General features: G+C 39.8%; 105 protein-coding genes, 7 tRNA genes and 1 pseudogene (2 of these 113 only partly in view). 55 read left to right on the top strand and 58 right to left on the bottom strand.

The window, feature by feature from the left end:
* A protein-coding gene (proA, locus tag X781_RS10360; RefSeq protein ID WP_025236799.1) for a glutamate-5-semialdehyde dehydrogenase crosses the window boundary here: on the bottom strand, positions 1–676 show its 5' portion. Its footprint begins 563 nt before the window's first position; only the first 676 of its 1,239 coding nucleotides appear in the window; its start codon is at positions 674–676; its stop codon lies off the left edge, out of view.
* A gap of 311 nt (positions 677–987) precedes the next feature.
* Here proA and mutL point away from each other — a divergent pair, with 311 nt between their 5' ends.
* Positions 988–2,874, top strand: coding sequence for a DNA mismatch repair endonuclease MutL (gene mutL, locus X781_RS10365; protein ID WP_025236800.1), 1,887 nt, complete (start codon positions 988–990; stop codon positions 2,872–2,874).
* Between the two features lie 24 nt (positions 2,875–2,898).
* Here the strand turns inward: mutL and X781_RS12105 are convergent, their stop codons facing one another.
* Both X781_RS12105 and X781_RS10370 read right to left on the bottom strand, forming a co-directional pair.
* Positions 2,899–3,156, bottom strand: coding sequence for a type II toxin-antitoxin system YafQ family toxin (locus X781_RS12105; RefSeq protein ID WP_081732122.1), 258 nt, complete (start codon positions 3,154–3,156; stop codon positions 2,899–2,901).
* Positions 3,153–3,419, bottom strand: a complete 267-nt coding sequence (locus X781_RS10370; protein ID WP_025236801.1) for a type II toxin-antitoxin system RelB/DinJ family antitoxin — start codon at positions 3,417–3,419, stop codon at positions 3,153–3,155. The genes X781_RS12105 and X781_RS10370 overlap by 4 nt, the downstream gene beginning before the upstream one ends.
* Positions 3,420–3,581: 162 nt before the next feature.
* Here X781_RS10370 and miaA point away from each other — a divergent pair, with 162 nt between their 5' ends.
* From miaA to hflX, 3 genes are all read left to right on the top strand, one after another.
* Positions 3,582–4,535 (top strand): tRNA (adenosine(37)-N6)-dimethylallyltransferase MiaA, encoded by a 954-nt coding sequence (miaA, locus tag X781_RS10375; protein WP_025236802.1) that lies wholly within the window; start codon positions 3,582–3,584, stop codon positions 4,533–4,535.
* Positions 4,536–4,658: 123 nt separating this feature from the next.
* A complete protein-coding gene (hfq, locus tag X781_RS10380; protein ID WP_025236803.1) occupies positions 4,659–4,934 on the top strand; it encodes an RNA chaperone Hfq in 276 nt (91 codons plus the stop codon).
* A gap of 19 nt (positions 4,935–4,953) precedes the next feature.
* Positions 4,954–6,339 (top strand): ribosome rescue GTPase HflX, encoded by a 1,386-nt coding sequence (gene hflX / locus X781_RS10385; RefSeq protein WP_025236804.1) that lies wholly within the window; start codon positions 4,954–4,956, stop codon positions 6,337–6,339.
* A gap of 154 nt (positions 6,340–6,493) precedes the next feature.
* Here the strand turns inward: hflX and X781_RS12345 are convergent, their stop codons facing one another.
* From X781_RS12345 to nhaA, 4 genes and pseudogenes are all read right to left on the bottom strand, one after another.
* Complete coding sequence (locus X781_RS12345; protein ID WP_442914793.1) at positions 6,494–16,564, bottom strand: YadA-like family protein; 10,071 nt, start codon at positions 16,562–16,564, stop codon at positions 6,494–6,496.
* A gap of 663 nt (positions 16,565–17,227) precedes the next feature.
* Positions 17,228–19,681 (bottom strand): annotated as a pseudogene (locus X781_RS12690) (hypothetical protein); the annotation flags it as partial.
* Positions 19,572–20,162, bottom strand: a complete 591-nt coding sequence (locus tag X781_RS10395; RefSeq protein WP_025236806.1) for an ESPR domain-containing protein — start codon at positions 20,160–20,162, stop codon at positions 19,572–19,574. The gene X781_RS10395 and the pseudogene X781_RS12690, both read right to left, overlap by 110 nt.
* A 301-nt stretch (positions 20,163–20,463) precedes the next feature.
* Complete coding sequence (nhaA, locus tag X781_RS10400; protein ID WP_025236807.1) at positions 20,464–21,642, bottom strand: Na+/H+ antiporter NhaA; 1,179 nt, start codon at positions 21,640–21,642, stop codon at positions 20,464–20,466.
* A gap of 158 nt (positions 21,643–21,800) precedes the next feature.
* Here nhaA and X781_RS10405 point away from each other — a divergent pair, with 158 nt between their 5' ends.
* From X781_RS10405 to nudF, 4 genes are read left to right on the top strand one after another with little or no spacing between them, the layout of a single operon-like run.
* Positions 21,801–22,229, top strand: a complete 429-nt coding sequence (locus X781_RS10405) for an EamA family transporter (RefSeq protein WP_025236808.1) — start codon at positions 21,801–21,803, stop codon at positions 22,227–22,229.
* 19 nt (positions 22,230–22,248) lie between these two features.
* A complete protein-coding gene (locus tag X781_RS10410; protein ID WP_025236809.1) occupies positions 22,249–22,983 on the top strand; it encodes a 4'-phosphopantetheinyl transferase family protein in 735 nt (244 codons plus the stop codon).
* Between the two features lie 9 nt (positions 22,984–22,992).
* Positions 22,993–23,412 carry a phosphate-starvation-inducible protein PsiE gene (gene psiE, locus X781_RS10415; RefSeq protein WP_025236810.1) on the top strand — a complete coding sequence of 140 codons (420 nt, stop codon included), beginning with the start codon at positions 22,993–22,995 and terminating at the stop codon, positions 23,410–23,412.
* Positions 23,413–23,420: 8 nt separating this feature from the next.
* Entirely contained in the window at positions 23,421–24,038 is a 618-nt protein-coding gene (gene nudF, locus X781_RS10420) for an ADP-ribose diphosphatase (RefSeq protein ID WP_025236811.1), read from the top strand.
* A 56-nt stretch (positions 24,039–24,094) separates the two neighbouring features.
* Here the strand turns inward: nudF and X781_RS12565 are convergent, their stop codons facing one another.
* The 4 genes from X781_RS12565 to X781_RS10435 all read right to left on the bottom strand — a co-directional run bounded on the left by X781_RS12565 (position 24,095) and on the right by X781_RS10435 (position 27,623).
* Entirely contained in the window at positions 24,095–24,922 is an 828-nt protein-coding gene (locus X781_RS12565; RefSeq protein WP_235068746.1) for a surface lipoprotein assembly modifier, read from the bottom strand.
* Between the two features lie 18 nt (positions 24,923–24,940).
* Positions 24,941–25,501, bottom strand: coding sequence for a hypothetical protein (locus X781_RS12570; protein ID WP_235068747.1), 561 nt, complete (start codon positions 25,499–25,501; stop codon positions 24,941–24,943).
* Between the two features lie 82 nt (positions 25,502–25,583).
* Positions 25,584–26,786, bottom strand: a complete 1,203-nt coding sequence (locus X781_RS10430) for a Slam-dependent surface lipoprotein (RefSeq protein WP_025236812.1) — start codon at positions 26,784–26,786, stop codon at positions 25,584–25,586.
* Between the two features lie 156 nt (positions 26,787–26,942).
* Positions 26,943–27,623, bottom strand: coding sequence for a CPBP family intramembrane glutamic endopeptidase (locus X781_RS10435; protein WP_025236813.1), 681 nt, complete (start codon positions 27,621–27,623; stop codon positions 26,943–26,945).
* 313 nt (positions 27,624–27,936) lie between these two features.
* Between X781_RS10435 and cpdA the strand changes: the two genes are divergently transcribed.
* On the top strand, positions 27,937–28,773 hold the full coding sequence (gene cpdA / locus X781_RS10440; protein ID WP_025236814.1) for a 3',5'-cyclic-AMP phosphodiesterase: 837 nt from the start codon (positions 27,937–27,939) through the stop codon (positions 28,771–28,773).
* Positions 28,774–28,856: 83 nt separating this feature from the next.
* Here the strand turns inward: cpdA and X781_RS10445 are convergent, their stop codons facing one another.
* The 7 genes from X781_RS10445 to napF all read right to left on the bottom strand — a co-directional run bounded on the left by X781_RS10445 (position 28,857) and on the right by napF (position 35,268).
* The gene (locus X781_RS10445; protein WP_025236815.1) at positions 28,857–29,465 is read right to left on the bottom strand and encodes a NapC/NirT family cytochrome c; all 609 of its coding nucleotides are present in this window, start codon (positions 29,463–29,465) and stop codon (positions 28,857–28,859) included.
* 10 nt (positions 29,466–29,475) lie between these two features.
* The gene (locus X781_RS10450; RefSeq protein WP_025236816.1) at positions 29,476–29,904 is read right to left on the bottom strand and encodes a nitrate reductase cytochrome c-type subunit; all 429 of its coding nucleotides are present in this window, start codon (positions 29,902–29,904) and stop codon (positions 29,476–29,478) included.
* Positions 29,905–29,951: 47 nt separating this feature from the next.
* On the bottom strand, positions 29,952–30,830 hold the full coding sequence (gene napH / locus X781_RS10455; protein WP_025236817.1) for a quinol dehydrogenase ferredoxin subunit NapH: 879 nt from the start codon (positions 30,828–30,830) through the stop codon (positions 29,952–29,954).
* A complete protein-coding gene (napG, locus tag X781_RS10460) occupies positions 30,830–31,735 on the bottom strand; it encodes a ferredoxin-type protein NapG (RefSeq protein ID WP_025236818.1) in 906 nt (301 codons plus the stop codon). The genes napH and napG overlap by 1 nt, the downstream gene beginning before the upstream one ends.
* Positions 31,736–31,938: 203 nt before the next feature.
* The gene (napA, locus tag X781_RS10465; RefSeq protein ID WP_025236819.1) at positions 31,939–34,437 is read right to left on the bottom strand and encodes a nitrate reductase catalytic subunit NapA; all 2,499 of its coding nucleotides are present in this window, start codon (positions 34,435–34,437) and stop codon (positions 31,939–31,941) included.
* A 34-nt stretch (positions 34,438–34,471) separates the two neighbouring features.
* On the bottom strand, positions 34,472–34,738 hold the full coding sequence (locus X781_RS10470) for a chaperone NapD (protein WP_025236820.1): 267 nt from the start codon (positions 34,736–34,738) through the stop codon (positions 34,472–34,474).
* Positions 34,735–35,268, bottom strand: a complete 534-nt coding sequence (gene napF / locus X781_RS10475) for a ferredoxin-type protein NapF (RefSeq protein WP_025236821.1) — start codon at positions 35,266–35,268, stop codon at positions 34,735–34,737. The genes X781_RS10470 and napF overlap by 4 nt, the downstream gene beginning before the upstream one ends.
* 175 nt (positions 35,269–35,443) lie before the next feature.
* On the opposite strand from napF, the gene X781_RS10480 reads away from it, so the two are divergent.
* Positions 35,444–36,016 carry an NAD(P)H-dependent oxidoreductase gene (locus tag X781_RS10480; protein WP_025236822.1) on the top strand — a complete coding sequence of 191 codons (573 nt, stop codon included), beginning with the start codon at positions 35,444–35,446 and terminating at the stop codon, positions 36,014–36,016.
* Between the two features lie 88 nt (positions 36,017–36,104).
* Here X781_RS10480 and ddc read toward each other — a convergent pair whose 3' ends face one another.
* The 7 genes from ddc to radC all read right to left on the bottom strand — a co-directional run bounded on the left by ddc (position 36,105) and on the right by radC (position 41,497).
* Positions 36,105–37,640 (bottom strand): L-2,4-diaminobutyrate decarboxylase, encoded by a 1,536-nt coding sequence (gene ddc / locus X781_RS10485; RefSeq protein ID WP_025236823.1) that lies wholly within the window; start codon positions 37,638–37,640, stop codon positions 36,105–36,107.
* 19 nt (positions 37,641–37,659) lie between these two features.
* The gene (gene vapC / locus X781_RS10490; protein WP_025236824.1) at positions 37,660–38,058 is read right to left on the bottom strand and encodes a type II toxin-antitoxin system tRNA(fMet)-specific endonuclease VapC; all 399 of its coding nucleotides are present in this window, start codon (positions 38,056–38,058) and stop codon (positions 37,660–37,662) included.
* The gene (gene vapB, locus X781_RS10495; RefSeq protein ID WP_025236825.1) at positions 38,058–38,291 is read right to left on the bottom strand and encodes a type II toxin-antitoxin system VapB family antitoxin; all 234 of its coding nucleotides are present in this window, start codon (positions 38,289–38,291) and stop codon (positions 38,058–38,060) included. Before vapB ends, vapC begins: the two co-directional genes overlap by 1 nt.
* Before the next feature lie 152 nt (positions 38,292–38,443).
* A complete protein-coding gene (locus X781_RS10500) occupies positions 38,444–39,808 on the bottom strand; it encodes a diaminobutyrate--2-oxoglutarate transaminase (protein WP_025236826.1) in 1,365 nt (454 codons plus the stop codon).
* Positions 39,809–40,118: 310 nt separating this feature from the next.
* Complete coding sequence (rpmG, locus tag X781_RS10505) at positions 40,119–40,289, bottom strand: 50S ribosomal protein L33 (RefSeq protein WP_005613503.1); 171 nt, start codon at positions 40,287–40,289, stop codon at positions 40,119–40,121.
* Between the two features lie 11 nt (positions 40,290–40,300).
* Complete coding sequence (gene rpmB / locus X781_RS10510) at positions 40,301–40,537, bottom strand: 50S ribosomal protein L28 (protein ID WP_006251446.1); 237 nt, start codon at positions 40,535–40,537, stop codon at positions 40,301–40,303.
* Between the two features lie 261 nt (positions 40,538–40,798).
* Positions 40,799–41,497: a RadC family protein gene (gene radC, locus X781_RS10515; protein ID WP_235068748.1), complete on the bottom strand. Its 699-nt coding sequence runs from the start codon at positions 41,495–41,497 to the stop codon at positions 40,799–40,801.
* Between the two features lie 157 nt (positions 41,498–41,654).
* Here radC and coaBC point away from each other — a divergent pair, with 157 nt between their 5' ends.
* The 9 genes from coaBC to X781_RS10560 all read left to right on the top strand — a co-directional run bounded on the left by coaBC (position 41,655) and on the right by X781_RS10560 (position 48,268).
* Complete coding sequence (coaBC, locus tag X781_RS10520; RefSeq protein ID WP_025236828.1) at positions 41,655–42,863, top strand: bifunctional phosphopantothenoylcysteine decarboxylase/phosphopantothenate--cysteine ligase CoaBC; 1,209 nt, start codon at positions 41,655–41,657, stop codon at positions 42,861–42,863.
* On the top strand, positions 42,860–43,177 hold the full coding sequence (locus X781_RS10525) for a hypothetical protein (RefSeq protein ID WP_025236829.1): 318 nt from the start codon (positions 42,860–42,862) through the stop codon (positions 43,175–43,177). The genes coaBC and X781_RS10525 overlap by 4 nt, the downstream gene beginning before the upstream one ends.
* Positions 43,178–43,229: 52 nt before the next feature.
* Positions 43,230–44,252, top strand: coding sequence for a PDDEXK nuclease domain-containing protein (locus tag X781_RS10530; RefSeq protein WP_038644049.1), 1,023 nt, complete (start codon positions 43,230–43,232; stop codon positions 44,250–44,252).
* Between the two features lie 73 nt (positions 44,253–44,325).
* Positions 44,326–44,781: a dUTP diphosphatase gene (gene dut, locus X781_RS10535; protein ID WP_025236831.1), complete on the top strand. Its 456-nt coding sequence runs from the start codon at positions 44,326–44,328 to the stop codon at positions 44,779–44,781.
* Positions 44,782–44,796: 15 nt separating this feature from the next.
* Positions 44,797–45,402, top strand: coding sequence for a nucleoid occlusion factor SlmA (gene slmA, locus X781_RS10540; protein ID WP_025236832.1), 606 nt, complete (start codon positions 44,797–44,799; stop codon positions 45,400–45,402).
* 2 nt (positions 45,403–45,404) lie between these two features.
* Positions 45,405–45,623 (top strand): YheU family protein, encoded by a 219-nt coding sequence (locus X781_RS10545; RefSeq protein ID WP_025236833.1) that lies wholly within the window; start codon positions 45,405–45,407, stop codon positions 45,621–45,623.
* Between the two features lie 62 nt (positions 45,624–45,685).
* Positions 45,686–46,360, top strand: a complete 675-nt coding sequence (crp, locus tag X781_RS10550) for a cAMP-activated global transcriptional regulator CRP (protein ID WP_025236834.1) — start codon at positions 45,686–45,688, stop codon at positions 46,358–46,360.
* 103 nt (positions 46,361–46,463) lie between these two features.
* Positions 46,464–47,495 carry a UDP-N-acetylmuramate dehydrogenase gene (gene murB / locus X781_RS10555; RefSeq protein WP_200865314.1) on the top strand — a complete coding sequence of 344 codons (1,032 nt, stop codon included), beginning with the start codon at positions 46,464–46,466 and terminating at the stop codon, positions 47,493–47,495.
* A gap of 11 nt (positions 47,496–47,506) precedes the next feature.
* On the top strand, positions 47,507–48,268 hold the full coding sequence (locus tag X781_RS10560; RefSeq protein WP_025236836.1) for a biotin--[acetyl-CoA-carboxylase] ligase: 762 nt from the start codon (positions 47,507–47,509) through the stop codon (positions 48,266–48,268).
* Between the two features lie 67 nt (positions 48,269–48,335).
* Here the strand turns inward: X781_RS10560 and X781_RS10565 are convergent, their stop codons facing one another.
* Both X781_RS10565 and X781_RS10570 read right to left on the bottom strand, forming a co-directional pair.
* Positions 48,336–48,647, bottom strand: coding sequence for a helix-turn-helix domain-containing protein (locus X781_RS10565; RefSeq protein ID WP_025236837.1), 312 nt, complete (start codon positions 48,645–48,647; stop codon positions 48,336–48,338).
* The gene (locus X781_RS10570) at positions 48,637–49,026 is read right to left on the bottom strand and encodes a type II toxin-antitoxin system RelE/ParE family toxin (RefSeq protein ID WP_025236838.1); all 390 of its coding nucleotides are present in this window, start codon (positions 49,024–49,026) and stop codon (positions 48,637–48,639) included. Before X781_RS10570 ends, X781_RS10565 begins: the two co-directional genes overlap by 11 nt.
* Before the next feature lie 224 nt (positions 49,027–49,250).
* On the opposite strand from X781_RS10570, the gene X781_RS10575 reads away from it, so the two are divergent.
* Positions 49,251–50,897: an ABC transporter substrate-binding protein gene (locus tag X781_RS10575; RefSeq protein WP_025236839.1), complete on the top strand. Its 1,647-nt coding sequence runs from the start codon at positions 49,251–49,253 to the stop codon at positions 50,895–50,897.
* A gap of 47 nt (positions 50,898–50,944) precedes the next feature.
* On the opposite strand, the gene ptrA is transcribed toward X781_RS10575, so the two are convergent.
* The 8 genes from ptrA to X781_RS10615 all read right to left on the bottom strand — a co-directional run bounded on the left by ptrA (position 50,945) and on the right by X781_RS10615 (position 61,859).
* On the bottom strand, positions 50,945–53,896 hold the full coding sequence (gene ptrA, locus X781_RS10580; protein WP_025236840.1) for a pitrilysin: 2,952 nt from the start codon (positions 53,894–53,896) through the stop codon (positions 50,945–50,947).
* Between the two features lie 99 nt (positions 53,897–53,995).
* The gene (gene recC, locus X781_RS10585; RefSeq protein WP_025236841.1) at positions 53,996–57,280 is read right to left on the bottom strand and encodes an exodeoxyribonuclease V subunit gamma; all 3,285 of its coding nucleotides are present in this window, start codon (positions 57,278–57,280) and stop codon (positions 53,996–53,998) included.
* Between the two features lie 47 nt (positions 57,281–57,327).
* Positions 57,328–57,621, bottom strand: a complete 294-nt coding sequence (locus X781_RS10590; RefSeq protein ID WP_025236842.1) for a DUF5374 domain-containing protein — start codon at positions 57,619–57,621, stop codon at positions 57,328–57,330.
* Entirely contained in the window at positions 57,614–58,297 is a 684-nt protein-coding gene (locus X781_RS10595; protein WP_025236843.1) for a DUF2572 family protein, read from the bottom strand. Before X781_RS10595 ends, X781_RS10590 begins: the two co-directional genes overlap by 8 nt.
* 8 nt (positions 58,298–58,305) lie before the next feature.
* A complete protein-coding gene (locus tag X781_RS10600) occupies positions 58,306–58,998 on the bottom strand; it encodes a PulJ/GspJ family protein (protein ID WP_038644051.1) in 693 nt (230 codons plus the stop codon).
* Positions 58,958–59,479 (bottom strand): pilus assembly FimT family protein, encoded by a 522-nt coding sequence (locus X781_RS10605; protein ID WP_025236844.1) that lies wholly within the window; start codon positions 59,477–59,479, stop codon positions 58,958–58,960. Before X781_RS10605 ends, X781_RS10600 begins: the two co-directional genes overlap by 41 nt.
* A 99-nt stretch (positions 59,480–59,578) precedes the next feature.
* On the bottom strand, positions 59,579–60,109 hold the full coding sequence (gene fabA, locus X781_RS10610) for a bifunctional 3-hydroxydecanoyl-ACP dehydratase/trans-2-decenoyl-ACP isomerase (protein ID WP_025236845.1): 531 nt from the start codon (positions 60,107–60,109) through the stop codon (positions 59,579–59,581).
* A 112-nt stretch (positions 60,110–60,221) separates the two neighbouring features.
* The gene (locus tag X781_RS10615) at positions 60,222–61,859 is read right to left on the bottom strand and encodes an AAA family ATPase (RefSeq protein WP_025236846.1); all 1,638 of its coding nucleotides are present in this window, start codon (positions 61,857–61,859) and stop codon (positions 60,222–60,224) included.
* A 93-nt stretch (positions 61,860–61,952) separates the two neighbouring features.
* On the opposite strand from X781_RS10615, the gene matP reads away from it, so the two are divergent.
* Positions 61,953–62,399 (top strand): macrodomain Ter protein MatP, encoded by a 447-nt coding sequence (gene matP, locus X781_RS10620; RefSeq protein WP_025236847.1) that lies wholly within the window; start codon positions 61,953–61,955, stop codon positions 62,397–62,399.
* Positions 62,400–62,462: 63 nt separating this feature from the next.
* Here the strand turns inward: matP and ompA are convergent, their stop codons facing one another.
* Positions 62,463–63,542: a porin OmpA gene (gene ompA / locus X781_RS10625; RefSeq protein WP_025236848.1), complete on the bottom strand. Its 1,080-nt coding sequence runs from the start codon at positions 63,540–63,542 to the stop codon at positions 62,463–62,465.
* Positions 63,543–63,951: 409 nt separating this feature from the next.
* On the opposite strand from ompA, the gene ydiJ reads away from it, so the two are divergent.
* The 3 genes from ydiJ (at position 63,952) to yidC (ending at position 69,587) form a co-directional block, all read left to right on the top strand.
* A complete protein-coding gene (gene ydiJ / locus X781_RS10630; RefSeq protein ID WP_025236849.1) occupies positions 63,952–67,044 on the top strand; it encodes a D-2-hydroxyglutarate dehydrogenase YdiJ in 3,093 nt (1,030 codons plus the stop codon).
* Positions 67,045–67,380: 336 nt separating this feature from the next.
* A complete protein-coding gene (locus tag X781_RS10635; protein ID WP_025236850.1) occupies positions 67,381–67,806 on the top strand; it encodes a hotdog fold thioesterase in 426 nt (141 codons plus the stop codon).
* Between the two features lie 152 nt (positions 67,807–67,958).
* Positions 67,959–69,587 carry a membrane protein insertase YidC gene (gene yidC, locus X781_RS10640; RefSeq protein WP_025218174.1) on the top strand — a complete coding sequence of 543 codons (1,629 nt, stop codon included), beginning with the start codon at positions 67,959–67,961 and terminating at the stop codon, positions 69,585–69,587.
* 136 nt (positions 69,588–69,723) lie between these two features.
* On the opposite strand, the gene tpx is transcribed toward yidC, so the two are convergent.
* Entirely contained in the window at positions 69,724–70,221 is a 498-nt protein-coding gene (gene tpx / locus X781_RS10645) for a thiol peroxidase (protein ID WP_025236851.1), read from the bottom strand.
* Between the two features lie 146 nt (positions 70,222–70,367).
* Here tpx and X781_RS10650 point away from each other — a divergent pair, with 146 nt between their 5' ends.
* The 3 genes from X781_RS10650 to accA are packed head-to-tail and all read left to right on the top strand — an operon-like array spanning position 70,368 to position 73,532.
* Positions 70,368–71,099, top strand: a complete 732-nt coding sequence (locus X781_RS10650) for a 1-acylglycerol-3-phosphate O-acyltransferase (protein WP_025236852.1) — start codon at positions 70,368–70,370, stop codon at positions 71,097–71,099.
* A 1-nt stretch (position 71,100) separates the two neighbouring features.
* Positions 71,101–72,525 (top strand): multicopper oxidase domain-containing protein, encoded by a 1,425-nt coding sequence (locus X781_RS10655; protein ID WP_025236853.1) that lies wholly within the window; start codon positions 71,101–71,103, stop codon positions 72,523–72,525.
* Between the two features lie 53 nt (positions 72,526–72,578).
* On the top strand, positions 72,579–73,532 hold the full coding sequence (gene accA, locus X781_RS10660) for an acetyl-CoA carboxylase carboxyl transferase subunit alpha (RefSeq protein WP_025236854.1): 954 nt from the start codon (positions 72,579–72,581) through the stop codon (positions 73,530–73,532).
* A 98-nt stretch (positions 73,533–73,630) separates the two neighbouring features.
* On the opposite strand, the gene X781_RS10665 is transcribed toward accA, so the two are convergent.
* Positions 73,631–73,706, bottom strand: a tRNA-Thr gene (locus tag X781_RS10665).
* A gap of 115 nt (positions 73,707–73,821) precedes the next feature.
* Here X781_RS10665 and pdxY point away from each other — a divergent pair.
* Complete coding sequence (gene pdxY, locus X781_RS10670; protein WP_025236855.1) at positions 73,822–74,682, top strand: pyridoxal kinase PdxY; 861 nt, start codon at positions 73,822–73,824, stop codon at positions 74,680–74,682.
* Positions 74,683–74,854: 172 nt separating this feature from the next.
* On the opposite strand, the gene X781_RS11825 is transcribed toward pdxY, so the two are convergent.
* The 7 genes from X781_RS11825 to X781_RS10705 all read right to left on the bottom strand — a co-directional run bounded on the left by X781_RS11825 (position 74,855) and on the right by X781_RS10705 (position 79,561).
* The gene (locus tag X781_RS11825) at positions 74,855–77,047 is read right to left on the bottom strand and encodes an autotransporter outer membrane beta-barrel domain-containing protein (RefSeq protein WP_025236856.1); all 2,193 of its coding nucleotides are present in this window, start codon (positions 77,045–77,047) and stop codon (positions 74,855–74,857) included.
* Entirely contained in the window at positions 77,037–77,744 is a 708-nt protein-coding gene (locus X781_RS10680) for a hypothetical protein (RefSeq protein WP_025236857.1), read from the bottom strand. Before X781_RS10680 ends, X781_RS11825 begins: the two co-directional genes overlap by 11 nt.
* A gap of 123 nt (positions 77,745–77,867) precedes the next feature.
* Positions 77,868–79,052, bottom strand: a complete 1,185-nt coding sequence (gene tuf, locus X781_RS10685) for an elongation factor Tu (protein WP_025235276.1) — start codon at positions 79,050–79,052, stop codon at positions 77,868–77,870.
* A 114-nt stretch (positions 79,053–79,166) separates the two neighbouring features.
* A tRNA-Thr gene (locus X781_RS10690) sits at positions 79,167–79,242 on the bottom strand.
* 3 nt (positions 79,243–79,245) lie between these two features.
* Positions 79,246–79,320: transfer RNA gene (locus X781_RS10695), tRNA-Gly, on the bottom strand.
* Positions 79,321–79,362: 42 nt separating this feature from the next.
* A tRNA-Tyr gene (locus tag X781_RS10700) sits at positions 79,363–79,447 on the bottom strand.
* Positions 79,448–79,485: 38 nt separating this feature from the next.
* Positions 79,486–79,561: transfer RNA gene (locus X781_RS10705), tRNA-Thr, on the bottom strand.
* Positions 79,562–79,807: 246 nt separating this feature from the next.
* Between X781_RS10705 and coaA the strand changes: the two genes are divergently transcribed.
* From coaA to X781_RS10775, 14 genes are all read left to right on the top strand, one after another.
* Positions 79,808–80,758 carry a type I pantothenate kinase gene (gene coaA / locus X781_RS10710; protein ID WP_025236858.1) on the top strand — a complete coding sequence of 317 codons (951 nt, stop codon included), beginning with the start codon at positions 79,808–79,810 and terminating at the stop codon, positions 80,756–80,758.
* 138 nt (positions 80,759–80,896) lie between these two features.
* Complete coding sequence (locus X781_RS10715) at positions 80,897–81,439, top strand: DsbE family thiol:disulfide interchange protein (RefSeq protein ID WP_025236859.1); 543 nt, start codon at positions 80,897–80,899, stop codon at positions 81,437–81,439.
* Positions 81,440–81,447: 8 nt separating this feature from the next.
* A complete protein-coding gene (locus X781_RS10720) occupies positions 81,448–81,930 on the top strand; it encodes a cytochrome c-type biogenesis protein (RefSeq protein WP_025236860.1) in 483 nt (160 codons plus the stop codon).
* Complete coding sequence (gene ccmI / locus X781_RS10725; protein ID WP_025236861.1) at positions 81,927–82,844, top strand: c-type cytochrome biogenesis protein CcmI; 918 nt, start codon at positions 81,927–81,929, stop codon at positions 82,842–82,844. Before X781_RS10720 ends, ccmI begins: the two co-directional genes overlap by 4 nt.
* The gene (gene mog, locus X781_RS10730; RefSeq protein ID WP_025236862.1) at positions 82,841–83,446 is read left to right on the top strand and encodes a molybdopterin adenylyltransferase; all 606 of its coding nucleotides are present in this window, start codon (positions 82,841–82,843) and stop codon (positions 83,444–83,446) included. The genes ccmI and mog overlap by 4 nt, the downstream gene beginning before the upstream one ends.
* A gap of 8 nt (positions 83,447–83,454) precedes the next feature.
* On the top strand, positions 83,455–83,793 hold the full coding sequence (glnB, locus tag X781_RS10735) for a nitrogen regulatory protein P-II (RefSeq protein ID WP_025236863.1): 339 nt from the start codon (positions 83,455–83,457) through the stop codon (positions 83,791–83,793).
* Between the two features lie 102 nt (positions 83,794–83,895).
* Positions 83,896–84,375: a signal peptidase II gene (lspA, locus tag X781_RS10740; protein WP_038644054.1), complete on the top strand. Its 480-nt coding sequence runs from the start codon at positions 83,896–83,898 to the stop codon at positions 84,373–84,375.
* Between the two features lie 10 nt (positions 84,376–84,385).
* Positions 84,386–85,330 (top strand): 4-hydroxy-3-methylbut-2-enyl diphosphate reductase, encoded by a 945-nt coding sequence (gene ispH / locus X781_RS10745; RefSeq protein ID WP_025236864.1) that lies wholly within the window; start codon positions 84,386–84,388, stop codon positions 85,328–85,330.
* The gene (locus X781_RS10750) at positions 85,330–85,578 is read left to right on the top strand and encodes an FAD assembly factor SdhE (RefSeq protein WP_025236865.1); all 249 of its coding nucleotides are present in this window, start codon (positions 85,330–85,332) and stop codon (positions 85,576–85,578) included. The genes ispH and X781_RS10750 overlap by 1 nt, the downstream gene beginning before the upstream one ends.
* Positions 85,579–85,711: 133 nt before the next feature.
* Positions 85,712–86,044: a DUF413 domain-containing protein gene (locus tag X781_RS10755; protein ID WP_025236866.1), complete on the top strand. Its 333-nt coding sequence runs from the start codon at positions 85,712–85,714 to the stop codon at positions 86,042–86,044.
* A gap of 71 nt (positions 86,045–86,115) precedes the next feature.
* Positions 86,116–87,207 carry a tRNA (uridine(54)-C5)-methyltransferase TrmA gene (gene trmA, locus X781_RS10760; protein ID WP_025236867.1) on the top strand — a complete coding sequence of 364 codons (1,092 nt, stop codon included), beginning with the start codon at positions 86,116–86,118 and terminating at the stop codon, positions 87,205–87,207.
* A gap of 91 nt (positions 87,208–87,298) precedes the next feature.
* Positions 87,299–87,388, top strand: a tRNA-Ser gene (locus tag X781_RS10765).
* 76 nt (positions 87,389–87,464) lie between these two features.
* A tRNA-Ser gene (locus tag X781_RS10770) sits at positions 87,465–87,554 on the top strand.
* Between the two features lie 159 nt (positions 87,555–87,713).
* Positions 87,714–88,091: a YbaN family protein gene (locus X781_RS10775; protein ID WP_025236868.1), complete on the top strand. Its 378-nt coding sequence runs from the start codon at positions 87,714–87,716 to the stop codon at positions 88,089–88,091.
* Here X781_RS10775 and xerC read toward each other — a convergent pair.
* A complete protein-coding gene (gene xerC, locus X781_RS10780) occupies positions 88,088–88,999 on the bottom strand; it encodes a tyrosine recombinase XerC (protein ID WP_025236869.1) in 912 nt (303 codons plus the stop codon). The genes X781_RS10775 and xerC overlap by 4 nt on opposite strands.
* 79 nt (positions 89,000–89,078) lie before the next feature.
* Positions 89,079–89,369: a DUF5377 family protein gene (locus X781_RS10785; protein ID WP_025236870.1), complete on the bottom strand. Its 291-nt coding sequence runs from the start codon at positions 89,367–89,369 to the stop codon at positions 89,079–89,081.
* Between the two features lie 241 nt (positions 89,370–89,610).
* Between X781_RS10785 and X781_RS10790 the strand changes: the two genes are divergently transcribed.
* From X781_RS10790 to X781_RS12695, 4 genes are all read left to right on the top strand, one after another.
* Positions 89,611–90,279 (top strand): helix-turn-helix transcriptional regulator, encoded by a 669-nt coding sequence (locus tag X781_RS10790; RefSeq protein ID WP_025236871.1) that lies wholly within the window; start codon positions 89,611–89,613, stop codon positions 90,277–90,279.
* Positions 90,280–90,308: 29 nt separating this feature from the next.
* Entirely contained in the window at positions 90,309–91,586 is a 1,278-nt protein-coding gene (locus X781_RS10795; protein ID WP_025236872.1) for an amino acid permease, read from the top strand.
* A gap of 12 nt (positions 91,587–91,598) precedes the next feature.
* Positions 91,599–92,900 carry an L-cysteine desulfidase family protein gene (locus X781_RS10800; RefSeq protein WP_025236873.1) on the top strand — a complete coding sequence of 434 codons (1,302 nt, stop codon included), beginning with the start codon at positions 91,599–91,601 and terminating at the stop codon, positions 92,898–92,900.
* Between the two features lie 155 nt (positions 92,901–93,055).
* Positions 93,056–93,775: an IS256 family transposase, variant Zn-binding type gene (locus tag X781_RS12695; RefSeq protein WP_442914794.1), complete on the top strand. Its 720-nt coding sequence runs from the start codon at positions 93,056–93,058 to the stop codon at positions 93,773–93,775.
* Between the two features lie 266 nt (positions 93,776–94,041).
* Here the strand turns inward: X781_RS12695 and glyS are convergent, their stop codons facing one another.
* The 5 genes from glyS to glyQ all read right to left on the bottom strand — a co-directional run bounded on the left by glyS (position 94,042) and on the right by glyQ (position 99,330).
* Positions 94,042–96,108, bottom strand: a complete 2,067-nt coding sequence (glyS, locus tag X781_RS10810) for a glycine--tRNA ligase subunit beta (protein ID WP_025236874.1) — start codon at positions 96,106–96,108, stop codon at positions 94,042–94,044.
* 17 nt (positions 96,109–96,125) lie between these two features.
* Positions 96,126–97,055: a DNA adenine methylase gene (locus X781_RS10815; protein WP_235068750.1), complete on the bottom strand. Its 930-nt coding sequence runs from the start codon at positions 97,053–97,055 to the stop codon at positions 96,126–96,128.
* The gene (locus X781_RS10820; RefSeq protein WP_025236876.1) at positions 97,030–97,878 is read right to left on the bottom strand and encodes a type II restriction endonuclease; all 849 of its coding nucleotides are present in this window, start codon (positions 97,876–97,878) and stop codon (positions 97,030–97,032) included. Before X781_RS10820 ends, X781_RS10815 begins: the two co-directional genes overlap by 26 nt.
* A gap of 226 nt (positions 97,879–98,104) precedes the next feature.
* Positions 98,105–98,365, bottom strand: a complete 261-nt coding sequence (locus X781_RS10825; RefSeq protein WP_025236877.1) for a hypothetical protein — start codon at positions 98,363–98,365, stop codon at positions 98,105–98,107.
* Positions 98,366–98,421: 56 nt separating this feature from the next.
* Complete coding sequence (glyQ, locus tag X781_RS10830; protein ID WP_025236878.1) at positions 98,422–99,330, bottom strand: glycine--tRNA ligase subunit alpha; 909 nt, start codon at positions 99,328–99,330, stop codon at positions 98,422–98,424.
* Positions 99,331–99,520: 190 nt separating this feature from the next.
* Here glyQ and X781_RS10835 point away from each other — a divergent pair, with 190 nt between their 5' ends.
* The 3 genes from X781_RS10835 to torD are packed head-to-tail and all read left to right on the top strand — an operon-like array spanning position 99,521 to position 103,203.
* Positions 99,521–100,138, top strand: a complete 618-nt coding sequence (locus X781_RS10835; RefSeq protein ID WP_025236879.1) for a hypothetical protein — start codon at positions 99,521–99,523, stop codon at positions 100,136–100,138.
* A 12-nt stretch (positions 100,139–100,150) separates the two neighbouring features.
* The gene (torA, locus tag X781_RS10840; RefSeq protein WP_025236880.1) at positions 100,151–102,631 is read left to right on the top strand and encodes a trimethylamine-N-oxide reductase TorA; all 2,481 of its coding nucleotides are present in this window, start codon (positions 100,151–100,153) and stop codon (positions 102,629–102,631) included.
* Positions 102,628–103,203 (top strand): molecular chaperone TorD, encoded by a 576-nt coding sequence (torD, locus tag X781_RS10845; protein WP_038644057.1) that lies wholly within the window; start codon positions 102,628–102,630, stop codon positions 103,201–103,203. The genes torA and torD overlap by 4 nt, the downstream gene beginning before the upstream one ends.
* Before the next feature lie 36 nt (positions 103,204–103,239).
* Here the strand turns inward: torD and X781_RS10850 are convergent, their stop codons facing one another.
* From X781_RS10850 to mglB (X781_RS10870), 5 genes are all read right to left on the bottom strand, one after another.
* Complete coding sequence (locus X781_RS10850; protein WP_025236881.1) at positions 103,240–103,689, bottom strand: pseudoazurin; 450 nt, start codon at positions 103,687–103,689, stop codon at positions 103,240–103,242.
* Positions 103,690–103,833: 144 nt separating this feature from the next.
* Positions 103,834–104,844 carry a galactose/methyl galactoside ABC transporter permease MglC gene (gene mglC / locus X781_RS10855; protein WP_025236882.1) on the bottom strand — a complete coding sequence of 337 codons (1,011 nt, stop codon included), beginning with the start codon at positions 104,842–104,844 and terminating at the stop codon, positions 103,834–103,836.
* 14 nt (positions 104,845–104,858) lie between these two features.
* Entirely contained in the window at positions 104,859–106,358 is a 1,500-nt protein-coding gene (gene mglA / locus X781_RS10860; protein ID WP_025236883.1) for a galactose/methyl galactoside ABC transporter ATP-binding protein MglA, read from the bottom strand.
* A gap of 70 nt (positions 106,359–106,428) precedes the next feature.
* Positions 106,429–107,418: a galactose/glucose ABC transporter substrate-binding protein MglB gene (gene mglB, locus X781_RS10865; RefSeq protein ID WP_025236884.1), complete on the bottom strand. Its 990-nt coding sequence runs from the start codon at positions 107,416–107,418 to the stop codon at positions 106,429–106,431.
* Positions 107,419–107,677: 259 nt separating this feature from the next.
* The gene (gene mglB, locus X781_RS10870; RefSeq protein WP_025236885.1) at positions 107,678–108,670 is read right to left on the bottom strand and encodes a galactose/glucose ABC transporter substrate-binding protein MglB; all 993 of its coding nucleotides are present in this window, start codon (positions 108,668–108,670) and stop codon (positions 107,678–107,680) included.
* Positions 108,671–108,945: 275 nt separating this feature from the next.
* Between mglB (X781_RS10870) and X781_RS10875 the strand changes: the two genes are divergently transcribed.
* The 6 genes from X781_RS10875 to menH all read left to right on the top strand — a co-directional run bounded on the left by X781_RS10875 (position 108,946) and on the right by menH (position 115,188).
* Positions 108,946–109,233, top strand: a complete 288-nt coding sequence (locus X781_RS10875) for a YfcZ/YiiS family protein (RefSeq protein WP_025236886.1) — start codon at positions 108,946–108,948, stop codon at positions 109,231–109,233.
* A 182-nt stretch (positions 109,234–109,415) separates the two neighbouring features.
* The gene (locus X781_RS10880) at positions 109,416–110,411 is read left to right on the top strand and encodes a TRAP transporter substrate-binding protein (protein ID WP_025236887.1); all 996 of its coding nucleotides are present in this window, start codon (positions 109,416–109,418) and stop codon (positions 110,409–110,411) included.
* A 156-nt stretch (positions 110,412–110,567) separates the two neighbouring features.
* A complete protein-coding gene (locus X781_RS10885; RefSeq protein ID WP_025236888.1) occupies positions 110,568–111,191 on the top strand; it encodes a TRAP transporter small permease in 624 nt (207 codons plus the stop codon).
* Positions 111,191–112,474 carry a C4-dicarboxylate TRAP transporter large permease protein DctM gene (gene dctM, locus X781_RS10890; protein ID WP_025236889.1) on the top strand — a complete coding sequence of 428 codons (1,284 nt, stop codon included), beginning with the start codon at positions 111,191–111,193 and terminating at the stop codon, positions 112,472–112,474. The genes X781_RS10885 and dctM overlap by 1 nt, the downstream gene beginning before the upstream one ends.
* Before the next feature lie 180 nt (positions 112,475–112,654).
* The gene (gene menD / locus X781_RS10895) at positions 112,655–114,361 is read left to right on the top strand and encodes a 2-succinyl-5-enolpyruvyl-6-hydroxy-3-cyclohexene-1-carboxylic-acid synthase (protein ID WP_025236890.1); all 1,707 of its coding nucleotides are present in this window, start codon (positions 112,655–112,657) and stop codon (positions 114,359–114,361) included.
* Between the two features lie 53 nt (positions 114,362–114,414).
* Positions 114,415–115,188, top strand: a complete 774-nt coding sequence (gene menH / locus X781_RS10900; RefSeq protein WP_025236891.1) for a 2-succinyl-6-hydroxy-2,4-cyclohexadiene-1-carboxylate synthase — start codon at positions 114,415–114,417, stop codon at positions 115,186–115,188.
* Here the strand turns inward: menH and X781_RS10905 are convergent.
* Positions 115,185–115,343 carry the 3' portion of a YifB family Mg chelatase-like AAA ATPase gene (locus X781_RS10905; RefSeq protein ID WP_025236892.1) on the bottom strand. 1,374 nt of this gene lie beyond the right edge of the window, so 159 of the gene's 1,533 nt are visible here — the last part of the coding sequence; its start codon lies beyond the right edge, outside the window; it ends in the stop codon at positions 115,185–115,187. The genes menH and X781_RS10905 overlap by 4 nt on opposite strands.

Consider the following 115,343-nt stretch of genomic DNA (forward strand, 5'->3'; position numbering starts at 1 on the left):
AAACCCCGATGCCGCCTACAATCACAGGAATAGTTGAATTTTCTTTGCAGAATTGATGTAACCCCGCACCGCCTCGAGGAATAACCATATCAATGTAGCGATCTAATTTCAGCAATTCTAACAGTAAACCACGATCCGGATCTGTTACTGCTTGCACCGCTAATTTCGGCAAACCTGCTTTTTCTAACGCATCTTGCACCACATCAACTAATACTGCATTGGTAAATTTGGTCTCTTTACCGCCACGTAAAATCACCGCATTGCCCGTTTTCAAGCAGAGCGAAGCGACATCAATAGTTACGTTCGGGCGAGCTTCATAAATGGTTAAAATCACACCCAGCGGCACACGTTGGCGTTCAATTTTTAAACCACTGTCTAACACGCCGCCATCAATCACTTGCCCGACCGGATCTGCCAATTTCGCTACGTTTCGCACATCATTTGCGATCCCTTTTAAGCGATCTTCATTGAGTAACAAGCGGTCGATAATCGCCAATGAAATGCCTTGTGATTGAGCAAATTCAATGTCTTTTGCATTCGCATATAAAATTTCGGTAGCACGCTGTTCAAGGCTATCTGCAATGGTAAGTAAAGCCTCATTTTTCTGACGGTTACCAAATTGTGCCAATTCAACGCTGGCTTGCTTGGCTTGTTGAGCAAGTTCTATCATCTGCATAAATTTGTTCTCATTTTGTTAATATTGCCATAATCTAACACGTTCTTTTGTATGAAGAAATATGCAAAAGTGAAGAAAATTAGATAAAATGGGCTAATTTGTGAGGTAAGTGAATTTTACGCTCGATCAGATCCCCCTCTTTAGCAAAGAGGGGTTAGGGGAGATTTGGCAGAAGTAATTATTACGCTCATACGAAATTTTAAAATCGTAATCAAATCTCCCCCTGCCCCTCTTTTCTAAAGAGGGGAGCTACTAATCAGGACAAAATATACTTTATCTCTTACTATATATAATCTAACTAAGTACTAAAAATGACAAACACTCCCCCTAAACAGCTCATCCACATTCTGCCTCCACAGCTAGCAAACCAAATTGCTGCAGGCGAGGTTGTAGAACGCCCTGCGTCTGTGGTGAAAGAACTGGTTGAAAACAGCCTTGATGCCGGGGCGAATAATATTCAAATTGATATTGAGAAAGGTGGCTCACAGCTAATCCGCATTCGAGATAACGGCTGCGGCATCAATAAGCAAGATCTGCCACTCGCACTCGCTCGCCACGCCACGAGCAAAATCAGCAGTTTGGAAGATTTGGAAGCCATTTTAAGTCTAGGCTTTAGGGGTGAGGCATTGGCGAGTATCAGCTCGGTTTCACGTTTAACTCTCACCTCTCGCACCGCAGAGCAAAGTGAAGCGTGGCAGGCTTACGCACAAGGGCGAGAAATGGCAGTGGAAATCCAACCTGCTTCGCACCCTATCGGCACAACAATTGAAGTCGCTAATCTGTTTTTCAACACACCGGCACGCCGTAAATTTTTACGCACCGATAAAACCGAGTTCGCCCATATTGACGAAGTTATCCGACGCATCGCCCTGGCTAAACCGAACGTGAGTTTTACCTTAAGCCACAATGGTAAAATCGTCCGCCAATATCGCAAAGTTGCCGATCAATCAGTAGAGCAAAAACAAAAACGGGTGGCAGCGATTTGTGGCGAGGAATTTATTCAAAACGCCAATTATATTGACTGGCAACACGGCGATTTGCACTTACACGGCTGGGTTGGCTCACCGATGCTTGCTCGTCCACAAAACGATCTTTGCTATAGCTATGTAAACGGGCGAATGATGCGAGACAAAACCATCAATCACGCAATCCGCCAAGCCTATGGCGAGAGCATTGCAACAGGAAACTACCCTGCGTTTGTGATTTTCTTAGATTTAGATCCTACAATGGTGGATGTAAACGTCCACCCGGCTAAACACGAAGTACGTTTCCATCAAGGAAGGCTGGTACACGATTTTATTTTACAAGGTGTCAGCAATAGTCTACAACAAGCACAGCCCACACTTGAACTACGGAACGAACTCAATGAGCCAATGCCGGCTTATGCGAAAGACACCAATCGCCAAGCAGCAGGGCAAAATGTATTTACACAGCCCAAAGAGCTAATACAAGCGGGCGAATTTTCACAACAAAATGCAAATCGCTCTACTCACTCGCCTTTTACGCCGAAATTTGAGCGAAGTAGTAGCTCTCAATCAGCTCAAAAATGGTATAACGAACTCCTGAGTGGTTCAGATATTCGAGCGGAAAAAGTAGAAAGAACCGCTGTTCAAATGCCAACATTTGAACCAAAAATGGAAACAAAACCCGAACCTGTTTTGCAAAAAATGGAGCAAATTACACCGCTTGCGACCAACCATTCTCAAGCCTTAGCTATTGTGAAAAACCAAGCGGTATTAATGAAAGGAGGGGACGATTTTTACTTAATTCCACTAGCAAAACTTGCCGAGCTAAAATTTACTTATCAACTCGGTAAAGGACAAGCCCAAGCCTTGCTCATTCCTCTTAACCTCACTTTAGATGAACCACAAACGGAACGCTGGCAACAATATAGGGAAGGATTATCAGAACTTGGCTTTTCGATTACCGAAAAACATTGGCAGGAGCAAACAAGGCTAACGCTTCTTTCCGTACCTCAAGCAGTGAGAGAGCAAAATCTGCAACAGCTACTCTTTGCATTATTCAACCAAACACAAGCGGTCAATTTAGCCGAATTTTTTGCAAAAAAATGCGAAATTCAAACCGCTTGTACGCTAAGTGAAGTGATTGCTCTGCTCTCAGAAATTGAACTCTATGCGAATGGGAAGAAAGAGATTGAAGCAATTAGGAAGGAAGTGGATTTTTCTAAATATTTATAAAGACTAAAGGGCAACTCTCGCCCTTTACCCAAATAAATTGGAATGACTACCTATTCTCAACAATTCTAATTTATCATCAATCTTTCGATAAATCAGCACTAAATCAGGCTGAATATGGCAATCCCGAAAACCTTTCCATTCACCTGTTAATGCGTGATCGCAATATTTCTCAGGTAATGGCTTATCGTTGATGAGAAAATAGAGTGCTTCAATCAGCGAAGAAGATAATGTATCAACGGCACACTTTTTATAGTCTCGTTTAAAAGCGTTACTATAACTCAATCTCTCGCATTAAGTTGCTCCATTAAATCAGCAATGTTTTTAGCCGGATTTAATTTTTCATCTCCATTTCTAACCGCTTTTAATACTTCTGCTGTTTCCACGTTAGGTTGATAGTCAAGCTGAAAACGTTTTTCCGTCGCAATTTTTGCTAATGTCATTCGCATAACATCAGAAACCGTTAAACCAATTCCGGCTAAAACTTCGCTTGCCTGCTCTTTAATTTCAGGGCTAATTCTTACACTAACTAATGCACTATTTGCCATAGAAAACCTCTTTTTGTATATCAAATGATATACAATATGATAGCATTTATAAAAATTAGTTCAATGAATAGTTTAATTTTATAACTATGTGGCTGAGCCTAAACTTAGGCTTAAATGTGCTATACTGATTTAAAAGAATTAACTATTCAGCTTAATAATAAAATGACTCAAAAACCCCTCGCCCTTTTTTTAATGGGTCCGACTGCCTCAGGCAAAACAGATTTAGCCATCGCTCTCAGACAGGAATTACCTGTTGAGGTAATTAGTGTGGATTCTGCCTTGATTTACAAAGGAATGGACATTGGTACAGCAAAACCAAGCAAAGCAGAACTGGCTCTTGCCCCACATCGTTTAATTGATATTTTAGACCCTACGGAAAGTTATTCGGCGATGAACTTCCACGCCGATGCGTTGCGTGAAATGGCAGAGATTACCGCTCAGGGAAAAATTCCGCTCTTGGTGGGCGGCACAATGCTCTATTACAAAGCGTTGCTGGAAGGACTTTCACCGTTGCCATCTGCCGATCCAACTATTCGTGCCGAGATTGAAGCGAGAGCCGAGCAACACGGCTGGGCAGCGTTGCATCAGGAATTAGCGAACATCGACCCTGTTGCAGGGGCAAGAATTAACCCAAACGACAGCCAACGGATTAACCGAGCGTTAGAGGTGTTTTACATCACCGGCAAAACGATGACGGAACTCACCGCCCAACAAGGCGAAGCGTTGCCGTATAATATTCTGCAATTTGCAATTGCTCCTGAAGATCGGGCAGTGTTACACCAACGTATTGAGCAACGTTTCCACAAAATGATTGACTTGGGCTTTGAAGAGGAGGTCAAGCGGTTATTTTTACGTGAAGATTTGCATATTAATCTGCCGTCAATTCGTTGCGTGGGCTATCGCCAAATGTGGGAATATTTACAAGGCGATATCTCTCTTGATGAAGCGATTTTCAAAGGCATTTGTGCCACACGCCAACTGGCAAAGCGACAAATTACTTGGCTTCGAGGCTGGCAAGGTGAGCTAACGTGGTTAGATACTCTAGATCCGACCAGCTCCAAAACAAAAATGGTTGAAAAGATCGATCATTATTTAAATAATTGTGATAATATTTAGTTCGTGGCGTGCCTAAACTTAAATAAGTTTTCACTCAATTTGAAGTATCTGCACACACCTTAGAACTTATATCATAATTTGCTGTCCTAACATCAACACACAACAATAAAAAGGAAAGATAAAATGGCAAAAGGTCAATCTTTACAAGATCCATATTTGAATGCACTTCGTCGTGAGCGTATTCCTGTTTCAATTTATTTAGTTAACGGCATTAAATTACAAGGTCAAATTGAGTCTTTTGATCAATTCGTGATTTTACTTAAAAATACAGTAAGCCAAATGGTGTATAAGCACGCCATTTCAACGGTTGTGCCTGCTCGTGCGTTATCGCATAACAACAATAACAACCAAAACCAGCACACTCAAGCTGCAACAGAAGCGGCTGAACAAACGGAATAATCACATTATCAATCAAAAAATGTTAAACGAATCATTGCCAAACTCAGAAGAATATTCTGCGTTTGGCTTTGCTTTATCTGAAGCAAACCCAATTTCAGAAATTAAAGCCCCCATAGAAAACAACCGAGACAAAGCAATTCTTGTCCACCTCTATCTTGGACAACATAAAGATGTCGAAAATCTACTTGAGTTTCAAACATTGGCAGAGTCTGCTGGTGTTGAAGTGCTGGCGACCCTAACTACAACTCGTCAAAGCCCACATATCAAATATTATGTCGGGCAAGGCAAAGCGGAAGAAATTGCTGAAGCCGTAGAGCAATTAGAGGCAACCGTGGTATTAGTCAATCATCAGCTAAGCCCTGCACAAACCCGAAATTTACAATCATTATGCGGCTGCCGAGTGGTAGATAGAACAGGTTTGATCCTCGATATTTTCGCCCAGCGAGCCAGATCGCACGAGGGGAAACTACAGGTAGAACTAGCACAGCTTCGCCATTTATCAACTCGCCTGGTTCGCCGTGTAACCAATCAAGATCAACAAAAAGGTGGTTCTGTCGGGCTACGAGGTCCGGGTGAAACTCAGCTGGAAACGGATCGCCGTTTGATCAAAGTGCGAATTCAGCAACTTTTAAGCCGTTTGGAAAAAGTCAGCAAGCAACGAAATCAAAATCGGAAAACGCGTCAAAAAGCGGATATTCCAACTGTCTCTCTTGTTGGCTATACCAATGCAGGCAAATCTACCCTATTTAATGCCATTACCCAAGCGGGTGTTTATGCTGCCGATCAACTGTTTGCGACACTTGATCCAACCTTACGCCGCATTCAAGTACAAGATGTTGGCACAACAATTCTCGCCGATACGGTGGGTTTTATTCGTTTTCTGCCACACGATTTAGTCTCTGCGTTCAAATCTACCTTACAAGAAACCACAGAAGCGACATTGCTCCTACACGTTATTGATGGTTCAGACGATCGCAAAAATGAAAATATTGATGCGGTAAATCAAGTGCTTGATGAAATTGAAGCATTGGACATTCCAACATTGTTAGTCTTTAATAAAATAGATAAGTTAGAGGGAATTGAGCCACATATCGAACGTAATGATGATGGCACAGCGATTGCGGTTTATCTCTCAGCTCAAAAAAATCAAGGCATTGAGCTCTTATTCCAAGCCATACAAGAAAGACTACGAAGCAATTTAGTGCGTGAAACACTCTTGCTCCCTGTTACTGCCGGTGCAATTTACGCCCAGTTTAAAGCAGAAAATTGCATTAAAGCTGAAAATTTCAATGATTTCGGCGAGCGAATTGTGCAAATTGAAGTGAACGAAGTACAGTGGCATAAATGGCTAAAACACTTCCCCAAATTGACGGAATATGCCGAATTGGCAAAATGGGATAATTAACTCTTCTTAACGACAAGCGGTTATTTTTTACTGGGAAATTGTAAAATCCATTTGCAAAACAACAGTAAAAAATAACCGCTTGTTTTCTTATCTATACGTAAAAATAAAGCCCTTCTCTTTCGAGAAGGGCTTTGTTATCAGTTAGCTAACGCTATTACCATTGGTAACCTACGCTTGCAGCAGCACCTGCGTGCCCGCGGCTGTTTGAGTTAACGCTGAATTTAATACCCACTTTACCATTATCAGATAAACGAGAGTAACCTACAGCCATAGCACCTTGACCACGATAAGTACCCACACCAGCAGAAACCATTGATTTACCAGGTTGTGTTACATGGTATAAGTTTCCAGCTGCTAGTGCACCAGCAATACCCGCACGTAAATCTTTATCTACGTTGTTAATGCGGTTGTTCAGACGGTTTTCTGCACCTTTCAACTGATTCACATTTACAGCATCAGTACCTTTCACACCTTCTGCTACATTTGTGATACGTGTTGGAGCATTGTTGCTACCTGCAATGTTAAGTTCATTAACACCATCTTTAGCAACTGTTGATCTGATAGTTGTACCACCAACTTTTACTGAATCAAACTCAGGATTGTCTGAAGTCGCAACTTCAACCGTTGAGCCTTTACGTGAAACTACGATGTTTTTGCCACCTTTCACAGCAACTTTACCATTGTTATTAACACGTTTAGATCCCTCTTCTGAATCCGCTGCAACATTACCATCAACAGTGAGCTCCCAACCTGCATTCTCAATTGCATTGTATAACTGACTACCATTCACAGCATCTTTACTTGTTGCCGTTACATCACCATCTTTAACGTTAGTAATCTTCGTATCTTTCGCATCGATACCGCCTTTAGTTACACTTGGACCGTCTTTAATAGTTAAACCATTGTTGTTTACGGTTGTGCCACCGGTTGTTACAGAGCCATCTTCCGTTAAATCAATCGCTTTCGCTAATTGTACTTCTAATGTATCAGTACCATTTGCTTTCACATTGATGTTGCCTGATGCTGACTTAAAGTTTTCAGAAGCGGCTTTATCCACACCTTCACCTTTCACTTTAACTTCAGTATTCAGTTTCTGGCGGTTCTTAGTCTCTTCATTGTTACCTGAGAAAATCAAACCATCATTTAACGTTGCGACTTGTTCTGTTACAGGCTTGCCGTCTTTGTCTATGGTTTCATAAACGATACGAGTTTTACCGTTTTCACCCGGTAATCCATCTTTACCGTTTGTGCCATCAACACCTTCAGCACCGTCTTTCACTGTAATATTTGCACTTGCACCCGGTTTGCCGTCAGTACCTTTCGGACCGGTTAAGCCGATAGAACCATCTTTGCCGTTTAATACAACTGATGCTCCGTCCTTACCGGTTGCACCGATAGATCCATCAACACCATCTTGACCATCACGACCTGCAACGATAGTACCGTCGCCTTTAATGGTTACACCATCTTTACCGTCTTTACCAGCAACACCGATTTGACCGTCTTTACCGTCTTTACCACCGATTGTTAAGTCGTTGTTCAAGCCGAAGGTTACATTATTACCTTCTTTAGTAATAACAATGTTACCATCCTTGTTGTTCAGATCAACCGTTGCACCCGGTTTAACGTTGCCTTTGTCTTTACCATTTGCTGTTAAGTTCCAACCTGCGTTAGCAACTTGTTGCACTTGATATAACTGGCTACCGTTTACCGCATCTTTGCTGGTTGAAGAAATTTCACCGTCTTGAACATTAGTGATTTTCTTATCGCCTGCACTAATACCGTCTTTGGTTACACTTGGACCATCTTTGATAGTTAAACCATCATTATTTACCGTAGTATTACCAATAGTAACAGAGCCATCTTTCGTTAAATCAATATCTTTCGCTAATTTAACGGTTAAAGTACCGTTGTTATTTACTACACCGATATTATTAGCATCAGATAATTTAGTAGCATCTTTCTCACCACCGGTGATGCTTAAAGTTTCGTTTAGTTTCTTAGTAATTACTTTACCATCATCACCAACGAATTTTAAGCCATCGTTCAAGGTTGCAACTTCTTCTTTAACAGGGTTGCCGTCTTTGTCTTTGGTTTCATAAATGATACGGGTTTTCGTTTCGCCATCTTTACCATCAACACCCGGTTTACCTTGTTCAAAGGTCATTGTACCGTTTGAACCATCTTTACCGTTGATACCGATTGTACCATCTTTACCGTTTAAGGTTACACCTGTTTTACCATCTGCACCTTTCACACCGATTGCACCATCTTTACCAGGTTTACCATCTTTACCCGGACCACCGATAGTTAAATCGTTATTTAATGCAAAGGTTACATTGTTATCGGTCGTTTCTTTGGTAATGATGATATTGCCATCTTCATTATTAAATGAAACTTTACCTTTCGGTCCAACATTTGTGCTGTTTTGACCATTCGCTGCAATATCCCAACCGGAATTAGCTACATCATAAACCTGTTTCAATTGGTCTTCTGTTGCTGCTTGACCGCTTGTGAAGTTGTTTGGATCAAATGTCTTATTCGTTAAGCCACCAATTGTGCCTTTATTACCATCAACAGTAATCGCATTATCACCACCAACCGTTAGGCTATCACCAGTTAATGCAGAATCGCCTACACCAACAGCATTCGTATCAATAAATGTATCACCGATTGTAATTGAACCTTCTTCTGTTAAGTCAATGTTTTTCGCTAATTTAACCACTAACTTACCATTTTTATTCACCACACCGATATTATCATCAGATAAATCATCTAAATCTGTATCGCCGCCTGAAATTTGTAAAGTTTCATTTAGTTTCTTATCGATAACTTTGCCGTCATCACCTACGAATCTTAAACCATCGTTAAGTGTAGCAACTTCTTCTTTATCGCCGTTTGGTTTCTCATAAACAATACGAGTTTTGCTTTCGCCATCTTTACCGTCGTTGCCGTCAAGACCTTTAGCTCCTTTTTCAACTTTAATGGTTGCATTACCGTCTTTACCATCAGCACCGTTTTTACCGTTTACGCCGTCAATGCCTTTAAACACAATAGTTTCCGGTGTAATGCTAATGCCATCTTTACCATTAGCACCATTCACACCAATTGTACCATCTTTACTCGGTTTTCCATCTTTACCCGGACCACCAATGGTTAAGTTATTGTTTAATGCAAAGTCGATCGCATTATCGCTTACAGTTGTGATAATGTTTTTGTCTTTAGACGTGTACTTAACAGTTTCACCTAAATTAACATTATCAACTTTTTCGTCCTTATCTAATGCCGAATGATCTGCGGTAATATTAAAGCCTTTAGAAATTAAAGCATCTGTTGCATTACGTACATCTTTAATGTTCGCTGCATTAGTACCTACTTTTTCTAGCTGCTCATCGGTTAAATCATTTACCGATTTAACCGGCTGACCGTCTTTACCATTCTGACCGTCAATACCGCTCTTCACGTTAACGATTTGGTTTCCACCATTATTTAGACCATCTTTAGTTAAAGAGACAACATTACTGTCTTTACCAGCTTTTCCGTCTTTCGGTGTTACCGTTACACCATTGTTGTTTACAACTGTTTTCGGTGCATCTGCATTTACAGAACCATCTTCTTTGTATTCAACAAAGTTTGCTGTAGCTAGGTCTTTTAAGTCACGGTTTAGTCGGATTTCAAGCTGATCTTTCGCATTAGCAACTACATTGATGTTACCAGCCGCTGATTTAAAGCTATCAGATGTCTTTTTATCATTGATGCCTGTAGCTACTTCGCCAATAATGTTCACTACGCTATTTAGCTTGTGACGGTTTAGCTTCTCATTGTTACCTGCAAAGATTAAGCCATCATTAAGTGTTGCCACCTCTTCTTTAATCGGGTTACCTTCATTATCTTTGATTGGGTTACCGTCTTTATCAGTCGGTTGGTAAACGATACGAGTTTTACCATCTTTACCCGGTAAGCCATCTTTACCGTTTTTACCATCAACACCTTGAGCACCATCTGCCGATTTAAATGTTAAGCCGTCTTTACCGTCTTTTCCATTTAAGCCGATTGAACCATCTTTACCGTTAAGCACAACAGCTGAACCGTCTTTACCGTTCACACCAACTTTACCGTCAATGCCATTACCGCCATCAGCACCGTCTTTTCCGTTACGGCCTACAGTGATTGTTGCTTCACCCGGTTTTCCTGGCTCACCGTTATCACCTTTGATTGAAACACCATCTTTTCCGTCTTGACCTTTAACACCGATTGAACCAGCCTCACCCGGCTGACCATTTTTACCGTCTTTACCAACAGTTAGATTATTAGCTAGACCAAAGTCAATAGCGTTATCACGCACTGTCGTTACAATGTTTTTATCAGTCGAAGTATAGCTAACTGTTTCGCCTAAATTAACATTATCAACTTTTTCACCCTTATCTAATGCCGAATGATCTGCGGTAATATTGAAGCCTTTAGAAATTAAAGCATCTGTTGCATTACGTACATCTTTAATGTTCGCTGCATTAGTACCAACCTCTTTAAGCTGATCTTCGGTTAAATCATTTACCGATTTAACCGGCTGACCGTCTTTACCATTCTGACCATCAATACCGCTCTTCACATTAACGATTTGGTTGTTGCCGTTGTTCAAACCTTTATCAGTTAATGACACGATATTACCATTTTTACCATCTTTCGGCGTAATGGTTAAGCCATTGTTGCTAACAACTGTTTTAGGTACTTCAGTATTTATGCTACCGTCATCATTGTAAGAAACAAAGCTTGCATTACTTAAGTCTTTCAACTCACGGTTCAATCGGATTTCAAGTTTATCATCCTCTTTCGCCACAACATTGATATTCCCTTTTGCTGATTTAAAGGTATCAGAAGTTGACTTATCTACACCCTCACCTACAATCTTCACAACCGTGTTGAGCTTATGACGATTTAACGCTTCATTGTTGCCTGTGAAAATTAAACCATCATTTAGGTTTGCAATTTGTTCAGGGTTGCCTTTGCTGTTGGTATAAACTAAACGGGTTTCACTGTCTTTAGCAGGTAAATTGGTCAACTTATCACCATCTTTACCATTTGTGCCATCAACGCCTTCAGCACCATTCTTCACAGTTAAATTAGTGCTTATGACATCCTTGCCATCTGTGCCTCTAGGACCGGTTAAGCCAATAGAACCGTCTTTGCCGTTTAGGACAACTGAAGCTCCTGGTTTACCATCTTCACCTTTTGGTCCGGCTACGCTAATAGATGAGCCGTCTTTTCCGTCAATCGTAACTGCTGAACCGTCTTTACCATTCACTGTCACTTTGCCGTCAACACCATCTTTGCCATCTTTGCCGTTTTTCGCACCAAGTGCAACTTCTGGATTTAAACTCACTTCTAGGGCTTTACTTTGTGTACCATCTTTATTAGTCACATCAACTACTTTGGTGTTGATATTTGCATCACCCGTAATTTGTGCTGTCGTACCTAAATTTTGCTTAAACTCCCTGCCCTCTTTGTCTTTCAAACCATAAGCATCGGTTGAAACACTAGTAATCGTGTCTTTTAAATCCCCAATATTTACAGCATTAGTTAAGGTATCTCCTTCCGCAGTTTTAATCGCATTTGCAACATCTGCTGGTGTCAGTTTACCACCTTCACCTGTTGCAGTTACTGTATCACGCACACCGCTCGCCACATTCGTAACTTGTACCGGATCATTACCTTTACTATAGAACTTCACTGTATTAGTCGGATCAGTGTTATCCACTTTAGTTGCAGGGTCAACATAACCTACAGCCGTATCCACTTTAATCGTGTTACTGCTAGTTTGTGGGTCTGATTCCACTGTTACTTTTGTTCCACGACCATTGATAAAGTTTACTGTATCATTATGAACCACCGTATCAACAGCTTCTCCATTCCCTTGTAAGTTCCAACCCGCATTCAATACATCACCCACTGTTGCAGCATTATTCACTTTGCCAGCCAACTTACTTGGGCTATTTGATTCAGGTTGTTTCTGATCATTCACCGTCACAGGAGCTAAGTTTGACTTCACATTAATGATTTCATTGCCACCATTATCCAAACCGTTTTGAGTTAAGGTTACAGGCGATTTAACTTCTCCTGGTTGTGCTACAGGAGTAATCGTAATCCCGTTATTATTGACGGTAGTCTTAGGTGCTGTTTCATCAACCAAAGGTTTACCATCTTTATCTAACTCATCTTTGTATTTAACAAAGCTCGCATTACCTAAGTCTTTCAACTCACGGTTCAACTGAATTTCAAGCTTATCGCTCTCTTTGGCTACAACGTTGATATTCCCTGCAGCAGACTTGAAGTCCTTCGATTGTTCTTTAGAAACACCCTCGCCTTGTACTTTCACTAACGTATTGAGTTTATGGCGATTTAATGTATCAGCATTATTACCGGTAAAGAGTAAGCCATCGTTTAAATTAGCAACTTGCTCTTCTTTTCCACCGTTTTTATAAACAATACGGGTTTCACCGTTTTTACCCGGTAAACCGTTTTCACCTTTGTCGCCATCAACGCCTTGTGCTCCATCTTTAACCGTAATATTGGTGCTTGCACCGTTCTCCCCATTCTTACCACGAGGACCGGTTAAGCCGATAGAACCATCTTTGCCGTTTAACACAACAGATGAACCGTTTTTACCATTAGCACCTATTGAACCATCTACACCATCTTTACCATCACGACCAGCAACAATAGTACCGTTACCGTTAATGGTTACACCATCTTTGCCATCTGCACCTTTCACACCGATAGAGCCATCTTTGCCCTTCTCACCCACTTTTAAGTCATTTTTCAGGGCAAAAGTAACATTATGGTTATCCTTAGTAATATTGATGTTGCCATCTTTGTTGTTTAAATCAACCGTTTCAGTTGGCTTCACATTACTACTATTTGTACCGTTAGCGGTCAAATTCCAACCGGAATTTGCAATTTGCTGAACTTGGTATAACTGGCTACCATTAACTGCTTCTTTACTATCACTCGTTACATTACCGTCTGCCACATTGGTAATTTTATTACCACCGTTGTTTAAACCATCTTCGGTTAATGTCACATTTGATTTAGTTTCATCATTAGGATCTTTCTTCGTGATAGTAATACCATCTTTATGAATAACGGTTTTATCAGTCTCAGCAGTACCAAAAGTTGCACTATTTAAACCGAATAAGTCTTTTGCTAATGCCACAGTAATCGTACTGTTCACAATTTGAGTCATCACATTTTGACCGGCATCGAACTTATTCCAATCCGTATTATTTGTAGCACCTTTTACATCCACTTGCGTATTTAACTTCGCATTGTGAACTGTGCCGTTATTAGCACCGAATTTTAAGCCATCGTTAAGTGTCGCAACTTCTTCTGTTTTGCCATCCGGTTTTTCATAAACGATTCGGGTTTTGCTATTACCATCTTGACCGTCATTACCATCAAGACCTTTTGCTCCTTTTTCAACTTTAATGGTTGCATTACCATCTTTACCATCAGTACCGTTTTTACCGTTTACACCGTCAATACCTTTAAACACAATAGTCTCCGGTGTAATGCTAATGCCATCTTTACCGTTAGCACCATTCACACCGATTGAACCATCTTCACCCGGTTTTCCATCTTTACCTGCTTTACCTACAGTAATGTTGTTTGCTAAACCATAGTCGATAGTATTGTTGGTAACGGTTGTAACAATGTTCTTATCTGTTGAAGTGTACTTCACCGTTTCACCTAACTGAACATTATCAACATCCTTCAAGCCTTCACCACGATTATCTGCATCAATATTAAACCCGCCATTAACTTTGTTTGTTACGCTAGTGACATTTTGATTTGTAGCATAAAGCTGTGAACCATTAACGGCATCTTTAGAATTTGCATTTAAATCACCTTCTTTTACATTCGTGATTTTTACCGTATTCCCATCTTTATCGCCCACTTTAATATTATTACCATCGGCAGTAATTTTCGGACCATTGTTGATCGTAATGCCATCTTTAGTCACATTTGTGCCGCCAATAGTTACCGAACCAGTATCGGTTAAGTTGAGGTTTTTCGCTAAGTGAACCGTCAATGTTCCCTTACCATCTGCTTTCACATTAATATTACCTGCTGCAGATTGGAAATCATTTGATTGGTCTTTGCTCACTCCTTCGCCAACAATAGTGACTAAGCTGTTAAGCTTATGTTTGTTCTCAACTTCGTTGTTACCGGTAAAGCGTAAACCATCATTCAGGTTAGCAACTTCTTCTTTGTTACCTTTTTCATTAGTGTAAACAATACGGGTTGTTTGCTCGCCTGTTTTGCCATCTTTACCTGATGCACCATCTAAGCCAGGAGCACCTTTTTCAACGGTCATGGTTGCATTTGTACCACCTTTACCGTTAATGCCAATCTGACCTGGTGTGCCATCTTTACCCACAACAACAGTGCCATTGCCGTTAATAGTTACACCGTCTTTGCCATCAGCACCTTTCACACCAATAGAACCGTCTTTGCCGTCTTTACCTTTGCCAACAGACACTTCACCGGCTAATGCAATTTCTAAGGCTTTTTCAGCTGTGTTCGTAGTAACTGTTACACCATCTTTACCTTTAACTTGAATAGTTTTACCTAAATCTTGCTTAACTTCAGTTTTAGTATCGTCACTTAAACCAAAACCACCTGTCGTTGCATTCGTTAAGTTATTAACTGTCTCTTTTAAATCACCCACATTAACCGCATTGGTTGTAGTTGCATTCGCAAGATCTGTTTTTTTACCACTGGAGTCGGTTAAACCGCTTGATACATTGGTAATTTGATTATTACCATTATTTAAACCGCTTTCAGTTAAGCTCACGGTTTTATTTACATCAGTACCATTGGTAATGATAATGCCATCTTTATTGATAACGGTCTTATCATTAGTATCCGTTCCAAAGGTCGCATTCTCTAAAGCGGTCAAATTTTTCGATAATTTTACCGTTAGTGTATCTTTACCGTCTGAAACCACACCGATGTTATTCTCGGTCAAGTTTGCGAATGCTGCCCCACCTTTAATATTGGTTTGATTACCTAATGCTTGAGTGAATTTATTTCCATCAACAGCTTCACCTGTTGCAGAATAATCACCTGCATAAACCGTGCCCTTGGCAATCTCAGTCGCATTTTTAGTAATATTATTGGTATTATTAGTTACATTTTGATTAGTTGCATACAATTGACTACCATTAACAGCTTCTTTACTATCATTGGTTACATTACCGGCAGTCACATTCGTAATTTTCTTATCGCCAGCATTAATACCCGTAGTAGTAACACTTGGTCCACCTGTAATAGTTAAACCATCTTTAGTAACATTCGTACCACCAATGGTTACTGAACCACCGTCAGTCAAGTTAACATTTTTCGCCAATGCTACTGTAATGCTATCACCATTGATTTGGGTCATAATATTTTGACCTTTATCAAAGTTATCCCATTGCGTATTAGACTCAGCACCTTTTACATTCACTTGCGTATTTAATTTCGCATTATGAACTTCACCGCTATTAGCTCCAAATTTTAAGCCATCGTTAAGAGTCGCTACTTCCTCATTGCCATAAACAATACGGGTTTTAGAGTCGCCATCTTTGCCATCAACACCCGGAGCACCATTTTTAACAGTGATATTTGCAGTCGCCGATTTACCGTCTTTACCTACCGGACCAGTTAAACCGATAGTGCCGTTCGTACCATCTAAACCGATACCCGGCTTACCGTCTTTACCCCCAATAGCTAAGGTTGAATTTAATGCAAAATCAATGGTGTTATTGCTAACAGTAGTAACAATATTTTTATCAGTTGAGGTGTATGTAATTGTCTCACCTAATTTAACATTGTCAGGTTGAGTGAGCCCATTACCATAATTATCAGCAGTAATGTTAAATCCACCATCAACCTTATTAGTTAAATTTGTTACATTCTGATTGGTAGCATAAAGCTGTGAACCGTTAACTGCATCTTTAGAAGTATTACTAATTGTACCGTTTGATACATTCGTAATTTGCTTATTACCTGCATCAACGCCTGTATTAGTAATCTTCGGACCATTTTCAATGGTTAAACCACCATTATTAATAGTTGTGCCACCAATTGTAACCGAACCACTGTCAGTTAAATTTAAGGTATTATTTAAATTAACTTTTACTTTACCGTCCGAAGCAGTAGTATTAATGTTACTATTTCCACCCACAACATCTACAAACTCACCCAGTTTTTTATTAACGGTGTTGTTATCTTCTGCTTTTAACCCAAATCCTTTGGCAATCTCAGTCGCATTTTTGGTGATGTTTTGTGTATTATTTGCAATATTATTGGCATTATTCGTAATATTTTGGCTATTATTTGCGATATTTTTCGTATTATTTGCAATGGTATCTTTCGTTGCTTGAGAAAGATCAACCGTATAGTCCGTAATATTCGCATTGGTAGCATTTGGCTTTGAAGTTACACTGATCGCTGTCGAACCGTTAGTTACGGTTGCAGAGGTATCAGTATCTTTCGTAAAATCAGCAATTGCATCTGTAGTCAAAGCCACTTCGTAATTTGTTGTGTTAGCAGCCCCGGTAACAGGTTTAGGTGTCGCAGTAATATAGCTCTTGCCATTGGTTGCAACAGCACTTACCGTTGTGTTATAAGCATTTACGGTATAAACATCTGTGCCATTTTCTACTCCTTTAGTTACATTCACATTAGAGCCTGCTCTAACCTGTGTTTTAGCCGCCTTAATTGCATCGTGAATGTTATTTTTATTGGTATCGCCAATATTAGTAAACGTAAGCGTACCATTAGGGTTCAATACTGAATTGCCACCAAAGGTTGAATTAACTGAACTTGCAATATTACTCATCACTTCATTAGTTGCATAAAGTTGTGAGCCATTAATTGCATCAGTTGATGTTTTTGAAATTTCACCCGGTGCGACAAATTTAATTTGGCGAGCATTAGTAGAATTACCTATACTTACATAATCACCACTAATAATATTTTCATCACCAGCAAAACCACTGTAAGATAATTTGCCTACTGTTGCAGAATCAATAGCTTTTGCTGTTGCCGCCGTAGAATTCGCACCTAACACAACCGAACCTGTTGTGCCTACGCTCACATTTGAGCCTAATACAAAGGTATCAGTCGCAGTAACTGTGTTGTTATAACCCATTGCAGCAGAACGAGCCCCTGACACATTTACTGATGTACCGATAGCAATGGCGTTATCTGCATTTGTTGTTACAGCCGACGAACCAATCGCGGTTGCATTCACACCATCTGCCGTTGCCTTATAACCACCTGCAAATGCATTAGTAGAATTTGCTTTAGATTCTGCACCTACAGTTGTTGAATTTACGCCTAATGCTTCAGCAGAATAACCAACTGCAGTAGTATGCTCTAATTTTGCACGTGATTTAGCACCAACAGCGGTAGCTTCTTTTGCTGTAGTTGCTGTTGTTGCATTATCTTTTGTTCTAGTCTCGCCATTATCACCTGCGGTAGCTGCTACACCAATAGCGGTTGAGCCTTGACTTAATGCTTGGCTGTGCACACCCACAACTACTGCTCCATTACCGGTCGCGGCAGATTGGCGGTATTTTTTATTATTTGCATCAAAGAAACCTGTATCAAGTTGATAACCGGCATCCGCTGCACTACCGTGTGGTAAAGAATCATCGCCCCCGATTACAATCGCACCTACACCGGAAGCAAAAGAATCATTACCCAACGCCATAGCCTGACGGTTCACAGCTTCAGCACGAGAACCTAAAGCAATAGATTGATCACCCTGTGCAATAGTTTGATAACCGATTGCCACAGCACCGCTATTTAATGAATTGCGTGATGTATCGGAATTATTAAATACAGCTTGAGCTCGCGTACCAATTGCAATCGAATCATGACCATAAGCGTGAGAGTTAGTACCAATCGCTATAGTATCTTGTAATGCTTCACCTAAATTCTTATCAATTTTTGATGGCTTATAACCTGCCTCATTCGCATCTACTTTTTCTACATTATAATTTCTAAATCCTTGAGTACCAGCAGAATTACCAATGGCAATACTACCTTTAGCACCTACATTGCTGATATTCGTATTTGTACCAATCGCAATTGCATCAAGAGCTTTTGATTTTGCTTCATAACCCACACTAATTGCACCCCCAACGGTAGATTCTGTACGCGTACCAACAGCAATAGTATCATTCGCACTTGTTCTCGCTGTTGTACCCACCGCAATTGCTCGAACACCACCCGCTTGGGTTTTCGTACCATCTAAATTGGTGCTATCTGCATTACCTATAGCAATAGCAAAATCGCCATTTGCTACCGCATTTTTACCAATTGCAGATGAATTTTTCCCAATCGTATTTGATTCATCACCTAGAGAAAGAGAATAGTTCCCTTGTGCTTTAGATTTATGACCTATAGCTGTTGCATACTCCCCTGATGATTCTGACTCAAAACCGATAGCACTACCACCAGCTTTTGTTACATTAGATTTCGCCCCCACTGCAGTTGCATTAGCTTCGCTAACATTAGAATGGTAACCTAACGCAGTAGAATAATTCCCCTTTGATTTTGCTTCTTCACCAATAGCAGTTGCACCATTTTTAGTTGCTGTAGCATATGCACCAATACTAATCACTTTATCAGCAGATGAGGTTGCATTCCAACCAATACTGATTGCATTCGCTCCAGTAGTGTTAGAAACATTACCAAATGCAATTGCACCTGTACCATTAGCAACAGACTTCACACCAAATGCTATAGCACCATCACCAGTCGCCGTAGCATTAGTACTAAAGGCTACAGAATCTTTTGAATTTGCCTTAGTATTCGTACCTAAAGCAAATGCACTCTCAGCTGATTTAGCTGTATCCGCAACGATAAATTTACCTACTTCAGCTATGTTAGAAGCCTGCTCTTTAAACCCACCTGCATTCGCATTTGTACCGATAGCAAAGGCATTTTTACCATTCGTTTTAGCTTTAGTACCAATAGCGAAAGCATCATCACCATATGAATAAGTGTTATTCTCACCATCATAAGTACTCTTTCTAACTTCATTTTCATCTGTATTTATAGTGTGAGGTACACCTGAACCAATTGCAAAAGAACGAGTTCCAAGTGCTGTTGCAGAAGCACCTATCGCAAAGCTTGCTGTACTATTTGCCCAAGAAGTTGCCCCAATTGCCGCAGAATAGTCACCAATAGCTGCTTGATTGTCTCTGTGCTGCAAATGAGTTAAACCCAGCTGCACGAGAAGCAGCCCCCAATGCAACAGAACCAATCTCAAGTGATTGTGAATACGCACCAATTGCGATACCTAAACCGCCTGTAGAACTTGAATAATCACCAATAGCGATACCATTACTACCTTTTGTGTAACGAGATACAACATTTGTCTCTTTACCTAATGCAATACCTGTTGAGTGTCGATTATCATAGTTACCATTATTCACAGTATTTTTAGGATCAGAATATGATAAACTACCAGGGTTATAGTAGTTATAAGGATAAGTAAATACTCCCTCTCCCCCTTTTTCTTTTCCTGTAGTAACTGAACTACCCACAGAAGTCTCTTCAATATAAATCGCCGCCTCTGCTGAAACAGCAGATAATGCTAATACTGCCATACCACCGGTAAACAATGTGCTGTTTAATACATTTAAAAACAGATTCCCACCACGCTCATCTGTCGAAGAGGTAGACTTACCTTGTGAACGGGCAAGTTCAGACACAACTTCCATTTTTTGTGTCGTTCGGTTAAAAATAACCTTAAATATTTTATTCATAATTTAATCCCTTTAAGACATAAAAATAGCTTATTTCTATTAACTTAAGAAATAAGCTATTTTGTAAATAATTCGAAAACCGCACAATACTCCGAATAAACGCTTTGACAACCGCTTATATCATAAGAATACTTTCTTTTTCATTATACTAAATTTTGTACTATACGCCTAACTTTTTCACTTTATAATCTCAATAAATTTTTAATAACTTTATAAATTTCCCTTCCTAAAGCGTAAAATCAACAGCATATTCGCCAAAATTTACAATAAACTTTACTTTTGTATTATTTATCAGTGTTACCTAGCTATGCTCCAATGTTGAAGATGTAAACATTCTTAATAACACATAACCTAAAATCGCCGACACCGCCGAGCCTAATAAGATTCCCAAACGAGCTAATGCAGTAGTAACTTCCCCCGCTTCGCTTACATCAAAAGCAAGGCTTGCAATGAACATTGACATTGTAAAACCAATACCACATAGCACCGCAATAGCGAAAATTTGTTTGAAATTCACACCCTGCGGCAAACTTGCTAAACGGAATAATACCGCTAAGTAACTAAAGCCGAACACGCCAACGGTTTTACCGATAATCAAACCTAACGCAATACCTAATGGTAATGGTGAAGTGAGTTGTTCCATACCCATTCCGGCTAATGAAACGCCTGCATTCGCAAAGGCGAAGAAAGGTAAAATCATAAATGAGCACCAAGGCATTAGAATATGTTCTAACTCTTCTGCCGGGCGCTCGCCATTTTTACCTTTTAGCGGTACGCAGAAACCGATAATTACCCCGGCTAACGTGGCGTGAACCCCTGATTTTAAGACCGATGTCCATAACACTAAGCCAACCACTAAATAGGCACACAGTGAACTCACTTTGAAACGATTAAGCAAAATCAGCCCTATAATCGCAATACCTGCAATGGTTAAGGCTTGCACACTGATTTCTTGTGAATAGAACAAAGCAATAACAATAATTGCCCCTAAGTCATCAATAATGGCTAATGCCAATAAAAAGACTTTTAGAGCTAAAGGCACACGTGCACCGAGTAATGCCACAATGCCGACAGCAAAAGCAATATCAGTTGCCATTGGAATCGCCCAGCCTGAGTGATATTGTGGATAATCTTTATTAATGAACCAGAAAACCAACGCCGGCACAACCATTCCACCAATTGCCGCTACCGCAGGAAATATTGCGTTTCTTAAACTCGACAACGAGCCTTCAAATAGCTCTCTTTTCACTTCTAAACCGACCAACGTGAAGAAAATTGCCATTAATCCATCATTGATCCATAACAATAATGGCTTGGTTAAAGCAAAAGTACCAAACTGAAAACTAACATTGGTTTGTAAGAAGTCAAAATAAGTATCACTGAGCGATGAGTTAGCTAAGATGATTGCCGCAAACGCAAAAATCAGCAACAAAATTCCCCCAGCTGCTTCCGATTTTAAAAGTAAAAGTAATCTTCCCACTTAAATTCTCCTATTCATTGATTTATACATTTTCCATACAATTTATCTTTTACCAAAGATTTCCGTAAGATCAAATAGAAAATTTGATAAACTAGAGATATGTTACATTTCAACAATCTGTTTGAATATAATTTCATCAAAAATGTTAGGGATTTGTTATGAGCAATGAATGGTTCTATTGGGCATCAATTTCCGCTGTTTTTGCCGCCCTCACAGCAATTTTTGCTAAAGTGGGTTTGCAAAATATGAATTCCGATTTTGCCACTTTTATTCGCACTATTGTTATCATCATTGCGTTAATTGCCTTTCTTACCTACACAGGCAAATGGCAGCCTGTGCAGCATATAACCGCTAAGAACTGGTTATTTCTTATTCTCTCAGGCATCGCAACAGGTATTTCTTGGCTGGCTTATTTTAAAGCTCTCCAGATGGGAAATGCCTCTCAAGTAGCACCTGTTGATAAATTCAGCCTTGTGCTGGTTACTCTTTTTGCGGTGATATTTCTTGGCGAACGCCCAAGCGGGCAAGAGTGGGCGGGCATTGGGCTGATTTCAGCAGGCGTGCTGTTGCTCGCATTTAAACGCTAACCTACAAGCGGTCATTTTTATGGAAAATTTTGCAAATCCAATCCCCTACATCGAAATTGCTTTTATTCATCGGCAAGCCGTTTTGCCGAATGATTTTGACTTTCCGTCAATGCCTGAAAATTTAAATAAAAAGCAAATTCAGAAATGGCAGAGCCGCCGTGCGGCTCATTTTTTACTTACCGAACTGTTTAAAAAATATGATTTGGATTTGAGGTTGTTAGACCATATTCAACACACTAAAAGCGGCAGACCTTTTGTCAATTCAGAACAGATTGATTTTAATATCAGCCATTCGGGCGATTGGATAGCGGTCATTTTTTCGCATTTTTTTGCAAAATTGGCAGTAGGCATTGATATTGAACACCCACAGAAAGAAAGGCGTTATGCAGATCTTATTCGCCACTATGCAAATGTGGAGGAACAAGCGATGTTATTAGATGAACATTGCCCGTTGCTGAATAACCTTTCGCAACGTTTTTATCTCAGCTGGTGCTTGCGAGAAGCAATTTTAAAATCGCAAGGCGTGGGGATTGTGAAATTGTCGGAAGTAAGGCATCTTCCGCTTGAAAAACGGATTTTTTCTGCTCACTGCCCGAAAGGTAAATTGCATTTTGTCAGTGAATTGCCGTTCTATTTAAGCTACTTCTATCAGCAACCGGAAAATATGCTATTATCTGAGCCTTTGTTATACCATTGGCACAATGGGCTGCTCCAGCCCGTTGAATGCCAGTCGCTTGTTTATGATGTTAATTAAGGACAATGAATGCCTAAAAAATCTTTAGAAGAACACCACTCCACGTTTGGCAAAATGGCGTCAGAAATTTTTCAATGGGTGCTGAATGCCTCTTTACTTGTTGCCGGCATTTTGCTCTCTTATTCCCTTTTTGCTGAAGCCTATTCTCTGTATGAGTTATTACTGGGTAACAGCGAGAAATTCCAAGTGGTTGAACATATTGTGATTTTCTTTCTCTATTTTGAGTTTCTCGCCTTAATTGTGAAATATTTTAAATCGAACTACCATTTCCCATTGCGATATTTTCTGTATATCGGCATTACCGCAATGGTGAGATTGATTATTGTCGATCACTCAAATGCAATGCATACGCTACTTTTCTCTCTTTCTATTTTAGTAATGATTGTTGCATTGTATCTTGTACATAGCGATCGTTTACAAAGAAGCTAGGGGGCAAAATGAACCAATATCAATATGAAGATTTGCAGATTGTAAACAAAGAGACCGTTTACAAAGGGCATTTTGAACTACAAAAAATCACTTTCCGCCACAAGCTCTTTTCCGGTGAAATGAGCGGCGATGTGGTGCGTGAATTACTCATTAAAGGCGAAGCAGCCGCACTTATTGCTTATGATCCCAAACTGGATAATGTAGTGCTGGTTGAGCAAGTGCGTATTGGGGCTTATGACTCTTCCCAGAAAAAATCGCCTTGGTTATTAGAATTAGTCGCTGGTATGGTTGATAAAGGCAATGAAGAACCCGCTGAAGTCGCTATTCGGGAAGCAAAAGAAGAAGCAGGCTTAGAAGTAAGCGAAGTACAACACGCCCTTAGCGTATGGGACAGCCCCGGCGGACAGCTTGAGCGTTTACATTTATTTCTTGGCTTGATTGATAGCAGTAAAGTCAAATCAGGCGAAGTTCACGGTTTATTAGAAGAAGAAAATGAGGATATTTTAGTCCACGTTGTCAGCCGTGAGCAGGCTTATCAATGGGTTGAGGAAGGTAAAATTGATAATGTGATTGCAGTTATCGGGTTGCAATGGTTGCAGTTGAATTATAAGAAATATATCGTTTAATCAATACGTTAACATTTTATAAGGGCAAATCATTATTTGCCCTTATTTTCTTATGGTTAAAACACCTTCTCTACCGTTAAAAATACTTCTTTATTACTGCGAGAGTAAAAATCTGCAATATTGCTGTCTATTTTTTGGTAGCGGAAATTTAACTTCGGCACAATACCGTTCCAATGCCAGTTTTGATTCCAAACTGCAACATTCGCCTGGTATTCTTTATCTTGTCGTTTGTAGTCCAATAAATAGTGTTTATCCGCAAAATAGCGTTTGCCATAGCCCACACTTGCAGAGCTTGACCAGCGTTGCGTTTGGTGAATTACCCCAATAGTTGCCAACCATTTATTAGAAGATTGAGCTTTTTCGCGTGCAATTTCACGGTTTGCCATTACATTTGCAAAAAATCGCCAATTTTTGACCGCTTGCCATTGTGTTCCAACCGTTACTTGATTGCGATAACTGTTATAATACTCAGCGGTGGCAGTATCAAAATAGCGTTTCTGTGTATGACTGAATGAACCGGACACTATCCCTCGCTCCAAGAGTTTCATTACATTAACCCTGCCACCAAATTGATAATTGTCGCGTGAACTCCCTAGCCAATTTTGTTCAATAAATGGTGATAAACCTATACGGTAAGTAGCTTTTCTATAGCTATAGCTCGGTGTAATTGACAACACTTGCTCGCTGTAATCCTGATTATTCCAATAATACACACCGTTATAAGCCAAATCTGCTCCAATAAAGTGATTGCCACTTACATTTTGCATTTTGCTTAGCCCAACGCCATATCTAAATCCTTTAGCGGATTGAGGCAAACTTTCCTCAGCTTTATGGAAAATTCGCCCATTTATGTTCACGATCGGCGAAGATGCTGCATTATTCACATTATTGGTTTGCGTATATTACAGATAGAAATCAGGCTTCCACTGTTCCTCTTCCGCCATTTGCTCCAATGCATTATTTATGGTCGCGTGTAAATTATGTGGAGCAGTTGTTTTCAGTTGCTCAAATTCTTTCTGAGCCTCTCGGTAGCGGAAATCTTCTTTTAGAATTAGGGCTAAATCAAATCGAGGATAAATAAAAGAAGGTTGTTTCTTGAGCAATTGTTGATAGTAAAAAATTGCCGAGCGATGATCTTTTTTAGCATACGCTAACGCCGCTGAAGCATAATCCAGTAGAAGCGGATCTGCTTGCTGTTGCATTGAATACGCTGTCAGTAATATTTCAAGCTTTTCCCAATTTTGCGTTAAGATCGCTTGGTTAATTTGTTGTTCTACACTTTCTGTTACTTGTTCATCAGGCAAGTAAGCGGTCGATTTTTGCGTGTTTTTTACAATTTTTTGTTCAAATTCAACCGCTTGTCTGTCGTGATTAAACTCTTTCTGATCTTGGTCAAATTCAACAATTGTTTCCGCTTTCACCAATGGTGAGAAAAGGAGTAATAGCAGTAATTTTTTATTCATAATCTAGAAAGAAATGCCGTTTAATTTAAACGTAAACGGCATTTGTGAGTAAAGGAGAATTATTAAATAGTATTAATAAATTTTAGTTAGCTTTAGTTCCACTAATACCAAAACTATGTGTTCTTCCATCGTCTTGGATATCTACTTTACCACCAATTTCTTCTGCATTAGGTCCAAAAAATTGAACTTCATATCTACCGCTTTGAGTATGCTCTCCCTTACGATGATGTGCAGTGGAAGAAATCAAACCTTTATCTATGTTACCTTTATCCAAGTCAATAGTACCATCCAATGTATTAATTATTTGACCTGAACCTGTACGCTCAGAAAAATTAACTTCATAAGTTAAGTTACCTGCATAAATACCTTCATCCCCGTGAGCATCAAAGGCTTTTCCATTATAAGTAGCTTTGCCTTCAGAAGGTAATTTTTCTGTATTTAAGCCTTTTACTTCAACAATTGAATTAACATTGCTTAAATCATCTCCTGTTTTAACTATTTGAGCTTTCACAACAGAATATTTCTGATTATAGAGACTACCGTAAGTCTCTTTTTTACCACCATCTTCCTTAATAACAGGAATTTCACTTAACCCAATCTGTTTATTATCAACTCCACCTTTGGCATCAATAATTTTTTGCTCTTCTGACTTCTCTTTCTCTGCTTTTTCCTTAGCTAAACGCTCTGCTTCCGCCTTCGCTTTTTCTGCTTCTTTCGCCAAACGTTCTGCTTCAGCTTTCGCTTTTTCTGCTTTTTCTTGTGCTAAACGTTCCGCTTCTGTTTTTGCTTTTTCTGCCTCTTCCTTCGCTAAACGTTCTGCTTCCATTTTTGCCTTTTCTGCTTCTTTTGCCAAACGCTCTGCTTCAGCTTTCGCCTTTTCTGCTTTTTCTTGTGCTAAACGTTCCGCTTCTGTTTTTGCTTTTTCTACCTTTTCCTTCGCTAAACGTTCTGCTTCCATTTTCGCTTTTTCTGCTTCTTTTGCCAAACGCTCTGCTTCAGCCTTCGCTTTTTCTGCTTTTTCTTGTGCTAAACGTTCCGCTTCTGTTTTTGCTTTTTCTGCCTCTTTTGCCAGACTTTCTGCTTTTTCTTTTGCTTTTTCAGCTTGTTTCTTCAAGCGTTCCGCTTCCACTTTTGCTGTATCAGCTTTATCTTTTAGCTGTTGCTTTTGTTCCGTAATCTTCTGCTCAGGCGATTTATGATTTGAACCACTACCTGAACCACTGCTACCACAAGCTGTTAAACCAATTAAGATCAAACTTGCTAAGGTTAATTTTTTAATACTCATAATTTGTTCCCTTTAATTAAACAAAAATTTAACAAAAATAACTTTCAGTTATATAGAATAACCATAAGTTATATTATAAACCCAAAAATACATTTCCATATAAAAAATAATGTTTTTTAGACATCTGGTACAATGAGTTTAAATAGGGTAATTCACTTAAAAATATGCTATCACGCTTAGCCCAAACACATCAGCGATACTGTGGGCTACCCAAAACGGAAATAGATTTTTCTCTTTTGAGCGGGAGTAGAGGAGATAAATAATTAAACCAAGCCAAATTCCTAATCCTAAGGCGGTTTCTAATCCTTGATATGTGTGAAAACTGACACGAATAATAAGTGAGTAAAGTACCGCCCACTTCAAATAATTAGGCTTAACCGCAAGGCAGATACCTAGAAAAAATATCTCTTCATAAAAGCCATTCAGTATGGCATACAATACCGTTGAAAATCGAACCTCTCTTAATACATTTAAAAATGAGACAGAATTATCAGAAACGTAAAATCCATAAATTACCGCATAATAAAGATCCATTGCGAGTGATAGTAAGATAAATAACCCAACACCTTGTAAAACCGATTTTAAAGATGGCTCAATATGCCATTGGCTAAAGTTAAAATTCCGCCATTTTAAATAGCAAAATGCAGCTATTAATAATCCAAGTTGGGTTATAAATGCTTGATAATTTTGTGCATTCGAAAAAGTTAAACTCTCTTCTAACGTAACTGTTTCTTGACTTAGCAATAAATATTGTGAAAAAGAAGTATAAATTGCTAATCCGAAAAAGATGATGGTTAGAACAACGAGATCCAATATATTTAAGTACGCTCTTTTCATTTTTTTCTTGTTCTCCTTTGTAAATTTTTCATAAAAAAAGACCGCTTGTTAAGCAATCAGCCTTATCATCAACGCCTATTAATGCCTTTATATACCTAATAAGAGGTAATTATCGTCCTTAAGATTTTATTAGTCAAAAATAGAAACATTAAAAAAAGTATGGATATTATACATTCAATACGCTAATTATGAAAAACTTCAAAATTTAGCTTACTTTTTTTCAAAAATGTGGCATAAACCACATTTTTCATTTTCGCTTACTGGTAAAATTTAGTGAGTTAAAATTTATGAAAATTTGAATAGGCACATAAGAATGAGCGAACAGTTTGAGTTGCCGAAAAATGGCACAGTTCGGTTATTGCAGATAACCGATCCGCATCTCTTTTCTCACACAGAGGAAACTCTGCTCAATGTTAAAACGGTTAAAAGTTTCTCAGCGGTCATTGAGCAGATACAAAAACAAATTGAGCAAACGCAACAAGGTTTTGATTTAGTTCTTTCAACGGGGGATTTAATTCAAGATCATAATATCGCTGGCTATCACTATTTTGCTCAGCTGACCGAGCCCTTGAAAACGCCAATTGTTTGGTTAGAGGGTAATCACGATGTTCAGCCAAATATGACCGAAATTTTGGGTGAATATTCACATATCTTGCCACATAAGCAAATTTTAATCGGCGAGAAATGGCAGCTTCTTCTATTAAATACACAAGTTGCCGGTATGCCTTATGGTGAACTTTGTTACCATCAGCTGAAATGGTTAGAAGCAAAATTGAATGAATACCCGGAACGTTTTACTTTAATCGCATTGCATCACAATATTCTGCCAACAAATTCCGCTTGGCTTGATCAGCACAGCCTAAAAAATAGTGATGAATTAGCAAAAATTTTACAGCCGTTTAATAATATCAAAGGGATTGTACACGGACATATTCATCAACAGGTAGATGATATTTGGAATGGTATTCCTATTTACGCAACGCCTTCAACTTGCATCCAATTCAAGCCGAATTGTGATCAGTTTACCTTAGATTTATTGCCTCAAGGCTGGCGAGAAATTATACTCCACGAAAATGGTGCGATAGAAACCACCGTCAAGCGGTTAAATTCCAATGATTTTTTACCAAATCTAAATGCTCTTGGTTACTAGCGAGTTGGGCAAATTGCAATTTGCCCCTACGGATAAAAAAATAGCCCTCAATGTTGATTTGAGGGCTATTTTCTTTTCAGAAGTTATTTTTTCTCTTCTGTTTTTTTCATTAAGTCATCAGGGATAAAGCCTTTTTGAACCGCTTCCATATGTGGAAGATTGTGAGCGATCCCTTTGTGGCAGTCGATACAGGTTTTATTTTGCTCTTGTGCCAATGCGTGCATTTGCTGTGCCACTGTTTTTTGTTGAGTGAAATCCATATCTTCAAAGTTATGGCAATTACGACACTCTTGTGAATTGTTCGCTTTCAAACGCTCCCATTCACGAGCTGCCATTTCACCACGATGTGCTTCAAATTTCTCTTTGGTATCCACTTTACCGGTGTAGTGAGCATATACTTCTTTAGCTGCAATAATTTTACGTTTCCATTTCGGGAAAAATTCGTGTGGAACGTGGCAGTCTGAACAAATCGCTTTCACACCACTACGGTTTGAGTAGTGAGCAGAGGCACGATATTCAGGCACAACATCATTCATATGACAGCTTGAACAAAATTCTTCGGTATTGGTATAAGCAAGCCCAGCATTAAAACCACTCCACGCAAAAATACCACCTAATGCAGAAAGTAGAATTACTAAGCCAATTGCCATTCTACTTGGGCGACGTAACCAGTTAAAAAATCTTCTTATCATTGCTTACTCCTTATTTACCTTGCGTTTGTCGTACAGACTCAAATTTATTTTGAACAATCGGGTTTACGTTTGTTTGTTGCACGTGGCATTGTAAACAGAAGTAACGACTTGGCGATTCAGTTTGGAGTGCCTTACCATCACGGTTAGTAAAGTGGCTCTTCGGTAATGGTGTTGCACCTGTTACTTTTGAAGGCTCAACTGCGTGGCACGCCAAACATTGGTTCACATTTTTACTCACTTGTAAGCCACGAATGCTATGTGGAACAAGTGGTGGTTGGAATGGGAAAGTGGTTGGAATATTTCCTACATCTTTTTGTGGGTTATGAAACCCGGGGGCAACACTTTCAGTTGTATCATCAATAGAGCCTGACAACTTCGGTGCTTCTGCCATTGCAAAGCCGGTCATTGCGGCTAAAATTAGGGCAAGATATTTTCTCATTTGAGGTTCACTCCATTAAAATGCTTGTTTTCAAACAAGGCTAAAATTTAAATATTCTTTACATCAATACTGCCTTGAAAACGTGTTCCAAAGGCAAAAACTTTTTCGGCACAAACGTCAATACAACGTCCGCAGGTAATGCAATCTTTCGATAAAATAACCGTGCTATCTTCCGGTTTACCGTGTAACGGCACACGAAGTACTTGTGGCTCAGGGCAGACGTTGTAACAATCCATACAATTATCACAACGATTACGATCAAGTACCTTAACCTTCATCAGGCTTTTTGCCCCAATCAACGCATAAGTTGCACCAATCGGGCAAAGGTGTCCACACCAGCCGTGTTCAACCACTAATAAGTCGAATAAGAACACCACTAACACCAACCAAAGTGTTGCTCCTAAACCAAACACAAATACTCGACCTAATGCTGCTACAGGGTTAATCCACTCCCATAATAGCGTGCCGGAAATCGCACTACCGATTAAAATCACGGCTAAAATGATATAGCGTAAACCGCGTGGTAATTTTGCACTTTGGCGAATCCCTAATTTACGTCTTAGCCAAGCAGCTGCATCAGTTACCATATTCATCGGACAAACCCAGCTACAAAACAGTTTGCTACCGACAATCGCATAGAATACAACAATAATTAATGCCCCAATCAGCACCGTCCATTCAGGTTGATATCCTGTTGCCAGCACTTGTGCGGTCATTAGCGGATCTGTCATCGGTACGGTATCGAGCAATAAACTGCCACTGTAGTTACCTTTTAAAATCCAAAAATTCCAAAGCGGACCACTCATAAACATTAAAATAATGCCAAGCTGAGTTAATCGTCTTAAAATCAAGAACCGATAAGCGTGCCACCAACCTAATTTCTGACGAGCTTCTAAGCCGGCATCTCTTGGTGAATTTGCTGCCATTATTTCACCCCCTTCAGATTTAAGTCTAAGTCAGGGAAATGCTCAGGTGCTTCAACCGTCGTTGAATTTGGCACATAATCCTGAGTTGCACGGCTTGGCGTTGCAACTCTTGCACCCGGCTTAACTTCCATATGTTGATAAACCGGCTCGTGTAAACCTTCCGGCATTCTCGCATCGTAAGCTGGGCGTAAACCGTCCGGGTGTACATCTTCAATCAAAGATTTACCCGCATTTTGTTTTTCTTGCCAGCCTAAACGGTAATGACGACCAAGTAATCCTTTCGCTAAATCCATCGGTAATACTTTAATAGCCGCTTCTTCTAATACGCAAGCCTGTTCACATTTGCCACAACCTGTGCAAGCATCCGAATGCACGGTTGGAATTAATTTTGCGTGGATGGAGGTTCTGTCGTTATGTATTTTTTCAAGTGTAATCGCTTTATCAATTAAAGGACAAACTCGATAGCACACATCACAACGCAAACCTTGCCAGTTCAAGCAAGTTTCGTGGTCTAGCAATACGGCTAATCCCATTCTTGCATCATCAATATCTTTAAGCTCTTCGCTCAAAGCTCCGGTCGGACACGCCTTCATACACGGAATATCGACACACATTTCGCACGGTTTATCACGAGCAATGAAATATGGTGTGCCGGCTTCCACAGGAGAAATTAATGACGCTAAATGCAGCATATCGTAAGGACACGCCTGAACACACTGCCCACAACGGGTACAAGCACTTAAGAAATCTTGCTCTGCCAATGCTCCCGGTGGACGTAATGCTACACCTTGACGAGCAAAACTTTGCTGTTGTTGCAGCCCTAAAATCACCCCAACACCACACACACCTGCTGCGGTGCGGGTAACATTTTTTAAGAACTGACGGCGATTTGGATCCATTTTCATTGAGGGTTCCTCTTAATTCAAGCGGTTGGTTTTCGACAATTTTTTGCAAATTTGACGATTTCTGTAGGGGCTAATTGCAATTAGCCCCTACGCTAAACTTGAAATTTTGCAAATTTTTATGAAAATTTAACCGCTTGTGATGGACAAATAATAATTTGCCCCTACGGGGTATAATGTCGGGCGAAAGAATTCGCCCATTCACATTAAGCCTTAACCACTTTAACCGCACATTTTTTGAAGTCGGTCTCAAATGAAATTGGGTCTGTTGCATCAAGGGTTACTTTGTTAATTAACTGACCTGCATCGAAGAAGGTTGAGTAAATTAACCCTTGTGGACATTTATTACGACCACGCGTATCTAAGTTCGATACATACTCACCACGACGAGAAATCACTTTTACCTTGTCGCCATGACGTAAACCACGTTTTTTCGCATCTTCCGGGTGCATCCACACAAGATTGGTTGGGAATGCTTTGTGAAGTTCTGGAACACGACGGGTCATTGTGCCTGTGTGCCAGTGTTCAAGCACACGACCGGTACAGAACCATAAATCGTATTCTTCATCCGGTGCTTCCGCAGGAGCTTCATAAGGCACACCTAAAATAATCGCTTTACCATCCGGCTGACCATAGAAGTTCACGCCTTCGCCTGCTTTTACATACGGGTCATAGCCTTCACGGTAACGCCATAAGGTTTCTTTGTATTCGCCTGTTTTTTCGTCTTTCACTACAGGCCAACGTAAACCACGTACTTTATGGTACGTCTCGAAGTCTGCCAAGTCGTGTCCGTGTCCGCGTCCAAATTGAGCATACTCTTCAAATAGCCCTTTTTGAATGTAGTAACCGAAGTGATCTGCTTCATCGTTCATATAGCCCGGAATATTGGTTGGCACTTGGTAGCTATCTACTTTACCGTTGGTGTAAAGGATTTCGTATAACGTTTTGCCACGTAATTCAGGGGCTTTAGCAAGTAACTCTTCCGGCCATACTTCTTCTACTTTGAAATATTTAGAGAATTCTACAAGTTGCCAAGTATCAGAACGTGCATTTGCCGGTCCTTTCACTTGCTGACGCCAGAATTGGGTGCGGCGTTCTGCATTACCGTAAGCACCTTCTTTTTCTACCCACATACAGGTTGGAAGAATTAGGTCTGCCGCAACGGCTGAAACTGATGGGTACGGATCTGAAACCACAATAAAGGTTTCAGGATTACGCCAGCCCGGGAAGATCTCTTCGTTGATATTTGGACCACCCTGCATATTGTTCGTACACATCTGCCATAAGAATTTCATTTTGCCATCTTTTAATGCACGGCTTTGTGCAGTAGCGTGATAGCCCGGCACATCCGGAATTGCACCTGCCGGCAATTTCCACGCTTTCTCAACAATTTCACGATGTTTAGGGTTTGTTACCACCATATCTGCCGGTAAACGATGGATAAATGTACCTACTTCACGAGCTGTACCACAAGCAGATGGCTGACCGGTTAAAGAGAATGGTCCGCAACCTTCTAATGCAATCTTGCCTGTTAATAAGTGTACGTTATACATCATATGGTTTACCCATACACCACGAGTGTGCTGGTTGAAACCCATTGTCCAGAATGAAACAATTTTTCTGTTTGGATCAGCATACATTTCCGCTAAGGCTTGTAACTGCTCTTTCGGCACACCCGAAATACGGTGAGCTTCATCTAATGTATAGGGTGCAACGATTTTCTTAAATTCTTCAAAATCGCTGTCATACATTTTGCCCGCCGTTTTAGCGTTAGTATTTTGCTGTAATTTATGTTCAGGACGTAAACCATAACCGATATTGGTTTCACCACGTTTGAATTTAGTGTGTTTATTTACGAAATCCCAATTTACTTTATCGTTTTGGATAATATAGTTAGCGATGTAGTTTAAAATTGCTAAGTCTGAGTGTGGTTTAAAGATAATCGGCGTATCTGCTAACTCAAATGAACGATGCTCGTAAGTAGACATCACTACTACACGCACGTTGTCATTTGATAAGCGACGATCTGATAAACGGCTCCATAAAATCGGGTGCATTTCCGCCATATTTGAACCCCAAAGCACAAACGCATCGGTTTTTTCAATATCGTTATAGCAACCCATCGGTTCATCCATACCGAAAGTACGCATAAAGGCAACTGCAGCTGATGCCATACAGTGGCGTGCGTTCGGGTCAATCGTATTAGAACGGAAACCACCTTTCCAAAGTTTAACTTTTGCGTAACCTTCGAAAATGGTTGTTTGACCTGATGAGAACATACCTACTGCATTCGGACCATCACTTTTAATAGTAGCTTTGATTTTATCTGCCATTACCGTAAATGCTTGTTCCCAAGAAACCGGCGTGAAATCGCCGTTCTTATCAAATTTACCGTCTTTCATACGAAGCATAGGTTCTTGCATACGGTCTGCACCGTACATCATTTTTGATAAGAAATAACCTTTAATACAGTTTAAACCGCGATTTACTTCTGCATCCGGGTCGCCTTGTGTCGCAACCACTTTGCCATCTTTTGTACCCACAAGTACACTACAACCTGTACCGCAATAACGGCAAGGGGCTTTATCCCAACGAATACCGCTATCATCAGCTTGAACGTTTTTCACAGGAATCATAATCCCTGCCGCAGCAGCTGCAGCTACCGCTGCATTTGCTTTCATAAAATCTCTACGATTGAGTTCCATAATACTGTCCCACGTTTGCTTCAAAAATAACTTGTTACTGTTCATCGATATAGTTTGAGATTAAAGAGACCACAATCACACCTTTAATATCTCTTACTTGATCGATACGATCTGAAAGGGCTAAATGCACATCGCTTTCGATCGTTACGACTAATTTGCCTTCTTCCGGTTTTTCCCCGTGAATTTCGGTATACGGAATATTCAGAATCTCGGCTTTAACGTCTTCCAATTTTTCCGGCTTTGCTTGTACCACTAAACTACAAACATACCAGTTTTCGTTTTCAGATAATTTTTCACTCATACTTCATTTACTTGTTGAATATGGATGGCACTTGTCGGACAAATACTCAAACAAGCCCCACAACCGTTACAGCTTTCTAAATTTAATACCATTTGAGCAATACCGCCTAAACTTGGGCGGAAGCGGATCACTCGCATTTCACAACTGTCGCCACAACTTCGGCATTCTGTTCCTAGTTTCAATAAGCAACTGTCTTGAATTTCAATTTTATGGCTCCAAGCCTGCTCCGAAACAACTCGGAAAACATCGGCTTCGCAAGATTGCACACACTTTTCACAAAACGTGCACTCGCCTTTACTAAAATCAATTTCAGGATAACCGCCCGCCCCTTTTATAATAATGTTTGTTTCACAAGCCTTAATGCAGTTATCACAAGCGGTGCATTTTTCTAAAAAATTTGCTAAATTAGCCCACGGTGGACGAATTGGTTCATAACCTTGCCGGCTGACTTTTTCACTTTTTAGTGAATCCAAAAATTGCCCTTGTAAAAAGCTACGGCGAGGAAGTGATTGATTAGGACTATTGGTCAAGAAAACACCATTTTTAATGCCATTATCATAGGTTAAATTATCCAATGTTCATTGGTTATCGTTCATTCCTCAAATGGGGTATTTGCTTAAGTATTCACCAAAAAATTGATTTCCATCAAATAAATTTTCATTGAGCTCATCTACCAACTACGCAAAAGATAAAAAGGTAAAAATAATGAAACATCTCATTATCTACGCTCATCCAAACCCGAACAGTTTTAACCACGCAATTTTAGAAAAAGCGGTTGAAGCCTCACCAAATAATGTGATAGTGCGAGATCTCTATCAGTTTAATTTTCAACCTAATTTAAGTTGGCAGGAATTTCGCCAAAGCATTTCGCATCAATACGCCGAAGATTTAGCAAAAGAGCACCAATATTGGCGAGAGGCGGATGTTATCACCTTGATTTATCCGCTTTGGTGGATGGGTTTTCCGGCAATTTTAAAAGGCTATTTAGATCGGGTTTTAAGTTATGACTTTGCCTATCGTAACGGCGACATTGAAAGCATCGGCTTGCTTACAGACAAGAAAATGCAACAATTTGTTACGCTTGGCAATCCGAATGAAAAATATGAAAGAAAAGGCTTTCTGGCTGCCTTTGAACACACTTTGGGGAAAGGGTTATTTGAATTCTGCGGCATTGAATATGTAAAAATGCACTTTTTCGGTGAAATTGGCTTAAAAAGTACAAATTACGCAGCGATTTTGCAAAAAGTTACAAAATCTTGCGAAGAAATATTAAAATAAATTAGTAAAAAAATCTAAAAAATTGACCGCTTGCAGGCTGATTTGAGCCTTACAAGCGGTCGAATTTCAAAGAAATTTTGCCAATTGTTTAATCAATCGGCGGAACGTAAGTGCCGTTCACAATGGAATCTTTAATGCGATCTGCCTCTGCCAACACCTGACCTAACAACGCTTTCACGTTCTCGAGGGTGGCAATCGGGCTTAAGGTCGTCATTTTTAACGATTGATTATTGCCGACTTTGGTTACGCCAATATTCGCCTCACCACGAGCAAACAGCTCATCAGCCACGTTTTGGTTCAATGTATCCACAAATTCTGCCGGATAGCCTTTCGGCACAACACGGAACAGCACCGAGGCAAATTGTGCCGGCACTAGCATTTCCAAGCCTTCGGTTGCGGTGATGTAAGCCTCAACCTCTTTGGATAAATACACACCGTGGTCAATCATTGAGGCATAAAGATCTTCGCCCAACGCCTCTACTGTAAACCACAATTTCAACGCATCAAAACGGCGGGTAGTTTGCAATGATTTCGCCACCAAGTTAGGCACACCGTGTTCTTCATCATATTCTGAGTTGAGGTAATCTGCTTTGTAATCAATAAAGCGATAGTTCGCTTGATCTTTTAACAAGAATGCCCCACACGAAATCGATTGGAAGAAATGCTTGTGGAAATCGAGCGTGATTGAGTCTGTTAATTCGATGCCGTCTAAGAAATGACGGAAATCTTTCGATAATAATAACGCTCCGCCCCAAGCGGCATCAACGTGTAACCACGCTTGGTATTCGTCCGCCAATTTGCGGATCGCTTTCAAGTCATCAATCGCACCGGCATCGGTTGTACCTGCGGTCGCCACGATGCAAGCCACGATTTTGCCATCAGCTTTCAAGGCGGCTAAGGTTTTGGCTAACGCCTCTAAATCCATTTGAGCATTGGTATTTGATGGAACAGTTACTACCGATTGGAAGCCCATTCCCATCATCGCCATATTTTTCTGTACCGAGAAGTGGGCATTCTCCGAGCAAACCACTTTCACGTTTTTCATTGCTTCGGCAGGAATCCCGTTCACTTGTACCGACCATTCAGAGCCGTCTTCGTTTTTCCAACGGTTCGCAATCGCCCAATCACGAGCAAGTAACACGCCCATTAAATTCGACTGCGTACCGCCAGAAGTAAACACTCCAGCAGTACCTTCGCCATAGCCGACTTTTTGGCGTAACCAGTCAATTAAATGCTCTTCCATAATCGACCCAGCCGGGCTTTGATCCCAAGAGTCCATTGATTGGTTCGTCGCATTAATCAACACTTCAGCAATTTGGCTGGTAACCATTGTCGGGCAATGTAAGTGAGCCAAAGAGTGTGGATGGTGAACTTTAAGGCTTGGGTTGAGGAAAATCTCCACTAAATGCTCAAGGGATTTTTGCACCCCCACGCCCTCTTTAGTAGGCTTGAAGCCGTCAATCAAGGCTCGCATTTGCTTGATCGAACCGCCGGTGTACATTTTTTCATTTTTTAACCAATTTGATACCGCTTGCACCGCATTGTTCATTGCGGTTTCATAATCTGCAATGGATTGTGGATCGCTACAAAATAGCGATTGTCTGTGTTTTTCTAAATTTAACATCGTATTTCTTCCTTTGGGGTTAAATCCAATTTTCTAAACGTAGCCCTTCGACACGTTCAAATTCTTTTAAATTGTTAGTTACAACAATCAAACCTTCACTACGAGCGTGGGCAGCAATATGAATATCGTTTTCACCAATCAATTTACCCTGTTTAGCAAGATTGGCTTTGATATTTCCGAAATGTGCCGCACTTTTAAGTTGATAATCTAAAATAGTTAAACGAGAGAGGAAGTCTTCAATCACCGCCAGATTTCGTGTAGGAAATTCGCTTTTTTCAGCACCATAATAAAGTTCGGCTGCGGTAATACTACTAACACACATTCTGCCCGCATTTTGATTAAATCGATGTAAGACTTCAATAGGACGCCGCTTAATGATGTAAATAACGATGTTGGTATCTAGCATATATTTCAACATTAGAAATCCTCACGTTCAGGCTGTAGTGTAATTTCTCTCTCTGCCATAAAATCATCGCTGACAGTATTATTACTTAGGAAAAAACTATCCCAGCTCTGATTTATTGGCGATAAAATTCGCTCGTTACCTACTACTCTCACAGCGATTTTTTTTACATCACTCTCAAAGCGAACCTCTGCAGGTAATCGTACAGCTTGGCTACGGTTAGTCATAAAAATGGACGCTTCAATCATATTGCTCTCCTTTCAAAGGTATATGGCAACAGTATATCCCAATTTAACGAGATTCAATAGTAAAAAGGTGGGATAGTCCCACCTTTCGCTATTGACAAGCGGTTACATTTCGCAAATTTTTTGTAAAATCCAACCGCTTCTCCTATCACAAATTAACCACGTACCGCTTTCACAGCTTCGGCTACAGATTGTTTGAAGCGTTTGATAAACTCTTCACATTCTGCTTGGGTAATATTCACAGCACATAAAATACGTACCACATTACCACCACGTCCGCCACGTTCTAGTAATAGACGGTTTTTGAAACAGTATTTTTGAATCGCTACCGCTAAATCACAATCACGTGGGTAAGCACCAGTTGCATCTTTTGGCTGGCGTTCATCCACAATGTCGATCCCCATCATTAAACCTTTGCCACGTACATTACCGATACAAGGGAATTCTTGGCTTAATTCACGTAAGGCTTGGGTTAAGTATTCGCCTCGCTCTTTCGCATTTTGAGCAAGGTTTTCTTCACGCATAATTTTTAACGATACATAACCGGTCGCCATCGCTAATTGGTTACCACGGAATGTTCCCGTGTGCCCTGCCGGCTGCCACGCATCAAACTCTTTTTTGATCGCTAATACCGCTAATGGCAAGCTACCGCCAATCGCTTTTGACATCACCACGATATCCGGCTCAATGCCTGCGTGTTCAAAGGCGAACATTTTACCTGAACGGCAGAAACCGGCTTGAACTTCGTCCACAATCATTAAAATGCCGTGTTTTTTCGTTACTTCACGTACTTTTTGTAAGAAGCTGATTGGAGCAGGCACTACTCCACCTTCACCTTGAATAGCTTCAAGAATTACGGCTGCCGGTTTTACCACACCACTTTCAACATCTTCGATGAAGTTTTCAAAATAGTGCTCAACTGCTTTTGCACCTGCTTCACCGCCAATACCAAACGGGCAGCGGTATTCGTGCGGATACGGCATAAATTGTACGCCCGGCATTAAGCCTTGCACTGCATTTTTCGCACTTAAATTACCGGTTAAAGATAATGCACCGTGTGTCATACCGTGGAAGCCACCAGAGAAAGCAATCACGTTGCCACGACCGGTGTAAGTTTTTGCTAATTTGATTGCCGCTTCGTTAGCATCAGCTCCTGTTGGACCGGTGAATTGCAGGATATATTGATCTTTCGGGAAAAATGAAAGTAATTCTTCCGTGAAAGCATCTTTTAATGGTGTAGTAATATCTAAAGAGTGTAAAGGTAAACCACTGTCTAAAACATCTTTAATCGCTTGGATTAATTTAGGGTGGTTATGCCCTAATGCAAGCGTTCCTGCACCTGCTAAAAAATCGAGGTATTCATTGCCTTCAACATCGGTTACCCAAACACCCAGTGCTTTTTGGTAAGCAAACGGCAATTTACGTGGGTAACTACGCACATTTGATTCCATTGCATCTTGGCGATCTAAAAAGTACTGATTTGAAGCCAGAACGGCTTGAATAGGAGTTTTAATTGTCATTGAAATAAACCTTCTAAAAGAGGTGAAAAAAATAAGTCGGGTGCCTTGCGGAGGAAGCCTAAGCTCTCGAATCCTGAAAGACTCGGTGCCTTGGGGCATTTGACTCGCTACTTATTAAAAAAAGCGTTTCAGCTTTTTTGTTTTTACCCTATATACCCGAAAGAAAGGATGGGATAGGTTGGAAACAGACTTAAAATGTAGGGCTACATTTAAGAGGCGTAATAATACCGTTTTTTTCTGAAAAGGGAAGGTATTTTTCTCTAAAAGTAAAAAACCCAGCATTCGCTGGGTTTTAAATCTCAAAGCAAAATTATTTGATTTTTGCTTCTTTGTAGATAACGTGTTTACGCACAACTGGATCAAATTTTTTGATTTCCATTTTCTCAGGCATATTACGTTTGTTTTTATCTGTTGTGTAGAAATGACCTGTTTCTGCTGTAGAAACTAAACGGATTTTCTCACGAGCACCTTTAGCTGCCATTTGTTAGCTCCTTAGATTTTTTCGCCACGAGCACGGATTTCAGCTAATACTGCATCAATGCCTTTTTTATCAATAATACGCATACCTTTCGCTGTTAAGCGTAAAGTTACGAAACGGTTTTCGCTCTCAACCCAGAAACGGTGAGTGTGAAGGTTTGGTAAGAAACGACGTTTAGTCGCGTTCATTGCGTGTGAGCGGTTGTTACCAACTGCTGGACGCTTGCCGGTTACTTGGCAAACTCTTGACATTTGAATTTCTCCAATAATTTTAAGCTTAAAAATGGTTCGGGCTATCTCACAAAAGGCGTTGCTCAACCAACCCCTCCGATTTTGATTGCCTCGTCAGGCATTAACCCGACCACAGTCTATGTAATAAAGACTGCGGATTATACAGTCTTCATTTGTTATATTCAAGCAGAATTTATATGCGTATCTTTTTACTATATTCAGAAAAAATGTTCAAGTTCGAACAAAACAAGCGGTAATTTTGTAACAAAATTTTGCAAAAACTTAATGAGTTTGAATATCTAACTTTTCTTCCTCGAACGAAAAATAATCCCCTTTACCCACAATAATATGATCCACAAAACGAATATCCACCAGCTCACACGCCATTTCTATCTTTTTCGTTAAACTTCTATCCGACTCGCTAGGTAAACAAGAACCAGAAGGGTGATTATGTGCAACAATAATTGCTGCTGCATTATATTTCAAGGCTCTTTTAATAATTTCTCGCGGGTGAACCGCTGTTTGGTTTATCGTACCAAAAAACATCTTTTCTTTATAAATCAAACGATTTTGATTATCCAAAAACAATACCATAAACACTTCACGCTCTTCTTCCTCCAATTCCGTTTGAAAATACATTATTGCCATATAAGGGGCTTGAATCATCTCACTAAATTCCATTTGTTGAGCCAAATAGCGTTTAGTCATCTCTTTAGAGGCTTGTAACTGAATATATTTCGTTTTACCTAATCCATAAATTTTACAAAATTCATCAATATCGGCATTGAGTAATTGACGCAATGAACCAAACACCATTAATACGCTTTCTGCCAATGTCATTACAGGGACATCTTTTGTACCTGTCCGTAAGAAAATTGCTAATAATTCCGCATCTGTTAAAGCGGCTGCTCCGTGCGTTAATAATTTTTCACGTGGCATTATAGTTGGCTCTTGAGAATCTTCATCAAAAAAATCGTTCATTTTTTCCTCCATCAATTTCGTTAAGCATAAAAGAGCCAACCTTTACAGACAAAAGGATTTATTCAATTTTTCGAGCCAGATCGCAAAAATAGTTTTGTTGTGAGCAATTACTTATTCCGTTAAAATAGGCAAAAAATCCAAGTCAAAGGAAATTAGGATGTTACAAAATAAAAAAATTTTAGTGGGCATTACAGGCGGAATTGCCGCTTACAAAACCATTGAATTTATCCGCCACTTAAAAAAGGCAAATGCGGAAGTACGAGTAGTCTTAACCCCTGCTGCAGAGGCTTTTGTAACGCCTTTAACCTTACAGGCAATTTCAGGTAATGCCGTTTCTACTTCCCTTCTCGACCCTCAAGCCGAGCTGGCAATGGGGCATATTGAATTAGCGAAATGGGCGGATTTAGTGGTAATTGCCCCTGCAAGTGCTGATTTTATCGCTCGGCTGCGAGTGGGAATGGGAAATGATTTACTCTCCACCATTTGCCTTGCGACTGCAAGCCCTATACTGCTTGCTCCTGCAATGAATCAACAAATGTATAAACAACTGGCGGTGCAAGAGAATATCACTACGCTCATCTTTCGTGGGATGCAATTTATCGGTCCTAACAGTGGCTTCCAAGCCTGTGGTGATGTAGGAGCCGGGCGTATGTCTGAACCCGAAGAAATCTACCAAGCCGTGCTGGCTCACTTCGCCCAAAATCAAGATTTACAAGGCTTGAACGTAACTATTACCGCAGGTCCGACTCGCGAAGCTATCGACCCTGTACGTTATATCAGCAATCATAGCTCCGGCAAAATGGGCTACTCCATAGCCAAAGCCTTTGCCGAACGTGGGGCGAACGTAACGCTGATTAGTGGACCGGTGAATTTACCGACACCCGATAATGTTGAACGCATTGATGTGCAATCCGCTTTAGAAATGGAACAGCAAGCGGTCAAATTTGCTCAAAAATCTGCAATTTTCATCGGCTGTGCGGCGGTGGCAGATTATCGAATGGCGGAAGTTTCCAACCAAAAAATCAAGAAAACCGATGACAGTGATGAACTCACACTCAAACTAGTCAAAAACCCCGATATTATCGCTAATGTCGCCAATCTTGCAGAAAATCGCCCATTTGTGGTTGGTTTTGCAGCAGAAACACAAAATGTGGCGGAATATGCCAAATCAAAACTGCAACGCAAAAACCTCGATATGATTTGTGCGAATGATGTTTCAGGTGGGCAAGTGTTCGGGCAGGATCAAAACTCGCTTCATTTGTTCTGGAAAAACGGAGAGAAAAAATTACCGCTAGCGGATAAAAATAAGCTGGCGGAAAATTTAGTACACGAAATAGTAGAACGTTATCACGAAAAATCTAAATGAAGTTAAAAATAACTGTAGATCATAAAGGCGAAGGAGCATTCCCGCTTTTTAAACAAGGAAGTAAAATACATCTTGGGAAAGAATGCGACCGTTATCCCAACTGGTTTAGTTGCGAAATTGCCGGTTACACTACCTATGTGCCTCGTCATTTTGTTGCACAAGGTAAATTGCTTTGCGATTACAACCCAACGGAATTAGCCGTAAAAAAGGACGAAATCGTTAATCTGATAGAACTCTGTTACGGCTGGGCAATAGTAGAGCGAGATAAAGACGTTGGCTGGTTGCCCTGTGATATTTTAATATCAAACATATAGCTGTTTATCAATAATCAGAAAAAATAACCGCTTATAAAAGCCAGGAGTGAGAATGTTAGCTTCCAACCACTACATTCAAGAGATCAAACAGATTTTAAGCCAAGCTCGCCAAAAGGCGTACCAAGCGGTCAATTCCGCAATGGTTGAAGCCTATTGGAAAATCGGTGAGCAAATTGTACAAGAAGAACAAAACGGGCAGAGCCGTGCGGAGTATGGCAAGGAGATCATTAAAAATCTCTCGGCAGAATTAACAGCGGAATTTGGTAAAGGATTTACCGAACGCAACCTACGCAATTTCCGCCAATTTTATATTGAATTTACCGATCTCAACATTTGGAAATCAGTGATTTCCAAATTGACTTGGACACATTTCCAACGGGTCTTAAAAGTCAGCAATCCACAGGCTCGTCACTACTATTTAACCGAATCGGCGGAGAATGGTTGGTCGGTTCGTACACTCGATCGGAATATCTCCACGCTCTACTACGACCGCCTGTTGGCAAGCCAAGACAAAGGCTTGGTTGAGCAGGAGATGAAAGAAAAAACGGCAACCTTGCAGGCGGCAGATTTCATCAAAAGCCCGACCGTGTTGGAATTTCTGAATTTGCCGACTTCAATGGCATATAGTGAAGCAGAGTTGGAAAAAGCGTTAATTGATAATTTACAGCAATTTATGTTGGAACTCGGCAAAGGTTTTGCTTTCGTAGCACGCCAGCAACATATTCGCACTGAACTGTCGGATTTTTTCGTGGATTTGGTGTTTTACAATTACATCTTAAAATGTTTTGTGATTGTCGAGCTGAAAACCGATAAACTGACTCATCAAGACATTGGGCAGTTGGATATGTATGTGCGAATGTATGACGATTTACACCGCCAGCCAAGCGATAACCCAACCATCGGTTTGCTGCTCTGCACTGAAAATGACAGCGTGGTGGCGAAATACTCGGTGTTGAACCAAAATCCGCAACTGTTTGCCAGCAAATATGTGCATTATTTACCAAGCGAGGCGGAATTGGTGGCGGAAATAGAACAGCAAAAATATATTTTTGAACAGCAACACACCAGCGATTAAGTGGTAAAAAATCGTTGAAATCGACCGCTTGCAAGCGGTCAAAAAAGATAAAAAATTTACAAAAGGACAAACAATGAAACAGATCGATTTAAAAATTTTAGACAGCCGTATCGGCACGGAATTTCCACTTCCGGCTTATGCAACAGAAGGCTCGGCAGGCTTGGATTTACGAGCGTTAATTAATGAACCGCTTACGGTTAAAGCAGGCGAAACGGTTTTGATCCCAACAGGAATTTCAATTTATATTGCCGATCCAAACTTAGCTGCGGTGATCTTACCCAGATCGGGCTTAGGGCATAAAAACGGGATCGTGTTAGGCAACTTAGTTGGCTTGATTGATAGCGACTATCAAGGTCCGCTAATGGTTTCACTTTGGAACAGAAGCCAAGACGATTTTACCGTGAATGTGGGCGACCGTATCGCTCAGCTTGTTTTCGTCCCAGTAGTTCAGGCAAATTTCAATGTCGTGCAAGATTTTGAGCAAACTGAACGTGGTGAAGGTGGTTTCGGGCACTCCGGCAAGCAGTAAGTAGTAGGGTGAGCAATGATAGAACCTAAAATTAAAATGCCGAAAAAATCGGTAGTGGAACGTCGCCAGCAGGTACTGGAAGTGTTAATCGGTTTGTTAAATTCTGAAGATGGTATGCAGCGTGTTACAACCGAGCGTTTAGCTGCGGCGGTGGGCGTATCGGAAGGAGCGTTGTATCGCTATTTTCCAAGCAAAACAAAAATGTTTGAAGCACTTATCGAGAAAATCGAGCAAACGCTAACCAGCTACATTCACGCCAATAAACGCCAAGATAGCAGTGCAAATTCAGTACGTGCCATTCTTTACACTATTTTGGAATTTGCTCGTAAAAATCCTGGCGTAACCCGTATTCTGACAGGGCACGCCTTAATGTTTGAAGATGATATTCTGAAAGTTCGTGTCGCCAAATTCTTTGATAATTTGGAATTACAATTTTCCAATATCTTGCAACTCAGCAAGCTGCGTGAACGTAAATCCTTTGAAGATGAAAGAGCGTTGGCAGGTTATTTGGTAAATTTCTGCGAAGGGCAATTTTTACGTCTGGTTCGCTCAAATTTCAGCTATAACCAGCATCAACATTTTGAAAAACAGTGGGCATTTATCAAGCCTTTATTTGATTGATTATGATTATACCTTGGCAAGACTTAGAAGAATCCACATTGCATAATGTGCTGGATTCTTTCATTTTACGAGAAGGCACAGACTACGGTGAAATCGAGCTTTCTTTGGAAGAAAAAAGAGCACGCTTACTCGCCCAACTAAAGGCAGATAAAGTAGTCATCGTTTGGTCTGAATTGCACGAAAGCCTTGATATTAAAGACAAAAAATCTTTCTTAGGCTAATAGTTAATTTCGTGCTAGAATCTCGAAAATTTAACCTAGTATAAAGAGTTATAGGAAATACTATGCAAGATATGACGCTCTCAACAGCACCACTTGAAAATGTAACACCTCCGCCCTCGATTCACGATCCTGCGGTTGAGTGGTTTTTAACGCATTGTCATATCCATCGTTACCCTGCAAAATATACACTAATCCACGCAGGAGAAGATGCTCAATCACTTTTTTATATTGTTAATGGTTCGGTATCGGTTTACATTAAAGATGATGAAACCAAAGAGATGCTTTTAACCAACTTAGGTACGGGTGAATTTGTAGGCGAATTAAGTCTGTTTGAAGAAAAAGTGCAACAACGCACCGCTTATGTTCGAACTAAAGGAGCGTGCGAAATTGCGGAAATTTCCTATAAAAAATTCAAACAACTTGTGCATTTAAACCCTGATATTTTGATGTATTTGTCGGCACAGATGGCTCGCCGTTTACGTCAAACTTCACGCCAAGTCGGCAATCTTGCCTTCTTAGATGTTGCAGGACGTATTGCTCAAACCTTGCTAAACTTAGCGAAAATGCCTGATGCTATGACCCATCCGCAGGGTATGCAGATCAAAATCACTCGTCAAGAAATCGGGCAAATGGTCGGCTGCTCGCGTGAAACTGTTGGACGCATTATGAAAATGCTGGAAGACGAAGGTTTAATTTCTGCACACGGCAAAACCATTGTCGTATTCGGAGCAAGGTAATACTAAATGTAGAGGTGGGTCCTGTGCCTGCCTCAAATCTCAATTGCAAAATTTGATAAAAATATTACCGCTTGTAATTCCCACTTCTTAACGTAACCTAATAATGATGAAACACAGTTTAAGCTCTTTTCACACGTTCCACTTGCCTGCAAACGCCACACAAATTATTGAATTTACCAGCGTTGAACAACTACTCACAGAATGGCAAAAAGCTTTTAATGCTCAAATGCCGATTTTAATTCTAGGGCAAGGTTCTAACGTCTTGTTTTTAGAAGATTTTGACGGTGTAGTCTTAGTTAATAAACTAAAAGGGATTGAACACCGTGAAGATGAACAATTCCACTACTTGCACGTTCAAGGTGGGGAAAATTGGCACGAATTAGTGAAGTGGACATTAGCACGTAACATTGCAGGCATTGAAAATCTTGCGTTAATTCCCGGTGTGGTAGGCTCTGCCCCAATTCAAAACATCGGAGCTTATGGCGTAGAGTTTGAGCAAGTGTGTGATTTTGTCGAAGTGATAAATTTACGCACAGGCGAACGCTTTACGCTTTCAAAAGAAGAATGCGGCTTTGGCTACCGTGAAAGTGTATTTAAACACCAATATCGTGATGAATTTGCGATTATTTCCGTTGGTTTAAAATTTGCTAAAGCGTGGCAGCCTGTACTGACTTACGGTTCTCTTACTCAATTTGATCCGCAAACCGTTACGCCCCAACAAATTTTTGATGAAGTTTGTGCCGTTCGCTCCTCAAAACTACCGAACCCGGATGAATTTGGTAACGCAGGCAGTTTCTTTAAAAACCCGATTATTTCACCTGAGCAATTTGCAGATGTACAAGCAAAATTCCCAACTATTCCAAGCTATCTACAGCCCGATGGCTCAATCAAACTAGCTGCAGGTTGGTTAATTGACCAAGCAGGCTTAAAAGGCTTACAAATTGGCGGTGCAGCGGTGCATACTCAGCAAGCCTTAGTCTTAATCAACAAAGGAAATGCCACAGGAAAAGACGTTGCGGAATTGGCAAAAACTGTTCGCCAACGTGTGCGTGAAAAATTTGGGGTGGAAATCCAGCCTGAAGTACGTTTTATTAGCAAAAATGGCGAAGTGGATAGCGAGCAAATCACTCGCTAAGAGAGGTAAGAATGAAGCTCAACCAAGCCCAAATTCAAGAAGCACTACTCTGTGGACAAGCCATTGTATTTGATGAAATTGGTTCAACCAACGAGTATTTACTCACTCATCATCAAACATTAGAAAATGGCTCAATCTGCCTTGCCGAAAAACAGACTGCCGGGCGTGGTAGACGTGGGCGAACGTGGTATTCGCCGGAAAGCGAAAATCTCTATTTTTCCATTTTATGGCATTATCCAAATGAAGAAGCAGCAAATCTGCCATCACTTAGCCTTGTAGTAGCGTTAATTATTGCCGAAAGCCTCTGTGCACAAAATGTGGATGATATTCAAATCAAATGGCCAAATGATATTTACTATAAAGGTAAAAAAATGGGTGGTATTTTGCTGGAAAGCCAAGCCACTCGCAATAGCTTAAATTTAGTGATTGGCATTGGTTTAAATTTGGGTATGACAAAAGTGGACGAAACCATTGTTACCCAAGCGTGGGCGGATTTATCACAATATCATTTCGACCGCAACAAACTAGTCTGCCATTTAGCCTTTGAGTTGCAAAAAAATCTCAAAATTTACCCGCTTGTCGGCTTCTCTCACTACGCTGAACGCTGGCAAAAATTCGATATTTTCTACAATAAACCGGTGAAATTAGTAACAGAAACCAGCGAAATTCACGGCACCTCACTCGGCATTAACGAACAAGGCGAGTTAATCCTCCGACAAGGCGAAACCATTCAATATTTCGGTATTGGAGAAATGTCGCTTCGGGCAGATTAGCTTCTTACAAGCGGTTAAATTTTCCATATTTTTTGCAAAAAATAGGAGAAATATGACCGCTTGCAATTCAAAGAATTGCTATAATCCCTTTATTTTGAACAATCGTAAGTAGCTTTAATGCTGCACCACTCGGCTTTTTGATCCCTCTTTCCCAATCTGAAACCAGATTTTTGCTTACATTTAAATAATGAGCAAAAACACTCTGAGAAAAGGCTTCTCTCTCCCTAATTTGTCGAATTTCTTCAGGTGCAAGAGGTTTAATCGGCGTTAAGCATAATTTATCAAAACTTCTCATTGTTTTTTTAGGAATAATACCTACCTCGTGTAGATCACTTGCATTATCGTGCAGCATTTCTAATATATTACTTTTATTCGTCATCTGATATTTCCTGTTTGATTTCAATCAGCTTATTATTTTGTAGCAATAAGTTTAGTTCATCATCTGTTAATTGTTGATATATTTTTGATAAGGCTTTCAACGCTATAAATTCAGCAGCAGACAAATTTTCTTGCTGATTTTTCGCAAAACCTGCAACAAAATAACTGCGATTATTTATTTGATAAAAAATAATCATTCTATAGCTACCTGAACGTCCACGCCCGTTGGTGGCTATTCGTTGCTTAATAATGAAATGCCCTAAATCAGCATCAATAAGTCCTTGATTTGCTCGATATATAGCCTCCAGCAATATTTCATCACTAATTTGAGCTTTTCTCGCAAATTTTTCAAAAGCTTTTGTCTTAAATATTTTTTGCATATATTGTCATCTTTAGAATGATATTTCAATCTAATTTAATAATGCAGAAAATCTTTAACAAGTACAATTAACTTATTTCTATTTTTCGATGCAGATCGCAAAAACAGTTATTGGCATCTTCTCTCTTTAGAATTATTAGTTATAACAACACACCTTTTGTTCTTTACTCTCAATATAAGAAAAGGTACTCTTTGTCGGTTAGCTCTAAGATAACGGAGAAAAATATGAAATTTTCAACTTTAACGAAAGTAAGTGCAGGCGTATTTGCAGCTTTAGCATTAGCCGCTTGTGATGATAAAAGCGAAAACAAAGCAACTACGACTGTAGCAGCAAAACCGGCTGTAGAGAAAACTTTTGTAAACTGTGTGAGCCGTTCGCCAACTGGCTTTAGCCCTATTTTAATGATGGACGGTTTATCTTATAACGCCAGCTCGCAACAAATTTATAACCGCTTAGTGGAATTTGTGCCGGGCACAACGGATATTGAACCTGCGTTGGCTGAAAGCTGGGAAATCAGCGAAGATGGTTTAACTTACACCTTCAAATTACGTCAAGGTGTGAAATTCCATTCAAATAAAGATTTCACCCCAAGCCGTAACTTCAACGCAGATGACGTGGTGTTCTCATTCAACCGTCAGCTAGACAAAAATCACCCATATCACACGGTTTCTAAAGGGACTTATCCGTACTTCAATGCGATGAAATTCCCAACGTTATTAAAATCGGTAGAGAAAGTGGACGACAGCACGGTGCGTATTACCTTAACCAAACGTGATGCCTCGTTCTTATCGAGTCTTGGTATGGATTTCACTTCGATTTATTCTGCGGAATATGCGGATAAAATGATGAAAGCCGGCACGCCTGAAGCAGTAGATACCACACCAATCGGCACAGGTCCGTTTGTATTTAGTGGCTATGTGTTAGACCAAGCAAGCCGTTATGTGGCAAACAAAGAGTATTGGAAAGGTAAGCCGCATATCGACCGCTTGATTTTTGAGATTGTGCCGGACGCAACCGCTCGTTATGCGAAATTACAGGCTGGTCAATGTGATTTAATGGACTTCCCGAATGCTACCGACATTGAGAAAATGAAAACCGATCCGAAGGTGAATTTATTATCTCAACCGGGTTTAAACATTGCTTATGTGGCGTTCAACACTGAAAAAGCTCCGTTTGATAACGTGAAAGTTCGCCAAGCATTGAATTTAGCGGTAGATAAAAAAGCAATTATTGATGTGGTTTACCAAGGCAATGGTTTTGCGGCAAAAAACCCTCTTCCGCCAACGATCTGGGGATATAACGACAGCTTACCTGAGTCTGAATACAACATCGAAAAAGCGAAACAATTATTAGCGGAAGCGGGCTTCCCGAACGGTTTTGAAACCGATTTATGGGTGCAGCCTGTAGTGCGTGCTTCTAACCCGAACCCACGCCGTATGTCAGAAATTATTCAAGCGGACTGGGCGAAAATCGGTGTGAAAGCAAATTTAGTAACCTACGAATGGGGCGATTACATCAAACGTACCAAAGCAGGTGAATTAACTGCGGGGACTTACGGTTGGTCTGGTGATAATGGCGATCCGGATAACTTCCTATCTCCACTGTTCGGCACGCCAAACGTGGGGAACAGCAACTATGCACGCTTTAGCAATCCAGAGTTAGATGCGTTATTGGAAAAAGCATTAGGCTCATCTGATAAAGCAGAACGTACTAAGTTATACGAACAGGCTCAAGTGATTTTAAGAGAGCAAGCACCTTGGATTAACGTAGCTCACTCAATTAACTTTGCCCCAACCAGCAAACGTGTTGAAGGCTACAAACAAAGCCCATTCGGATATACTTACTTATATCCTGTGAAGATTGTAGATTAATGAAATCAGAGATAAACAAAAGCCACCGAAAGGTGGCTTTTTTCTACTTAGTAGTCTTTAATGTCAAATTCTCGTTGTAGCTTTTCAATGCTTTCAACTTGTTCGAAATCGTTAAACTTCGCTACATCTTCTGCTTTGGTTTTTGTGCCGACAGCTTGGCTAACGAATACTAAACCTTTCTGATCGATGACCGCTTTTTGGTAAAACGCCACAATATCTGCCTTAGTTAGCCCTTTAGTTAGCTCAATCACTTGTTGCAAGCGGTCAAATTTCGCATTATTTCTGCTAAAGTCTGAACCAAATTCGGCAAATTCTTCTGCTAAAGATTCTGGCTTATATTGCAGTTTTTCGACCAAGCTATTGCGATATTTTACAAATTCATCATCAGATAAATTCTGTAAACGCTCGAAGCTTTCTTTAAAGAAACGCTTGTTATGTTCTAAAATCCCTGCCGGCGTAGTATTCGGACTTTGCACCATAAACTGAATGCCTGAGGTTTTACCAACAGCCGTATGAGTTGCATACACCACATAACCAAGTTGTTTGTCGGTACGCAAATCATCGAAATACCAGCGAGACACAATATCCCTAATCAATCTTGCTCTTACTACACCCTCTAACTCTGCATAGCCATTTGGCAGGAATGCCATTAACAATGCGTTGTCTTCATTCGGTACGTTTTTAATGAAATTGATCTTACGATTGCTTTCATTAATATCAAGATACTGCCCTGTTGCATTTGCAGATTTTTGATTTTTTATGACCGCTTGTACTTCGTTTGAAAGTGCAGAAACCTGATCATTCGACAAATTCCCAACGGAAAGTAACTTAAAGCCTGTCGCATCATTTAAAATACGCTGACGTAATTTTTGCACATCATCAAGCGTGATTTGGTCGATCATCTCACGTTGTTTCGCTATCTCAAAATACGGATAGCTTGCAAAAGAGGTTAACGCCGCATTCGCTTGATTAAGGCTATTTTCTTTCTCGCTACGATCTAAAACTTGGTGTAAACGTTGTTTAGCCTGAGCTAATACGTCTTCATCAAGCTCAAAAGTGCTGAATTGTTTGATACTGTCTAAAATCAACTTACTTAGATTTTGTGTATAACCTTCCGCACTCGCCACCAGACCATTGGCTGCCGGGGCTAAACTTAAATTCATTCCTGCTGTGGAAGATTGAAAATCCAGCTTCGTTTGTGCCAAGTTATTCATATAACCCAAAATTGATGCCGCAATCGCGGTTTTTAAATCGTCCTGTCTTGGGAGAATGTTATATGTCATACTGATTTTCGCTTTCGGATCGGTAGCAAAATTCACACTCGGCATCGCATAAATCAGCTCGCCTTGTTTTTCAGCTAATAATTTTGGCTTAGTCAGCCCTTTTTCTACCTCATTTAACGAGAAATCTGTGGTGAAATAAGGATTTAACTCAGGTAAATTGAGCGTTGGATTTTGGCTGAAATCAAACCATTTTTGCTTTTGTCCGTTTGTGATTTTTGCCACAGAATAGCCAGCCTCAAAATGTGGCGTTTTCTTATCCGTTACGGCATTATCGCTCACGAGTATAATACGAGCATTGTCGATATTCATTTCCGCCAATTTCGCTTTAATTGCCTCATTATCCATCGTTTCCGCCACATAAGGTTGGTCGATAACGTGTTCTAACGGAAAATAGAGCATTTGGTCGGTAATGAACTCCACAAAGTCCATATTTTTCTCAACTTGTAGATGTTGAAAATCTTGCTTCAGGCTCTCTTTTACCTCATTGAAATAGCTTTCTTGAATGCCCTCTTGCTTGATTTTTTCAATTTGTTGGAACACGAGAGAAATCACTTTATCTTGCTCAGCTAAGCCTTTATCCGTTAGCTCAATATAAATATCGAACGAACTGCGATCACGTCCAATATTAGCGGAACTGACTGCTTCAATGCCACCATCGGATAAGCCTTGTTTAATTAAATAATCTGACAATGTGCCATCGGTATTATTATTCAGCACATAAGCGATATACTCGCCTGTTTTGTGCTTAAAGTGCATTTCATCATTTGGGAAATCAAAGCCAATCACAAGCATTTTAGTGGATTTCACCGGCTTATATTGAATGAAAACGGATTTATCTTCCGCTCGGTAACGTGGTTCAGCCGTTTGAGGCACACTTAGGTTTTTGTTTTCCATTTTGCCTAACGTATTTACTGCCAATTTCGCCATCTGCTCAATCGACTGATTTGAATAAAGCACCACTTTAAACAAATTCGCCGAATAACGCTCTTTGTAGAATTTCTCCAGCTCGGTTTGTAATTTGCTATCCGGCTTATCAGATAATGTATCTTTGTTTCCAACCGCAAATTTTGTGGCAGGGTGAGCTGGGTTTGCAGTGGCTAAATTCACACTGTGCAATAAATGTCCATCGTGGGATTTCGCACGCACCATCTCGGCATTCACCGCATTCACCTCTTTTTTCGCATTCGTTTCCAGCAATAATGGGAAGGCAAGCGTATCCGCCAAACGAGTAACCGCCTCACTAAACGCCTCATTATTCACTTGTAAATAATAAGCGGTGCGATGAGGGGCGGTAGACGCATTATTCATTCCGCCATTTTGGGTTAAAAAGCCGTCTAAACTGTTGGTTTCAGGGTAGTTTTTTGAGCCCATCAAAATCATATGCTCAAGATAGTGAGCTAACCCTTGCTGAGAAACCGGGTCATCCATCGAGCCAATCGGAATAATGGCGGACATTAGCGATTTATTCGCTTGGCTATCTGAAATAAGTAGTACCTCCATACCATTATTCAGTTTGATACCTTGATAAATCGCCTTATCATTCGGGCTTTTATTAATGCTTTGCTTAATTAACTCAAAGCCTTGCTGGCTCTGGGATTGCATTTGACTAGCGGTCATTTTTTCCGAATTTTTTGCAACATCTGCAAAGGCTGGATAAGTCATTACATTAGCAGCAAAAGTGGCTGCCAGTAATTTAGTTAGAATAGATAATTTCATACATCTCCTTTTGAAATTAAAATTTGTCGTAATTTATTGACAGTAAAATGAAAGAAAAATTCTATTTGCAAATTTATCAACAAAAACAACCGCTTGTATTTAACTATTTATCCTCATTTTCTCATTCATCAACCCAAACCAATTTATGGTACGTTGATAAATGTTATCTGTATCTAGCTCTATTGTTTGTGAAAGAACACGGTTGATATAACTGCCTTCTCGATCTTCTGCAAGGAGAGAAAGAGCCTGTTCGCTGTTTTCACTGCCTTTTTTGAGATACTCTTCAATTCCTTGATAAATCACCAGCTGAGCTTGCGATAAGCCTGCCAAGTAATCCTTCACATAAACAGTTAATTGAGCTAAAGCATCTTCCGGTAAAAGTGTTTCAAAACTCAGCTGCCCTGTTTGCTCGCCTTCACGATAATAAAACTTCACGGTTTTTTGAGGGAAATAAGCACAAAGTAATAAATGATAAATCCAGATTTCAATCTTATCTTTATCTCGTAATCCGCCCACTCGCCACAGCACCATTTCATTACTATATAAATTTGGCATATTGCCGTTAAGTTGGAGCACTTTCTCATCAATGACAATGCTGTGGTTTAGCGTTAAAATTGTGCTTTCTCTTGCTAAATAGTCCGCTAAAGTCGCTCGCATATCGCTGATTTTACCGATTAAATCTTGCTTGGTTGTTGTGGCAAAATTAGATGCCGGTAAGTTGCCTTTAAGCTGTTCTTGCTCAAAAAATTGCTCTTGCTGTTCGGGCTTAACACTTAATAATTCATTTAAGATAGCGTAATTATCCAGCCCAGACATCGTAAAAATTTCGCTTTCATCAATCGTATCATCGTAAGTGTTAAAAGAGATACCTAGTACATTAACGAAGAAAAATTTAATCGGGTTCTGCACAAAGCGAATGAGGTTTTCGATCTCAATATCAGTTACCATTTCCGTACTTAAGGGCTCACTCAAGAAATCTTGTACGGAATTGTTTGAGTTGATAATCCACTCTGCGTTGTAGGCATAATCTCTTGGGTGAGTGAAGTTCCTTTTGCTAAACACTGTAAGCGGTTGTTTTCTTACTAAGATTTGCTCAACTTCCGCTCCGAACATTGATTTAAATTCAGGTGTTAAGTAATCGCTAATGGTATCAAGCAGCTGAGAAACCAAAATAGAGGGCAACATCTCTTTGCCGTCTTTTTGCGATTGCCCGATGTAACTGATGTAAAACACATTTTGTGCAGAAAGTAAGGCTTCCAAAAAGAGATAGCGATCATCATCTCGTTTCGCACGGTCGCCTTTTTGTGGAGCGTATTGCATTAAATCAAAACTATTGATCTGTTGCTGACGAGGGAAATCCGCTTCATTCATTCCAAGCAAACAAACCACTTTAAATGGAATAGCTCGCATTGGTAAAAGTGTGGCGAAATTGACTCGCCCAACCAAGAAATTGAGCTGCTGGGTATGTTGATTTAATTGTTGATTAAACAACAACGCTAAAATCTCAATGTGGAGGTCTTCAGCAAAATGAGTTGCGGAAATCAATGTTAAAATTTCATCGTTTACTGTATTGAGTAGCAAAATAGAGGCGGCATTTTCAGCATTTTCTTGATATAAATCTGTAATCAGCATTTTTACCGCTAAATGCCATTGATCTAAAGATTGTGGCGACTGAATCAGCTTTACCCATTCCAATAAAGCTGAAATAAACGACGCCAATCGCCCAACCAGCTCTGCATTTAAGCCGTAGCTATCACCAAATGCTAATGTGTTTTCCCAAATGCCGTGAGCTTCTTTTAGGCTTGAGCCAAGCAGTAAACGATTTAAACCGTTTTCCCACGAGTTGTAGTTCTGCCAATGAGGTTGTTGAATATCAATGCCTGAACGTACGCCTGCATTTTTCGCCCACACTCGTAACGTGTGAATATCTTCCGCACTAAAGGAAAAACGGGATTGAATTGCCCCAACCTCCAATAAATCAAATAGATCTTCGGCATTAAATTGACTCTCTTTCATCGCAAGCAGTTGCAAAAAACTATTGATGATTGGATCAATTTTAGTAAACGACTGATCCGATAACGAAAACGGAATATAGCGTGGATCTCGGCTACCTTTATTGCGAGAAAACACCGCATCAATATAAGGAGCGTATTTATTAATATCCGGCGACATCACAATGATGTCTTTTGGCAGTAAGGTTTTGTCTTTCTCAAACAAATTCAGTAGTTGGTTATGTAACACTTCTACTTCACGCATTGGGCTATGGCAGGCGTGAATTTGAAGAGAGTGATCGTCGGTTAAATCATCAATAGTGGCATTATTTACGGAACTAAAAATCTGCTTTTTAAGCTTGTTTAGGTTACTGTTTTCTTCAGGTTCGAGGAATACATCAATAATATTTGGCTCAAATTCCATCAGCTGTGCTAAGAAATCACGCCCCTGTTTTCCCCAAAGGGCAAGTAGTTTATTGCTCTGCTCTGCTAACAAATTTTCCAGATCTTCAGGCGAAATTTTATGTGTTAAGGCGAGCTTTTGCCATACTTTGTCTTCTACGCTATCGCCCCAATATTTTTCGCTTGGGTTGAAAAAAAAGATGTGAATATCGCAATGCTCACTTAATTTTTTAAACACCGCTAACTGCAACGGCGAGAACGCAGAAATACCAAAAATAAAGATACGCTTTGGTAGCTTTGCTTTTTCCGCTTCGGTGAGATTATCTAGCTTTTCAAAATAATTTTGTTGCAAATACGCACGATGCGAGGTGGTGAATACCCGATCATCTGCCCCGGCTTGCAGATCTTGAATAATCTGCAACCATAATTGGCTTTGCCATTTAATATCGTTTGAAATCAAATTCAGATCGACATTCTTTGCAGAAATTGCAATTTTTAGTTCATTTTCGACCGCTTGTAAGTTTCCCTCTTCCCAGTGCACCAACCAATGTGGGCGATAAACTAAGTATTGGTCGAATAATTCGGCAATTTTGGCAGAAAGTTGATAGAGTTTAAGTTGATACTGCTCCTCGTTCGGCTGATTTGCCAAATACTGCTGAAGGGGCTTAAATTCATCTTGATTTAGGCAATTCGGGAGCAAACGCATAATCCGCCAAGTCATTGAATGGCGTTCAAAAATATTCTCTTTCGGTAATTCAGGAAACAGTACACGATACTGCTGCCACAAAAAAGTGGTTGGATAAAGAAAATTGCAGTTGCCCATAATGCCGTTTAATTCTGCAATCTGCATTTGCAACCATTGTGCCATTCCTTGACTTTGGATCAAAACCGTTTCCGGTTCAAATGGATCTTCAAGCGGATTAACTTGCTGAACTTTCACCAGCATTTCCGCCAGTGAAGAAATTTGGTTGGATTGGTAAAGTGTAAACATAATAACGCCTCGCTAATGAATTATTGTCCAATAAAGCGATGGAGGATTCAATCATTATTCAGCTCAATTTTGCCAAGTGGAAAACGGATACTAAGCTTATTCCCTGAGCACTGAATGTCATAGCGAATATTATTTTGCTCTATCTGCCGTTCACAATCTAAACCCGCCAACTGTAACGCAATTTGATTTTCTAATATCACCGCTGCCTGTTGTTGCTGAAAATGGATATTCACTCGCTTATTTTGCTCAGATTGCCAATGGCTAAAACTCAACACCACAATCGTAAATAAAGCTATAGCCACTAAAAGTGAAATAGTACTTTCCGCCTTATATTTATTCATCAATTGCCCCTATGGTATTTTCGGAATGAGGTAAATATTGCCAGTAGGAATATTTCGCTTCAAGCTGGGCGATAACCTCTTTCTTAAAGGTTAAATTGCGTTCTTCTCTTGCGTTATCAAAAGAGGAATACAAAGTACCATACATTTTTTTGCCTGTAATATCAAAGAGATAATCAGTAATCACAATACCATAAAAATCCTGTGGGAGATTTTCATTAATCTCATTTTGAGCAATAATAATTTTCGGATTATCTTCGCTACTAGAAGGCAATTCTGATAAGCTGCGAATAGTATAAATCTCTTGTGCCGGTACATTTGCTAAATCTAAATAATCTGAAAGCTGTGTAAATGGTATATATTTCTCTTTACTTGGTTTTTTATCTTTGAATAAACTGTTAAATTGGCATTCAAATTGATATTGCAAAAAGTTTAATTTCTGAGGCGAGAAATCAGACTGAACAATCATATCTTTTTTTAATTTTTGGCAAAGTTTATTTTTATCTTCCTTGTACAAAGTGAGAAAGTGATATTTATCTACAAGATATTTTTCACTATAAAACTGAGAAATATTCTGCTGGCTAATCCATTTCTCTTTTGTTAAAAATAATATAGCCAAAATAGAAGAGATCAATATTAATGAAACTAATAATGCACTGGCATTTTTCTGAAATTTCATTTTTACCTCTAATGGTTTAGCAGAAAAATATAACTTTTTGCAGAATAAATTAAATTACGATCTTTTATCGACTCTAATTCTATTTCCACTTCAAGTAATATATCTCTCTTCTTCCAATTAAAATTTAATTTATTTACTCTAACGCTATTTATTTCAGTAAACTTACTCCAAGAACCATTACAATCTTCTAATAATTTTGAGCAATTCTCTTTCACACAAGTATCTAATTTCTGCGAAAAAGTATAAATTTCATTATTCTCTAGCTTAAAAGCAAATATCTCCTTTAACACATCACGGGTATTATTCAGATCGCCCAACTTACAAGCAGTCGTTTTTGTTCTACGTTTTCCCAAACAACCGTCTTGGTTTACATCATAAAAACTAATCAAACAACGTTGATTTGGAATATTTAAACTTTTCCCATTAGGCTGAAATAAATCAAAGTTACTGTCTGCTCGCTTATTACCTTGATAACCAATATGTTGAAAGTGTTGTTGAAAGTAGTTTATTATCTGGTGAGCATCTGCTTGCAGAGCAGATAGCTCACGTTGTTTAGTTTGAGAACGGTAAAAATCGGTATAACTAGAAGCAAAAGCAAATAAGATAAAAGTGCCTAGTGCGGTAGTAATTAAAACCTCAAGTAAACTAAATGCCGATAACTTAATCTTTACAGGTACTACGTTTATTTTTGGCAGCCACATAAACCCGTCCTAATTGTTCAAGTTGTAAAATATCGCTTTCTTTATTTAAATCAAGCTTAATACATTTAGATTCTAACTGACCACTTACTCCATCAATATTAATAAACGCATTCGGATATAAGCTTTTATTTTTCAATATGATATTTCGATTATTCGGATTATAAATATGATACTCTTCAGTTGAAGAACAACTCTTTTTATTTAAACAATCGCAAATAATTTGCTTAGTATTATTTATTGGTTTGATTGCTGCCACTATACACCACTGATTATTCCGCTGAGAAATAGTTAAGGTATAGTTTCTTTTACTATAACGAGCTTTTGTTTGGACTTGATAAATAAAAGATTGGATATTTTCAATTTCACTATTGAGTGAAAGTCTATCTTGAAAAGTAAAAATAATAGGAGAGATAAAATAAATAGCAATCACCATAATCGCTATAGCCGTTAGCATTTCAATTAATGTTATTGCTTTATACATAAAAATACCCTCTTTAACAGAGGGTATCTTATAATTTAAGAGGATTTTGTAAATGAAAAAAATTTAATTTTTCGACGCAGATCGCAAAATCAGCTTTTATTAGAATGATGTTGTATCTTGGAATAAGCCCACTTTTAAATCTGTTGCGGTGTAAATTATACGCCCATCAACTTCTACTTCACCATCAGCTACGCCCATCACTAATTTACGATTTACGACACGCTTCATATGAATACGGTAGGTTACTTTTTTTGCTGTTGGCAAAATTTGACCGGTAAATTTTACTTCGCCCACACCTAATGCACGACCTTTACCTTCGCCGCCAATCCAACCAAGATAGAAACCAACTAACTGCCACATCGCATCTAAGCCCAAGCAACCCGGCATCACAGGATCATTGATAAAATGGCAGCTGAAAAACCATAAATCCGGCTTAATATCAAATTCCGCCTCAATATAGCCTTTTTCGAAATTCCCTTTCTCTGCATTCATTTCAACGATACGATCCATCATTAGCATTGGTGGGGCAGGTAATTGTGGACCGTTTTCCCCGAATAATTCTCCTTTACCTGAGAGTAGAAGCTCTTCATAAGAGTAGCTTGGTTTAATAATTGGTGTACAGTTGTTCATTGTTTTTAAAATCCTATAAATGGAGGGAAACCTGTTATATCAAAGGCTATGAAATATTACTGATAGTAACAGACTTTTAATTCAGTGAACAGTTGTACACTAACTTGTCGGATCAGTCAAGTTTTAATTTTTTGCAAAGTTTTCTCAAAAATGAACCGCTTGTTTCTTCGTTATTGCATTCATCTAATTGCTGATGAATCAATGTAAATAATGATGATTTATTACTTTTTACCGCTTTTTCATCGTCGTAGAACTCACGCCCGAAAAGAATTTCTAATGCATCAAATACATTTTCTACCGCCCAAATTTTAAATTGATTTTGTTCGACTGCCTCGATCACATCTGCTCTTAAACTCAAATGGCTTAGGCAAGCGGCTGGAATAATTACGCCTTGTTGTCCGCTTAATTGGCGAGCGTGGCAAATATTGAAGAAACCTTCAATCTTCTGATTAACCCCACCGACACTCAACACATTACCAAATTGGTCAATCGCTCCCGTTACCGCAATAGATTGCGGCAATGCCAATTTGGATAAGGCACTCACCAGCACGCTAAAAATCGCTAATGAGGAGCTGTCGCCATCAATTTCCCCATAAGATTGCTCAAAGGCAATTGAGGCGGAAAACGGTAATTGGGTAGGAAGTTCCAACAAATTCGCCAAGCAGGATTGAGCAAGAATAATCCCTTTAGAATGAATATTGCCCCCCAGCTCCACTTTACGTTCAATATCGTGAATTTCCCCATCGCCATATTGCACATTACAGCTGATACGCAAAGGTTCGCCAAAGCTATGCGGAACACCTTCAAAATCAATGACTGATAAACCGTTTATTTGCCCAATTTCTTCGCCTTCTGTTTCAATATAGAGTTGATTACTGAGAATATCTTCTACGGTATATTCATTTAGAATTGAAGATTGTTGCTCCAAATAATCAAAATAACTTTTTACTTCATTAATTTCTACTGTATTTGCATAGAAATTCTGAATACCTAATAAATGCTTTCTTAATAATGTAGGTGAAATAGAAATTAAATCCCGGCTCTCGCTTTCTCGAATATAAGCCTGTAAAAATTGATTAAGAGCAGCAGGTGTTAATCTTTTATTAATTATATTTTCTGCATAAGTCTGAATATAATTCGCCCATTCCTCTACATTATTATTTAAGGATAAATATGATTTAATTTCAGTATATTGTGCTACTTGATATAAGCTGTCATCATAAGCAGAAAGGGTTGAAATATCTTCTCTTTCGCCAATCAAAACTAACTTAAATGAGGATTTTTCTTTGGCTAGGAAATGCGGTAGATCATTAATAGAATGAGGTTCATATTCTCCAAATAATAATGCCTGCTTTAATTTATCCCATTGCGTAATATCCAATAATAATGAATTAATATTTACAATTAAAACACCATTATTAGCTTCTTGAATTGCTCCTGTTACATATTCTGTTTTCTGTTCTCTTTCTAAAAACATATAATAACCAAACAAATTATTTTTATTAAAATCCATTTTGGTTACTATAGAAATACTTGAATTATCTTTTTTTAAATAATCCGTCAGCTCATTAATAAATTCAGGAAAAAGCTCAGATTTAAGCACTAGCAAAGAGCCAAATTTCGCTTGCATAAATTGATCTAGAGCTTGTTTTGCTTTAGGTTGGAAATCTAAAAAATTGACTTTCTTATCTAAATCAGAGAAAGGGTATTCCACAGTTAATGCCGGGCTATTAAGTAGAAAAATGGTCACAGATATGCCTCTTTATCGAAAATTTGGTTTATTATACAGAATTCCGCTATACTTGCTAAATATAGCTTATCTTTTTCAACATTATTTACGATTATGCGATACCAAAAACTCATCACACAAGAAACTACTTGGAAATGGCAATATCTTCTCAAAAAGCATCGAGAAGGGGAAAACATTACTAAACACGAAGAACAAAGTTTAGTTGATTTAAAGGTTCAATTTCTTTCCACCTTACAAGAGTCCCCAGAAGAAGTAGAAAAATGGATTAAGTCAGAAATGACAGCTGAACAACGAAAAAAAATGCGTCAGTCTGTTCGAGCAAAGCGAAAACGCTTTTTTAATGCTGAAAAACAAACAACCAAGAAAAAATCTATTGATTTAGAATACGCTAGCTGGTTAAGACTCTCTAAATATGCAAAAAGCCAAAACCTCACATTATCAGAAGCTATTATTAAATTAACTGATGAAGTTGAAAACAAACAGCTTTATTTAGAGCAAGTCGCAAAAATGAAATCCAGTTTAAAAGATTTATTAAAGTAAAAAAGGAAAATGCCCGCTAACAAGCGGGCATTTTTTTATTCAATTTTACAATTGAAGAAACTATTACATAGTTACTTCTTTTGAACCTTGAACTTGGATTTCAACACGACGATCTGGTGCTAAACAAGCGATTAACGCTTTACGACCTTTAACTGCATCACAAGTGTTGCCAGTTACCGGGTTTGCTTCACCGTAACCTACAGCTGTTACGTTAGCTGGATTTGCACCTTTAGAAACGATGTAGTTAGCTACAGTTTCAGCACGGCGTTGTGAAAGTTTTAAGTTTGCTGCATCTTTACCGATACGGTCTGTGTAACCATTAACTTGGATAGCTGGGTTAGCTAAACCTAAGTTAGAGATTTCTGTGTGTGCTGCATCTAAAGCTGTTGCTGCTGCAGGTTTTAAGCTTGATTTAGCAAAATCAAATAAAACATCTGAGCTGAATGCGAAGTTTTTAGTTACAACTTCAGGAGCTTCAACTGGTGCTGCACCTTGACCAAAACGGTATGTTAAACCAGCAGATACTGAGTGGATTTTTGGACTATATTGTGCATCAATCCAATCAAGGTTTGCTTTTTGACGTGCTTTATCTAAGTTACCCGCAGCCTGTAAGTATTGGTATTCAACACGAGCAGCTAATTCTGGAGTAATTGCATACTCAAGACCTGCACCTAATAATAATGAAGTCTTTAAGTTGTGAGCACGTTGATCTTTATAACCGTTGTAACCTTTGTAGTCGTTACGAACTAATGCAGCACCTACTTTACCGTAAACATCTAAGTTAGGAGCAACTTCATAGCTTGGTTTTAAACTTAAATGAGTACCGTGAGCAACGTGTTTAATTGCTTTATCTTCGCCTTCATTACCACGAACACGACCAAAATAATCATAACCTAATTCTACTGCTAAACCAACATTGTTTTGGTTTAAAATTTGGTAACCACCGAATACACCATAAGTTACAGAGTTACGGTTAATACCAAAACCTTCACCTTTGTTGTCTTTAGCATCGAATTGAGTTAAACCGTCGTGAAAAGATGCCCAACCAGCTTTAGCACCTGCATAGAAAGTGTTAGCTTGTGGAGCTGCTTGAGCTACTGCTGCAGTTGATAATACTGCTAATGCAACTAATGTTTTTTTCATTTTGATGATCCTCTTAAATATTGTCATCGATTAAAATAAATTCTTAATACTTTTTATAAAGTATTAAAACTTTAACTTTATGCTTCAACAATTAAGAAGCAAGAGAGCTAATGTCAGCGATATTATACAACAAAAAACACCCTAAAAAAGCACTTTTTGTATAAAAATTATCTTCTGAGTAACATTCTTGTTCTAAATTTAGTTTGAGCAAGAATGTTCTAATTATCTTTCTTCGTTTTCTAAAAATCAATTATTTTTTCCTAAGGAAATGTATATTTTAGATCATTTTTTAATCAAAAAGGTAATTATGAACAAATTTCAAACCATCCACTTCCATTTTAAATTGTTTGAATTCTTGCTAAGATAACCAAAGTTTAATCTTATTATTTTTATCAAATCAAACACAACTATGATACCTAGACTTTCTAAAGTACCCCAATTAAATACCACCGCACAGGCGTATCTAGACGAACTAGTCCACCAACATTTTAATGGCGATATTGCCTCCAGTTATGCCGATCGTTTATCGCTGGCAACCGATAACAGCGTTTATCAACAAATTCCGCAAGCAATTCTGTTTCCGAAGTCCGTTTCTGATGTAGTGATCCTCACCAAACTTGCGCAAAAAGCGGAATATCAAGATTTAACTTTTACCCCTCGAGGTGGCGGTACCGGCACGAATGGACAATCGCTTAACAATAATATTATTGTTGATCTCTCACGCCATATGAACCAAATTTTAGAACTCAATGTGGAAGAACGTTGGGTGCGAGTGCAAGCTGGCGTGGTAAAAGATCAACTCAACCAATTTTTAAAACCTCACGGCTTATTCTTTTCGCCCGAGCTTTCCACCAGTAACCGTGCAACGCTAGGCGGAATGATTAACACCGATGCCTCCGGTCAAGGTTCACTACAATATGGAAAAACTTCCGCCCATATTCTTGAGATCAAATCGGTCTTAATTAACGGCGAAATTTTAGAAACACAAGCGGTCAAATCTGCGGACTTTTTTGCAAATTTAGAAAAATTAAATCTTTCTACTTTAGGCAAAACCCTACACTCTGAAATTTTCACCCGTTGCAGAACCTTACGCCCAACAGTATTAAGTGAATTGCCACAACTTAACCGCTTTATTACCGGCTACGATCTGAAAAATGTCTTTAATGATGATGAAAGTGAATTTAACCTCACCCGAATCTTAACCGGCTCGGAAGGCTCTCTTGCTTTTATTTGCGAAGCAAAACTGAATTTACTCCCAATTCCAAAATATCGCACCTTAATTAATATTAAATATAACTCCTTTGATGCCGCCCTCCGCTCCGCCCCTTTTATGTTAGAGGCAAAAGCGTTGTCAGTGGAAACGGTGGATTCCAAAGTGTTGAATCTCGCCAAGCAAGACATTGTGTGGCACTCGGTATCGGATCTCTTAACCGAAGATCCGAACAACCCGATTCTCGGTATTAATATTGTGGAATATGCCTCAAATGACCTGGCTCAAATTGAGGCTCAAGTCAAAGCCCTGTGCGAAAGCCTCGATCAAAAAATTGCAAATCAAGAGGCTGGCATTATTGGCTATCAGCTTACTGATGATGTCAATTCCATCGAAAAAATCTACGCAATGCGGAAAAAAGCGGTGGGCTTGCTTGGCAACGCCAAAGGTTGGGCAAAACCGATTGCCTTTGTGGAAGATACTGCCGTGCCACCGGAAAATTTAGCAGATTATATCGCAGAGTTCCGTGCATTATTAGATAGCCACAATTTGCCATACGGAATGTTCGGCCACGTGGATGCCGGCGTGCTACACGTTCGCCCGGCATTGGATTTATGCGACAAAGCCCAAGTGGAAACCTTTAAGCAGATTTCCGACCAAGTCGTCGAACTTACCGCTAAATACGGCGGTTTGATTTGGGGCGAACACGGCAAAGGGATGCGTTCTTATTATGGTGAGCGTTTCTTTGGTGAAACCTTGTGGCAAGAACTTCGCTACATCAAAACCTTATTCGATCCGCAAAATCGCTTGAACCCCGGCAAAATTTGTACGCCATTAGAGAGCGAGGCAACTCTCTACCCGATTGATTCCCAAATGCGAGCCGATTTTGACCGCCAAATTCCGATTCAAGTGCGAGAGGAATTTAAAGGGGCGATGAATTGTAACGGCAACGGCTTGTGCTTTAACTTTGATGTACATAGTACAATGTGTCCGTCTATGAAAGTGTCGGGCAACCGTCTCTATTCACCGAAAGGGCGAGCCTCTTTGGTACGTGAATGGTTACGTTTGTTAGCGGAGCAGAAAGTTGATCCAAATGATTTAATCTTCAACGCTAACAACAAAACCGCCTCGCTCACGGATTTTGTGGCGAAAATGCAAAACTCGCTCAACAAAAAGAAAGAGTACGATTTTTCACACGAAGTGAAAGCGGCAATGGATACTTGCCTTGCTTGTAAAGCCTGTGCTAGCCAATGTCCGATCAAAATTGATGTACCAACTTTTAGATCGCAATTTAATGAGCTTTACCACAGCCGCTATTTGCGTCCGCTGAAAGATTATGTGGTGTCGAATTTGGAATTTGTTGCCCCAATAATGGCGAAAAAACCGCAATTTTTTAACTTTTTCAGTACCTCAAGCTTAGCTGAAAAAGCAGCAAATAAAACATTGGGAATGACTTATCTGCCAGCACTGTCTGTGCCAAACCTACAACATCAGTTGGTGGAAATCGGCTATCAAGGCGAGAGTTTGGAAAGCCTTGAACAGCAGGCTGCAAGCGGTCAATTTTCTGCAGAAAATCGCAAAATGCTATTTATCGTGCAAGATCCGTTTACCTCTTATTACGATGCCAAAGTGGTGGCGGATTTTGTTACCCTCACGCAAAAACTTGGCTTTAAGCCGATTGTGCTGCCATTCAAGCCAAGTGGCAAAGCTCAACACGTTAAAGGCTTTTTGGCTAAATTTGCCAAAACCGCCAAAAACCAAGCAGATTTCCTAAACCGTGTGGCAAAACTCGGTGTGCCGATGGTGTCGGTCGATCCAGCCTTAACCCTCATTTACCGCCAAGAGTATAACGATATTCTCAAAGAGCAACGGGGCGATTTCAAAGTGCTATTAGCTCACGAGTGGTTAAAAGAGGTGATGCAAAAAGGCGAGTTAGAAAATTGCAAAAAAACTGCGGATTCCGACCGCTTGCAATGGCATTTATTTGCTCACTGCACCGAATCCACCTCACTCCCCAACTCAATGAACGAATGGAAATCGATTTTCGCCCACTTTGGCGAAACATTAGTGGCGGAAAATGTCGGTTGCTGCGGAATGGCAGGCACATTCGGGCACGAAACCAAACATTTAGCGATGTCAAAAGCGATTTATGAACAATCGTGGCAGAAAAAAATCAACGGCAAACCGCTCGAACGCTGCTTGGCCACAGGCTATTCTTGCCGTTCACAAGTGAAACGCTTTGAGCAACAGGGGATTAAGCACCCAGTTCAGGCGTTATTGGAAGTGATTTAAGGTTGAAATATCAGCAGAAAGGGCTTAGAATAAAAAGTGAGGCAGGTAGCTATCCTGCCTCTGTCTAGTACATATAGGTTATTTAGCTAATAACCCAGCTAGCAAATTAAGTACAGCTAATACTTTAATGCTAGCGGATGTTGCTATTAAGACTAGCAACGCAACCAGAAAGAAAATTTCTGATTTTCTCACATAAATCACCTCCTTAGTGCTATTTGACTAAGGCGACCAGACAAATGTGCTATTGGCGTAGCACACTGTTCGCCCATAGCACGGGAAGGATTATACAAAAAAGCTGTCTATTTAGACAGCTTTTTTATTAAACAGGAAATGATAATGACCATTTGGAAACAAACTGCAACTTGCGAACAATTAAATGCTCTTAGCCAAAAATCGGCAGTGGCACATTTAGGTATTGAATTTACAGCCATCGGCGAAGATTGGATTGAAGCACAACTGATGGTAGATGAGCGTACTCAACAACCGTTTGGCGTATTGCACGGTGGCGTTTCTGCCGCCTTGGCAGAAACGACGGCTAATGCCGGGGCGTTAATGGTGTGTGAAGCACATCAAATTGCAGTCGGAATGGAACTGAATATCAGCCATTTAAAATCAATCCCTGCCGGAACAAAAGCGATTGCACGGGCAACACCGCTGAAATTAGGGCGTGAAGTGCAGGTGTGGAATATTGATATCAAAGACGAGCAAGGTAACTTGTGTGCGGTGGCTCGTCTTTCCACCAAAACCTTAGATAAACGTTAATTTCTTATCCGCAACAAGCGGTCGAATTTTCAGAGAATTTTGCAAAACTTTGATTAAATCCGACCGCTTGTTTATAAAAGGCGTTTGGAAAACACGCCAACCTATTATAAAATACCTTTCTTTTTATCCATTACTAACAAGAGAACTTCAAAATGAATAATCGTGGCTTACTGCTAATGGGTTTGCTTCTTGTGTCTGTGCTTATTTTTACGCAATGGCAGCAAGATTTTAACCCTGAAATTCAAGCTCAAAAACAGGCTCAAGCGGCAGCTCAAACCCAACAACAGGCGGGTGATGTTCCAGCGGCTTCTAATGCTAATAATCCAATTGCAGACAGCATCACGCAAGGTAAAACCATTACGGTGGAAAGCGATGTGTTACGCCTAACCATTGATACCTTAGGTGGCGATGTGGTAGGTTCAGACTTATTGAAACACAATGCGGAATTAAACTCTAATACTCCATTCAAATTATTGCAGCAAGACGGTACTAAAACCTATGTGGCTCAAAGTGGCTTAGTAGGTAAAAATGGGATTGATACCAATGCTGGTCGTCCACAATATGCAGTAACGGCGGACAGTTTCAAATTGACTGATGATCAAAACGAACTTTCTGTACCACTAACATTTGAGAAAGATGGTGTAGTTTATACCAAAACTTTCACCTTAAAACGTGGTAGCTATGATGTTGGCGTAAATTTCAACATTAAAAATAACACCGCAGAAGCGATTGAAGTTCAGCCTTACGGTCAGTTAAAACACTCTGTCATTGAAAGTTCTGGTAGTTTAACAATGCCAACTTATACGGGTGGTGCGTACTCTTCTTCAGAAACTAACTACAAAAAATACAGTTTCCAAGATATGGAAAAAGCGAACTTAAGTATTGATACCAAAGCAGGTTGGATTGCAGTATTACAACACTACTTCGTGTCTGCTTGGGTGCCAAATCAAGATGCGGATAATAACCTTTATTCTCGCACCAATAATGGTGTTGCAACCATTGGTTATCGTGGTCCATTAACAACCATTGCCCCAAATTCTGAAGCAAATTTAAGCAGTAAACTTTGGACGGGCTCTAAAGACCAAAAAGAGATGGAAGAAGCTGCAAACCACTTAGACTTAACCGTAGATTACGGTTGGGCGTGGTTTATTGCTAAACCATTGTTCTGGTTATTAACCGCAATTCAAAAAATTGTCAGCAACTGGGGCTTAGCGATTATCGGTGTAACCATTGTCGTAAAAACCATTCTTTACCCATTAACCAAAGCACAATACACCTCAATGGCAAAAATGCGTATGTTACAACCACGTATTACAGAAATGCGTGAGCGTTTTGGTGATGACCGCCAACGTATGAGCCAAGAGATGATGAAACTCTACAAAGAAGAAAAAGTAAACCCGATGGGTGGCTGTTTACCGATCCTAATCCAAATGCCGATTTTCATCGCGTTATATTGGACATTTATGGAAGCAGTAGAACTCCGCCACGCACCATTCTTCGGTTGGATTAAAGACTTATCGGCACAAGATCCATATTACATCTTGCCTCTATTAATGGGTGCGTCGATGTTCTTGTTGCAAAAAATGTCGCCAACGCCGGTGGCTGACCCAATGCAACAAAAAGTGATGAACTTTATGCCGGTGATCTTTACCGTATTCTTCCTATGGTTCCCGTCAGGCTTAGTACTTTACTGGCTAACCTCAAACTTAATTACCATTGCCCAACAGTGGCTAATTTACCGTAACTTAGAGAAAAAAGGCTTACATTCTCGTAAGAAATAATTTACTTATAACCACACCGTAGGGGCAAATTGCAATTTTCCCCTACATATGGTTTCTTGGCAAAAAGCCCGTTGATTTCACTCAACGGGCTTTTTTATGCTCTACAAGCGGTAATATTACTTAATAATTTTGCAAATTATAGCACCGCTAATGCCGCATCGTAATCCGGCTCTTGCTTGATTTCCGGCACTAATTCGCTGTGTAAGACTTTGTTGCTCTCATCTAAAATAATCACAGAACGAGAGGCTAAACCAGCGAGTGGACCAGAGGTAATATCCACGCCAAGTTTGTTATGTAATTCACGGTTACGGAACGTTGATAATACTTTCGCATTTTCAATGCCTTCTGCTCCACAGAAACGTGCTTGAGCAAAAGGTAAATCAGCTGAAATACATAATACAACCGTGTTATCTAAACTTGTTGCTTTTTCGTTAAACACACGCACAGATTTCGCACAAATACCTGTATCAATACTTGGGAAAATGTTTAACACTTTGCGTTTACCATCAAAATCAGACAGTGAAACGTCCTCTAAATCACTGTTTACCAGCGTAAAATCTGCAACCACATCGCCTTGTTGTGGAAATGCACCTGCAACCTCAATCGGGTTTCCTGCTAAAGTTACTTTACTCATTCTTTTCTCCTTATGAATAAACAAGCGGTCTAAATATACCGATTTTTTGCAAAATAGGAAACTATCAATTTAATTATGATAATCTTTAGAAACTAACCTGATTTTGCTATACTCATAGACATCTCATTTTTAAGGTTATCATTATTATGTTAAAAATTTTTCGTGTTTTTTTAGTTGCAATAGCGGCTATTTTAATTTCTCTTGTCGGTACACTTTATGCGTTAGTGCGTTTACGCCACCCGAGCAGTGTGGGCGTTGTGGCACGTTGGTTCGGTTTATTACATAAATTGATGGGTGTAAAACTGATTACTCGTAAAAAACCTGAAATCAACTATCCGGTTATCTACATCGGCAACCATCAGAATAACTATGATATGGCAACGATTTCTTCAATGGTAGCAGAAAACACCGTGAGTATCGGCAAAAAAAGCTTGATTTGGATTCCGTTTTTCGGGTTGGTTTATTGGGCGACCGGCAATATTTTTATTCACCGTGAAAAACGCTCAAGTGCGATTGAAACAATGAACAAAGCAGGGGAAATTGTAAAAGAACGCAAGGTATCGGTTTGGATGTTCCCAGAAGGCACTCGCAGCCGTGGACGTGGCTTACTGCCGTTTAAAACCGGAGCTTTCCATTTGGCAATTTCCGCAGGTGTGCCGATTGTGCCTGTTGTTTGTTCTAACTTACACAATAAAATTGATTTGAACCGTTGGGATAATGGCGTTGTGATCTGCGAAATGCTTGAGCCTATTGATACATCAGGTTACAGCCGTGAAAATGTGAAAGAACTAATGGAAAAATGCCACCAAATTATGCTCACTAAATTTGAAGAGCTTAATCAAGAAGTTGAAGAACTAGAAAAAACGAAAAACGCCTAATATGAAAAAAGCGATAACCCGACGCCAATTTTTACAAGGTTCAACCCTAGCAGGTGCATTAGCGACATTGCCTCACGCTGCATTAGCAGCTGATCGCCCCGCCCTTAATATTCCACCCCTTATGGATATTGGACGTGGTAGACCTGTTCGGCTTGATTTACGCCCTGCTCAAACCCAATTTGATAAAGGTAAGTTGGTCGATGTTTGGGGCGTGAACGGACAGTATCTTGCTCCTACTGTACGGGTAAAATCAGGAGATTTTGTTAAATTAACTTATCTCAATAATTTGCCACAAAAAATCTCAATGAATATTCAAGGGCTACAAGCCTCAAGCGATATTATCGGCTCGGTGCATCGTTCTCTTGACCCCAAAAGCAGTTGGTCGCCAATTGTTTCAATTAATCAAGCCGCTTGTACTTGTTGGTATCACGCCGATACGATGCTCAATTCAGCGTTCCAAATTTATCGAGGATTAGTTGGATTGTGGCTGATTGAAGATCAACATAGCAAAAATACCTCTTTACCGAATAAATATGGTGTGAATGATATTCCACTGATTTTGCAAGACCAGCTTCTCAATAAAGAAGGTGTACAAGTTTTAGATAAAAACACACCCCAATTTTTAGGAAAACGCTTATTTGTAAATGGGCAGGAATCCCCTTATTTCAATGTGCCACGCGGTTGGGTCAGATTGCGTGTTCTCAACGCCTCTCTCTCTCGTGCTTATGAGCTAAGGCTAGATAATGGAAACCCGCTTCAGCTTATTGCAACAGGTGTGGGAATGTTGGCAGAGCCTGTGGAGATGGACGTTATCCGCCTTGCTCCAAGTGAGCGAGTGGAAGTTCTGGTTGATTTAAGCGACGGCAAAACAGTTTCACTAATAAGCGGTCAAAAAAGAGATATTTTTTACAAAATCGGGCAAGTTTTCTCAAGCGATGATGAATTAATCGACAATATAATTTTAGAACTCAGACCTGAAGGAATGGCAGCGGTACTCAATACAAAACCAAGTTTACCTGCCTTTTCATTAGATGAATTTAATTTGAAAATCAGCCAAGAACGCCGATTTATGCTTAGTCCGTCTGATTACTTAATCAACCAAAAGCGATTTGACCCAAAACGAATTGATTTTACCGCTCAAAAAGGCAGTGTTGAGCGTTGGTATTTACACAGCACACAAGCGGTCGGATTTACCCTGCAAGGTGCAAAATTTATTATTGAGACTCAAAACCGTAAACCATCCCCAATTAAGCAACTTGCTTGGCGAGATACGGTTTGGTTAGAGGCTGAACAAGAGGTAACTCTTTTAGTTCGCTTTGAGAATACCGCTTCTGAGCAATTGCCTTTTACCTTTGGCGTGAGCGATTTTATGTTGCGTGATAGAGGTACGATGGGTCAATTTAGTGTAATTGAAAATGGACAATAACCCTTCGATAGGCGATAATGCCCCATAATTTTGCCCATAAAAAGGAAAAAATAATGAGCCAAGAATTTTTAGATTTTGAAATGCCGATTGCCGAACTTGAAGCTAAAATTGAGTCTTTAAGAGCGGTCAGTCTGCAAGATGACAAAATTGACCTTGATGATGAAATCAAGCGTTTACAAAAGAAAAGCGAAGAATTAACCAAAAAAACCTTTGCAAATTTAGATGCGTGGCAAATTTCCCGTATGGCACGCCACCCAAACCGCCCATACACTTTAGACTATATTGAACATATCTTCACTGAGTTTGATGAATTAGCAGGTGATCGTGCATTCGCTGATGATAAAGCCATTGTCGGCGGTATTGCTCGTTTAGACGGTCGCCCGGTGATGATTATTGGTCATCAGAAAGGTCGTACGGTAAAAGAGAAGGTAAAACGTAATTTCGGTATGCCTGCACCGGAAGGTTATCGTAAAGCATTACGCTTAATGGAAATGGCAGAACGTTTTAATATGCCGATTATTACCTTTATTGATACACCGGGAGCTTATCCGGGTATTGGAGCTGAAGAACGAGGTCAATCAGAAGCGATCGCACGCAACTTGCGTGAAATGTCGCAACTCTCTGTACCGGTAATTTGTACCGTAATTGGCGAAGGTGGTTCAGGCGGTGCATTAGCTATCGGTGTGGGCGATAAAGTGAATATGTTGCAATACTCAACTTACTCGGTCATTTCCCCTGAAGGCTGTGCCTCAATTCTATGGAAAAGTGCCGATAAAGCCTCAACTGCGGCAGAGGTAATGGGCTTAACTGCTCCACGTTTAAAAGAGTTAGAACTGATCGATAACATCGTGCAGGAACCATTGGGTGGGGCTCATCGAAATATTGAGGAAATTGCACAAAATCTTAAACAACGTATTGTGGAAGATTTAGCGGAGTTAGATCAACTCAGCAAAGACGATTTATTAGAACGTCGTTATCAACGCCTAATGAACTACGGCTACGTTTAATCGGTTTTAAATAGAACAAGCGGTAAGATTTTTGTAGAAATTTGCAAAATCTTGCCGTTTTGCATTAAGAGAATAAAAAGATAAAAGAAATTTGAAAGTGGTGCCGACTACCGGAATCGAACTGGTGACCTACTGATTACAAGTCAGTTGCTCTACCTACTGAGCTAAGTCGGCATATAGAAAGGTTTTAACGAGGGAGAATTATAGCAATTTCTTTCCCGTCTTCAACCCTCAAGCCATTCAAATGACTAAAAAATAATATACATTAAGCTTTTAAAGGAGCAAGCGAATGAAAAACATACTCTCTATTCAATCCCACGTTGTCTATGGCTACGCCGGCAACAAAGCGGCAACCTTTCCAATGCAGCTTTTAGGAGTGGATGTTTGGGCATTAAACACAGTGCAATTTTCTAACCATACTCAATATGGGAAATGGGGCGGAATGGTAATGCCAAAAGAACAGATTGGCAGCATTGTAGAAGGAATTCACAATATCGATGAACTTCATCGCTGCGATGCGGTATTATCAGGCTACATTGGCTCTGCAGAACAAGTTGAAGAAATCATCAATGCATTCCATAAAGTAAAAGCGGAAAATCCTAATGCGATCTACATTTGCGACCCTGTAATGGGACACCCTGATAAAGGTTGCATCGTGGCAGATGGAGTAAAAGAAGGCTTAATCAATCTAGCGATGGCACAAGCTGATATCATCACACCAAATTTAGTGGAATTACGAGAGCTCACAGGCTTAACCGTAGAAAATTTCGAGCAAGCCTTAGAAGCCGTAAAAGTGATTTTAACTAAAGGTCCGAAAAAAGTGCTAGTAAAACATTTAAGCCGTGTAGGTAAAGATAGCAACAAATTTGAGATGCTTTTTGCCAACCAAGAGGGGATTTGGCATATCAGCCGACCGCTCTACCATTTCGACAAAGAACCGGTGGGCGTAGGCGACTTAACTGCCGGCTTATTTGTAGCGAACTTATTAAATGGGAAATCAGATCTGGAAGCCTTTGAGCATACTGCCAATGCCGTAAATGAAGTAATGGAACAAACCTCAAAATCAGGCTTGTACGAACTCCAAATCATTCGCTCACGGGATTTAATCGTTAATCCACAATGTAATTATAAAGCTGTAAAAATTGCTTAATTGAAATTGTAAAATATTGATAAAATTCGACCGCTTGTAAATGTTACTTTCTACAAGCGGTCTTTTTTAAGATATGTCATACATATATAAAAAATCCTCGCTAATAATGCTTAGCGAGGATTTTTAACAAAATTAATCTAATTAATTTTTATTAGTATCATCCGTTAATCTATCACCACTGATAACGTAAACCAACACGGCCACTATAACTTTCACGGCTACCACGAGAACTAAATACTCTGTGTTTTCCCCCTAATGCATGACTATATTTAATATCTCCATATAATGTGAACGTCTTCGCTACATTTAACGGGACCGTACTTCCTAAACTTACCTCAAATTGACTACGGGTATAACGCTCTTCTAATGAAGTTGTTCCAATTCTCACAGAAGCTTTTGCTGGCGTTAAATCTTGAACTATATTAGTTGCTAAATACAGATAATCATTTGTTAAACGTAAACCTAAACGTCCCTGCATTGTTAAATAATCTCCGCCACTCACGTTATGAATACCATCATAGAAGCTATTTAAATGGGTATATTGTGCTTTCAATTGTACTTGAGGCTCAACTTTCCATTTTTCCATTATCGGGTAAGCTTTACCCATCTCAATACTTAATCCAGCACCTATCCCTGTTTGGCGTAACACTTTTTTACCATAGTATTTATTTTCTAGTCTTGATAAGTTAGCCACAATATCTAAATAACTGTTATCATTGCCATAAAAAGTTCTATAAGCACCTAAAGAGAACATTTTACTTTTTCCAGAACTGGTGTATTTATTATCAATAACACGACCATTTTCCGCACGATATTTGTCATAAAAATCGTTATTTGACCAGCTATAACTCAGCATTAAACCGTGTCGAGCATATCCTGAATCAGATTCAGTAATTGCAATATCTTGCCCTACTTGAACTAAACGCTGATCAGCTTCAAAGCCAAAACGATGTTTACCTTGAGTAAGGTTTTTATTAAATCCTACTCTGCCCCAACTATTTAAGATACGAGTATCTGCATTTTGTGGAGCTCTTTCACCCACTCGCTCATATAAACGACCAAGTTGCTCAATTCCCATCTCTTGGTTTATCCAATTAGTTTGGAGATAACCTGAGGTAGTTGCTTTATAAATAACATACCCTTTAGGTTGGGGTTGGGGTTGTGGCTCAGGCTGAGGTTGCGGCTCAGGTTGAGGCTGCGGCTCAGGTTGAGGCTGTGGCTCAGGTTGAGGCTGTGGCTCAGGTTGAGGCTGTGGCTCAGGTTGAGGTTGTGGCTCAGGTTGAGGTTGTGGCTCAGGTTGAGGTTGTGGCTCAGGTTGAGGTTGTGGCTCAGGTTGAGGCTGCGGCTCAGGTTGAGGCTGCGGCTCAGGTTGAGGCTGCGGCTCAGGTTGAGGCTGCGGCTCAGGTTGAGGCTGCGGCTCAGGTTGAGGCTGCGGCTCAGGTTGAGGCTGCGGCTCAGGTTGAGGCTGCGGCTCAGGTTGAGGCTGCGGCTCAGGTTGAGGTTGCGGCTCAGGTTGAGGTTGTGGCTCAGGTAATGCATCTAACACCCAAGTATATTCAGCAAAACCAGTATTCGGGTTGATACGGCGAGCTATTTGAGCCTCTTCAGCCCCTTGAGTGTTTGCTTGACCAGTAAATACACTATTGCCATTATCACCTTTTTCAATAATAACTATAGGGTTAGCCCAATTTCCATTTTTCTCAATATTACTACGAAGGACATCACCCGAAATATGCTCTTTTACCTCAATCTTTGTGTTACCTAAAGCATTTCCTTTAATAATAAGTTGATCGTTTTGTTGTACATCTGGATTATTCCATTTACTATCCACAATTAATTTGGAGTTTTGTTCGCCAATATAATCGCCATTTTGGATAAATTTATTTAATGGCTCACTATTGCCTTTATTTAAATCAATAGTACCTTCATTAACTAATTTATTATAATTTACATTGACAGAATTAATTGTTGAATTTAACGTAACAATACCCTTATTAGTAAGAGTTTCTCCATTTGTAGGTGTAAGTAAAGTAGTACCACTCTTATTATCCCTAATATAATTCAGTGCTAGATCCTGTGTTAAATTTAAATGTCCTTCATTTCCAATATTGATATTATGCCAATTTTCAATTCTCGTCCCTACTGTCTTAATTGGTTTAGATCGTGCATTCATTTTTTGTTTCAAATTCAACACATTAACTTCGGGTGTAGAAACAGGGGCGTTTGAAGAGCTACCATTTAGTATTTTTAATTCACTAACATCCGTATTAGATAAGGTAACATCATCATTACCCCCATTCATCAGAATATTACCAATAATTTTACCTGAACTAGATGTTAAATGATCCCTACCATCACCTCCCATAAACGGCTATGTAATCAGCACCATCAATTGTTCCTGTATTTGTTAACGATGTTTCTTGAAGACCTTCAAGAACTACTGCTGCATAATTTCTTTTTTGTCCAGGAGCAGCTCGAGTAGCAATAGTTCCTTCATTTAGAAGTGTTGCACTTTTCCCATTCTTTAATCTAACCGCTACTGTATTAGCAGATATAAGAGAATCAGCCCCAAGATTTTTAATATCATAGACTGTATTTTCACTACCATTTACTATAATAGCATTTTCATTAAAGCCTGAACCAGTAGTACTAATTTCACCGGTATTTTTTACAGAAAATTTATCTCTCACTGTTGTCCATTGATAATCAATACTGCTAGTAGGTCGGCTTCCAGAAGAAATTAATTTACCACTATTTTCTATTTCAATAGATTGAATTGGTTTCCCATTTGAAAAGGCTTTATAATCAGGGCTATCTAAGTGAGCACTATTATGCAATACTAAATTATTAGCAGAACCTAAATAAAGGCTTTTATGATATGGACCTTGTTGACCTTCTACAAAAACTTCTACAGAATCAGGATCAGTAATAGTTGTTTTTTTATAGCCATTAGGACCAGTTTCTACAGCTGTAGTTGGCTCAGCATAAATAGGAAGAACATAACAAGAAACAAAAGTCGCTGTAACCAGCTTTGTTATTGAGGAAAGTTTGAACTTTTTCATACTTATTTACCTTAAAATATTATTCATACACCAGCAAAAAGTATACAGAGTATACAAACAATAGTTTAACAAAAAAAGCATGCCTTACAGCATGCTTTTAATATTAACTGAATCTAGATCAAATTATTTGATGATTTTCGCTACAACGCCCGCACCTACTGTACGACCACCTTCACGAATCGCGAAGCGTAAACCTTCGTCCATCGCGATTGGGTGAATTAAGCTTACAGTCATTTTGATGTTATCGCCTGGCATTACCATCTCAACACCTTCCGGTAATTCGATAGTACCTGTTACGTCCGTTGTACGGAAGTAGAACTGTGGACGGTAACCTTTGAAGAATGGAGTATGACGACCACCTTCTTCTTTTGATAATACGTAAACTTCTGATTCGAAGTCTGTGTGTGGAGTGATTGAACCCGGTTTCGCTAATACTTGACCACGTTCGATTTCTTCACGTTTAGTACCACGTAATAATGCACCAACGTTCTCACCCGCACGACCTTCGTCTAATAATTTACGGAACATCTCAACACCGGTTACTGTTGTTTTTGTTGTATCTTTGATACCTACGATTTCAACTTCATCACCAGTACGGATGATACCACGCTCAACACGACCTGTTACTACTGTACCACGACCAGAAATTGAGAATACGTCTTCGATTGGTAATAAGAATGGCTTATCAATCGCACGCTCCGGCTCTGGAATATAAGTATCTAAGTGGTTTGCTAACTCAAGGATTTTCTCTTCCCACTCAGCAACGCCATTTAATGCTTGTAATGCTGAACCACGTACGATTGGAGTGTCATCGCCCGGGAAGTCGTATTGAGAAAGAAGTTCACGAACTTCCATTTCAACTAATTCTAATAACTCTTCGTCATCAACCATATCGCATTTGTTTAAGAATACGATGATGTATGGAACACCTACTTGGCGACCTAATAAGATGTGCTCACGAGTTTGTGGCATTGGACCGTCTGTTGCTGCTACTACTAAGATAGCACCGTCCATTTGTGCCGCACCGGTAATCATGTTTTTAACATAGTCCGCGTGTCCCGGGCAGTCAACGTGTGCATAGTGGCGAGTTGCTGTATCGTATTCAACGTGTGAAGTGTTGATGGTGATACCACGAGCTTTTTCTTCCGGTGCGTTATCGATTTGGTCGAATGCACGAGCTGCACCACCGAAGTGTTTTGATAATACAGTTGTAATTGCTGCTGTTAAAGTTGTTTTACCATGGTCAACGTGGCCGATTGTACCCACGTTCACGTGCGGTTTTGTACGTTCAAATTTTTCTTTAGACATTTTCTAAAAGCCTCTTAAACAAAAACGGTTACAATGGAACAAAAGAACCCATTAACCATAATGTAGAAATTAATACTAATTGAAACTTATAGGAAAGAGTGAAGTTAGAAGAAGTGGTGCTGATAGGCGGATTTGAACCGCCGACCTCACCCTTACCAAGGGTGCGCTCTACCAACTGAGCTATATCAGCGTTTGGAGCGGGCAGCGGGAATCGAACCCGCATCATTAGCTTGGAAGGCTAAGGTAATAGCCATTATACGATGCCCGCTGTTCTAAATTCGTCTGTCCTGCACGATTCAAAAATCAGAAATGGTGGAGGGAGAAGGATTCGAACCTTCGAAGGCTGAGCCAACAGATTTACAGTCTGCCCCCTTTGGCCGCTCGGGAACCCCTCCACGATATTTTGAATACTTATTTACGTTTAAAGCAAAAATGGTGCCGACTACCGGAATCGAACTGGTGACCTACTGATTACAAGTCAGTTGCTCTACCTACTGAGCTAAGTCGGCATTGCTGTGTCGTAAGCAAGTGATGTGCATTATAGGGAAATTTTAACGCTGTGCAAGTATTTTTTTTAAAAATATTAAAAAAATCAATCTTTCGACTTTTAAATATACAAAATGGCTATTTTTTGTAAAATACAGGCGGTTTTATGTCAATAAATACGGCAAAAGCGTCTCATATATTGTATAGTTATGCCCCTAATTTGAGTATTAAACCGATTTATTCATCATCAAAAAATTGAGATTTTGGCTATGAGCCTTGAAAAAAACACAAAAATTACTCCTTTTCTCACTTTTGATCGCCAACAATGGGCAGATTTACGCAAATCCGTGCCATTAAAGCTCACCGAGCAAGATTTAAAACCATTATTAGGCTTTAATGAAGATCTTTCTTTAGAAGAAGTACGTACTATTTACCTCCCCCTTGCCCGTTTAATTCAATACTATATAGAAGAGAATTTAAAACGTCAGACCGTTTTGCACCGTTTTCTTGGCATTGAAACGCCGAAAGTGCCTTATATTATTAGTATTGCCGGCAGTGTTTCGGTTGGTAAAAGTACCTCTGCCCGTATTTTGCAAGCTCTGCTCTCACATTATCCTAAAGAGAGAAAAGTCGATTTAATTACTACCGATGGTTTTTTATATCCGCTTGCAACGCTTACTGAAAAGAACTTACTAAAGAAAAAAGGCTTTCCGGAATCTTATGATATTCATAGCCTCATTCGCTTTGTATCTGATATTAAATCGGGCGAGCGTAATGTGAAAGCCCCCATCTATTCGCATTTAACTTATGACATTATTCCTGATCAATTTAATGTAGTTGATCAACCTGATATTGTGATTTTAGAAGGACTAAACGTGCTACAAAGCGGAATGAACTACCCTTCCAGCCCACATAATGTATTTGTATCTGATTTTGTCGATTTCTCAATTTATGTTGATGCTGAAGAAGATCTCTTAAAGAAATGGTATATCAACCGTTTCTTAAAATTCCGCCGCAGTGCCTTTGCTGATCCGAACTCTTATTTCCACCACTATTCAAAATTATCGGAACAAGAAGCTATTGAGACTGCCTCAACCATCTGGGAGGAAATTAATGGTTTGAATTTACGCCAAAATATTTTACCGAGCCGTGAACGAGCCAACCTCATTTTGATAAAAGGGCAAGATCACGCCATTGAAACGGTAAAACTACGCAAATAATTCAACTTTTCCAACCGCTTGTAGTACCCTAAAATCCGTTGAATACAACTCAACGGATTTTTTATTTAAATCAATGCTTATTCGGCTATTTTTTGGTAAGCTAACAACTTTGAGAGTGATTGATATTAGGCATAAACAATGAACAAAAAATTTCTACTTCCTTTAATTCTCTTTTTAGCATTATCTGTGGCATTTTTGGTTCAACTTGCTCGCAACTCGCAAGGCGATGATCCGAAAAAATTAGAATCTGCCCTCATCGGTAAAACCATTCCTAATTTCAGCCTAGAATCTTTACTCGATGAAAAAGAGCAAATTAATCAAGATGTGGTTAAAACAGGCAAGCCTCGCCTATTAAATGTGTGGGCAACGTGGTGCCCAACTTGTTACGCCGAACACGAATACCTTACTGTTTTAGCGAAACAAGGAGTGGAAATTGTCGGCATTGATTATAAAGATGAACGCCCGAAAGCGATTAAATTCTTAGCCGCTTACGGTAATCCATATAAAGCGGTTATTTTTGATCCCAAAGGCTCACTCGGCTTAGATTTAGGTGTTTATGGTGCACCGGAAACCTTTATTATTGATGGCAATGGCATCATCAAATACCGCCACGCAGGCGATGTAAACGACCAAGTGTGGAATAACGTGCTAAAACCGATTTATGACAAATTAAAAGAGTGATGAAAATGATGAAAAAGTTTAGCCTATTCTTTATTTTTGCAAGCTATGTGGCTCTTTCTGCTCCTGTTGAGCTTCATAAATTTGATAGTCCAAAACAAGAAGCGGATTATCGTGCCTTAATTCAAGAACTACGCTGTCCGCAATGCCAAAACAATAATATTGCGGACTCAAATGCAACAATTTCTACCGATATGCGGGCAAAAACCTTAGAGTTACTCAAAGAAGGGAAAAGCAAAGATGAAGTGGTGGAGTATATGATTGAACGTTACGGCAATTTTGTTACTTACAATCCGCCAATGACACCAGCAACGCTTATTCTTTGGGTTCTGCCGTTAATTTTAATTGCACTGGGGCTTGGTTTTGTGCTCCGCCGCAAGAAAGCGAAACCGCAAGCGGTCAATTCTTCGCAAAATTTTGCAACACCAATTCAGCATTTAAACCAAGATGAACAAGAGCGTCTTAACCAAATTTTAAATAAGGACAACAAATGAGTTTCTGGATAGCCATTATTTTTATCACTCTAATCGTCTGTGTTGTGGCGTTTTATCCTTTGCTTAAAAAGAATAAGCAAATTGATGCCAGCAAACGCGATAGTTTAAATAAAGCTTTCTATTTTGATCGCTTAAAAGAAGTGGAAAACGAAGCAAATGAAGGCGTTATTGACGATCCTGAACGCACAAAATTAGAGCTACAACAAAATTTATTAGACGACATTCCTGAAAACACTCAGCCCGTTCAAGGTGAAAAATTAAAGCTCGGCAAGGCGTGGTTTGTTTCATTGATTTTGTTTGTAGGCGGCATTAGCTTTGCAATTTATAGCAATGTCGGCTCGTGGCTTTCAAACTCAATGCTAGACACTACCCATCAAAAATTAGACTATTTCTATGAACGCTTGAAATCAGAAGATAAAAATCCACTTTCAACCGAAGAGATGAACCAATTTGCAATGGCATTACGCGTTGATTTGCAGAAAAATCCAAACGATGATCAGAAATGGTATATGCTCGGGCAAATCGGTATGGCGTTAGATGACGGTCAATTAGCTCACGATGCGTTTAGCAAAGCCGCTCAGCTAAAACCTGATAATTTAGCTTACAAATTAAGCCACGCTCAGCTTCTACTTTTCTCCGAAGCACCGGAAGATAAAACACAAGGCGAAACGTTATTAAAACAGATTATCCGTCAAGATCACACCAATTTTGATGCGTTAAGCCTGCTTGCTTTCCACTCGTTTGAAAAAGAAGATTTCAAAATGGCGGCGATGACGTGGGGAATGATGTTAAAGCTCTTGCCAGATGAAGATCCTCGTAAAGTTACGGTTGAGCGTAGTTTTAATATGGCATTATCAAATTTAAGTGAACAAGATAAACAAGAGTTACAATTGCAAAAAGGCGAGAAAAAATGACCGCTTGTAAATCTCCAAGTAAAGAAAAATTGAAAATCGGTTTAGTGTCTGTTTCTGACAGAGCCTCACAAGGGGTTTACCAAGATCAAGGTATTCCCGAATTGAAAGCTTGGCTAAAAGCTGCATTATGCAATGATTTTGAGGTAGAAAGCCGATTGATTGCCGATGAGCAACCGCTCATTGAGCAAACTTTGATTGATTTGGTGGATAACCACGCTTGCCATTTGGTTTTAACCACCGGCGGAACAGGTCCGGCAAAACGTGATGTTACCCCTGATGCTACGCTTGCCGTTGCTCATCGAGAAATGCCGGGCTTTGGCGAACAGATGCGACAAGTAAGCCTTCACTTCGTGCCAACCGCAATTCTCTCTCGCCAAGTGGGTGTTATCCGCAATGAGAGCTTAATTCTCAACTTACCCGGACAGCCGAAAGCAATTAAAGAAACCCTCGAAGGGGTAAAAGATGAAAACGGCAAAGTGTTAGTCAAAGGCATTTTCAGTGCCGTACCGTATTGCCTACAACTTTTAAGTGAAATTTATGTCGAAACCAATCCGCAAGTGTGCGAAAGTTTCCGTCCAAAATCAGCTCGTAGAGAAAAATAGGAATAACGATGAAAAAAATTGAAGCAATCATCAAACCTTTTAAATTAGATGACGTACGTGAAGCCTTAACAGACGTGGGCATTAGCGGTATGAGCATTACTGAAATCAAAGGCTTCGGCAGACAAAAAGGGCATACAGAGCTTTATCGTGGAGCGGAATACGCCATTGATTTTCTGCCAAAAGTAAAAGTTGAAATTGTGATTCCTGATGAACTGGAAGAACAGTGTATTGAAGCGATTATGGAAACTGCTCAAACCGGCAAAATCGGTGATGGCAAGATTTTTGTCTATGATGTTGGACGTGTTATTCGTATTCGTACAGGCGAAGAAAACGAAGAGGCAATTTGATTTTGCAAAAAATTTTGTAAAATAGACCGCTTGCAGGGCGTATAACATACGCTCCAAAATTAAATGGGCGTACGATGTACGCCCCTACATTTGGAATATGGAATGAAAACCGGACTTAAATTTCTTTGGATTAGCTTAGTTACTATCATCATCGACCTTTGGTCAAAATATATCGTTGTACAACATTTTGAATTTGGCGAAAGTATTAATATCTTGCCTATTTTTAACTTAACTTATGCACGCAATTATGGTGCAGCTTTTAGTTTTCTCGCTGATCATTCCGGCTGGCAAAAATATTTCTTCTTAGGGCTGGCAATTGTGATTTCCCTCGCCTTAGTTGTGGCATTATGGAAAAATCAAGCGGTCAAAAAATTAGAAAATTCTGCGTATGCCTTAATTATCGGCGGTGCAATTGGTAATGCGATTGACCGTGCTTATAACGGCTATGTAGTGGATTTTCTTCATTTTTATTGGGATATTTACCATTATCCCGTCTTTAATGTGGCGGATATTGCCATCTGTGTGGGAGCAGGCTTACTGATTTTAGAAGCCTTTATAACGAAAAAAGAAAAGACAAAGTAAGAGTGATTAGATGAAAGTTTTATTAGCAAACCCTCGTGGTTTCTGTGCCGGTGTAGATAGAGCCATTTCCATTGTAGAACTCGCATTGGAAATTCACGGTGCACCGATTTATGTTCGCCACGAAGTGGTTCACAATAAATTTGTGGTGGATGGCTTAAAAGCAAAAGGGGCGATCTTCGTTGAAGAATTGGACGAGGTGCCTGATGATGCAATTGTGATCTTCTCCGCTCACGGGGTTTCTCAAGCGGTCCGCCAAGAAGCCAAACGCCGTAATTTAAAAGTGTTTGATGCAACTTGTCCGCTGGTAACCAAAGTCCATATGCAGGTTGCTCGAGCCAGTAAAAAAGGCACAAAAGCCATTCTCATCGGGCACGAAGGACACCCGGAAGTCATCGGCACAATGGGGCAATATAGCAACGAAGAAGGTGGAATTTATTTGGTGGAATCGGTGGAAGATATTGCGGATCTGCCGGTATCCAACAATGATGAGCTCACCTTTATGACGCAAACAACACTCTCTATTGATGACACAATTGGTGTGATTGATGCGTTGAAAGAGAAATACCCTGCGATTCAAGGTCCTCGCAAAAACGATATTTGCTATGCCACTACCAACCGCCAACACGCAGTGCGTGAATTAGCGGAACAATCGCAGCTAGTGCTTGTAGTTGGCTCGAAAAATTCATCTAACTCAAACCGTTTAGCAGAACTCGCTTCTCGAATGGGCGTGATGTCAAAACTGATTGACGGTCCGCAAGATATTGATCCGAAATGGCTTGAAGAAGTTGAAACTATCGGTATTACTGCCGGTGCTTCTGCTCCTGAAGTATTAGTGCAATCTGTTATCTCACACTTAAAAACATTAGGTGTAACAGAAGTAGAAACCCTTGCTGGCAATGAAGAAGCTGTTGTCTTTGAAGTGCCGAAAGAACTTCGCATTAAAGAGGTAAAATAATGACAGAAATTAACCGCTTTAAACTTGAATGGGAATGCCGTCGTGGTATGCGTGAGTTAGACAAAATGATTATGCCATTTTACAAAAATCATTTTGATGGACTTAACGAAACGCAGCAACAAGCCTTTGTTGAAATGTTAAGCTACACCGACCCTGAATTATTCCGTTGGGTTATGTTGCAAGCACCCGCCCCAACTCAAGCTATTTCAGATCTGATTGAATTGATGCGTGCTAAAATCGAACGATAAATCACAAATCGTCCGGATTTGCAAAAAATCAGGGAAATTTGGCCGCTTTTGCCATTAAACCTTGATTTATTCGCCATTTTTGTTTAATGTATGCCGATTTTCTTTTCCCTAATTTCAAACAATGAGGCATATTATGGCAGATAGTTTTAGCGTTACACGCCGTTTTTTCGATGATAAAAATTACCCTCGTGGCTTTTCTCGTCACGGTGATTACACTATTCGTGAATCACAAACTTTAGAGCAGTTCGGTCAAGCGTGCTTGGCTTTAGAAACAGGCGAACGTAAACCTAAAACCGCAGAAGAAAAACGCTTCGTTGCTGTAATGAAAGGCGAAGAAATTGCACAAAGCGATATCGAAAAAGCGTGGTTAAAATACCGCACGCTGACCAGTAAAACTAAACGCATTTACACCCTTTCAGGTAATGCGGGTAGCGATGCCGGCGATGATTTCAGTGCAGCTGAATAATCTTAAATTTATGCTATAAAACCACGAAGCAATTCGTGGTTTGTTTTTTCATTTTCTATTCGTGGTAAAAAATGACACTTCCGATTGAACAATATTCCGCTCTTCTTGCAAAAAAAACCGAAAATCTGACCGCTTTACTCAAACCTTTTAATGCTCCTGAATTAGAAGTGTTTGCCTCTAAGCCAAGCCATTTCCGTATGCGTGCGGAATTTCGGGTTTGGCACGATGAGGGCTCGCTTTACCACATAATGTTTAATCAAGAAACCAAAGAGCGTTATCGTGTAGATAGCTTTCCGATTGCAAGCGAGCTAATTAATCAAATGATGCAAGCGTTACTGACAGAAATTAACGGTAACGACATCTTAACTCGTAAGCTGTTCCAAGTGGATTATTTAAGTACGCTAAGCGGTGAAATTGCCGTATCAATGCTTTATCACAAAACGCTTGGTGAAGAATGGATTGAGCAAGCTAAAGCGTTGAAAAGTCGCTTAGAAAATCAAGGCTTTAAGGTGCAAATCATCGGGCGAGCAAATAAACAAAAGATAGCCTTAGATTGTGATTATGTGGAAGAAGTATTGCCGATTGACGGCAAGCACTACGTTTATCGTCAAGTAGAAAACAGTTTCACTCAGCCTAATGCAGAAATGAATATCAAAATGCTAGAATGGGCGAGACGTTGTACCCAAAATAGTGAGGGCGATTTACTTGAGCTTTACTGCGGTAACGGCAACTTCTCTATTGCATTAGCGGAAAATTTCCGCAAGGTTCTAGCAACGGAAATCTCCAAATCTTCAGTGCAATCAGCTCAATATAATATTGAGCAAAACGGCATTGATAATCTACAAATTATCCGAATGTCAGCAGAAGAATTTACCCAAGCGATGAACGGCGTACGTGAATTTTATCGCCTAAAAGGGATTGATTTGAAAGATTATGATTGCAACACGATTTTTGTCGATCCGCCACGAGCAGGATTGGATCAAGACACACTGAATATGGTGCAGGCTTACGATCGCATTCTCTATATTTCGTGTAATCCGCACACATTGGCGGACAATTTACAGCAATTAAGTCAAACCCACCGTATTGAAAAAGCAGCATTATTCGATCAGTTCCCTTACACACACCATATTGAAAGTGGCGTTTGGTTGATAAAGAAATAATTTATGCTGAAAAAAAGAACGAATAAGCAGAATTTAAGATTTATTGCTTGACGATGATTGCAATAATCTCTATTATTGCAACGTTTTCAACGGAGGAATGGCAGAGCGGTTGAATGCACCGGTCTTGAAAACCGGCGAGGGTTAACGCCCTCCGTGAGTTCGAATCTCACTTCCTCCGCCATCGAATTTAAGTCTGCTGATATTTATCAGCAGATTTTCTCTTTTAAGAGAACAACAATTTAATAGACTTTCAACCCGGAGGAATGGCAGAGCGGTTGAATGCACCGGTCTTGAAAACCGGCGAGGGTTAACGCCCTCCGTGAGTTCGAATCTCACTTCCTCCGCCATATTTAACCTGTTGATTATTCAACAGGTTTTTTATTTCTATTTGCAAAAAATCTGAAAAAAGAAACCGCTTGCTATCATAGAAATAGTTTGAAATCCTTTTTCGCTTCCTTTAGTATAATTGCGATTTATTCTCAAAAACTAAAGTACAATTAATTGCGATGAAATTACTTTATATTATCTGCGGGTTTATCTGCATCGGGCTTGGGGCTATTGGTGCAGTTTTACCAGGGCTGCCTACTACACCTTTTTTACTCTTAGCCTTATTCTGTTTTACCAAAGGTTCAGAGAAAATGCACTTGTGGTTTATTCAAACCAAACTGTATAAAAAATATTTGCAGGAATATGATGAGAAACGGGCAATGACGATGAAGCAAAAAATCACAATTTTAGCAATTTCCTTTCCGTTTACGCTATTTGCCTTTTTAACCTTACCACATATTGGTGGGAAAATCGCTGTTGCAGTATTAGTGATTATTCAATATTGGTATTTCTTCTGCAAAATGAAAACCCTTCCTGCCGAGCCGATAAAGCCTTAATCCTCTTTCTTTCTTCTCGCCCTTGGGTGTGCAGAATCATAAATTTTGGCAAGATGTTGAAAATCCAAGTGGGTATAAATTTGTGTAGTCGAAAGGCTACTATGCCCCAATAATTCCTGAACTGCCCGTAAATCTCCGCTCGCCTCTAACATGTGGGTGGCGAAAGAGTGGCGTAATTTGTGTGGATGCAGATGACTTTCTAATCCCTGACGCTCGCCCCACTTTTTCATCGCTAACTGAATGGAGCGGTGCGACAACCTCCCTCCACGCTTATTCAAAAATACCGCGTTATCCTGTGGCTTAAACTGTAGGCGAACCTCAAGCCAACGATTCAGTGCATTTAACGCCTGTGAGCCAATCGGCACAATACGTTCCTTACTGCCCTTACCTTGCACCCTAACCTCTTTCGCCGATAAATCCATATCGCCCAAATCCAGCCCTTGCAATTCAGACAACCGCAAGCCGGAACTGTACATCAGCTCCATCATTGCAAGATCACGCAAATCACTTGGCTCATCGCTTTCAATCGCAAGCAACTGCCCGACCTGCTCGGCATCAATATTTTTCGGTAAATGCTTGCCTACTTTCGGCGATTTCACCCCCAAAGTCGGGTTTGCACTCATTCGCCCAACTTTAATCAGATAGACAAACCATTGCCGCAACGCCACCAACCGCAAGCCGATACTTTTCGCACTTAGCCCCTGTTTATGACTTTGGCTGAGCATCCAACGCACAGAGCTACTTTCCACTTCTTCCCAATGCTCAATCCCCGCTTGCGAAAAAAGCTCGCTTACCGCCATTAGCTGGCGTTGATAGTTACTCAATGTATGCGGGCTGACCTGCTTTTCAATTCGCAGAAAATCCCAATAAGGCTGAGTTTGTTGGAAAAGGGGGTTAGTGGTATTCATAGATGGCTGTTACAAGCGGTTATATTTTAGGGAAAATTTGCAAGTAGGGACGCACTCAGTGCGTCCCTACTAAAATGGATTATGCTAAACCCAACTGCCCGATGCGAACACCCACATTCCCAAGTGCCACAGGGCTTAAATATTCGCCTAAAAACTCAAATAACTCATCAATATCGGTAAAACTGCGATGAATTTTCACTTCATCTTCCACCTTGCGAGTAAACTCATATTGCACACTTTCCCCGTTAATATGAGCCTCAAGCGTAATATAAACCGTTTCAAAATAATGGCTGATTGAACCCTCAAAGCCCGGGTCGCTCACTCGCACATTCCAATGATTACTAAATAAAACTTCGGTTTTTACTGACATTGTGTTTTCCTTATTTTTATAAAATCTTACTGCATTTTAATCAAGCTAGGCAAAATTTACTACCTTTGATTGAGAAAATAGAGGGAGATATTCATTCCAATAGTCACATTAATCATGATATTAATCGCCTAAAAACATGATCATAGTCAAAAAACCATGACTTTACCCAACCAGTAAAGTTAAATTTAGTTGACCAAAATAAACTTGTTACTATAATTCAACCAAAATATAAGGAGGAAATATGACCGAGAGATTAGATTATCTTGATGATATAGACCAAGAAATTATGCAATCTTATTTTTCATTAAGTGAAGCTGTAGCAGGCCTGTTAGGCGAGTTTTGCGAGGTAGTGATTCATTCCCTTAATGCATACGAAAACTCAATCATCAAAATTATTAATGGTCATCATACTAATCGTAAAGTAGGTTCCCCAATTACAGATAAAGGGTTACAGTTACTAAAAAGTTACCAAAAGGATAAATCATCTAGTAAGCAAGTTTACTTTTCAAGGTTAAATAACGGTAACTTAATTAAATCAACTACCCATATCATTATTGGCCATAAAGGGGTACCTATCGGTTTATTTTGTATTAATTTAAATTTATCTACCCCTCTAGATAAAACCGTGAGTTCTTTTATGGCAAATGACCCCATTCCGTTGTATCACAAAAGCGAAAACTTTATTACACAACCTAAAGAACTGATTGAAGAAACTTTCTATAAAGCGATTACCGAGATAGAACAACATACAGCTAAAAATTCAAAACTCTACAAGAAATCAATTATTTTCTACTTATTTGAAAATGGGATCTTTGAATTAAAAGATGCTGTGCCTATCGTTGCGGAAAAATTATCTCTTACCAGCCATGCAATTTATAAGCATTTAAGAGAATTTAAAAACAATATTTAATTTCTACTATTACTAATCAAGGAGAATCTATGGATACTCAAAAACTCTCGCCTGCTGAATTTAAGCAAGCAACAAAATTTGATTCAACTGATTTTGGTTGGGTCATTATGAGTATAGGAATGGCTATCGGCGCGGGTATTGTATTCTTACCTGTTCAAGTCGGACTGATGGGAATGTGGGTCTTTTTACTTTCCTCGGTAATTGGCTATCCTGCAATGTACCTTTTCCAACGTCTTTTCATTAATACTTTAGCAGAATCTCCCGAATGCCGCGACTATCCAACGGTTATCAGTGGGTATTTAGGAAAAAACTGGGGAGTATTTTTAGGCATACTTTATTTCATTATGTTAGTGATCTGGCTGTTCGTTTACTCTACTGCTATAACGAATGACAGTGCCTCTTATTTACTTACCTTTGGTGTCACGGATACGCTACTTTCTGAAAACCCTTTTTACGGTCTAATACTAATATGCATTCTAGTTGCACTGTCATCACGAGGGGAACAATTACTCTTTAAAATCTCTACATTTATGGTGCTAGCCAAACTCTTAGTTGTTGCCGCTTTAGGAGTTGCTATGGTAGGGATGTGGAATTTAAATAATATCGGGGCATTGCCTCCATTTGGAAAACTGATCAAAGATGCAATTATCACATTACCTTTCACACTCACATCAATTCTATTTTTACAAACACTCAGCCCGATGGTAATTTCTTATCGAGCTAAAGAAGTATCACGAGAAGTAGCTCGCTATAAGGCATTACGAGCAATGAATATTGCTTTTGCTATCTTATTTATTACCGTTTTCTTTTATGCTGTTTCCTTTACTCTCGCAATGGGGAAAGAAGAAGCCTTAAAAGCTTATGAGCAAAACGTTTCTGCATTAGCAATTGCAGCACAATTCTTCCCGGGTAGCTGGGCAACCTATGTAGGCGTAGCACTCAATATCTTTGCAGTAATGACTGCATTCTTCGGTGTTTATTTAGGATTTAGAGAAGCTACACAAGGGATTATCATGAATCTATTATTAAGAAAATTCCCTGCTGAAAAAATCAATCCGAATTATGTACAAAAAGGTATTATGATATTCTCTGTGCTACTCGCTTGGAGTGCCATTGTACTTAACGCCCCCGTCTTGAGCTTTACCTCTATTTGTAGCCCGATTTTTGGCTTAGTTGGGTGCTTGATTCCTGCATACCTTGTATATAAAGTACCTGCGTTATTTAAATATAAAGGCTTAGCACTCAATATTATTATCATCACGGGGATTTTACTGTGCATCTCTCCATTCCTCACATTTTTAGAGTAAATAAGGTTAGTTATGAACATTCATTGTGAAAAATTGGAACAATCCATTCTTAATGCAGTCAACCACGAAGTAGTACCGGCATTAGGTTGTACCGAGCCGATTTCGCTTGCCCTTTCCTCTGCGATTGCACGTCAATATTTGGGGCATTTACCGGAGCGTATCGAAGCTAAAGTTTCACCAAATTTAATGAAAAATGGCATGGGTGTTACCGTGCCTGGTACAGGAATGGTTGGCTTGCCGATGGCAGCCTCAATCGGTGCAATTGGTGGTGATCCAAATGGTGAATTAGAAGTGTTGAAAAATATTACACCAGAACAAGTCGAGCAAGCTAAAACGATGCTTAAAGAGGATAAAGTGTCCGTTTCCATTTTAGAAACCGAGCATATTTTATACTCTGAAGCGACATTATTTCATCAATCGGAACGTGTTTGCGTAAGAATTGCCGAACATCATACCAATGTGATTTACATCGAAAAAAACGGGGAAATACTGTTAAGTAAACCTTGTGCCGTCAATAATGACAACATCACTGATGTCTTTACTGCCCTAACAGCAAAAGATATTTTTGACTTCTCGATGTCTGTCGATTTGGAAAAAATCCGTTTTATTGAGCAAGCAGCACAATTAAACACTTCTCTCTCACAAGAAGGGCTAAAAGCGGATTATGGATTACATATCGGACGAACATTACAAAAACAAATCGGATTAGGTTTAATAAGTGATGATTTACTTAATCGGATTGTAATTGAAACCACTTCAGCCTCTGATGCCAGAATGGGAGGCGCGAGTTTACCAGCCATGAGCAACTCCGGCTCTGGTAATCAAGGTATCACTGCGACAATGCCGGTCGTTGTTGTTGCACGCCATTTAAATGTTAGCGAAGAAAAACGGATTCGTGCTCTATTTCTTTCTCATTTAATGGCAATTTATATTCATAGCAAATTACCTAAATTATCAGCACTGTGTGCGGTAACCACTGCCGCAATGGGAAGCTGTGCAGGTGTTGCATGGTTATTAACAGGAAAATTCAAAAATATCAGTATGGCAATCAGTAGTATGATTGGAGATATTAGCGGAATTATCTGTGATGGAGCATCTAACAGCTGTGCAATGAAGGTTTCCACAAGTGTAACCTCAAGCTACAAGTCCATTCTGATGTCCTTGGATAACAGTCAAGTCACAGGCAATGAAGGCATTGTCGAATACGATATCGATCGTTCGATCAATAACCTCTGTAGTATTGCCTCACGCAGTATGCAATACACTGACAAACAAGTGATTGAAATTATGGTAAATAAACCTAAATTGAAATAATCGTTTTGTAAAACTCTCGATCAAAAAGACCGCTTGCAAGCAGTCTTTTTTCTGGAAAATTTGGTATAGTGGACAAAATTGAGTCTGTAAATTAGGTTAAAACCTTGTAATATAAGGCTTTAACCTACTTTTTATAAAAATGCCTAAAAAATTGCATTTTCTGCTCATCTTTTAATCTCAAAAAATACGGTAAAATTAACGGTATCCAACGCTATAAATGCCTTGATTGTAACCGTAACTTTGTCGCATCTAAGCGACTTAATTCCGAAGAAATTTGGTTTAAGTACAGTTCTCAAAAACAAACGATTCAACAACTTGCTTTTGAATACCAATGTTCTGAACGGACGATTAGAAGGCATCTCGAAAAAGCGACAAAAGCCGAGCAAAAATCTCTTCCTCAAACAGTAAATATCGTGATGGATACCACTCACTTTAAACAACGTTTTGCTGTACTTATCCTAATGGATTCCTTATCTTTAAAGCCGATTTATTTTCGCTTTATTTCTGCGGAGAAAAATCAATATTATTTTGACGCTATCTCAGCGTTAATTGAAAAAGGAATTAACATTCAATCAATTACCTGTGATGGAAGAAGAGGATTATTAAATGCTTACCCCAATATTCCTACCCAAATGTGCCACTTTCATCAAATCGGGCGAGGTATTTTTTATTTAACAAAATCACCAAAATCAGAGGCAGGAAAAGAGCTACTATCGCTTTATTACTCACTTAAATTTCAAACACAAGGAACACTTACTCTAGCCCTATCTGTATGGTTAAATAAACATAAAGGTTATTTCAATGAACGTTCTGCAACCAACCCAAAACGATTTAAACATAAGCGATTACGGAGTGCTTATTGGATTAAAACGTAGCATAAACTATCTATTTACCTATCAAGCGTATCCCGAGTTAAACATTGCACATACAACCAACTTGGTGGAGTCATTTTTTAGACAAATGAAAGTCAAATTAGTGCCACATCAAGGACTAACTGATGAACATAAGATGATGTTTATAAAGGATTTTGTTTGCCAAAAGAGTTGAAAATAAAGCCATAGCAGACTCAAAAATGTCCACTATGGCTAGTTCATTGGGAAATCAGACTCAATTTTGTCCACTATCCCGAAAATTTTACAAGTTATTGTAATAGCGAGATGTCTGCCACTTGCAGGAACAAACCTTGCAACGTGCTTAAAATCGCTAAGCGGTTTTGACGCAGTTTTTGATCTTCGGCATTGACCATTACGCCGTCAAAGAACGCATCGACCGGTTGACGTAAGTTCGCAAGTTTATCAAGCACCGCGGTGTAGTCGCCGTTAGCAATCAACGGTTGAACTTCGGTTCTTAACGCTAACACGCTTTCCGCCAACGCTTTTTCTGCCGGCTCAACGCAAGCGGTCAAATCGATTTCGCCAATTGCAATATCCGCTTTCGCGAGAATGTTGCTGACACGTTTGTTCGCTGCGGCTAGGGCTTCGGCACTGTCTAATTCACGGAAGTGCGACACCGCACGCACACGAGCGTCAAAATCTGCTGGGCGAGTTGGGCGGCGGGCAAGCACAGATTGGATGACATCCACCGCAATGCCTTCGCTCTCATACCACGCACGGAAACGACCGAGCATAAAGTCCACCACTTCGCTCACCACGTTTTGGTTAGTGAGTTTATCGCCAAATAATTTTGCTGATTTTTCGACTAAATCCGTTAAATCAAGCGGTAAATTTTTCTCCACAATAATACGCAGAGAACCTAATGCCGCACGGCGTAGGGCGAACGGGTCGGCACTGCCTTTTGGTGCTTGCCCGATACCGAAAATCCCCGTGAGCGTGTCGAATTTATCCGCCAATGCCACCGAGCAAGCCACGAGGCTGTTCGGCAAGTTGTCGCCCGCAAAACGTGGCATATATTGTTCATTCAACGCCACTGCCACTTCTTCATCTTCGCCATCGTGACGGGCATAGTGCATACCCATTACGCCTTGGGTGTCGGTAAATTCAAACACCATATTGGTCATCAAGTCGCATTTTGACAGCAAGCCGGCACGTTTTGCTTTGGTTTGATCTGCACCGATTTGTGCCGCAATTTCACCCGCTAACGCTTCAATGCGAGCTGTTTTGTCACGCAATGTGCCGAGCTGTTGTTGGAACAACACGGTTTCAAGGCGTGGTAATTGGTCTTCTAATTTTTGTTTTAAGTCAGTTTTGAAGAAGAATTCCGCATCAGTCAAACGTGGGCGAACCACTTTTTCGTTACCTTCGATGATTTTGCTTGGGTCGTCCGGATTGATGTTCGACACAAAAATAAAGTGCGGTAACAATTTGCCGTCTTTGTCGTAAATCGGGAAGTATTTTTGGTCGCCTTTCATCGTATAAACCAACGCTTCCGCAGGCACGGCTAAGAAACGTTCTTCAAATTTGGCGGTAAGTACGTTTGGATACTCAACCAGAGATGTTACTTCGTCCAGCAAATCTTCTTCAATATCCGCCACGCCGCCCAAAGCGGTCGCTTTTTCTTGGGATTTTGCAAGGATTAACGCTTTACGCTCATTGAAATCCGCCACCACAGAACCACGATCTTTCAGCAGTTGTGGGTATTGATCCGCATTGTCAATTTGGAACTCACGTTCACCTAAGAAACGGTGACCACGAATGGTACGGCCGCTCGCTACGCCTAAAATTTCGCCTTCAATCAGCTCCGCACCGAATAAAAGGGTAACGGTATGCACCGGACGCACGAACTGCTCGCTCTTATCGCCCCAACGCATTGTTTTTGGAATTGGCAAATTCGCCAGTGATTTAGCGATAATATCGACCAACAGATTTTTAGTCGGCTGACCTTCAATCACCGCACGATGCACCAGCCATTCGCCTTTGTCGGTTGCAATACGCTCGGCTTGCTCAACCGTGATGCCACAGCCTTTCGCCCAGCCTTCCGCCGCCTTAGTCGGCTTGCCTTCGGCATCAAACGCCGCCGACACCGCTGGGCCACGTTTCTCGATTTCTTTGCTCGGTTGAGCGTCCGCCAAACCCAGCACCTTCACCGCCAAACGGCGAGGGGCAGCAAACCATTCGACTTTCTCGAAAGTAAGCCCTGCTTGGGTCAGCTCTTGTTCAACATTCTCCGCAAATGCGGTCGCTAATTTTTTGAGTGCCTTCGGTGGCAACTCTTCTGTGCCGATCTCGGCAAGGAAGTTTTGTGTTGTCATTTTGTTTCTCTATAAATTTATCTAGATAAATAATCAGGTTTTGTTTCAAAAAGTTTTAATTGCACATTATGATTTTTTATAGGAAGTTCATTTTCTATATGGTTAAAATTACTTACTATAGCTTCTACCATAGGATTACGATTTTTTTCTTTTGCTCCAATATGGTAAAAATGCTCTCTATTCTTTATATCAAATTTCTTCCAAAATATATCAATATATTGATTTGTACGATAATCATTGTGATCCCAAGTAGATAATATAAAACGGGCTGGAGTATTTTTTAAAATATCAAATAAATCACACTCATCTTCTTCAGACCATGAATTAAAGTAATCTACATGTCTGTCAATATAAGGGGGATCGCAATAAACTATATCTTGTTCTTTCGCCATTGAGATGGTTGTCCTAAAATCTTGACAAATAAATTCAAAATCTTTGATTTTTAACAACTCTTCAATAAATGAAATCTGATTTATTATTTTTGTAACATAAGCCTGTGCAAATCTATTTGGCTTTCTGCAAAAAGGTACATTGAACTCACCTTTACGATTAAATCTGATCATTCCATTAAAACAAGATCTATTTAAGAATAAAAAATCAAGTGGCGATTTCTTATCGTTAAATCTATCTCTAATATAGTAATAATGATTTTCTCCATTCTCTAATAATAAGTTCCCTTCTCTAATCAAGAACTCTTTAGCAATAAATGAAGATATACTACCATTAGAAATAGACTTGTAAAAATTTATTAAATGAGGATTTGTATCACAAAGTATCGCCTTTTTAGGTGCCAAATTAAAAGCAACAGCCCCTGTTCCCATAAATGGCTCAATCCATGTTCCATTAAAATTAGGGGGAATATACTCTGAAATCCAAGGTATAAGTTTAGTTTTAATTCCTTGAGATTTGATAGGTGGAACACTAACTTTCATTTTTGTTATTTCCATTACTCCTATTGTTTTTATTAACTATTAAATCAACATCTCCTTTTCTATATTGCACAAAATCTTTTAAATTTGTTATTGTTTTATATTTATTATTTTGTTTGATTTGTATCTTTTTATAGTTTATCCAATAGTCATCGAACCATTCTTCCCCTAATTTAGAGAACATCCCATTTCCATTAATAATATCCTCTATATTATTTATACTTCCTATATTTGCAGTATTGCCACTTCCTGATTTATCACTAGCAATTTTCCATTTCTCAACCACAAAGAATTGGAAATTAGCAATAACAGATGAAATGGATTTTAATTTATCTAATGTGTAGATCTTAGTTTCATCTATATCTCTTGACGAAGTTCTATCATAAATGATACCTAGGCAATAATGTCCTTTATAGCTGTTGTATGGAAATTGAATGTTTTTAGTGCTTTGTCTATCGGTAAAATAAGCTCCATGGGAACCTAATGTAAATCCATTGCATAAGTAGGGCTTTTTAGGATTTCTATAGGTGGTTTTAAAATCAACTGCAAATCGAATATTCTCATCAGATTTAGAAACAAAAGATATGTCAGGATAATAGTTTTGATGTTCAGGTAATACAATCTTATAGTCATTCTCTTCTGCAAACTTTAGGATTAAAGGAAAAAGATGTATTTCTAAAACTTTAGATACAATCTTTGTATCAGCAGAGATTGTATAGATATTTTTATAAGTATCTATAAACCCTTTTATTGACCATTTCCCATCGTCATCAGAAATTTTTTGTTGTAATGTAGATACAAAGGTCTGTAATGCTTTTTCAAAAACTTGTTTGGTTTTCATTTAATTATCTCTATTTATAACAACAGCTTTCGCCAACTTCTTGCTTATGTTTTGCTAGCCACTCTGAATAAAGTTCCATTTGGCTTGCATATGAATCTTCGAAAGATTGAATTAACTGTGAAATTTCGTTCACAAATTTAGTATGGGCATTAGCTATAACAAGATAATTTTTGTCTCACCCATTGTTATCTCATTTTGCAAAATTTCCGCTAAATTTAACCGCTTGTTAGCCAAAAATCCCTTTTAATTCAGCCAAATCTAACACCACTTTATCCCCTTCCAACAGCAACGCCGGAATGCCAATATAGCCGTTAGCTTTGGCGTTATCAAATGCGGGGTGGCTGTCACGCAGGCGTAAAAACGGTTTTAGGGTTGAACCGCCTTTGGTAATGTCGCACTCGTCAAATTTCATGCCCAAACGTTCTAATTCTGCGACAAATGGGGCGGTGTCAGGACACCAGTGGGCGAAATATAAAATCGGTTTCATTATAAATCCCTATCGTAGGGGCGAATTGCAATTCGCCCCTACATTTATCGCACAAATTATTTTTTACAACCTGGGAACCCTAACGCTTCACGGCTCGCATAGTACGCTTCGGCAACACCTTTGGTTAAGGCACGAATGCGTAAGATATAGCGTTGGCGTTCAGTTACCGAAATTGCTTTGCGAGCGTCTAACAAGTTAAAGCTGTGAGCCGCTTTTAAGATGCGTTCGTAAGCCGGCAGCGGTAACGGTTTTTCTAAGCCTAACAGGTATTGTGCCTCTTTTTCGTACTGTTCGAAACATTGGAATAAGAAATCCACATCGGCGTATTCGAAGTTGTAGGTGGATTGCTCCACTTCGTTTTGGTGGAACACATCGCCGTAGGTGGTTTTGCCCAGTTCGCCGTCAGACCAAACAAGGTCATACACCGAATCCACGCCTTGAATATACATCGCCAAACGCTCTAAGCCGTAGGTAATTTCGCCTGTTACCGGCTTACATTCTAAGCCGCCGACTTGTTGGAAGTAGGTAAATTGGGTAACTTCCATACCGTTCAACCACACTTCCCAACCTAAACCCCACGCACCCAGTGTTGGGTTTTCCCAGTTGTCTTCCACGAAACGGATGTCGTTTTGGGTTGGGTCGAAGCCAAGCATTTTCAGGCTCTCAAGGTAAAGTTCTTGAATGTTGTCCGGCGACGGTTTGATCACGACTTGGAATTGGTAGTAGTGTTGCAGGCGGTTCGGGTTTTCGCCATAGCGACCGTCTGTCGGACGGCGGGACGGTTGCACATAGGCAAACGCCATCGGCTCAGGACCTAATGCACGCAAACAGGTCATCGGGTGCGAAGTACCTGCCCCCACTTCCATATCAAAAGGTTGAACCACAGTACAACCTTTGCTTGCCCAGTAATCTTGCAGGGCTAAAATCATTCCTTGGAAAGTTTTTACATTAAATTTTTCGCTCATTACTATTTACTCTTTAATTTGAAAAACGGTAGAAAAATGCTGGTTATTATAGCCTGTAAGCGGTCATTTTTTGGGATTTTTTTGCAAAAATTTTATAAAAGCGGTTTTATGATGTAAATCAACACTTTTTTGCTCAATTTGTGTAAGATATAACCTAGTTTTCTTGTCTGATTTAAGTGTGGGGTTTATGATGAAATCATTATCGAAAATCGTTCTCTACCTATTGGGGTTACTCACGCCAATACTCTCTTTTGCCAGCCCAACAAGTTACACCACTGAAATTATCCCCTTATTTGCCGATAAAAATTTAACGCAAAAAATCGGTCAGTTAAAAGCAGGAGCTGAAATTAAGCTAGTGCAAACAACGGCAAAAGCCTCCGAAATTGAGCTAAATTTATGGCGAAAAACTAAAGGCTTCGGGCGAATTTGGTATCACGATTTTGCTAAAAATATTACCGATGCTGTCTTTGAAAAATCTTTTATCAGCAATAACCCACCATTAGATATTTTGGCAGATAAAGAAGATCCGAACACAGGCTTAATCTGGCAGAGGGTAAAAATGAAAGTATGGGTGGAAAATTCAGAATTTACCCAAGATTTAACTGATTTCTGGGCAAACGCACAAAATACTTATAAAACGGAGTGTAGTGTTTGCCACAAACAGCGTGATACCAAAATGCACGATGCAAACGAATGGATTGCTGTATTTAACGGTATGGTTGGCTTTACTGATATGGATGAAGCCACGCAGAAACAAGTGCTTCGCTATCTTCAAATGAATGCTTCTGATGCCAATTCCACAAAATAGAGAGGAAAGATTATGCTACATTCTCGCCGTCAGTTTTTAAAAAATATGTCGATTATGGCTGGTGCATTTGCAATGCCGAATTTCCTTGTTCCTCGTGAAGTAAAAGCCAATAGTACACCCGTAAGTGATTGGAAAATCACAGGTTGTCAGTGGGGGGCTGTGCGTGCCAGAGTGGAAAATGGACGAGTAACTGAAATCAAGCCTTTTGAGTATGATAAACACCCGTCTGAAATGATTAACGGCATTAAAGATCTACTTTATAGCGAAGCTCGTGTGCGTTATCCAATGGTGCGTGTGGATTGGCTTAAAAACCGCCAAAACAGCAATCGTACACAGCGTGGCGATAATCGCTTTGTGCGTGTGAGCTGGAAAGAAGCATTAGATTTATTCTATGAAGAGCTGGAACGTATTCAAAAAGATTACGGACCTTGGGCGTTACATACGGCGAATGTGGGTTGGCGTTCTTCCGGGCAGTTCCACAGTTGCGGAAATCATATGATTAGAGCCATTGCGATGCACGGCTCAAGCGTTAGTTCGGTAGGTGATTACTCCACAGGTGCAGGGCAAACCATTCTGCCTTATGTGCTAGGCAGTACAGAGGTTTACTCGCAAGGAACATCTTGGGAGATTATTTTAAAAGAGACGGAAAACCTGATTTTCTGGGCAAGCGACCCGGTGAAAAATTTACAAGTGGGTTGGAACTGCGAAACTCACGAATCCTATGGATATTTAGAGCAACTCAAACAAAAAGTAGCGGAGAAAAAAATCAATGTGATTTCTATTGATCCGGTTAAAAGCAAAACTCAAAATTTCTTAGGTTGCGATCAACTTTATGTTAATCCACAGGCAGATATGCCGTTTATGCTGGCAATTGCTCACACTTTATATGAAGAAAATTTATACGATAAAGCTTTTCTTGATGTCTACACTTTAGGCTTTGAAAAATTTGTGCCTTATTTATTGGGCGAAACAGAAGATAAAATCGAAAAAACACCTGAATGGGCTGCTCCAATTTGTGGTATTTCTGCGAATAAAATCCGTGAATTTGCCCGTATGCTGGCAGGAAAACGTACACAGCTGATTTTCGGCTGGGCAATTCAACGCCAACAACACGGCGAGCAGCCTTATTGGATGGGAGCAGTACTGGCAGCAATGTTAGGACAAATCGGCTTGCCGGGCGGTGGAATTAGTTATGCTCATCACTATAGCTCGATTGGTGTTTCCAGCTCCGGTGCAGCAACGCCCGGTTCTTTCCCGTCTAACCTAGATGAAGATCAAAAACCAAAATACGGCAATAAAAACTATAATGGTTACAGTGAGGTTATTCCTGTTGCTCGTGCCACAGACTCTTTACTACACGCAGGTGAAACCATTGATTACAATGGCAAGAAAATTGTTTACGCTCCCTATAAAATGGCAATTTTCACAGGTTGCAACCAATGGAGCAGACAATCTGATCTCAACAAAATGAAAAAGGCATTCCAACAACTCGAAACGGTGGTTACTATCAACTACAGTTGGACGGCAACTTGCCGCTTTGCCGATATTGTGTTGCCTGCTTGTACTCCATTTGAGCGAAACGACATTGATACCTACGGCTCATACAGCAATAGAGGTATTATTGCGATGCAAAAACTGGTTGAGCCGATGTATGAATCTCGCCCTGATTTTGAGATTTTCAAAGATTTATGCAGTCGTTATGGCGAAGGAAAAGCAGGGGAATATTGCCAAAACCTTGATGAAAAAGGCTGGCTAAACCGCTTATATACCGAATGTCGCCGAGCTAATCGAGGCAAATTTGAAATGCCAAAAACCTTCGATGAATTTTGGCAAACGGGCTTTGTGCTGTTCCCTGAAGGCAAGGCTTGGGTTCGGCATAAAGATTTCCGAGAAGATCCTGAACTGCACGCATTAGGCACACCATCGGGTTTTATTGAAATTTACAGCACTAAAATTGCCAAATATGGCTATGATGACTGCAAAGGACACCCAATGTGGTTCGAAAAAGCAGAACGCTCACACGGCGGACCGAAATCGGATCAATATCCTTTCTGGTTACAATCGTGCCACCCCGACAAACGTTTGCATTCACAGCTTTGTGAATCAAAAAGTTTACGTGAAACTTACAGCGTACAGGGCAGAGAACCATTTTATATGAACCCGCAAGATGCAGAAAAATTAGGCATTAAAGATGGTGATTTAGTGCGGGTTTTTAATGAGCGAGGACAAGTTTTGGTGGGAGCGGTACTGTCAGACAACTTCCCCACCGGCGTGGTTCGATTACAAGAAGGGGCTTGGTATTCACCTGTTGATGAAACCATCGGTGCATTAGACACCTACGGCAGCCCAAACACGCTCACTCTGGATATTGGCTCATCTAAACTCTCTCAAGCAACTTGTGTAAGCACCTGCCTAGTGAATGTAGAAAAATGGCAAGGCGAAGCCCCAGCACCGAACGGTTTTAGCGGAGCGATTGAGGTAGAGCGTTTATGATGCCATTAGCAAAAGAAGAAAAGCTACTACTGCTGCAATGGTTGCGTAATCTGCTCGCACGAGAACTCTCAAATGAGCAGTTACAAGCCTTACAAGCGGTCGAATTTCAACAATTTTTTGCATTTCTGGCTGAAATTGGCTTTGCCCCCCAAAGCAAAGCCTTAGTGGAGGAAATTCAAAAGCTCGGCTTATTTGAAAATCCACGTTTAGAATTAGCTGCTGATTTCGCCCAATGCTTTTTGCTTGAAGGCAGATCCTCTGCTCTACCCTATGCTTCCGCTTATTTAACTGATCCTACTCTCTCCGAAAATTTAGCGAAAATGGATCGCTATTTAGATCGCTTCAAACTCCAACTCAACCGAGAAACCAACGAACCTAGCGATCATCTCGTAGTGTATTTGGAAGTTTTGATCCAACTTATTGAGCAAAACAAGCACCAAGAAGCGAGTGATTTCATCAAAAATCAACTGCTGACTTGGCTACCTCAGCTGGCAGAAAAAACGGAAAAGACGAACATCACAACAAGGTTTTACCCGATTTTGGTTCGTTTTTTGTTGGATGTTTTGAGATAACAAAATTCCCTCAAAGCTTATCTCTGAGGGAATTTCTTACTGTATTTGATCGAAGTAATCAAACAAACGTCCTGAATTTTCTTTGGTGCGTTTTTCGATTTTTTCGACTTCTTTTTGTGCCGCTTCACGGTTTACAGGCTTACCTACTTGGATAATACCGCTCATATTCATTGTGCGGTGTGGCGGGCAATAGTAAACATAAACGCCTTCATGGGTAAGCGTAAGAGTAAATTTTTCATCTTCTTTAGAGAGGAATTTTTCCGCCCCTTCCGGAATCGCACGGCTTTCCATCCAATGCCCTTTGTCGGTTGGGATAAAAGTTATTGTATCGCCCACTTCTGCTTTCAAATAACCCGGTTCAAATACCATACCGCCTTCTGCATTATTATCAAGCATTTTGATTTCGTGATGAGCGGCAAATGTTGAAACCGAAAAAAACGCAAGCGATAAAAATGCCAACTGCCCTAACTTAGTTTGCTTAACCATATATCTCTCCTATGTTTTCAAACAAGCCTGTCTAGCACTTTAATCCAGCCGAAAAGTATTTGCAAATTTTTCCTCAAATATAACCGCTTGCATAAAAATAAGGGGCAAATTACTTTGCCCCTGTATTTATTCAATCAAGATGAATTATTTTTTCTTCGCGTATTTGAGTGAGTCAATTGCTACCGCTAAGATGATAATGCCACCTTTGATGATATATTGCCAGTAAGGGTTTACACCAATGTAGGTTAAACCATAGTTAATTACGGTGAAGATAAGCACCCCGGTTACTACGCCGATGATTGTACCCACACCACCTGCAAATGATACGCCACCTACTACGCAAGCTGCGATTGCATCCATTTCATACATAAAGCCTAAGTTGTTGGTTGCACTACCGATACGACCTGCTTCTAACATACCGCCGAATGCGTAGAAGATGCCTGAAAGCATATAAATACCCATTAAGTTAAGCGGTACGTTTACGCCAGAAACGCGTGCTGCTTCCGGGTTTCCACCAATCGCAAATACGTTTTTACCGAAACGGGTTTTATTCCATAACGTCCACATAATAATGGTGGCGATCACAGCATAAATAGTGATGTAGGAGAGCCTAAAGTCGCCAAAGCGGAAGAAACCTTGTGCAAAACTTGAGAAGTCATCGCTAAAACCAGCAATTGGCGATGAGCCTACAGCATCGTAGTAAAGCGAGTTAATCCCATAAACAATAATCATCGTCCCCATTGTGGCAATAAACGGTGTTACGTTGAGATAAGCTACCACAAAACCATTAAATAAGCCGATAAGTCCACCAATCACACAAACCGTTAAAACTACAACAGGAATTGGAATTTCGGATAAGTTCGGGAAAACTTTGTTCATATTTTCCATTGATTGTAACAAGGTGGCTGAGATTACTGCCGCTAAACCAACTTGGCGACCGGCGGATAAGTCTGTACCCTGTGTTACAATCAAGCCTGCAACACCTAGTGCAATGATAAGACGCACAGAAGATTGCGATAAAATGTTACTGAAGTTACGCAAGCTCAAGAAACTTGGGTCTTGCACAATAATCACAATAAGTAAGATTAATAATACGAAGTAAATCGCATTTTGTTTAAAAAAATCGAGTGTTCTATTTTGTTGTAAAGCAGACATACTTCACTCCTTGTCTATAAATATTTTGCTGCGAGTTGCAAGATTTCTTCTTGCGAGGTGTTGGCAGTTTCAACAATGCCCGCCACTTTACCGTTACTCATCACTAAAATCCGGTCTGTTACCCCTAGTAATTCGGGCATTTCCGATGAGATCATAATGATCCCTTTATCTTTATTTGCTAACTCTAAAATCAGCTGATAAATTTCAAATTTTGCCCCAATATCAATACCACGAGTGGGTTCATCAAGCATCAGAATTTCAGGTTGGGTTAAGAGCCAACGCCCGATAATCACTTTTTGTTGGTTACCGCCGGAGAGTGAGCCGATATGCGTTTGATGCGATGGGGTTTTTACATTCATCGAATCAATTACCCATTGGGTGTCGCTTTTCATTTTTTTATTGCTCAGCAAACCGAATTTTCCTAGATAAGACTTCATATTTGAAATCAATGAGTTAAACTCAATACTTAGGTTTGCATAAATCCCCGTTGAGCGACGTTCTTCTGTTACGAGAGCAAAGCCGTTATTAATCGCATCAAAGGCGTTACGGTTATTGATTTCTTTGCCGTTTAAGGTAATTTTACCGCTTGCTTTATCTCGCACACCGAAAATGGTTTCAACAATATCAGTACGTTTTGCCCCAACTAAGCCTGCAATACCTAAAATTTCCCCTCTGCGTAAGCTGAAGCTAACATCTTGGATAGAAGGTTGATTTTTTGCCGTTAAATTCTCTACTTCAAGAATTACTTCTTTTGGTAAATTGGTTTTTTCCGGGAAACGTTGAGTTAGCTCACGCCCTACCATCATTGAAACCACTTGATCCATCGAGGTATCTTTAATAGCAACGGTATTTACCCATTTACCATCTCGCAAAATGGTAATTTCATCACAAATTTTAAAAATTTCGTCCATTTTGTGAGAAATATAGATAATGCCACAGCCTCTGTCTTTCAGTTTTTGAATAATTTTAAACAGATGCTCAACTTCTTTTTCTGAAAGCGAAGAAGTCGGCTCGTCCATAATCACAATTTTGGCGTTGTAAGAGAACGCTTTAGCAATCTCGATCATCTGCATTTGTGATACAGATAATTTCGCCACTTTCTCACGTGGATCAACATCAATATCTAATTCATCAAAAATCGCTTTAGTATCACGATACATTTTGTCGTGATCCACAAAAGGACCTTTTAACGGATAACGTCCTAACCATAGGTTATCCATTACAGTTACTTGTTTTACCAGGTTCAACTCTTGGTGAACCATTGAAATCCCATTTTCTAATGCCTCTTTTGAGGTTTTAAAATTCACCGGTTTGCCGAGAAAAAGAATCTCGCCTTCATCTTTGGCATAGATCCCAAAGAGACATTTTAGCAAGGTTGATTTCCCTGCCCCATTTTCACCCATTAAGGCGTGAACACTATGGGATTTTACCGTTAAGTTAGCTCGGTCTAACGCTTTCACACCCGGAAACGACTTGCTAACGTTCGTCATTGTGAGTAGTACTTCGCCTGTCATATCTCACCCTGTTATATCGAAAACTCGAAAAAAAGGCACGAGTATCATCACTCGTGCCATAAAGTGCTAATTATTTTAAAAATTCGGATAAGTTGTCTTTATCAACACCAACGTAAGGAATACGCACTACGCGGTTTTCCAATTTCCATTGTGTACCTGCAACTGCATCTTTACCATCTGCTAAGTTTGCAGAAAGTTGAACAACCGCTTTACCTTGATTTACGCCGTCATTTAATACTGTACCTGCAATTTCACCTTTGCTGATTAACTGAAGTACTTCAGGTAACGCATCAACACCGAAGATTGGTAATTTTTTACCGTGTGCTTTAGTTGCTTCTAACGCACCTAATGCCATACCGTCATTGTTAGAAATGATCACTTCGATATCTTTCGCTTTACCGCTTGATAACCACGCATCTACTTTATCTTTTGCTTGAGCTGCATCCCATAATGCTGCATCCATAAAGATTTGTTCACTTTCAATGCCTTTTTCTTTTAAGCCCTCAACAACATATTTGGTACGAGCTTCCGCATCCGGATGCCCCGGTTCGCCTTTTAATAACGCAAATTGGATTTTACCGTCTTTGTTTAAGTCTAACGCTGGGTTTGCTTTCCACTGTTTGGCAATCAAATCACCTTGGATTAAGCCGGATTCTTTCGGATCTGTACCCACATAGTATGCTTTCGGATAGCTATCAATTGCCGCTGCACCCGGGTCTTTGTTAAAGAACACAACAGGTACATCTTCGCCTTTCGCTTTTTGGATAATAGTTTTATACGCTGATGGGTCAACTAAGTTGATTGCTAATGCTTTAACGCCTTTAGAAAGCAATACATCAACTTGATCGTTTTGAATAGATTGGGTGTTTTGCGAGTCGTTCATTAATAACTGAACTTTTTGAGCTTGACCTTCTTTTTCAATCTCTTTACGCATTAATGCCATAAAGTTATCGTCATATTTATAAATAGTTACACCAATACGATTTTCAGCTTGTGCTGTACTGATAGTCGCACCTAATGCTACTGCCATTGCCACTGCACTTAATACTGCTTTCTTCATAGAAATCACCTCTTTTGATATGTTTATCCTGACATATTCATTGCTTACCATAAGCAACTTGGTGCGAAGAATAACCCATTTTTGTAAAACAATCCGTGATCATTCTCACAGAATTAAGACAAAGTGGAGGATTTTTTAATTCTATGGCGGCTTTTTGAATATTTACTCTATCGGGAGATAGTAAATTTTTACGAAAAAATGACCGCTTGCAATGTTGTTTGTAGATTACAAGCGGTCGCTTTTATTAAAATTTTTGCAATTATTTTAAAAACTGCTCCAAATTTTCTTTATTTACGCCAATATGTGGAATATAAATGGTTTTAGATGGACTATTTTCCCACTCTGTGCCCTGTGTAGCCGGCTTACCTTGTGCTAAATTCGCGGCAAGTTGTACCACGACTTTTCCTTGTTCGACACTGTCGTTTAACACCGTACCGCTCATCTGCCCTGATTTAATTAAAGCTAGAGCTTCCGGCAAGGCATCAATACCGAAGAGAGGCAGTTTTTTCTCGTGAGCATTTAACGCATCTAATGCCCCTATTGCCATTTCATCATTATTTGAAATGACCACTTCAATCTCATTGGCTCGTTTTGCGACTAACCACTCGTTCATTTTATTGCGAGCAATGGTAGAACGCCACATTGCTGTGTCGCTATAAACTTCTTCTGTTGCAATACCTTGACGATTAAGCTCATCAATAACGGCTTGAGAACGCAAAGTACTCACTTCGCTCAATTCGCCTTTTAGCAATACAAACTGCAATTTTCCATCTCTATTTAAATCAAAGTGAGGGTTGGCTCTCCACGCTTTTGCAATGAGTTGTCCTTGTATTTCGCCTGCTTCTTGCGGGTTACTACTGACAAAATAAGCCTTTTCATAACTTTCCATTGCCTGTTTGCTCGGATCTCGATTAAAAAATACAATGGGCACATTATTCGCTTTCGCTTTTTCCACAATGGTTTTTGATTCGTTAGGGTGGACAATATTTACCGCCAATACATTCACTTTATGATTGAGTAAAACTTCGACTTGATTTAATTGCTTCACTTGTGAATTTTGAGCATCGTTCATAAACCATTTCAGATGACGGAAATTTTCTATCTCCTTATTCATCTCTTTACGCATCAACATCATAAAGTTGTCATCATATTTATAAATCGTAACGCCAACTCTAGGTTCAGATTGAGCATAGCTCATATTCACCCCGAGCATTACAGCACATACAAAAGCATTTAATAGACTACGTTTCATAGAATGTCCCTCTTGCTATGTTAATACGTTAGTTAAAGCATAACGAATTTAACTAAGAGAAACCGTGATCAGCTTCACAGATTAAAAAAGATTTTCATTGGTTTGATTTAATAAAAGCAGTCATTTTTCCTCCAAAATTTGCAAAACCTTTAGGGCTGAACAAGCCTAAGTGAGTAAAATTCTATCTAAATCAAATTCTAGGCGATTGAAGATTGCACCTGCTCTTATTTAGTTTTAAAGTAGCGATATTATTTATCAATTATGAGGATTAGCCAATGAAAAACGATAAACCCATTGAATGTGAAGGCTGTAACACCTTTGACGTCGGCTCAATTTTAGATAACAGCGAAACGGTTGCAAACATTAAACGCACTTATGAAACAGAAGCTGAAGCTCAAGCTGCACTGGAAAGATTTACTCAAAAAGCTCACGATGTTGAATCCGAACCTTGTGAAATTGAGAGTGAAATCTACCCGGTACAAGGTGGTTTTGAACTTAATGCCAATTTTAAGTTTAGTTGCCAAGCTGAAGTAGTTATCTTCCAATTAGGTACAAGAAATTAATAGCAAGGCTGGTTTAAACCAGCCTTACCTCTCTTAAAAGCACTTCACTCCACTTCAAAAGTAAAAATAATGTAAAAAAATTGAGATATATGTCATATTTTTAAAAAATTGTTGTTTACTTTTCTAAAAAATCAGGCAAATTATGAACAATTTTTGCAAACACTAACTATTTGGAGTGAATTATGTTAAAACCATTCAAAAAACTTGCTGCAGCATTAGCAGTAACCGCTGCATTTTCTGTATCAGCTTTTGCTAACGATCCAATCGTCATCAAATTCTCACACGTTGTAGCAAATGAAACCCCGAAAGGTCAGGGTGCGTTAATGTTCCAAAAATTAGTGGATGAGCGTTTGGCTGGCAAAGTGAAAGTGGAAGTCTATCCAAACTCATCACTTTATGCAGATGGTAAAGAGATGGAAGCATTATTGTTAAATAACGTACAAATGCTTGCTCCATCACTGGCTAAATTTGATAAATACACACCAAAAATTCAAATTTTCGATCTACCGTTCTTGTTTGACGACATTAAAGCGGTTGAACGTTTTGAGCAATCTGAAGCAGGTCAATCATTGTTAAAATCAATGGAAGACAAAGGTATTACAGGTTTATCTTACTGGAACAACGACTTAAAACAACTTTCTGCGAACAAAGAGTTACGTGAGCCGAAAGATGCTCGTGGTTTAAAATTCCGTGTACAGGCTTCAGAAGTGTTAGATGCACAGTTCAAAGCATTAAAAGCTGTACCGCGTAAAATGGCATTCGGCGAGATGTATCAAGGCTTACAAACAGGCGTTGTAAACGGTGCGGAAAACCCGTATTCAAACATCTACTCACAAAAAATTCACGAAGTACAAAAATTCATTACTGAATCTAATCACGGCTTATTATCTTATATGGTTATCGTGAACACAGAATTCTGGAACAAAATTCCTGAAGATGTACGTGTAGAACTTACCAAAATCTTAGATGAAGTGTCAGTTGAAGTGAATAAACAATCTCACGAACTCAACCAAAGCGATAAGAAGAAAATCGTGGATTCAGGTGCTTCACAAATCGTTACTTTAACGGATGAGCAACGTGAAAAATGGCGTGAAGCAATGCGTCCTGTATGGAAGCAGTTTGAAGATGCAATCGGTGCAGACTTAATCAAAGCGGCTGAAGCATCCAACAAACAGTAATTCCAATAATTATTCAATTATCAGGGCGGACATAACAGTGTCCGCCCAAAACGATCTACATTTTGCAAAAAATTAAATAAATCTGACCGCTTGTTGGCACTTAATTTGCCCTTTCGGTTTTCTATTTTGGGATTATCCTATTTTTCGGAGTAAAAAATGTCTTCTTTAAAATGGTTCTGGGAGCGTTTTGAGGAATGTTTCATCGCAATTTTATTAATGGTAATGACGCTTGTTACCTTCGCTTATGTGATGTTTAACAACCTTTATAACGTTTTTTTTGATTTAGCCGAAGCTGTACCATTTACCGCTGGCTTCGCTGAACCACTCGGCGAGTGGATTATGGAAGCCGCTCAAGAAATGACTTGGAGTGTAGCTTTAACTAAAGCTTGTTTTGGTTGGTTGATTTTCTTTGGAGCATCTTATGGGGTGCGTACGGCAGGGCATATCGGTGTTGATGTGTTAGTGAAAAAACTTTCTCGCCACGGGCAGAAAATCGTCGGTATTATTGCAATCTGTGCTTGTTTAGCCTATGCGATTTTAATTGGTTCAGCCAGTTATGAGTGGATTTCAGCAATGTATGTTGCTGACATTGGGGCGGAAGATTTACATCAATTCCACCTAAAACAATGGCACATTGGTTTAATTATGCCTGTTGGTTTTGCCTTAATCGGTATCCGTTTTATTGAAATTTTAGTGCGTATTTTACAAGGCAAACAAGTGGGGCTTGGCTTAGCAGATGAAAGTGAAGACGCAATGAAACTTGCACAAGGAGAAGAATAATGACAATTTTAGTGCTATTTAGCTTGTTATTTATCTTAATGTTTCTTGGTGTGCCGATTGCGATTTCTCTCGGTTTAGCGGGTGCAGTTACCATTATGTTCTTTAGCCAAGACTCCGTAAGTTCACTAGCAATCAAACTATTTGAAACCTCAGAACATTATACCTTACTTGCTATTCCGTTCTTCTTGCTTGCCGGTGCGTTTATGACAACCGGTGGTGTAGCAAAACGCTTAATTGACTTTGCGAATGCAACCGTAGGTCATATTCGCGGTGGTTTAGCGATTGCGGCTGTAATGTCTTGTATGCTGTTTGCCGCTCTTTCAGGCTCAAGCCCGGCAACGGTGGCAGCAGTGGGGTCAATTGCGATTGCAGGAATGGTGCGTTCAGGCTATCCGGTAGGCTTTGGTACAGGGATTATTTGTAATGCGGGAACACTTGGTATCTTAATTCCGCCATCAGTGGTTATGGTCGTATATGCAGCTTCAACTGAAACTTCTGTTGGTAAATTATTTATGGCAGGGGTTGTACCGGGATTAATGCTTGGCTTGGTATTGATGATTGCTATTTACGTTGTTGCTCGTATTAAAAACCTGCCGGCACAGCCTCGTGCGACAGTAAAAGAGTGGTTTACCGCAGCCCGTAAAGCAATTTGGGGCTTGTTGTTGATGGTTATTATCTTAGGCGGTATTTACAGCGGTATCTTTACCCCAACCGAAGCGGCAGCGGTCGCAGCAGTTTATTCGTGGTTTGTGGCGGTATTTATCTATAAAGATGTAAAACTGCGTGATTGCCCGAAAGTATTGCTGGAATCTGCAAAATTAAGCGTAATGTTGATGTTTATCATCGCAAATGCGATGTTATTTGCTCACGTTCTTACCACCGAACAAATTCCGCAACTGATTACTGAAACCGTCGTAGAATGGAATTTACAACCGTGGACATTCTTATTGGTGGTAAATATCGTGCTATTAATTGCCGGTGCATTTATGGAGCCATCTGCGATTATCTTAATTCTTGCACCAATTTTATTCCCAATTGCGGTGCAACTCGGTATCGATCCAATCCATTTAGGGATTATTATGGTAGTGAATATGGAAATTGGCTTGATTACACCACCAATCGGCTTGAACTTGTTCGTTGCCTCTGCGGTATCGAAAATGCCTCTTGCAGATGTAGTCAGAGCCGCAATGCCGTGGTTATTACTATTACTGACATTCCTAATCTTAATTACCTACATTCCGGCAATTTCATTAGCGTTGCCGAATTGGATTGGAATTAATTAATACAAGCGGTCGTTTTTTTGTAAATTTTTTACAAATTCTTTTACCGCCCAATGCTATTAATCGGCATTGGGCGGTAATTTTATTAAAAATTCACTATTTTGCTAAAAACTTACCAAAATAATTTAACTTTTTGCTACAATTTGGGCTATTTATCGAATTTATTAATAAGTAGAGAAGAATATGAGTGTAAGTTCTTTTAACCGCACTTGGGCAAAAGTGATTTTAAGTGCGTTAATGCGTTATGGCGTAAAGCATTTTTGTATCGCACCAGGCTCTCGTTCGACCCCTTTAACCCTTGAGGCGGTACAACTTCAACAAACCCAATATGCAGAGTGCCACACCCACTTTGATGAGCGAGGCTTAGGCTTTTATGCGTTAGGGATTGCCAAAGCAACCAATAGCCCTGTTGCGGTAATTGTTACCTCAGGCACAGCGGTTGCTAATCTTTATCCGTCAGTGATTGAGGCAAGCCTTACTCATCAAAAACTGATTATTCTTTCTGCTGATCGCCCAACTGAATTGATTGGTTGTGGAGTAAACCAAGCCATTACTCAGCAAGGCATTTTTGCAAATTATCCTGTTGCGAGCGTAAACTTACCAAAAGCAAATGAGGCTTATAACGCAAGCTGGTTAGTTTCAACCATTGAGCAGGCTTGCACCACACAAGCTCAACAAGGTGGTGTATTGCACATTAATGCCCCTTTTGAAGAGCCACTTTATGAGTCTGATATTAACGAAATTCTCAATACACCGTGGTTACGCCCAATTCAAGGTTGGTTGAATAATTCACAAACCAAATGGATTGACCAACAAGCAATTCAAAGTGAAGTATCTATGCACGAAAACTGGGATTATTGGCGAACCAAACGTGGGGTAATTATTGTCGGTAAACTACCACCGGAACAAGGCACAGGTTTAAAAAACTGGGCGGAAACAATGGGCTGGTGCTTATTAAGCGATGTGCAATCTTGCATTGAAGCAAGCCTACCGTATGCCGATATTTGGCTTTCAAATGAAACGGTGAAACAACGCTTATTACAAGCGGATATCGTTATCCAATTCGGTACGCAAATTGTGAGTAAGCGTGTCAATGAGTTCTTAAAAGCTTATCAAGGCGAATTTTGGCTGGTTGATGAATCGCAAGATTACATTAATCCGAACGCTCACCATCAAACCCGTTTTGTGGCGAAAGCTCATCACTTCTTGCGTGTTCATCCGCCACTTCGCCAAAAGCCGTGGTTACTTGAGCCGTTAGCTCTTTCGCAATTCTGTGCAACCTTTATTGAGCAGCAAGTAGGTGGAAGTTTAAGTGAGGCATCACTTGCACACAATATTCAAGATGTTTTAGCTATTAATGGCAACTTATTCATCGGCAATAGCTTATTTGTACGTTTAGTTGATGCCCTATGCAAATTGCCTGAAGGCTACCCTGTTTATACTAATCGAGGAGCAAGTGGCATCGATGGTTTAATTGCGACAATGGCAGGTATTGCGAAAGGTAGCGACCGCCCAACCGTCGGTGTGGTGGGCGATATTTCTGCTCTGCACGACTTAAACTCTATCGCCTTATTAACTAAAATTACCCAACCGACCATTTTATTCGTGGTGAATAACAGTGGTGGTGCATTGTTTGATATGTTGCCTGTTGATAGTAAAGCGAAAGATCAATACTACCGCCTCGCTCATAACTTTGAATTTGCTCAAGTCGCAACAATGTTCGGGCTTGAGTATATCCGCCCGTTTACTTGGGCAGATTTGAAAACCAAACTCAAACACGCCTATGCTCGTAAAGGTGTTACCATTGTGGAAATCAAAGTAAACGAACACGACGGCAGCAATATGTATAAATCATTGCTGAAACAAATTTCACAGGCGGAAATTGCCTAACAGAAAACGATAGCACCAGCGGAGGTTGGTGCTTTTATTTATGGGTTTAATCAATGCTTTCATATCAATGGCACGCCGAACACGGCATACCTGTGGTTTTCTTACACGGTCTGCTCGGTTCACAACAAGATTGGCAAAGCGTTCTCCCACATTTGCAACATTTTCCCAAAATTCGACCGCTTACTATCGACCTTCCTTTTCACGGACAAAGTGAACACATTACCTGTGCCGATTTTGCTGAACTACGAATGCAGCTCCACACCACTTTAGAAAAGGTAATTGGCTCACAGCCTTTCTATTTAGTAGGTTACTCGCTAGGTGGAAGAGTGGCACTTGATTATGTGCTGAATATCCATAATCCAAATCTGCTGAGTACGATATTAGAGGGGGCGAATATCGGGCTTGCATCAACAGCTGAACGCCAAGTACGTCGGCAAAATGATTGCCAATGGGCGAACCGTTTTCGCCACGAACCAATTGAAAAGGTGCTGGAAGATTGGTATCAACAACCTGTATTTGCCGATTTAAGCAATATGGAAAGAGAACGTTATATTGATAGTAGAAAGCATAATCAAGGAGAGCAAATTGCTCAAATGCTTGAAGCCACCAGCCTTGCCAAACAGCCTAATTATGTAGAACAATTAAAACAAACAAATAAAAACATTCTCTTTTTCATCGGGGAAAAGGATAACAAATTCCGCCAGATGGCAGAGCAATATCAACTGCCTGTGCAGATTATTTCAAACGCAGGGCATAATGCACATAGGGGAAATTCGGAGGATTTTGTGGAGAAATTGCTTGCGTTCATCTCCACTCAACAAATCTAACTCTCCCCCTGCAATCGTTGCAACAACCTATCCATTGCCCGATAACCTAAGGCTTCGGCTAAATGAATTTGCTTAATCTCCTTCTCTCCGGCTAAATCTGCAATAGTGCGAGAAACCTTTAAAATGCGGTGGTAAGCCCGAACTGACAAACCTAA

Origin of the sequence: Mannheimia sp. USDA-ARS-USMARC-1261, assembly GCF_000521605.1 — a bacterium.
GTDB classification, from domain to species: domain Bacteria; phylum Pseudomonadota; class Gammaproteobacteria; order Enterobacterales; family Pasteurellaceae; genus Mannheimia; species Mannheimia indoligenes.

Excerpts from the sequence above, each read along its gene's own strand:
- mutL (WP_025236800.1), top strand. The coding sequence starts at position 988 with ATGACAAACACTCCCCCTAAACAGCTCATCCACATTCTGCCTCCACAG.
- X781_RS10370 (WP_025236801.1), bottom strand. The coding sequence starts at position 3,419 with ATGGCAAATAGTGCATTAGTTAGTGTAAGAATTAGCCCTGAAATTAAA.
- miaA (WP_025236802.1), top strand. The coding sequence starts at position 3,582 with ATGACTCAAAAACCCCTCGCCCTTTTTTTAATGGGTCCGACTGCCTCA.
- hfq (WP_025236803.1), top strand. The coding sequence starts at position 4,659 with ATGGCAAAAGGTCAATCTTTACAAGATCCATATTTGAATGCACTTCGT.
- hflX (WP_025236804.1), top strand. The coding sequence starts at position 4,954 with ATGTTAAACGAATCATTGCCAAACTCAGAAGAATATTCTGCGTTTGGC.
- X781_RS10395 (WP_025236806.1), bottom strand. The coding sequence starts at position 20,162 with ATGAATAAAATATTTAAGGTTATTTTTAACCGAACGACACAAAAAATG.
- X781_RS10405 (WP_025236808.1), top strand. The coding sequence starts at position 21,801 with ATGAGCAATGAATGGTTCTATTGGGCATCAATTTCCGCTGTTTTTGCC.
- X781_RS10410 (WP_025236809.1), top strand. The coding sequence starts at position 22,249 with ATGGAAAATTTTGCAAATCCAATCCCCTACATCGAAATTGCTTTTATT.
- psiE (WP_025236810.1), top strand. The coding sequence starts at position 22,993 with ATGCCTAAAAAATCTTTAGAAGAACACCACTCCACGTTTGGCAAAATG.
- nudF (WP_025236811.1), top strand. The coding sequence starts at position 23,421 with ATGAACCAATATCAATATGAAGATTTGCAGATTGTAAACAAAGAGACC.
- X781_RS12570 (WP_235068747.1), bottom strand. The coding sequence starts at position 25,501 with ATGAATAAAAAATTACTGCTATTACTCCTTTTCTCACCATTGGTGAAA.
- X781_RS10430 (WP_025236812.1), bottom strand. The coding sequence starts at position 26,786 with ATGAGTATTAAAAAATTAACCTTAGCAAGTTTGATCTTAATTGGTTTA.
- X781_RS10435 (WP_025236813.1), bottom strand. The coding sequence starts at position 27,623 with ATGAAAAGAGCGTACTTAAATATATTGGATCTCGTTGTTCTAACCATC.
- cpdA (WP_025236814.1), top strand. The coding sequence starts at position 27,937 with ATGAGCGAACAGTTTGAGTTGCCGAAAAATGGCACAGTTCGGTTATTG.
- X781_RS10445 (WP_025236815.1), bottom strand. The coding sequence starts at position 29,465 with ATGATAAGAAGATTTTTTAACTGGTTACGTCGCCCAAGTAGAATGGCA.
- X781_RS10450 (WP_025236816.1), bottom strand. The coding sequence starts at position 29,904 with ATGAGAAAATATCTTGCCCTAATTTTAGCCGCAATGACCGGCTTTGCA.
- napH (WP_025236817.1), bottom strand. The coding sequence starts at position 30,830 with ATGGCAGCAAATTCACCAAGAGATGCCGGCTTAGAAGCTCGTCAGAAA.
- napG (WP_025236818.1), bottom strand. The coding sequence starts at position 31,735 with ATGAAAATGGATCCAAATCGCCGTCAGTTCTTAAAAAATGTTACCCGC.
- napA (WP_025236819.1), bottom strand. The coding sequence starts at position 34,437 with ATGGAACTCAATCGTAGAGATTTTATGAAAGCAAATGCAGCGGTAGCT.
- X781_RS10470 (WP_025236820.1), bottom strand. The coding sequence starts at position 34,738 with ATGAGTGAAAAATTATCTGAAAACGAAAACTGGTATGTTTGTAGTTTA.
- X781_RS10480 (WP_025236822.1), top strand. The coding sequence starts at position 35,444 with ATGAAACATCTCATTATCTACGCTCATCCAAACCCGAACAGTTTTAAC.
- ddc (WP_025236823.1), bottom strand. The coding sequence starts at position 37,640 with ATGTTAAATTTAGAAAAACACAGACAATCGCTATTTTGTAGCGATCCA.
- vapC (WP_025236824.1), bottom strand. The coding sequence starts at position 38,058 with ATGTTGAAATATATGCTAGATACCAACATCGTTATTTACATCATTAAG.
- vapB (WP_025236825.1), bottom strand. The coding sequence starts at position 38,291 with ATGATTGAAGCGTCCATTTTTATGACTAACCGTAGCCAAGCTGTACGA.
- X781_RS10500 (WP_025236826.1), bottom strand. The coding sequence starts at position 39,808 with ATGACAATTAAAACTCCTATTCAAGCCGTTCTGGCTTCAAATCAGTAC.
- rpmG (WP_005613503.1), bottom strand. The coding sequence starts at position 40,289 with ATGGCAGCTAAAGGTGCTCGTGAGAAAATCCGTTTAGTTTCTACAGCA.
- rpmB (WP_006251446.1), bottom strand. The coding sequence starts at position 40,537 with ATGTCAAGAGTTTGCCAAGTAACCGGCAAGCGTCCAGCAGTTGGTAAC.
- radC (WP_235068748.1), bottom strand. The coding sequence starts at position 41,497 with ATGAACGATTTTTTTGATGAAGATTCTCAAGAGCCAACTATAATGCCA.
- coaBC (WP_025236828.1), top strand. The coding sequence starts at position 41,655 with ATGTTACAAAATAAAAAAATTTTAGTGGGCATTACAGGCGGAATTGCC.
- X781_RS10525 (WP_025236829.1), top strand. The coding sequence starts at position 42,860 with ATGAAGTTAAAAATAACTGTAGATCATAAAGGCGAAGGAGCATTCCCG.
- X781_RS10530 (WP_038644049.1), top strand. The coding sequence starts at position 43,230 with ATGTTAGCTTCCAACCACTACATTCAAGAGATCAAACAGATTTTAAGC.
- dut (WP_025236831.1), top strand. The coding sequence starts at position 44,326 with ATGAAACAGATCGATTTAAAAATTTTAGACAGCCGTATCGGCACGGAA.
- slmA (WP_025236832.1), top strand. The coding sequence starts at position 44,797 with ATGATAGAACCTAAAATTAAAATGCCGAAAAAATCGGTAGTGGAACGT.
- X781_RS10545 (WP_025236833.1), top strand. The coding sequence starts at position 45,405 with ATGATTATACCTTGGCAAGACTTAGAAGAATCCACATTGCATAATGTG.
- crp (WP_025236834.1), top strand. The coding sequence starts at position 45,686 with ATGCAAGATATGACGCTCTCAACAGCACCACTTGAAAATGTAACACCT.
- murB (WP_200865314.1), top strand. The coding sequence starts at position 46,464 with ATGATGAAACACAGTTTAAGCTCTTTTCACACGTTCCACTTGCCTGCA.
- X781_RS10560 (WP_025236836.1), top strand. The coding sequence starts at position 47,507 with ATGAAGCTCAACCAAGCCCAAATTCAAGAAGCACTACTCTGTGGACAA.
- X781_RS10565 (WP_025236837.1), bottom strand. The coding sequence starts at position 48,647 with ATGACGAATAAAAGTAATATATTAGAAATGCTGCACGATAATGCAAGT.
- X781_RS10570 (WP_025236838.1), bottom strand. The coding sequence starts at position 49,026 with ATGCAAAAAATATTTAAGACAAAAGCTTTTGAAAAATTTGCGAGAAAA.
- X781_RS10575 (WP_025236839.1), top strand. The coding sequence starts at position 49,251 with ATGAAATTTTCAACTTTAACGAAAGTAAGTGCAGGCGTATTTGCAGCT.
- ptrA (WP_025236840.1), bottom strand. The coding sequence starts at position 53,896 with ATGAAATTATCTATTCTAACTAAATTACTGGCAGCCACTTTTGCTGCT.
- recC (WP_025236841.1), bottom strand. The coding sequence starts at position 57,280 with ATGTTTACACTTTACCAATCCAACCAAATTTCTTCACTGGCGGAAATG.
- X781_RS10590 (WP_025236842.1), bottom strand. The coding sequence starts at position 57,621 with ATGAATAAATATAAGGCGGAAAGTACTATTTCACTTTTAGTGGCTATA.
- X781_RS10595 (WP_025236843.1), bottom strand. The coding sequence starts at position 58,297 with ATGAAATTTCAGAAAAATGCCAGTGCATTATTAGTTTCATTAATATTG.
- X781_RS10600 (WP_038644051.1), bottom strand. The coding sequence starts at position 58,998 with ATGTGGCTGCCAAAAATAAACGTAGTACCTGTAAAGATTAAGTTATCG.
- X781_RS10605 (WP_025236844.1), bottom strand. The coding sequence starts at position 59,479 with ATGTATAAAGCAATAACATTAATTGAAATGCTAACGGCTATAGCGATT.
- fabA (WP_025236845.1), bottom strand. The coding sequence starts at position 60,109 with ATGAACAACTGTACACCAATTATTAAACCAAGCTACTCTTATGAAGAG.
- matP (WP_025236847.1), top strand. The coding sequence starts at position 61,953 with ATGCGATACCAAAAACTCATCACACAAGAAACTACTTGGAAATGGCAA.
- ompA (WP_025236848.1), bottom strand. The coding sequence starts at position 63,542 with ATGAAAAAAACATTAGTTGCATTAGCAGTATTATCAACTGCAGCAGTA.
- ydiJ (WP_025236849.1), top strand. The coding sequence starts at position 63,952 with ATGATACCTAGACTTTCTAAAGTACCCCAATTAAATACCACCGCACAG.
- X781_RS10635 (WP_025236850.1), top strand. The coding sequence starts at position 67,381 with ATGACCATTTGGAAACAAACTGCAACTTGCGAACAATTAAATGCTCTT.
- yidC (WP_025218174.1), top strand. The coding sequence starts at position 67,959 with ATGAATAATCGTGGCTTACTGCTAATGGGTTTGCTTCTTGTGTCTGTG.
- tpx (WP_025236851.1), bottom strand. The coding sequence starts at position 70,221 with ATGAGTAAAGTAACTTTAGCAGGAAACCCGATTGAGGTTGCAGGTGCA.
- X781_RS10650 (WP_025236852.1), top strand. The coding sequence starts at position 70,368 with ATGTTAAAAATTTTTCGTGTTTTTTTAGTTGCAATAGCGGCTATTTTA.
- X781_RS10655 (WP_025236853.1), top strand. The coding sequence starts at position 71,101 with ATGAAAAAAGCGATAACCCGACGCCAATTTTTACAAGGTTCAACCCTA.
- accA (WP_025236854.1), top strand. The coding sequence starts at position 72,579 with ATGAGCCAAGAATTTTTAGATTTTGAAATGCCGATTGCCGAACTTGAA.
- pdxY (WP_025236855.1), top strand. The coding sequence starts at position 73,822 with ATGAAAAACATACTCTCTATTCAATCCCACGTTGTCTATGGCTACGCC.
- X781_RS11825 (WP_025236856.1), bottom strand. The coding sequence starts at position 77,047 with ATGGGAGGTGATGGTAGGGATCATTTAACATCTAGTTCAGGTAAAATT.
- X781_RS10680 (WP_025236857.1), bottom strand. The coding sequence starts at position 77,744 with ATGAAAAAGTTCAAACTTTCCTCAATAACAAAGCTGGTTACAGCGACT.
- tuf (WP_025235276.1), bottom strand. The coding sequence starts at position 79,052 with ATGTCTAAAGAAAAATTTGAACGTACAAAACCGCACGTGAACGTGGGT.
- coaA (WP_025236858.1), top strand. The coding sequence starts at position 79,808 with ATGAGCCTTGAAAAAAACACAAAAATTACTCCTTTTCTCACTTTTGAT.
- X781_RS10715 (WP_025236859.1), top strand. The coding sequence starts at position 80,897 with ATGAACAAAAAATTTCTACTTCCTTTAATTCTCTTTTTAGCATTATCT.
- X781_RS10720 (WP_025236860.1), top strand. The coding sequence starts at position 81,448 with ATGAAAAAGTTTAGCCTATTCTTTATTTTTGCAAGCTATGTGGCTCTT.
- ccmI (WP_025236861.1), top strand. The coding sequence starts at position 81,927 with ATGAGTTTCTGGATAGCCATTATTTTTATCACTCTAATCGTCTGTGTT.
- mog (WP_025236862.1), top strand. The coding sequence starts at position 82,841 with ATGACCGCTTGTAAATCTCCAAGTAAAGAAAAATTGAAAATCGGTTTA.
- glnB (WP_025236863.1), top strand. The coding sequence starts at position 83,455 with ATGAAAAAAATTGAAGCAATCATCAAACCTTTTAAATTAGATGACGTA.
- lspA (WP_038644054.1), top strand. The coding sequence starts at position 83,896 with ATGAAAACCGGACTTAAATTTCTTTGGATTAGCTTAGTTACTATCATC.
- ispH (WP_025236864.1), top strand. The coding sequence starts at position 84,386 with ATGAAAGTTTTATTAGCAAACCCTCGTGGTTTCTGTGCCGGTGTAGAT.
- X781_RS10750 (WP_025236865.1), top strand. The coding sequence starts at position 85,330 with ATGACAGAAATTAACCGCTTTAAACTTGAATGGGAATGCCGTCGTGGT.
- X781_RS10755 (WP_025236866.1), top strand. The coding sequence starts at position 85,712 with ATGGCAGATAGTTTTAGCGTTACACGCCGTTTTTTCGATGATAAAAAT.
- trmA (WP_025236867.1), top strand. The coding sequence starts at position 86,116 with ATGACACTTCCGATTGAACAATATTCCGCTCTTCTTGCAAAAAAAACC.
- X781_RS10775 (WP_025236868.1), top strand. The coding sequence starts at position 87,714 with ATGAAATTACTTTATATTATCTGCGGGTTTATCTGCATCGGGCTTGGG.
- xerC (WP_025236869.1), bottom strand. The coding sequence starts at position 88,999 with ATGAATACCACTAACCCCCTTTTCCAACAAACTCAGCCTTATTGGGAT.
- X781_RS10785 (WP_025236870.1), bottom strand. The coding sequence starts at position 89,369 with ATGTCAGTAAAAACCGAAGTTTTATTTAGTAATCATTGGAATGTGCGA.
- X781_RS10790 (WP_025236871.1), top strand. The coding sequence starts at position 89,611 with ATGACCGAGAGATTAGATTATCTTGATGATATAGACCAAGAAATTATG.
- X781_RS10795 (WP_025236872.1), top strand. The coding sequence starts at position 90,309 with ATGGATACTCAAAAACTCTCGCCTGCTGAATTTAAGCAAGCAACAAAA.
- X781_RS10800 (WP_025236873.1), top strand. The coding sequence starts at position 91,599 with ATGAACATTCATTGTGAAAAATTGGAACAATCCATTCTTAATGCAGTC.
- glyS (WP_025236874.1), bottom strand. The coding sequence starts at position 96,108 with ATGACAACACAAAACTTCCTTGCCGAGATCGGCACAGAAGAGTTGCCA.
- X781_RS10815 (WP_235068750.1), bottom strand. The coding sequence starts at position 97,055 with ATGGAAATAACAAAAATGAAAGTTAGTGTTCCACCTATCAAATCTCAA.
- X781_RS10820 (WP_025236876.1), bottom strand. The coding sequence starts at position 97,878 with ATGAAAACCAAACAAGTTTTTGAAAAAGCATTACAGACCTTTGTATCT.
- X781_RS10825 (WP_025236877.1), bottom strand. The coding sequence starts at position 98,365 with ATGAAACCGATTTTATATTTCGCCCACTGGTGTCCTGACACCGCCCCA.
- glyQ (WP_025236878.1), bottom strand. The coding sequence starts at position 99,330 with ATGAGCGAAAAATTTAATGTAAAAACTTTCCAAGGAATGATTTTAGCC.
- X781_RS10835 (WP_025236879.1), top strand. The coding sequence starts at position 99,521 with ATGAAATCATTATCGAAAATCGTTCTCTACCTATTGGGGTTACTCACG.
- torA (WP_025236880.1), top strand. The coding sequence starts at position 100,151 with ATGCTACATTCTCGCCGTCAGTTTTTAAAAAATATGTCGATTATGGCT.
- torD (WP_038644057.1), top strand. The coding sequence starts at position 102,628 with ATGATGCCATTAGCAAAAGAAGAAAAGCTACTACTGCTGCAATGGTTG.
- X781_RS10850 (WP_025236881.1), bottom strand. The coding sequence starts at position 103,689 with ATGGTTAAGCAAACTAAGTTAGGGCAGTTGGCATTTTTATCGCTTGCG.
- mglC (WP_025236882.1), bottom strand. The coding sequence starts at position 104,844 with ATGTCTGCTTTACAACAAAATAGAACACTCGATTTTTTTAAACAAAAT.
- mglA (WP_025236883.1), bottom strand. The coding sequence starts at position 106,358 with ATGACAGGCGAAGTACTACTCACAATGACGAACGTTAGCAAGTCGTTT.
- mglB (WP_025236884.1), bottom strand. The coding sequence starts at position 107,418 with ATGAAGAAAGCAGTATTAAGTGCAGTGGCAATGGCAGTAGCATTAGGT.
- mglB (WP_025236885.1), bottom strand. The coding sequence starts at position 108,670 with ATGAAACGTAGTCTATTAAATGCTTTTGTATGTGCTGTAATGCTCGGG.
- X781_RS10875 (WP_025236886.1), top strand. The coding sequence starts at position 108,946 with ATGAAAAACGATAAACCCATTGAATGTGAAGGCTGTAACACCTTTGAC.
- X781_RS10880 (WP_025236887.1), top strand. The coding sequence starts at position 109,416 with ATGTTAAAACCATTCAAAAAACTTGCTGCAGCATTAGCAGTAACCGCT.
- X781_RS10885 (WP_025236888.1), top strand. The coding sequence starts at position 110,568 with ATGTCTTCTTTAAAATGGTTCTGGGAGCGTTTTGAGGAATGTTTCATC.
- dctM (WP_025236889.1), top strand. The coding sequence starts at position 111,191 with ATGACAATTTTAGTGCTATTTAGCTTGTTATTTATCTTAATGTTTCTT.
- menD (WP_025236890.1), top strand. The coding sequence starts at position 112,655 with ATGAGTGTAAGTTCTTTTAACCGCACTTGGGCAAAAGTGATTTTAAGT.
- menH (WP_025236891.1), top strand. The coding sequence starts at position 114,415 with ATGCTTTCATATCAATGGCACGCCGAACACGGCATACCTGTGGTTTTC.